The organism is Streptomyces sp. 549, assembly GCF_030124175.1.
In the GTDB taxonomy this organism is placed as follows: Bacteria; Actinomycetota; Actinomycetes; order Streptomycetales; family Streptomycetaceae; genus Streptomyces.
The window spans coordinates 1-112,488 of sequence record NZ_JASKMT010000011.1 but is presented as its reverse complement, the minus strand read 5'-3'; the positions used below and the strand labels follow the sequence as shown (position 1 = coordinate 112,488).

98 protein-coding genes and 4 pseudogenes (1 of these 102 only partly in view) are annotated in these 112,488 nt (G+C 73.1%); 56 read left to right on the top strand and 46 right to left on the bottom strand.

The features are described from left to right. Window positions 1-8 carry the 3' end of a nitroreductase family deazaflavin-dependent oxidoreductase gene (locus QNO07_RS15090; RefSeq protein WP_283992515.1) on the top strand. 442 nt of this gene lie to the left of the window's left edge, so the window shows 8 of its 450 coding nt (coding positions 443-450); the start codon falls outside the window, past its left edge; the stop codon is at window positions 6-8. Here the strand turns inward: QNO07_RS15090 and QNO07_RS15085 are convergent, their stop codons facing one another. Then, window positions 9-1,202 carry a geranylgeranyl reductase family protein gene (locus tag QNO07_RS15085; protein ID WP_283992566.1) on the bottom strand — a complete coding sequence of 398 codons (1,194 nt, stop codon included), beginning with the start codon at window positions 1,200-1,202 and terminating at the stop codon, window positions 9-11. 567 nt (window positions 1,203-1,769) lie between these two features. Between QNO07_RS15085 and QNO07_RS15080 the strand changes: the two genes are divergently transcribed. Continuing rightward, window positions 1,770-3,128: a dipeptidase gene (locus tag QNO07_RS15080; protein WP_283992514.1), complete on the top strand. Its 1,359-nt coding sequence runs from the start codon at window positions 1,770-1,772 to the stop codon at window positions 3,126-3,128. 52 nt (window positions 3,129-3,180) lie between these two features. Here QNO07_RS15080 and QNO07_RS15075 read toward each other — a convergent pair whose 3' ends face one another. Together QNO07_RS15075 and QNO07_RS15070 are read right to left on the bottom strand one after the other, a co-directional pair. Then, complete coding sequence (locus QNO07_RS15075) at window positions 3,181-4,203, bottom strand: NUDIX hydrolase (RefSeq protein ID WP_283992513.1); 1,023 nt, start codon at window positions 4,201-4,203, stop codon at window positions 3,181-3,183. A gap of 107 nt (window positions 4,204-4,310) precedes the next feature. After that, the gene (locus QNO07_RS15070; RefSeq protein ID WP_283992512.1) at window positions 4,311-5,252 is read right to left on the bottom strand and encodes an ROK family protein; all 942 of its coding nucleotides are present in this window, start codon (window positions 5,250-5,252) and stop codon (window positions 4,311-4,313) included. Between the two features lie 157 nt (window positions 5,253-5,409). Here QNO07_RS15070 and QNO07_RS15065 point away from each other — a divergent pair, with 157 nt between their 5' ends. Beyond that, window positions 5,410-6,399 carry a LacI family DNA-binding transcriptional regulator gene (locus QNO07_RS15065; RefSeq protein ID WP_502961856.1) on the top strand — a complete coding sequence of 330 codons (990 nt, stop codon included), beginning with the start codon at window positions 5,410-5,412 and terminating at the stop codon, window positions 6,397-6,399. A gap of 38 nt (window positions 6,400-6,437) precedes the next feature. On the opposite strand, the gene QNO07_RS15060 is transcribed toward QNO07_RS15065, so the two are convergent. After that, complete coding sequence (locus QNO07_RS15060) at window positions 6,438-7,208, bottom strand: class I SAM-dependent methyltransferase (protein ID WP_283992510.1); 771 nt, start codon at window positions 7,206-7,208, stop codon at window positions 6,438-6,440. 387 nt (window positions 7,209-7,595) lie between these two features. On the opposite strand from QNO07_RS15060, the gene QNO07_RS15055 reads away from it, so the two are divergent. From QNO07_RS15055 to QNO07_RS15025, 7 genes are all read left to right on the top strand, one after another. Next, entirely contained in the window at window positions 7,596-9,182 is a 1,587-nt protein-coding gene (locus QNO07_RS15055) for an acyl-CoA carboxylase subunit beta (protein ID WP_502961850.1), read from the top strand. A gap of 120 nt (window positions 9,183-9,302) precedes the next feature. Next, entirely contained in the window at window positions 9,303-11,189 is a 1,887-nt protein-coding gene (locus QNO07_RS15050) for a fatty acyl-AMP ligase (RefSeq protein WP_283992509.1), read from the top strand. Next, on the top strand, window positions 11,186-15,436 hold the full coding sequence (locus tag QNO07_RS15045; RefSeq protein WP_283992508.1) for a beta-ketoacyl synthase N-terminal-like domain-containing protein: 4,251 nt from the start codon (window positions 11,186-11,188) through the stop codon (window positions 15,434-15,436). The genes QNO07_RS15050 and QNO07_RS15045 overlap by 4 nt, the downstream gene beginning before the upstream one ends. A 19-nt stretch (window positions 15,437-15,455) precedes the next feature. Continuing rightward, the gene (locus QNO07_RS15040; RefSeq protein WP_283992507.1) at window positions 15,456-16,478 is read left to right on the top strand and encodes an alpha/beta hydrolase; all 1,023 of its coding nucleotides are present in this window, start codon (window positions 15,456-15,458) and stop codon (window positions 16,476-16,478) included. Between the two features lie 169 nt (window positions 16,479-16,647). Then, window positions 16,648-17,889, top strand: a complete 1,242-nt coding sequence (locus QNO07_RS15035) for a PucR family transcriptional regulator (RefSeq protein WP_283992506.1) — start codon at window positions 16,648-16,650, stop codon at window positions 17,887-17,889. Between the two features lie 98 nt (window positions 17,890-17,987). Beyond that, on the top strand, window positions 17,988-18,440 hold the full coding sequence (locus QNO07_RS15030; RefSeq protein ID WP_283992505.1) for a tryptophan-rich sensory protein: 453 nt from the start codon (window positions 17,988-17,990) through the stop codon (window positions 18,438-18,440). Window positions 18,441-18,670: 230 nt separating this feature from the next. Continuing rightward, window positions 18,671-19,342 (top strand): cutinase family protein, encoded by a 672-nt coding sequence (locus QNO07_RS15025; RefSeq protein ID WP_283992504.1) that lies wholly within the window; start codon window positions 18,671-18,673, stop codon window positions 19,340-19,342. 126 nt (window positions 19,343-19,468) lie between these two features. On the opposite strand, the gene QNO07_RS15020 is transcribed toward QNO07_RS15025, so the two are convergent. The 6 genes from QNO07_RS15020 to QNO07_RS14995 form a co-directional block, all read right to left on the bottom strand. After that, a complete protein-coding gene (locus tag QNO07_RS15020) occupies window positions 19,469-21,205 on the bottom strand; it encodes a hypothetical protein (protein WP_283992503.1) in 1,737 nt (578 codons plus the stop codon). Window positions 21,206-21,357: 152 nt separating this feature from the next. Next, entirely contained in the window at window positions 21,358-22,665 is a 1,308-nt protein-coding gene (locus tag QNO07_RS15015; RefSeq protein WP_283992502.1) for a DUF6986 family protein, read from the bottom strand. 165 nt (window positions 22,666-22,830) lie between these two features. Then, entirely contained in the window at window positions 22,831-23,793 is a 963-nt protein-coding gene (locus tag QNO07_RS15010) for an electron transfer flavoprotein subunit alpha/FixB family protein (RefSeq protein WP_283992501.1), read from the bottom strand. 54 nt (window positions 23,794-23,847) lie between these two features. Beyond that, window positions 23,848-24,633 (bottom strand): electron transfer flavoprotein subunit beta/FixA family protein, encoded by a 786-nt coding sequence (locus QNO07_RS15005; protein ID WP_283992500.1) that lies wholly within the window; start codon window positions 24,631-24,633, stop codon window positions 23,848-23,850. A gap of 189 nt (window positions 24,634-24,822) precedes the next feature. Then, a complete protein-coding gene (locus QNO07_RS15000; RefSeq protein WP_283992499.1) occupies window positions 24,823-25,368 on the bottom strand; it encodes a flavin reductase family protein in 546 nt (181 codons plus the stop codon). Between the two features lie 71 nt (window positions 25,369-25,439). Further along, on the bottom strand, window positions 25,440-25,769 hold the full coding sequence (locus QNO07_RS14995; RefSeq protein ID WP_283992498.1) for a TlpA family protein disulfide reductase: 330 nt from the start codon (window positions 25,767-25,769) through the stop codon (window positions 25,440-25,442). A 228-nt stretch (window positions 25,770-25,997) separates the two neighbouring features. Between QNO07_RS14995 and QNO07_RS14990 the strand changes: the two genes are divergently transcribed. After that, window positions 25,998-26,711 carry a lysophospholipid acyltransferase family protein gene (locus tag QNO07_RS14990; RefSeq protein ID WP_283992497.1) on the top strand — a complete coding sequence of 238 codons (714 nt, stop codon included), beginning with the start codon at window positions 25,998-26,000 and terminating at the stop codon, window positions 26,709-26,711. A gap of 93 nt (window positions 26,712-26,804) precedes the next feature. On the opposite strand, the gene QNO07_RS14985 is transcribed toward QNO07_RS14990, so the two are convergent. Genes QNO07_RS14985 through QNO07_RS14975 form a run of 3 tightly spaced genes read right to left on the bottom strand, consistent with a single transcriptional unit; the run spans window position 26,805 to window position 30,063 of the window. After that, window positions 26,805-27,866, bottom strand: a complete 1,062-nt coding sequence (locus tag QNO07_RS14985) for a threonine aldolase family protein (protein WP_283992496.1) — start codon at window positions 27,864-27,866, stop codon at window positions 26,805-26,807. Then, window positions 27,863-28,636 carry an SDR family NAD(P)-dependent oxidoreductase gene (locus tag QNO07_RS14980; protein WP_283992495.1) on the bottom strand — a complete coding sequence of 258 codons (774 nt, stop codon included), beginning with the start codon at window positions 28,634-28,636 and terminating at the stop codon, window positions 27,863-27,865. The genes QNO07_RS14985 and QNO07_RS14980 overlap by 4 nt, the downstream gene beginning before the upstream one ends. Before the next feature lie 26 nt (window positions 28,637-28,662). Further along, window positions 28,663-30,063, bottom strand: a complete 1,401-nt coding sequence (locus QNO07_RS14975) for a DUF6421 family protein (protein WP_283992494.1) — start codon at window positions 30,061-30,063, stop codon at window positions 28,663-28,665. Between the two features lie 336 nt (window positions 30,064-30,399). Here QNO07_RS14975 and QNO07_RS14970 point away from each other — a divergent pair, with 336 nt between their 5' ends. Continuing rightward, entirely contained in the window at window positions 30,400-31,083 is a 684-nt protein-coding gene (locus QNO07_RS14970; protein WP_283992493.1) for a glycerophosphodiester phosphodiesterase, read from the top strand. A 45-nt stretch (window positions 31,084-31,128) separates the two neighbouring features. Here the strand turns inward: QNO07_RS14970 and QNO07_RS14965 are convergent, their stop codons facing one another. Continuing rightward, window positions 31,129-31,719, bottom strand: a complete 591-nt coding sequence (locus QNO07_RS14965) for a GNAT family N-acetyltransferase (protein WP_283992492.1) — start codon at window positions 31,717-31,719, stop codon at window positions 31,129-31,131. A 141-nt stretch (window positions 31,720-31,860) separates the two neighbouring features. Here QNO07_RS14965 and QNO07_RS14960 point away from each other — a divergent pair, with 141 nt between their 5' ends. The 5 genes from QNO07_RS14960 to QNO07_RS14940 all read left to right on the top strand — a co-directional run bounded on the left by QNO07_RS14960 (window position 31,861) and on the right by QNO07_RS14940 (window position 35,472). Next, window positions 31,861-32,253, top strand: coding sequence for a VOC family protein (locus QNO07_RS14960; RefSeq protein WP_283992491.1), 393 nt, complete (start codon window positions 31,861-31,863; stop codon window positions 32,251-32,253). Window positions 32,254-32,434: 181 nt separating this feature from the next. Beyond that, entirely contained in the window at window positions 32,435-32,968 is a 534-nt protein-coding gene (locus QNO07_RS14955; RefSeq protein WP_283992490.1) for a DUF5134 domain-containing protein, read from the top strand. 145 nt (window positions 32,969-33,113) lie between these two features. Further along, a complete protein-coding gene (locus tag QNO07_RS14950; RefSeq protein ID WP_283992489.1) occupies window positions 33,114-34,055 on the top strand; it encodes a M56 family metallopeptidase in 942 nt (313 codons plus the stop codon). 313 nt (window positions 34,056-34,368) lie between these two features. Next, on the top strand, window positions 34,369-34,542 hold the full coding sequence (locus QNO07_RS14945) for a hypothetical protein (protein ID WP_283992488.1): 174 nt from the start codon (window positions 34,369-34,371) through the stop codon (window positions 34,540-34,542). Between the two features lie 276 nt (window positions 34,543-34,818). After that, a complete protein-coding gene (locus tag QNO07_RS14940; protein WP_283992487.1) occupies window positions 34,819-35,472 on the top strand; it encodes a TetR/AcrR family transcriptional regulator in 654 nt (217 codons plus the stop codon). Here QNO07_RS14940 and QNO07_RS14935 read toward each other — a convergent pair. Further along, window positions 35,463-36,944, bottom strand: a complete 1,482-nt coding sequence (locus tag QNO07_RS14935) for an LVIVD repeat-containing protein (RefSeq protein WP_502961849.1) — start codon at window positions 36,942-36,944, stop codon at window positions 35,463-35,465. The two genes, QNO07_RS14940 and QNO07_RS14935, sit on opposite strands and share 10 nt — an antisense overlap. 184 nt (window positions 36,945-37,128) lie before the next feature. On the opposite strand from QNO07_RS14935, the gene QNO07_RS14930 reads away from it, so the two are divergent. Further along, entirely contained in the window at window positions 37,129-37,779 is a 651-nt protein-coding gene (locus tag QNO07_RS14930; RefSeq protein ID WP_283992485.1) for a DUF305 domain-containing protein, read from the top strand. Between the two features lie 103 nt (window positions 37,780-37,882). Next, window positions 37,883-39,328, top strand: a complete 1,446-nt coding sequence (locus tag QNO07_RS14925) for an FAD-dependent oxidoreductase (protein ID WP_283992484.1) — start codon at window positions 37,883-37,885, stop codon at window positions 39,326-39,328. A gap of 79 nt (window positions 39,329-39,407) precedes the next feature. Here QNO07_RS14925 and QNO07_RS14920 read toward each other — a convergent pair whose 3' ends face one another. Next, complete coding sequence (locus QNO07_RS14920) at window positions 39,408-39,770, bottom strand: ArsR/SmtB family transcription factor (protein WP_502961848.1); 363 nt, start codon at window positions 39,768-39,770, stop codon at window positions 39,408-39,410. Between the two features lie 124 nt (window positions 39,771-39,894). Between QNO07_RS14920 and QNO07_RS14915 the strand changes: the two genes are divergently transcribed. Further along, window positions 39,895-40,977, top strand: coding sequence for an NADH:flavin oxidoreductase/NADH oxidase (locus tag QNO07_RS14915; RefSeq protein WP_283992482.1), 1,083 nt, complete (start codon window positions 39,895-39,897; stop codon window positions 40,975-40,977). A 90-nt stretch (window positions 40,978-41,067) separates the two neighbouring features. Then, window positions 41,068-42,165 carry a WD40/YVTN/BNR-like repeat-containing protein gene (locus QNO07_RS14910; protein ID WP_283992481.1) on the top strand — a complete coding sequence of 366 codons (1,098 nt, stop codon included), beginning with the start codon at window positions 41,068-41,070 and terminating at the stop codon, window positions 42,163-42,165. Between the two features lie 37 nt (window positions 42,166-42,202). On the opposite strand, the pseudogene QNO07_RS27700 reads toward QNO07_RS14910, so the two are convergent. Both QNO07_RS27700 and QNO07_RS14905 read right to left on the bottom strand, forming a co-directional pair. Continuing rightward, a pseudogene (locus tag QNO07_RS27700) lies at window positions 42,203-42,364 on the bottom strand (IS982 family transposase); the annotation flags it as partial. Then, complete coding sequence (locus QNO07_RS14905) at window positions 42,331-42,456, bottom strand: hypothetical protein (RefSeq protein WP_283992480.1); 126 nt, start codon at window positions 42,454-42,456, stop codon at window positions 42,331-42,333. The gene QNO07_RS14905 and the pseudogene QNO07_RS27700, both read right to left, overlap by 34 nt. A 171-nt stretch (window positions 42,457-42,627) precedes the next feature. Between QNO07_RS14905 and QNO07_RS14900 the strand changes: the two genes are divergently transcribed. The 3 genes and pseudogenes from QNO07_RS14900 to QNO07_RS14890 form a co-directional block, all read left to right on the top strand. Further along, complete coding sequence (locus QNO07_RS14900) at window positions 42,628-43,266, top strand: MepB family protein (protein ID WP_283992479.1); 639 nt, start codon at window positions 42,628-42,630, stop codon at window positions 43,264-43,266. 39 nt (window positions 43,267-43,305) lie between these two features. After that, window positions 43,306-43,746, top strand: coding sequence for a helix-turn-helix transcriptional regulator (locus QNO07_RS14895; protein ID WP_283992478.1), 441 nt, complete (start codon window positions 43,306-43,308; stop codon window positions 43,744-43,746). 39 nt (window positions 43,747-43,785) lie between these two features. Then, window positions 43,786-44,161 (top strand): annotated as a pseudogene (locus QNO07_RS14890) (carbohydrate-binding protein); the annotation flags it as partial. 182 nt (window positions 44,162-44,343) lie between these two features. Here QNO07_RS14890 and QNO07_RS14885 read toward each other — a convergent pair. Beyond that, complete coding sequence (locus QNO07_RS14885; RefSeq protein ID WP_283992477.1) at window positions 44,344-45,021, bottom strand: uracil-DNA glycosylase; 678 nt, start codon at window positions 45,019-45,021, stop codon at window positions 44,344-44,346. Between the two features lie 177 nt (window positions 45,022-45,198). Here QNO07_RS14885 and QNO07_RS14880 point away from each other — a divergent pair, with 177 nt between their 5' ends. After that, a complete protein-coding gene (locus tag QNO07_RS14880) occupies window positions 45,199-46,236 on the top strand; it encodes an N-acetylglucosamine kinase (RefSeq protein ID WP_283992476.1) in 1,038 nt (345 codons plus the stop codon). Between the two features lie 134 nt (window positions 46,237-46,370). After that, window positions 46,371-47,282 carry a sirohydrochlorin chelatase family protein gene (locus QNO07_RS14875; RefSeq protein WP_283992475.1) on the top strand — a complete coding sequence of 304 codons (912 nt, stop codon included), beginning with the start codon at window positions 46,371-46,373 and terminating at the stop codon, window positions 47,280-47,282. 224 nt (window positions 47,283-47,506) lie between these two features. Here QNO07_RS14875 and QNO07_RS14870 read toward each other — a convergent pair whose 3' ends face one another. Further along, window positions 47,507-48,553 carry a lactonase family protein gene (locus tag QNO07_RS14870; RefSeq protein ID WP_283992474.1) on the bottom strand — a complete coding sequence of 349 codons (1,047 nt, stop codon included), beginning with the start codon at window positions 48,551-48,553 and terminating at the stop codon, window positions 47,507-47,509. Window positions 48,554-48,719: 166 nt separating this feature from the next. Next, on the bottom strand, window positions 48,720-50,273 hold the full coding sequence (locus tag QNO07_RS14865) for an FUSC family protein (protein ID WP_283992473.1): 1,554 nt from the start codon (window positions 50,271-50,273) through the stop codon (window positions 48,720-48,722). 62 nt (window positions 50,274-50,335) lie between these two features. On the opposite strand from QNO07_RS14865, the gene QNO07_RS14860 reads away from it, so the two are divergent. The 3 genes from QNO07_RS14860 to QNO07_RS14850 all read left to right on the top strand — a co-directional run bounded on the left by QNO07_RS14860 (window position 50,336) and on the right by QNO07_RS14850 (window position 53,335). After that, a complete protein-coding gene (locus QNO07_RS14860; RefSeq protein WP_283992472.1) occupies window positions 50,336-51,025 on the top strand; it encodes an HAD family hydrolase in 690 nt (229 codons plus the stop codon). A gap of 136 nt (window positions 51,026-51,161) precedes the next feature. Beyond that, window positions 51,162-52,730 (top strand): MFS transporter, encoded by a 1,569-nt coding sequence (locus QNO07_RS14855; RefSeq protein ID WP_502961855.1) that lies wholly within the window; start codon window positions 51,162-51,164, stop codon window positions 52,728-52,730. Window positions 52,731-52,861: 131 nt separating this feature from the next. Further along, window positions 52,862-53,335 (top strand): NUDIX hydrolase, encoded by a 474-nt coding sequence (locus QNO07_RS14850; protein WP_283992470.1) that lies wholly within the window; start codon window positions 52,862-52,864, stop codon window positions 53,333-53,335. 202 nt (window positions 53,336-53,537) lie between these two features. Here QNO07_RS14850 and QNO07_RS14845 read toward each other — a convergent pair whose 3' ends face one another. The 5 genes from QNO07_RS14845 to QNO07_RS14825 form a co-directional block, all read right to left on the bottom strand. Next, a complete protein-coding gene (locus QNO07_RS14845; RefSeq protein WP_283992469.1) occupies window positions 53,538-55,757 on the bottom strand; it encodes an NADP-dependent isocitrate dehydrogenase in 2,220 nt (739 codons plus the stop codon). Window positions 55,758-55,900: 143 nt separating this feature from the next. Beyond that, window positions 55,901-56,392: an MSMEG_6728 family protein gene (locus QNO07_RS14840; protein WP_283992468.1), complete on the bottom strand. Its 492-nt coding sequence runs from the start codon at window positions 56,390-56,392 to the stop codon at window positions 55,901-55,903. Window positions 56,393-56,875: 483 nt separating this feature from the next. Beyond that, on the bottom strand, window positions 56,876-57,778 hold the full coding sequence (locus QNO07_RS14835) for a VanZ family protein (RefSeq protein ID WP_283992467.1): 903 nt from the start codon (window positions 57,776-57,778) through the stop codon (window positions 56,876-56,878). After that, window positions 57,778-58,182 (bottom strand): hypothetical protein, encoded by a 405-nt coding sequence (locus QNO07_RS14830; protein WP_283992466.1) that lies wholly within the window; start codon window positions 58,180-58,182, stop codon window positions 57,778-57,780. Before QNO07_RS14830 ends, QNO07_RS14835 begins: the two co-directional genes overlap by 1 nt. Before the next feature lie 177 nt (window positions 58,183-58,359). Then, window positions 58,360-58,785 (bottom strand): hypothetical protein, encoded by a 426-nt coding sequence (locus QNO07_RS14825; protein ID WP_283992465.1) that lies wholly within the window; start codon window positions 58,783-58,785, stop codon window positions 58,360-58,362. Window positions 58,786-59,391: 606 nt separating this feature from the next. Here QNO07_RS14825 and QNO07_RS14820 point away from each other — a divergent pair. After that, on the top strand, window positions 59,392-59,937 hold the full coding sequence (locus QNO07_RS14820) for a P-loop nucleotide/nucleoside kinase family protein (RefSeq protein WP_283992464.1): 546 nt from the start codon (window positions 59,392-59,394) through the stop codon (window positions 59,935-59,937). A 391-nt stretch (window positions 59,938-60,328) separates the two neighbouring features. Here the strand turns inward: QNO07_RS14820 and QNO07_RS14815 are convergent, their stop codons facing one another. Both QNO07_RS14815 and QNO07_RS14810 read right to left on the bottom strand, forming a co-directional pair. After that, complete coding sequence (locus QNO07_RS14815; protein ID WP_283992463.1) at window positions 60,329-60,688, bottom strand: hypothetical protein; 360 nt, start codon at window positions 60,686-60,688, stop codon at window positions 60,329-60,331. Window positions 60,689-60,828: 140 nt separating this feature from the next. Beyond that, window positions 60,829-61,239: a Fur family transcriptional regulator gene (locus QNO07_RS14810; protein WP_283992462.1), complete on the bottom strand. Its 411-nt coding sequence runs from the start codon at window positions 61,237-61,239 to the stop codon at window positions 60,829-60,831. A 385-nt stretch (window positions 61,240-61,624) separates the two neighbouring features. On the opposite strand from QNO07_RS14810, the gene katG reads away from it, so the two are divergent. Further along, window positions 61,625-63,880, top strand: coding sequence for a catalase/peroxidase HPI (katG, locus tag QNO07_RS14805; protein ID WP_283992461.1), 2,256 nt, complete (start codon window positions 61,625-61,627; stop codon window positions 63,878-63,880). Window positions 63,881-64,033: 153 nt separating this feature from the next. On the opposite strand, the gene QNO07_RS14800 is transcribed toward katG, so the two are convergent. Further along, on the bottom strand, window positions 64,034-64,456 hold the full coding sequence (locus tag QNO07_RS14800; protein WP_283992460.1) for a secondary thiamine-phosphate synthase enzyme YjbQ: 423 nt from the start codon (window positions 64,454-64,456) through the stop codon (window positions 64,034-64,036). Between the two features lie 59 nt (window positions 64,457-64,515). Between QNO07_RS14800 and QNO07_RS14795 the strand changes: the two genes are divergently transcribed. The 7 genes from QNO07_RS14795 (at window position 64,516) to QNO07_RS14765 (ending at window position 71,957) form a co-directional block, all read left to right on the top strand. Then, window positions 64,516-65,637, top strand: coding sequence for an NAD(P)-binding domain-containing protein (locus QNO07_RS14795; RefSeq protein WP_283992459.1), 1,122 nt, complete (start codon window positions 64,516-64,518; stop codon window positions 65,635-65,637). 316 nt (window positions 65,638-65,953) lie between these two features. Continuing rightward, window positions 65,954-66,295, top strand: coding sequence for an alpha-amylase inhibitor (locus QNO07_RS14790; RefSeq protein WP_283992458.1), 342 nt, complete (start codon window positions 65,954-65,956; stop codon window positions 66,293-66,295). A gap of 347 nt (window positions 66,296-66,642) precedes the next feature. After that, entirely contained in the window at window positions 66,643-67,803 is a 1,161-nt protein-coding gene (locus tag QNO07_RS14785; RefSeq protein ID WP_283992457.1) for an ABC transporter substrate-binding protein, read from the top strand. After that, window positions 67,803-68,699 (top strand): ABC transporter permease, encoded by an 897-nt coding sequence (locus QNO07_RS14780; RefSeq protein ID WP_283992456.1) that lies wholly within the window; start codon window positions 67,803-67,805, stop codon window positions 68,697-68,699. Before QNO07_RS14785 ends, QNO07_RS14780 begins: the two co-directional genes overlap by 1 nt. After that, complete coding sequence (locus QNO07_RS14775) at window positions 68,687-69,610, top strand: ABC transporter permease (RefSeq protein ID WP_283992455.1); 924 nt, start codon at window positions 68,687-68,689, stop codon at window positions 69,608-69,610. The genes QNO07_RS14780 and QNO07_RS14775 overlap by 13 nt, the downstream gene beginning before the upstream one ends. A gap of 3 nt (window positions 69,611-69,613) precedes the next feature. After that, window positions 69,614-70,708, top strand: a complete 1,095-nt coding sequence (locus QNO07_RS14770) for an ABC transporter ATP-binding protein (RefSeq protein ID WP_283992454.1) — start codon at window positions 69,614-69,616, stop codon at window positions 70,706-70,708. Between the two features lie 157 nt (window positions 70,709-70,865). Next, window positions 70,866-71,957: a S1 family peptidase gene (locus tag QNO07_RS14765; protein WP_283992453.1), complete on the top strand. Its 1,092-nt coding sequence runs from the start codon at window positions 70,866-70,868 to the stop codon at window positions 71,955-71,957. A 120-nt stretch (window positions 71,958-72,077) separates the two neighbouring features. Here the strand turns inward: QNO07_RS14765 and QNO07_RS14760 are convergent, their stop codons facing one another. Then, window positions 72,078-73,157, bottom strand: a complete 1,080-nt coding sequence (locus tag QNO07_RS14760; protein ID WP_283992452.1) for a sugar ABC transporter substrate-binding protein — start codon at window positions 73,155-73,157, stop codon at window positions 72,078-72,080. 247 nt (window positions 73,158-73,404) lie between these two features. Here QNO07_RS14760 and QNO07_RS14755 point away from each other — a divergent pair, with 247 nt between their 5' ends. From QNO07_RS14755 to QNO07_RS14745, 3 genes are read left to right on the top strand one after another with little or no spacing between them, the layout of a single operon-like run. After that, complete coding sequence (locus tag QNO07_RS14755) at window positions 73,405-73,695, top strand: YiaA/YiaB family inner membrane protein (RefSeq protein WP_283992451.1); 291 nt, start codon at window positions 73,405-73,407, stop codon at window positions 73,693-73,695. Window positions 73,696-73,735: 40 nt separating this feature from the next. Then, complete coding sequence (locus QNO07_RS14750) at window positions 73,736-74,125, top strand: VOC family protein (RefSeq protein ID WP_283992450.1); 390 nt, start codon at window positions 73,736-73,738, stop codon at window positions 74,123-74,125. 47 nt (window positions 74,126-74,172) lie between these two features. Continuing rightward, window positions 74,173-74,568, top strand: coding sequence for an NUDIX hydrolase (locus QNO07_RS14745; RefSeq protein ID WP_349636836.1), 396 nt, complete (start codon window positions 74,173-74,175; stop codon window positions 74,566-74,568). Between the two features lie 58 nt (window positions 74,569-74,626). Here the strand turns inward: QNO07_RS14745 and QNO07_RS14740 are convergent, their stop codons facing one another. After that, window positions 74,627-76,477 carry an ABC transporter ATP-binding protein gene (locus QNO07_RS14740; protein WP_283992448.1) on the bottom strand — a complete coding sequence of 617 codons (1,851 nt, stop codon included), beginning with the start codon at window positions 76,475-76,477 and terminating at the stop codon, window positions 74,627-74,629. A 126-nt stretch (window positions 76,478-76,603) separates the two neighbouring features. On the opposite strand from QNO07_RS14740, the gene QNO07_RS14735 reads away from it, so the two are divergent. Next, the gene (locus QNO07_RS14735; protein ID WP_283992447.1) at window positions 76,604-77,062 is read left to right on the top strand and encodes a MarR family winged helix-turn-helix transcriptional regulator; all 459 of its coding nucleotides are present in this window, start codon (window positions 76,604-76,606) and stop codon (window positions 77,060-77,062) included. Window positions 77,063-77,101: 39 nt separating this feature from the next. On the opposite strand, the gene QNO07_RS14730 is transcribed toward QNO07_RS14735, so the two are convergent. After that, window positions 77,102-77,848, bottom strand: coding sequence for a L,D-transpeptidase family protein (locus QNO07_RS14730; protein ID WP_283992564.1), 747 nt, complete (start codon window positions 77,846-77,848; stop codon window positions 77,102-77,104). 175 nt (window positions 77,849-78,023) lie between these two features. Between QNO07_RS14730 and QNO07_RS14725 the strand changes: the two genes are divergently transcribed. Both QNO07_RS14725 and QNO07_RS14720 read left to right on the top strand, forming a co-directional pair. Then, on the top strand, window positions 78,024-79,898 hold the full coding sequence (locus tag QNO07_RS14725; RefSeq protein WP_283992446.1) for an ABC transporter transmembrane domain-containing protein: 1,875 nt from the start codon (window positions 78,024-78,026) through the stop codon (window positions 79,896-79,898). After that, on the top strand, window positions 79,895-81,679 hold the full coding sequence (locus tag QNO07_RS14720; RefSeq protein WP_283992445.1) for an ABC transporter ATP-binding protein: 1,785 nt from the start codon (window positions 79,895-79,897) through the stop codon (window positions 81,677-81,679). The genes QNO07_RS14725 and QNO07_RS14720 overlap by 4 nt, the downstream gene beginning before the upstream one ends. A gap of 93 nt (window positions 81,680-81,772) precedes the next feature. On the opposite strand, the gene QNO07_RS14715 is transcribed toward QNO07_RS14720, so the two are convergent. Further along, window positions 81,773-82,567, bottom strand: a complete 795-nt coding sequence (locus QNO07_RS14715; RefSeq protein ID WP_283992444.1) for a metal-dependent hydrolase — start codon at window positions 82,565-82,567, stop codon at window positions 81,773-81,775. A 130-nt stretch (window positions 82,568-82,697) separates the two neighbouring features. Between QNO07_RS14715 and QNO07_RS14710 the strand changes: the two genes are divergently transcribed. Both QNO07_RS14710 and QNO07_RS14705 read left to right on the top strand, forming a co-directional pair. Beyond that, entirely contained in the window at window positions 82,698-85,211 is a 2,514-nt protein-coding gene (locus tag QNO07_RS14710; protein ID WP_283992443.1) for a DEAD/DEAH box helicase, read from the top strand. 16 nt (window positions 85,212-85,227) lie between these two features. After that, complete coding sequence (locus QNO07_RS14705; RefSeq protein WP_283992442.1) at window positions 85,228-86,097, top strand: acyl-CoA thioesterase; 870 nt, start codon at window positions 85,228-85,230, stop codon at window positions 86,095-86,097. A 55-nt stretch (window positions 86,098-86,152) separates the two neighbouring features. Here QNO07_RS14705 and QNO07_RS14700 read toward each other — a convergent pair whose 3' ends face one another. From QNO07_RS14700 to QNO07_RS14685, 4 genes are all read right to left on the bottom strand, one after another. Continuing rightward, a complete protein-coding gene (locus QNO07_RS14700; RefSeq protein WP_283992441.1) occupies window positions 86,153-86,545 on the bottom strand; it encodes a roadblock/LC7 domain-containing protein in 393 nt (130 codons plus the stop codon). A gap of 194 nt (window positions 86,546-86,739) precedes the next feature. Further along, the gene (locus tag QNO07_RS14695) at window positions 86,740-87,327 is read right to left on the bottom strand and encodes a GTP-binding protein (RefSeq protein ID WP_283992440.1); all 588 of its coding nucleotides are present in this window, start codon (window positions 87,325-87,327) and stop codon (window positions 86,740-86,742) included. Between the two features lie 150 nt (window positions 87,328-87,477). After that, window positions 87,478-87,876, bottom strand: coding sequence for a roadblock/LC7 domain-containing protein (locus tag QNO07_RS14690; RefSeq protein WP_349636834.1), 399 nt, complete (start codon window positions 87,874-87,876; stop codon window positions 87,478-87,480). Continuing rightward, window positions 87,873-90,068 (bottom strand): nitrate- and nitrite sensing domain-containing protein, encoded by a 2,196-nt coding sequence (locus QNO07_RS14685; RefSeq protein ID WP_283992439.1) that lies wholly within the window; start codon window positions 90,066-90,068, stop codon window positions 87,873-87,875. Before QNO07_RS14685 ends, QNO07_RS14690 begins: the two co-directional genes overlap by 4 nt. A 305-nt stretch (window positions 90,069-90,373) precedes the next feature. Between QNO07_RS14685 and QNO07_RS14680 the strand changes: the two genes are divergently transcribed. From QNO07_RS14680 to QNO07_RS14670, 3 genes are all read left to right on the top strand, one after another. Then, complete coding sequence (locus QNO07_RS14680) at window positions 90,374-90,973, top strand: class I SAM-dependent methyltransferase (protein ID WP_283992438.1); 600 nt, start codon at window positions 90,374-90,376, stop codon at window positions 90,971-90,973. A gap of 188 nt (window positions 90,974-91,161) precedes the next feature. Continuing rightward, the gene (locus QNO07_RS14675; RefSeq protein ID WP_283992437.1) at window positions 91,162-92,271 is read left to right on the top strand and encodes an LLM class flavin-dependent oxidoreductase; all 1,110 of its coding nucleotides are present in this window, start codon (window positions 91,162-91,164) and stop codon (window positions 92,269-92,271) included. 79 nt (window positions 92,272-92,350) lie between these two features. After that, window positions 92,351-93,013, top strand: a complete 663-nt coding sequence (locus tag QNO07_RS14670; RefSeq protein WP_283992436.1) for a CE1759 family FMN reductase — start codon at window positions 92,351-92,353, stop codon at window positions 93,011-93,013. 79 nt (window positions 93,014-93,092) lie between these two features. Here the strand turns inward: QNO07_RS14670 and QNO07_RS14665 are convergent, their stop codons facing one another. After that, window positions 93,093-93,278: a tail-anchor membrane protein gene (locus tag QNO07_RS14665; RefSeq protein ID WP_283992435.1), complete on the bottom strand. Its 186-nt coding sequence runs from the start codon at window positions 93,276-93,278 to the stop codon at window positions 93,093-93,095. A gap of 179 nt (window positions 93,279-93,457) precedes the next feature. Here QNO07_RS14665 and QNO07_RS14660 point away from each other — a divergent pair, with 179 nt between their 5' ends. Continuing rightward, on the top strand, window positions 93,458-96,490 hold the full coding sequence (locus QNO07_RS14660; protein ID WP_283992434.1) for an SCO1167/SCO6262 family helicase: 3,033 nt from the start codon (window positions 93,458-93,460) through the stop codon (window positions 96,488-96,490). Next, a complete protein-coding gene (locus QNO07_RS14655) occupies window positions 96,487-97,866 on the top strand; it encodes an SWF or SNF family helicase (protein ID WP_283992433.1) in 1,380 nt (459 codons plus the stop codon). Before QNO07_RS14660 ends, QNO07_RS14655 begins: the two co-directional genes overlap by 4 nt. Here QNO07_RS14655 and QNO07_RS14650 read toward each other — a convergent pair. Beyond that, the gene (locus tag QNO07_RS14650; RefSeq protein WP_283992432.1) at window positions 97,836-98,636 is read right to left on the bottom strand and encodes an SGNH/GDSL hydrolase family protein; all 801 of its coding nucleotides are present in this window, start codon (window positions 98,634-98,636) and stop codon (window positions 97,836-97,838) included. The two genes, QNO07_RS14655 and QNO07_RS14650, sit on opposite strands and share 31 nt — an antisense overlap. A gap of 235 nt (window positions 98,637-98,871) precedes the next feature. Further along, the gene (locus QNO07_RS14645) at window positions 98,872-99,753 is read right to left on the bottom strand and encodes a hypothetical protein (protein ID WP_283992431.1); all 882 of its coding nucleotides are present in this window, start codon (window positions 99,751-99,753) and stop codon (window positions 98,872-98,874) included. Window positions 99,754-100,010: 257 nt separating this feature from the next. Between QNO07_RS14645 and QNO07_RS14640 the strand changes: the two genes are divergently transcribed. Further along, window positions 100,011-101,120 carry an MBL fold metallo-hydrolase gene (locus QNO07_RS14640; RefSeq protein ID WP_283992430.1) on the top strand — a complete coding sequence of 370 codons (1,110 nt, stop codon included), beginning with the start codon at window positions 100,011-100,013 and terminating at the stop codon, window positions 101,118-101,120. 62 nt (window positions 101,121-101,182) lie between these two features. Here QNO07_RS14640 and QNO07_RS14635 read toward each other — a convergent pair whose 3' ends face one another. From QNO07_RS14635 to QNO07_RS14615, 5 genes and pseudogenes are all read right to left on the bottom strand, one after another. Further along, window positions 101,183-102,544, bottom strand: coding sequence for a cytochrome P450 (locus QNO07_RS14635; protein WP_283992429.1), 1,362 nt, complete (start codon window positions 102,542-102,544; stop codon window positions 101,183-101,185). Continuing rightward, window positions 102,541-103,599 carry a terpene synthase family protein gene (locus tag QNO07_RS14630; protein WP_283992428.1) on the bottom strand — a complete coding sequence of 353 codons (1,059 nt, stop codon included), beginning with the start codon at window positions 103,597-103,599 and terminating at the stop codon, window positions 102,541-102,543. Before QNO07_RS14630 ends, QNO07_RS14635 begins: the two co-directional genes overlap by 4 nt. 106 nt (window positions 103,600-103,705) lie before the next feature. After that, window positions 103,706-103,858: a hypothetical protein gene (locus QNO07_RS14625; protein ID WP_283992427.1), complete on the bottom strand. Its 153-nt coding sequence runs from the start codon at window positions 103,856-103,858 to the stop codon at window positions 103,706-103,708. Window positions 103,859-104,096: 238 nt separating this feature from the next. Further along, window positions 104,097-104,195: pseudogene (locus tag QNO07_RS14620) on the bottom strand (hypothetical protein); the annotation flags it as partial. A 487-nt stretch (window positions 104,196-104,682) separates the two neighbouring features. Beyond that, window positions 104,683-107,412, bottom strand: coding sequence for an ATP-binding protein (locus QNO07_RS14615; RefSeq protein WP_283992426.1), 2,730 nt, complete (start codon window positions 107,410-107,412; stop codon window positions 104,683-104,685). Window positions 107,413-107,644: 232 nt separating this feature from the next. On the opposite strand from QNO07_RS14615, the gene QNO07_RS14610 reads away from it, so the two are divergent. Beyond that, the gene (locus QNO07_RS14610; RefSeq protein ID WP_283992425.1) at window positions 107,645-107,905 is read left to right on the top strand and encodes an SGM_3592 family protein; all 261 of its coding nucleotides are present in this window, start codon (window positions 107,645-107,647) and stop codon (window positions 107,903-107,905) included. A gap of 76 nt (window positions 107,906-107,981) precedes the next feature. Here the strand turns inward: QNO07_RS14610 and xylA are convergent, their stop codons facing one another. Next, on the bottom strand, window positions 107,982-109,154 hold the full coding sequence (gene xylA, locus QNO07_RS14605) for a xylose isomerase (protein WP_283992424.1): 1,173 nt from the start codon (window positions 109,152-109,154) through the stop codon (window positions 107,982-107,984). A gap of 96 nt (window positions 109,155-109,250) precedes the next feature. Here xylA and xylB point away from each other — a divergent pair, with 96 nt between their 5' ends. The 3 genes and pseudogenes from xylB to QNO07_RS14590 all read left to right on the top strand — a co-directional run. Next, window positions 109,251-110,678, top strand: a complete 1,428-nt coding sequence (xylB, locus tag QNO07_RS14600; RefSeq protein ID WP_283992423.1) for a xylulokinase — start codon at window positions 109,251-109,253, stop codon at window positions 110,676-110,678. 99 nt (window positions 110,679-110,777) lie between these two features. Beyond that, window positions 110,778-112,004, top strand: a complete 1,227-nt coding sequence (locus tag QNO07_RS14595) for an ROK family protein (protein ID WP_283992422.1) — start codon at window positions 110,778-110,780, stop codon at window positions 112,002-112,004. Window positions 112,005-112,223: 219 nt separating this feature from the next. Next, a pseudogene (locus tag QNO07_RS14590) lies at window positions 112,224-112,488 on the top strand (hypothetical protein); the annotation flags it as partial.

Below are 112,488 nucleotides of genomic sequence, written 5' to 3'. Positions count from 1 at the left end.
CGGACTGATCAGCGGCTCAGCGTCTCCAGCGCGCGGCGGGCCGCCGGGTGGGTGCGCACGAGCTCACCCAGCGACGTCGAGCCGCGGGTGACGCGGGCGAACGCCTTCCAGGCGGGCCGGAAGCCGGTCAGTGCGGCGTGCAGCAGACCGGGGCGGCGGGAGAACAGCGCGAGCATGCTCCGTCCCACCCCCATCTCCGCGCCGAGCCCGGACTTGATGGCGAAGGTGTAGTTGAGGGCCTGCCGCCGGGCGTCCACCGCGTCGTGGGCCTCCGCGACCCGCACCGCCCACTCCCCCGCCAGCCGGCCGGAGCGCAGGGCGAACGAGATGCCCTCGCGGGTCCACGGCTCGAGGAGGCCGGCCGCGTCCCCGCACACCAGGACCCGGCCGCGGGACAGCGGCGAGTCCTCGGCGCGGCAACGGGTGAGGTGCCCGGAGGAGATGCTGGGTTCGAAGCCCGCCAGGCCGAGCCGGGCGGTGAAGTCCTCCAGGTAGCGCTTGGTCGCGGCCCCTTCACCGCGGGCGGCGATCACGCCCACGGTGAGCGTGTCCCCCTTGGGGAAGACCCAGCCGTACGAGCCGGGCAGCGGGCCCCAGTCGATGAGCACCCGCCCGGCCCAGTCCTCGGCCACGGTGGCGGGCACCGGGATCTCCGCCTCCAGGCCCAGGTCCACCTGGTCCATCCGCACACCGACGTGTGCGCCTATCCGGCTGGCGCTGCCGTCCGCACCGACCACCGCCCGCGCCAGCAGCGTCTCGCCGTCGGCCAGCACCACGGCGACCGTGCGCCGGTCCGGCACCGCAGAGCCGTGCTGCTCGACCCGGGACACCGCGACCCCGGTGCGCAGGACCGCGCCGGCCTTCTCTGCCGACTCCACCAGGCGCTGGTCGAACTCGGGCCGGTTGACGAGCCCGAACAGCATGTGGCGCGAGCGGCGGGTGCGGCTGAGGCGCCCGTCCAGCGAGAACGTGACGGCGTGCACCCGGTCCTGGAGCGGCAGCTCGAAACCGGGCGGCAATGAGTCGCGGGACGGCCCGATGATGCCGCCGCCGCAGGTCTTGTAGCGCGGCAGTTCCGCCTTCTCCACCAGCAGCACCCGCCGGCCGGCGACAGCTGCGGCATGCGCCGCGGAGGCACCGGCCGGGCCGGCGCCGACCACGACGACGTCCCACACTGTGGCTTCCTCACCGGCGGCGTCCACTTCAACGGTCTCCTCGCGAGCGGTCCGGTGTCCGGGCCCGTGCTCGGCGTCGGTGTCCCGCACGGCCGGGGCTTCGGCGGTCGCCGCTACCGGCCCGGGGTCGGGCGCGGCACCCGCGGGGGCACCGGGCTCCGCATCGGGTGTGTCCGCGGGCGCGGAAGCCGGCGGGCCGTCCTCACCCGGGTGGCCTCCCGCCGGACCCCGCCCCTCTGGCGCGTTCACCTCCGGGCCGTGCCCGTCCGGGCCGTGTTCCGTCGAGTGCTCTGCCGACGTCCCGTCACCAGGCGTGCCCTCACCAGGCATCCCGTCACCAGGCGTGCCGTCACCAGGCGTCCGGGACGCCTCGTTCCCGGCCGCGCTGTCATCGGCTGCGCCTCGGGCGTTCTCGCTGCTCACGATCTGCTTCTGCTCCCGCTCGACCGACCGGTTCGGTTGAGGCCTGGCCCCAGATCGGCATCCTACGGCCCTCGGGCGGGCCCGGGGCCTGTGGGAGTATCGGCAGATCTCCGCGGATGCCCGGTGATCCTGCGCGTCCGCGTCCGACGCACGTCCCGAGGAGCCGTTCCCATGGCGCACCAGGCCCTGGCTACCACCGTCGCCGCTCTGATGCCGCAGGCCCGCACCGAACTGGCGGAGCTGGTCCGCTTCCGCTCGGTGGCCGACCCCGCGCAGTTCCCGCGCAGCGAGTGCGAAGCCGCGGCCTCCTGGGTGGCGCGGACGCTGCAGGCGGAAGGCTTCCGCGACGTGGCCCTGGTCGACACGCCCGACGGCACCCAGTCGGTCTACGGTGAGCTGCCCGGCCCCGAGGGCGCTCCGACCGTGCTGCTGTACGCCCACTACGACGTCCAGCCGCCCGGCGACGAGGCCGCGTGGCTGTCACCGCCGTTCGAACTGACGGAGCGCGACGGACGCTGGTACGGCCGCGGCGCGGCCGACTGCAAGGGCGGCCTGGTCATGCATCTGCTCGCCCTGCGCGCGCTGCGCGCGAACGGCGGCGTGCCGGTGACGGTCAAGCTGGTCGCGGAGGGCTCGGAGGAGCAGGGCACCGGTGGCCTGGAGCGGTACGCGGAGGCCCACCCCGAACTGCTGGCCGCCGACGCCGTGGTCATCGGCGACTCCGGCAACTTCCGCGCCGGGCTGCCCACGGTGACCGGAATCCTGCGCGGCATGACCCTGCTTCGGGTGTCCGTGGACACCCTGGAGGGCGCCCTGCACTCGGGGCAGTTCGGCGGTGCGGCACCGGACGCGCTGGCCGCGCTGATCCGGGTCCTGGACTCACTGCGCGCCGAGGACGGCTCCACCTCGGTCGACGGCCTCGCCTCGGACGCGGTGTGGGAGGGCCTGCAATACCCGCCGGAGGACTTCCGGCGGGACGCCAAGGTGCTCGACGGGGTGGAGCTGATCGGTTCGGGTACGGTGGCCGACCGCATCTGGGCACGTCCGGCCGTGACGGTGCTGGGCATCGACTGCCCGCCGGTGGTGGGTGCCACGCCGTCGGTGCAGCCGGCCGCCCGGGCTCTGGTGAGCCTGCGGGTGCCGCCGGGCGTCGACGCGGCCGAGGCGACCAAGCTGCTCACGGCCCACCTGCACGCGCACACCCCGTGGGGGGCTCGGGTCACCGTGGAGCAGGTCGGCCAGGGCCAGCCGTTCCGCGCCGACACCGGCAGCCCCGCCTACACCGCGATGGCCGAGGCGATGCGGCAGGCGTACGACGGTGTGGAGATGGCGATCGCCGGGCAGGGCGGGTCGATCCCGCTGTGCAGCACCCTCGCCGTGCTCTACCCCGACGCGGAGATCCTGCTGACCGGCCTGAGCGAGCCGCAGGCGCAGATCCACGCGGTCAACGAGAGCGTGTCGCCCGAGGAGTTGGAGCGCATGTCCGTGGCGGAGGCGCTGTTCCTGCTCGGATACGCCCGCTCCCGCTGACCGGGCCGCCGGTCCGCCGCCGCGCGCCGCTCAGGGCGCGGGCGCGGACCGGTCAGCGGCCGACCGGTATGCCCGCCTCCAGGTTGAGCGGGCAGCCCAGCTTGCGGGCGTGCAGCGCCCAACGCAGCCGCTCGCGGCGGACGGACGGCAGCAGCGTCGCTGCCTCGGCCTCGTCGACGAAGCGCCAGCCGCGCAGTTCGGCTCCCGGCAGCAGCAGCCGGGAGGAGGCATCCGCGGTCAGCCGGCCGCCGTCGAACAGCAGCCGCAGCCCGCCGTAGCCGGGTGGTTCCGGCGGTTCCCAGTCGATGACCAGCAGTTGGGGCTCCCGGTCGAGGGTGAGCCCCAGTTCCTCGGCGACCTCGCGCACGCCGGCTCTGGCCGGGGCCTCCCCCGGCTCGACGACCCCGCCGGGGAACTCCCAACCCGGCTTGTAGGTGGGGTCGACCAGCAGTACCCGGTCCTCGTCGTCGAAGAGCAGCACACCCGCCGCGACGGTCTCGGCGACCGGTTCGGCGCTCTGCACGATGTCGCACGCGCCTTCACCGGACCTGAATGCGGCGGTGACCTCCTCGGCGACCTGCCGGGGCGTGAGCGCGGAGGTGTCTACGATGCGTGAGTCGGTGCGGAGCCAGGGCAGCGCCCGGGTGTAGTCGCCCAGACGGCGCAACCGCCAGCTGCGCAGCTCCTCGTCGTCGCCGGGGGCGCGGCGCCCGATGCGTTCGCGAAGGATCGTTTCCTCCGCATCGAGGAGGAAGTGCCGGACCTCGATGCGGCGGGCGGCCAGCCGGCCGAAGACCTCGTCGCGGTACTCCTGGCGCAGCAGCGTCATCGGCACCACCAGTGGACCGGGCACCTCCAGCAGCAGGGCGGCGGCGGTGTCGACCACCAGACGCCGCCAGGAGGGCAGGTCCTGGTAGTCGTCCACCTGCCCGAGGCGTTCCTTCGGCAGCATCCGCCGCAGCCCCGCACCGACCAGCTCGGGGTCGAACAGCGTGCTGTCGGGGAGCAGTTCCACGAGTTCCTGAGCCGCAGCGGTCTTGCCGGCGCCGAAGGCGCCGTTCAGCCAGACGATCACGGGTTCCCCTCTTCACTCGCCCCCCGTTCAGTGCCCGCAATACCCTGCCACGGAACGCGCGGCGCCGAGGGGGTGCATACGCCGGGCGCGGCAGTCAGGGGGAGGCGCTAAGAGCGCACGCCGGGGAGCGTGCGGCAGGCGACTGCTGCACCCACCAGGCCGGCGTCGGTGCCGATGGCCGCCGGGACGATCTCAAGGCCCTGCACGAAGGACAGCGTGGCGTAGTCGCGCAGCGCGGACCGCAGCGGATCGAAGAGGACCGGCCCGGCCTGGGCGACGCCTCCGCCGACCACCGCGATGTCGATCTCGACGAGCGCCGCGGCCGCCGCGACAGCTGCGGCCACCGCGCGGGCGGCCCGCTCGAAGGAGCGCTGCGCCACCGGGTCGCCGGCGCGGGCCGAGGCGGCCACGGCCGCGCCGCTCACCGGGGTGCCCGGCGGGGGCTGCCAGCCCTCGGCGAGGGCGCGGCGCACGATGTTGGGCCCGCTGGCGATGCGCTCGACGCAGCCCCGTCCTCCGCACGGACACAGGTCGCCGTCCAGTTCCACGCTGATGTGACCGATGTGGCCGGCGTTGCCGGTGGGCCCCGGCAGCGGGCGCCCGTTGAGCACGAGTCCGCCGCCGACGCCGGTGGAGACCACCATGCCGAGGGCGTTGCGATGCCCCTGGGCGGCGCCCTGGGCGTGTTCGGCAGCGGTCATCGCCACGCCGTCGCCGACCAGGGTGACCGGCAGGCCGTCGACCTCCCGCTGCACGTGCCGTACCAGCGGGAAGTCCCGCCAGCCGGGGATGTTCACCGGGCTGACGGTGCCGCGGACGGCGTCGACCGGCCCTGCACTGCCGATGCCCACGGCGGCGGCCCGCGGCCACTGCACGGCTTGCCGCAGCTCGCCGAGCACGTCGCCGACCGCTCCCAGCACCTGCTCCGCGGTGCCGCGTGCGGGGGTGGGACGCACAGCTCTGACGAGCAGCTTGCCGCTGTCGTCCACCAGTGCGCCGGCGATCTTGGTTCCGCCGATGTCAAGCGCGGCAACGAGGTCAGTGTCCATGGCGGGTCAGTCCACCTCATCAAGACAACGTTGTCCAGGCCGCTTCGGCAGCGCCTATGCTCAACCCGAACCCACCCCCGGAGCAGGACGGAACGACGTGGCCGACACCTCACGCCCCACCCGCGCCGCCTCACCCCGCTACGGCAGGCGCCCGACGATGAAGGACGTGGCCAGCCATGCGGGCGTCGGCCTGAAGACCGTGTCGCGGGTGGTCAACGGCGAGAGCGGGGTGACGGCGGACACCGAGCGCCGGGTGCGGGAGGCGATCACCGCGCTCGGCTTCCGCCGCAACGACAGCGCGCGCATCCTGCGCAAGGGCCGCACGGCCAGCATCGGACTCGTGCTGGAGGACCTGGCCGACCCGTTCTACGGCCCGCTGAGCCGGGCCGTGGAGGACGTGGCCCGGGTGCACGGCGCTCTGCTGCTCAACGGCTCCAGCGCGGAGGACCCGCAGCGGGAGCGGGAGGTGGCGCTGGCGTTCTGCGCCCGCCGGGTGGACGGGCTGGTGATCGTGCCCGCGGGTGACGACCACCGCTATCTCGCGCCGGAACTGGCCGCGGGCATCGCGACGGTGTTCGTCGACCGCCCGGCCGGGCACATCGAGGCGGACGCCGTGCTGTCGGAGAACTTCGCCGGCGCCCGGGACGGTGTGGCCCACCTGATAGCGCGGGGCCACCGGCGGATCGGATTCATCGGCGACCAGCCGCACATCCACACCGCCGCCGAGCGGCTGCGCGGCTACCACCGCGCTATGGGTGCCGCCGGTCTGGCCGTCGACCCGGCGTGGACGGCCTCGGGTCCCACGGACCCGGTGCGGGTGCGGGCGGACGCCTTGCGCATGCTGACCGGCCCGAACCCGGTCACGGCACTCTTCACCGGCAACAACCGCGTGACGCTCACCGTGGTGCGGCTGCTGGCCGGTCTGGACCGCCCGGTGGCGCTGGTCGGCTTCGACGACCTGGAACTGGCCGACCTGCTGGACCCGCCGATCACCGTGGTGGCCCAGGACGCGGCGCGGATCGGCCGGACGGCGGCCGAGCTGCTGTTCCGCCGCCTGGCGGGCAGCCGCGAGGAGCCGCAGCGAGTGGAGCTGCCCACCACCCTGATCGCCCGCGGTTCCGGCGAGATCCCGCCCGCCCCGCCCTGACGCAGCCCCTGCGGGCCGGTCCCGAGGGCTGTCCGCGCTCAGCGCTTGCGGGCCAGTACCAGGCGGCAGCGCGGGCTGCCGTCGGCGCGTCGGCCCAGCGGCTCCAACGCGGGGGCCCGCACCTCGAATCCGGCCCGTTGCAGGTCGCGCAGCACGCCGGGCAGCGCAAACGTGCGGTAGTACATGACGAACCGGGGACGCCACACCGCGTTGCGCACCCGCATCGCGGCGTCGAAGCCGAGCAGGGCCCAGTAGGCGGCCGATCCCGGCTTCGGCGGGGCTCCCACGGGGAAGGCGAACAGGCCGCGCGGGCGCAGCACCGCGTGGACGCCGGCGAACAGCGAGGGGCGCTCCCGGGGCAGGAAGTGCCCGAACGCCCCGAAGCTGACGGCCAGGTCGAAGGACTGCTCCCGAAACGGCAGCGCCCGCGCGTCCGCACGCAGGAACCGCACGGCGGCACCGCGCCCGCCCGGAACGGGAGCGCCCGGACCGCCGGGACCACCCCCGTCGGTGGAGAAGGCGGCCCGCGCCTGGCCCAGCATGCCCGCGCTGATGTCGACGCCCGTGACGCTCTCGGGGCACAGGGAGCGCAGCAGCGGCACGGCCGCGCCGGTGCCGCTGCACAGGTCGAGCCCGGCGGGGAACGGTCCCAGCGGGTCCAGGGCGCGCCGGGCGGCGTCCAGGACCCGGTCGGAGGTCCGGAACGGGGTCAGGTCGAACTTCGGGGCCAGCAGGTCGTAGCCGTGTTCGGTCGACGACAGCGCCTGGACGGCCAGTTCGCGGAAGGTGGGGCCCTGTGGTGTGAACATCACCGCACAGGTTAAGGGTTGTCCCGCACTCCCTGGTGGATGAGCGGACGGCGTCGGATGCGGTGCATCGCAAGGCGGAGGAACGTCCGCATACTGGGCGTATGTGGACGTTCCGACAACGCGGCGAGGTGCCGTAGCTGTCGTCGTGCGCCCGCCGGGGAGTGCGGGACAACCCTTGGCGGTTGTCCCGCACTCCCTGGTGGATGAGCGCACGGCGTCAGGCGTCGCCGTGCGGCTGACGCCGCGGGAGGGGTGATGCGGCGGGCCCGGTTGTCACGGCGGAATGAAGGAATCCCTTTCCGTGCTCAACTACTGCACATTGCACCGGCATTCGCGGCTGCGCACCCGGAGCCTCTGCCATATTCGCAAGCCCATGCGGAGGTGGCAGTGACCCAGAGTGCAGAAGAACAGGCATTGTCCGGCGCACACTCCACGCGCGGACGGATCGCCGAGCTGGCGGCCCGGCACGAGTCGGCGCGGTCGGCGGGTTCGGCCCGAGCCGTCGCCCGGCAGACCGCACGCGGCCGTCTCACCGCCAGGGAGCGGATCGCCCGGCTGCTGGACCCCGAGTCGTTCACCGAGACCGACGCCCTGGTCCGCGCCCGCTCCGGCGGGACCGAACGCCCCTACGGCGACGGGGTGGTCACCGGCCACGGCACCGTGAACGGGCGCCGGGTGTGCGTCTTCGCGCAGGACGCCACGGTGTACGGCGGCAGCATGGGCGAGGCGTGCGGCGAGAAGATCCTCAAGACGATGGACCTGGCGCTGAAGACGGGCTGCCCGGTCATCGGCCTCAACGACTCCGGTGGCGCCCGCATCCAGGAGGGTGTGGTCTCGCTCGCGTACTACGCGGAGCTGGTCCGCCGCAACGTGGCGGCCTCCGGGGTGGTGCCGCAGATCTCCGTGGTCCTGGGCCCGTGTGCGGGCGGTGCCGCCTACTCGCCGGCCATCACCGACTTCACCGTGATGGTCGACGGCACCTCGCACATGTTCGTCACCGGCCCGGACGTGATCGCCGCGGTGACCGGTGAACGCACGGACGCCGAGGACCTCGGCGGGGCCCGCACCAGCAACTCCGGCAACGGCAACGCCCACTTCCTCGCCGAGGACGAGGACGACGCGCTCGACATCGTGCGGGTGCTGCTGTCGTACCTCCCGGACAGCAACCGGGAGCCGCCGCCTGCGTACCCGCCGCCGCAGCACGGCCTCGCCCCCACCGCCGCCGACCTGCGCCTGGACTCCCTGGTCCCGGACCGTCCCGATGTCGCCTACGACATGCGGGAGCTGCTGCAGACGGTGGTGGACGACGGTGAACTCCTCACCGTGCAGGAGTTGTTCGCGCCCAACGTAATCTGCGCGTTCGGTCGCGTCGAGGGCCGGTCGGTCGGTGTCGTCGCCAACCAGCCCCTGCACACCGCCGGTGTGCTGGACATCAACGCCTCCGAGAAGGCCGCCCGCTTCGTCCGCTGCTGCGACGCCTTCGGTGTTCCGCTGCTGACCTTCGCGGATGTGCCCGGGTACCTCTCCGGGATCGACCAGGAGCGGGGCGGCATCATCCGGCGGGGTGCCAAGCTGCTCTACGCCTACGCCGAGGCGACGGTGCCGAAGGTCACCGTCGTGGTCCGCAAGGCCTACGGCGGCGGCTACGCCGTCATGGGTTCCAAGCACCTGGGCGCCGACGTCAACCTCGCCTGGCCCACCGCCCGCATCGCCGTCATGGGCGCCGAAGGCGCGGTGAGCGTGCTGCACCGCAGGGAACTCGCCGCGGCGGACGACGCAGAGGCGCTGCGGGCGAAGCTGATCGAGGAGTACGAGACGACCTACGCCACGCCCTACGCCGCAGCCGAGCGCGGGTACGTCGACGCGGTCATCGCCCCGCACTCCACGCGGGAGCAGGTCTCCCGCGCCCTGCGTGCACTGCGCCACAAGCGAGCGGCCGTTCCCGACCGGCGGCACGGCAACATCCCGCTCTGACCGATCACCCCGCAGGCAGGCCGCCCCTGCCGCCGCCTCCGACAGCCCGCGCGCCGGGCGGCCCGGTACCGCCGCCCTCCGTGCCCGCACCACAAGCCCCGCGACATGAGGAGCCGTCCCGTGCCCGCGTCCCCCCTCCCGGAGCCCGCCCCCGAGCCCTCCCCGGCCCCGGCCCCGGCCCCGGCCGACACGCTGCCCACGCTGCTGGCCCACTGGACCCGCCACACCCCCGACCGCCGCGCGTTCACCTTCGTCGAGTACCCGCTTCCCGACTCGCGCGGCGTGCACCGCACGCTCACCTGGGCCCGGCTCGGCGTCCGCACCCGGGCCGTGGCCGCCCACCTGTCCGGGCTCGCCCGCCCCTATGAACGGGTCGCGCTGCTGTGCCCGCAGGGGCCCGGCTTCGTGGTCGGATTCCTGGCCGCGTTGCAGGCCGGCACCGTCGCGGTACCCATGTTCACGCCGGACCTGCCCGGCCACGCCGACCGCCTGGCCGCGGTGCTCACCGACGCCCGCCCCACCGTCGTCCTGACCACGGAGAGCGCCGCGTCCTCGGTGCGCGCCTTCCTCGCGGAGCACCGGCTGGAGCCGCACCTGGTCGTCGTCGAGCGGGTCCCGGACGAACGCGGCGACGGCTGGGTCCCGTCGGACCCGGGCCCGCAGGCCACCGCCTACCTGCAGTACACCTCCGGCTCGACCAGGCTGCCCGCAGGCGTGGAGATCACACACGGGAACGTCGTGGCCAACGCCTGTCAGGCGCTCGGGGCCTACGGGGCCGCCGCACGGCCGGTCACCACGGTCGGCTGGCTGCCGCTCTACCACGACATGGGGCTTGTGCTCAGCGTCGCCGCACCCGTCGTCCGCGGCCTGCACTCCGTACTGATGGACCCGGCGGCGTTTCTGCAACGGCCGGTTCGCTGGCTGCAGTTGCTGTCCGCCCACCGCGACACCATCAGCGCGGCCCCCAACTTCGCCTACGACTACTGCGCCTCGGCCGTCGCCGACCACGAGAAGACCGGGCTGCGCCTGGACCGGGTGACGGCCCTCATCAACGGCAGCGAGCCGGTACGGCCCGCCACCGCCGACCGCTTCCACGCGGCGTTCGCCCAGCACGGCCTGCGCGACACCGTTCACTGCCCCTCGTACGGGCTGGCCGAAGCCACCGTCTTCGTCAGCGCGCACCGCCCCGGCACGCCCCCGCAGCGGTACGCCCTGGACCGCGAGGGCCTGGCCGCGGGCAAGGCGCTGCCCGCCGCCCCCGGCGATCCCGACGCGGTGCTGCTCGCCGCCTGCGGCGAACCGGCCGGGCAGGCCGTCTCCATCGTGGACCCGGGCACCGGTGCCGCCCTCGCGGAGGGCGAGGTGGGCGAGATCCTCGTCCAGGGCCCGAACGTCGGCCGGGGCTACTGGGGCCGGGAACAGGAGACCCGCGACACCTTTCGGAACGCCTGGGGGGACGCTCCCGGGCCGTGGCTGCGCACCGGTGACCTGGGCACCATTCTGGACGGCCGGCTGCTGGTGACCGGTCGGCTCAAGGACCTGATCATCGTCGACGGCCGCAACCACTACCCCCAGGAACTCGAGGCCACCGCGGAGGCGGCGCACCCTGCCGTCCGGCCCGGCCGGCTGGTCGCGTTCGCGGTCTCCGGCGCGGACGGCGGCGAGTCGGCGGTGGTCGTCGCCGAGCACGTGCGCGGGCTGCCCCCGGAGAAGCGGGATTCGGTGCAGACGGCCCGCGCCGTGCGCGCGGCCGTCTCGGCCCGGCACGCCCTGCGCCTCTCGGCCGTGCTGCTCGTCCCGCCGGGCAGCGTGCCCCGCACCTCCAGCGGCAAGGTCTCCCGCGCCCTCGCACGGCAGAGGTACCTCGACGGCGCCTACGATCCGGGCCCCGATCTGGCCCGGGAACACACAGCTGACGGCGACGCAGCCGCGGGTGCGGACGCGAGTGCGGGTGCGGACGCCGGAGCCAGGGCCAGGACCGGGGGCGACGAGGGAGGCCGGGCGTGAGGCGCGGCGAGGAACAGCAGACGGGAAGCGGCACGAGCGGCACGCCGTACGGGACGGACGGCGCAGGCCGGCCGGCGCCCGACGCCGAGACCCTGCGGCGGCTGATCACCGAGCGGGTCGCGCGGTGGACGGGTGAGCCCGCCGACGGCGTGCCCGGCGACCGGCCTCTGGTGGACTTCGGCATGTCCTCGCGAAACGCCGTGGCCCTCGCCGGGGAACTGTCCCGCGCCACCGGGCGGGCGCTGCCCGCCACCCTGCTGTGGGAGACGCCCACCGTCGACGCCCTGGTGGCGCGACTCGCCGGACGTGTCCGCCCGTCCCCGCTCACCCCGCACGCCGATCCGCGGGGCCCGTCCCAACCGTCCCAGCCCCCGCCGGACTCCGCCCCGCCCGAGGGGCCGATCGCCGTGGTCGGTGTCGGCTGCCGGCTGCCCGGCGGGGTGTACGGCCCGGACGACTACTGGCGGCTGCTGGACGGCGGCGTCGACGCCGTACGCCAGATCCCGGACGACCGGTGGTGGGACTTCACCGACGACCCGCCCGCGGACATCAACCCCTGGGGCGGCTACCTCGACGGCATCGACCGGTTCGACGCCGACTTCTTCCGGATCAGCCCGCGCGAGGCGGCGGCCATGGACCCGCAGCAGCGGCTGCTGCTGGAGGTCACGCAGGAGGCGCTGGACCACGCGGCCATCCCGGCCGCCTCCCTGGCCGGCACCCGCACCGGCGTCTACGTCGGCATCTCCGCTCACGACTACGGGCAGTTCACCGGCGCCGACCCCGCCGCGGTCGACCCCTGGGCGGCCACCGGGGCGGCCTCGGGTGTGGCGCCGGGCAGGATCAGCTACGCCTTCGACCTGCGCGGCCCCAGCGTCGCCGTCGACACGGCCTGCTCCTCGTCGCTGGTGGCCGTGCACCAGGCGTGCACCGCCCTGCGCACCGGGGAGTGCGGCACCGCACTGGCCGCCGGCGTCAACCTGCTGCTCTCCCCCGCCGTCACCGTCGCCTTCGGCCGGGCCGGGGCGCTGGCCCCCGACGGCCGGTGCAAGGCCTTCTCGTCCGACGCCGACGGCATCGGACGGGCCGAGGGCTGCGCGGTGGTGGTCCTCAGGCCGCTCGCCGAGGCGCTACGCGCCGGAAACCGGGTACTCGCCCTGATCAGGGGCACCTCGGTCAACTCCGACGGCCGGTCCAACGGCCTCATGGCACCCAATCCCGCCGCCCAGCGGGACGTACTCACCACCGCCTACGCCAGGGCCGGCGTGGATCCCGCCACCGTCGACCACGTCGAGGCGCACGGCACCGGCACCCCGCTCGGCGACCCGATCGAGGCGGGCGCGCTCGCCGACGTGCTCGGCCCCGGCCGCGACCTCGACCAGCCCCTGCTGCTGGGCTCGGCAAAGAGCAACCTCGGCCACCTGGAAGCCGCCGCGGGCACGGCCGGGCTGGTCAAGACGGTGCTCGCGCTGCACCACGACACGATCCCCGCCTCCCTGCACTGCGGCCGCTCGGCCCTGGACGACGCCCGGCTGCGGGTCGTCACCGAACCCGAGCCCTGGCCGCGGTACGGCGGTACGGCGGTCGCCGGGGTCTCCGCCTTCGGATTCGGCGGCACCAACGCGCACGCCGTGCTGGAGGAGTGGCGCCCCGCGCGCCGTACCCCGCCGGCCGCCGGCCGAGCGTCCCGGCAGCCGGGGGCGCCGCTGCTGCTCCCGCTCAGCGACGCCGATCCTGCCCGGGTCCGTGACACGGCCGGGCAACTGGCGCGCTGGCTGGAGACGGTCCCCGGGCAGGCCACCCCGCTTGCGGACCTCGGCCGGACCCTGACCGGCCGGACGGGCCGCGGGCCGGCGAGGGCTGCCGTCGTGGCCCGGGACCGGGAGGAGTGCGCGACCGCCCTCGCCGCACTCGCGGCCGGCCGGCCCGACCCGCGCGTCCTCACCGGCGACCGGGACCTGATCGGGCCGGGCCCGGTCTGGGTCTTCTCCGGGTACGGCACCCAGTGGGCCGGTATGGCCCGTGAACTGCTCACCACCGAGCCGGCGTTCGCCGAAGCCGTCGAGGAGCTGGAACCGGCGCTCGCCGACGCGTGCGGCATCTCCCTCCCGGAACTCCTGCTGCGCGGAACCGAGTCGGACCTGCAGCGGCTGACGACGGCACAACCCCTGCTCTACGCCACCCAGGTGGCTCTCGCGCGGCTCTGGCGCGCCCACGGTGTGGAGCCGGCCGCCGTCATCGGCCACTCCGTGGGCGAGGTGGCCGCCGCCGTTGTCGCCGGGCTGCTGGACCCGGCGGACGGCGCGCGTGTCGTCGCGGTGCGCTCCCGCCTGCTCGGCACCCTGCGCGGAGGGGCGATGGCGGTGACCGACCTGACCGACGAGGAGTCGGACCGCGTCACCACGTCCTTCCCCGGGGTGCACCTGGCCGTGCACTCCTCGCCGCGGCAGAAGCTCATGACCGGTGACCGCGAGGCGGTCGACCGCCTCGCCGCCCACCTCTCCGGACAGGGCCGCATGGCCCGCGTCATGCCCGTCTCCGGCGCGGGGCACTCGCCGCACGTCGACCCGCTGCTGCCCGAAATGACCGCCGAGCTGGCCGGGTTGCACATCCCGGACGACCCGGTCGGTTGCTCCGCGCCGGTACGCACGTACTCCACCGTCCACGACGACCCCAGGGCGGTGGTACGGCCCGACGCGGAACACTGGGCCGCGAACCTGCGCCGACCGGTACGGCTCGCCCAGGCGCTGCAAGCGGCACGGGCGGACGGGCACACCGCCTTCGTGGAGGTCTCCCCCCACCCCGCGCTGCTGCATCCGCTCGCCGAGACCCTGCCCGACGTCCACGTCCAGCCCACCCTGCGCCGGGGCACCGACGCAGCCCACAGCTTCCGCAGCGCACTCGCCTCCCTCCACGTGGCGGGCCAACCCCTCCCGGCCCACACGCTGTACCCGGACGGAGAGGTGGCCGACCTGCCGCTGGCGGCCTGGCGACACACCCGCCACTGGTGGAACGACCCCCGCGACGCCTCGACCCGCACCGCGCCACCGGCCACCACCACCACCGGGTGCGGCGTCGCCCCCGCGCTCCCGGACACCGCACGGCTCGCCGAGGCGCCCGGCGACGGCACCCCGGCGGACGTACCGCCGCCCGTCGTCGCACGCCTCATCCACCACATCGCCACGGTCAGCGGCCACTCGCCGCAGCAGATCACGCCCGGCACCCGGCCCGTGGACCTGGGGCTGGACTCCCTCATGGCCACCCGCATCCGGGCCGTCGTCGAACTCGAGTACGGCGTGGCACCTTCGCTGCGCGAACTGCTGACCGCACCCAGCCTCCAGGCACTCGCCGACGCCGTCACCGCGGGCAGTGCCAGTCCCCCGGCCCCCTGGCCGCAGCGGGTGGACCGCAGCTCACGTGCGGACCACCCGCCGAGCGCGCCGCTGAGTCCGCTGCGGGTCGAGGGCGACCGGCCGCCGCTGTTCCTCGCCCACGCGGCGGGCGGAACGCCGGACGTGTACCGGCAGTTGGTCCGGCTGCTCGGCCCCGACCAGCCGGTCTACGGGCTGGAACGCGTCGAGACGGCCGACTCCGTGCGGGCCAAGGCGAAGGAGTACGCGGCGGCCGTCCGGGAGGTGTGCCCGCGCGGCCCCTACCGCCTGGGAGGTTGGTCCTTCGGGGGGTTCGTGGCGCAGGAGACCGCCTGCCTGCTCAGCGAGGAGGGCGCGGACGTGGACGCGGTGGTGCTCATCGACTCCGTGCGGCCGCTGCCGCGCCCCGGCCGGTCGGCGTGGGACGTGGCCCGCTCCTACTTCGAGGGGTTCACCGCGCATGTCGCCCGCGTGTACGGCGTCACCCTCGACCTGCCCTACGCCGAACTCGCCGCGCTGGACGACCCGGCCCGCATCGACCGTGTGCTGCGGGCCCTGCGCGACGCGACGGACCTGCCCGCCGCCGCCCTGCGCCATCAGCGCGACTCCTACCTCGACCTGCGCATCGGTGAGGCGCACACTCCGCGCCGCCACGACGGGCGGGTGATCCTCTACCGGGCGACGGACCCGGCACCGCACACCGTCCGCGACCCGGCGTACGAGCGGCGGGACGCGGCCCTCGGCTGGGACGAGGTGTGCCCGGACCTGGAAGTCGTCCGGGTACCGGGCCACCACCTGTCGCTGCTCGACCCGCCGCACGCCGACGTGATCGCCGCACACCTAACCCAGGCGCTCGCCCCGCAGCGCACCCGTGAGTAGCAGAAGGAGCCGCATCCCCATGCCGCCTGCCACGCCTCCGCACCCCTCGCGCAGGACGCTCGCCAAGGCCAGCGCCCTCGGCCTCGCCACCGCCTTCGCCGCCACCCGTCCGGCCCTCGCCGCACGCCCCGCCCCGGGCAGCACCGGGCCGAGCGGCGCCGTCCAGACCCGGGCCGGCGAAGCCCTCGCACCGGCCGGAGTGACGGCCACCCGCCTCGGCCCCCGCACCTACGACCTGTCGGTACCGTCAGCCGCCCTGGGGCGCACCGCGCCCGTGCGCGTCATCCTCCCGGCCTCGCACGCGGCGCACCCGGCCCGCACGTGGCCGGTGCTGCACCTGCTGCACGGAGCGCACGACGACTACACGTCGTGGACCCGCGAGACGGACATCGAACGGTTCACCTACGACCGGGACGTGATCGTCGCCATGCCCGACGGCGGCCCCACCGGCATTCCCACGCGGTGGCGCGACGGCACCGACTACGAGACGTTCCAGGTCGCGGAGGTGCCCGCGGTGCTGGCCCGCGACTTCCGGGCGTCCGGGACGCAGGCCGTGGCCGGAGTCTCCACCGGCGGCTACGGCGCCATGGCACACGCCGCCCGCAACCCCGGCCGGTTCGCAGCAGCGGCCTCCTACAGCGGCATCCTCGACACGACCTACCCCGGTGTGCCCGCCGTTGTGGATGCCATCGTGGCTCGGGAGAACCTCCCCCCGAGGTCCCTGTGGGGCAGCCCCCTCCTGAACGTCGGCACCTGGCGGGACTTCAACCCGCGGGCCCGGGCGTCCGGCCTGCGCGGCACCGCCCTCTACGTCTCCACCGGCAGCGGTGTCGCCGGGGACGGCGGTGACGAACTGCTGCCGCGTGTGCTCGAAAGCCTGCTCTGGCCCGCCGTCCAGAGCTTCACGGCCCTGCTGCGCCTGATGCGGCTCGGCGCGACCACGCACCTCTACGCGGGTGGGGAGCACGGCTGGAACTACTGGCAACGCGAGTTCACCGCGTCCTGGCCCCTGCTGGCCCGGGCCCTCGGCGTCCCCGCCTGACCGCCCCCGCCATACGACCGTACCGCGGGTACGGAAACTGTCACCGAGGTACAAGAAGGGAGTGCACAGTACTCCAAAAGTGACACCTGCGAGACAAGCACATCCGATCTACGTACCGCATAGTGTCAACAGGCCCAACGGTCCAACCGTCTCAGCGGGAGGAGCTCCGGTGTCGGATCCCTTCGCCGCCGTACCCAGACCGCTCGCCGAGGAGATCACCGCGCACATGCGCCGGTCCCTCGACGACGTCATCGAGGAAGTGGAACGCGAGGTCCGCCACAGCGTGCCGGAGTACTCGCGTCCCGGGGACGACACCTACACGCGGAACCTCAGAGCCGGGGTCGTCGACGCGCTCGCCCTGTTCATCGAGCGCATCGACGAGCCTGGCCGGGACTGGACCAGCATCGCCCACTCCTACCAGGAGATCGGCCGGGGAGAGGCCGTGGAGGGCCGCAGCCTGGACACGCTGCAGGCCGCGTTACGGGTCGGCAGCCGCGTGGCGTGGCGGCGGATGGGAGTGCTCGCCGACGCGCTCGAACTCGAACCGCACGTGGTGGCCGCCCTCGGGGAGGCGGCCATGATGCACATGCACGAGATCGCCGAAGCCGCCTCGTCGGGCTTCGCCGAGGAGCAGTTGCACAGCACAGGTGAACTGCAACGGCGCCGCAAACGGCTGCTCGACCTGCTACTGGCCGACGCGCCCGCCTCGCCGGAGGCCGTGCGGGAACTGGCCCACGCCGCCCGCTGGCCGCTGCCGCGGCGCGTCGCCGTCATCACCTTCGACGCCCCGGCGCAGCCCGAGGACGAACGTCTGCTGCTGCCCGCCGGTGTCCTGGTCGACACCGGCGCCCGCCCGCCGCGCCTGCTGCTCCCCGGCCCGCCGTCAGGGGCCGCTCCCGGACGGCCGTCGGTGCCCGTCCTGCGGGACCGGCAGGTCGCCATCGGGCCGACGGTCCCGCTCGCCGAGGCCGCCGACTCGCTGCGCTGGGCGACCCGCGCGCTCAACCTGGTACGCCGCGGCCTGCTGCCGTCCGGCCGGGGCACCGTGCGGTGCGTCGACCATCTGCCGACCCTGCTGCTGTACGCCGACGAGCCGCTGTTGCGCCGGCTGTCCCACTGGCGGCTCGCGCCGCTCAGCTCCGTGCCCGAACCGCAGCGCGACCGGCTGGCGCAGACTCTGCTGGCATGGTTGCAGAGCGGCAACAGCGTGGGGGACGTCGCGAATCAGCTGCACGTCCACCCGCAGACGGTGCGCTACCGGCTCCGGCAGTTGGAGAAGCTGTTCGGTGACCGCCTGAGGGACCCGGAGAGTCGCTTCACCCTCGAAGTCGCGCTCCGGGCTGAGTCCGTCGCCCGACCGGACGAGGCGGGCCGCCCGGCCGCCCGGCGACTGCGTTCCGCGGACCCCTGAGCGGGGTGGGGCGAGCTTGGAAAGGGGCGAATCTCCGAGCGGGTGACTTCGCGTCGCACCACTTACCCCTGATCGACAGCGCCATTACGCTGCCGGGCATGGAATGGATTCCGGCATTGGTGACGATCGGCAGCGTGGTGTCGGCGGCTGTCCTTGGGAACCTCTGGGTGTCGAAGGACGCTCTGCGCTGGTTCCGTGAGCTGCGCCGGCCGCGGTGGATGATCCCTTTCCAGGGATTCCTGGTCGTGGGCCCGGTCTACTACGTCCTGATGGGCGTGGTGCTGTACCGGGCCTTCGACCGGGATGATGTGGCGGCCATCGTGCTGTCGTTCGTGGTGCTGGTCGGCAATGAGGCATGGAACGGGCTCTTCTTCGGACGCCGCAGCCCGCGGGCGGGCTTCTTCGGCATGCTCGCGTTCGCCGTGCCGGTACTCGCGCTGCTGGCGGCCGTCACCGGGGATGCGCTGTCGCTGGCCCTTGTCGGCCTGTACTTCGTGTGGGTGCTCTACGACATCGCGTGGGCCCGCGCACTCTGGCGCCTCAACCCCTGATGCCCCATACACCTTTCCCCGAGCACCCCCGATTACCCCCGAATCGAATATGCACAAGGGGTTCGCCTCGCGTACTCATCGGCGGAGAGAACGCGGGTTTCTTTCTGTTTTCCACTGCATAACAATGCCGTGTCACCCCCACTAGTTTTCGACGGACCAAATGACTGTGCGGTGCTCCGGGACAGGCTTTCCGGAACGGAGACCGCACTCGACGTCCGGAGGAACCCCCCATGGGCCTTTCCCTGTTCGGCGGCCGGCGGCGCCCGCTGGCCCGCCTCTCCGTAGCGGCAGCTCTCGTACTGGGCGGTGGTGGCGTGGTCGCGCTGACCGCCTCGAGTGCTTCGGCCGCCTGTACCGACATCGAGATGATCTCCGCACGCGGCACGTTCGAACCCGGAAATCTCGGCGTGATCGTGGGCGATCCGGTGTTCTCCGCGCTGCAGCGGCGTGCCACCGGAAAGACCCTGTCCAGCTACGCGGTGGACTACCCGGCGAACCTGAGCCCCACCTCGGCCGCCCAGGGAAACACCGACCTCGTCAACCGGGTCCGCAGTCAGGCGGCTTCCTGTCCCGACCAGCAGTTCGTTCTGGTCGGGTACTCGCAGGGCGCGAACGTCGTGAACAACTCCATCGGTGTCAGCAGCGCCGGTGCGGTGGTGGGCAGTCCGATCGTCGCGAGCATTCCGGCGGACCTGGAACCCCGGGTCGCCGCGGTGCTGCAGTTCGGCAATCCCATCCGGGCCCAGGGAAGGAGCATCACCGGCACCTACGAGAGCCGCACGCTGGACATCTGCGCGTCGGGCGACCCTGTGTGTGAGGCGCGTGGCGGCAACACGCTCGCGCACCTGGGCTACCGGTCCAACGCCAACGAGGCGGCCGAGTTCGCCGCGAGCAAGTTCTGACGGCACTCGCCGGTGACTGGGGAGCGCCGGCGTGACCGCCCAGCGGTGAACGGCCGAAGGTGCCCGGGAGCGATTCGCTCCCGGGCACCTTCATTGTGCGGACCGGTTCTGCTTTCGGTGGCCGGCTCAGCGCCGGGTGGCGAACTCGGCCAGGTGGGTGGACACCGTCTCGGGGCGGCCGTCGTTCTGGTCGGGCGCCGCGGTGAGCACGTCCAGGTGCTGGTATCCGGGGGCTACGACCGGGTCCAGGTCCTGGTGCCTGCCCGGGTCGATCAGGCCGTCGCCCGCCAGCACGGTGAGGGTCGGATTGGCCGTCAGACCGTCCTTGTGCACCACGAACCTGCTGATCTGCGGTGACGTGCCCAGTTGGATGTCGGTGACCAGCTTGGTGGGGAAGTAGTTCTCGGTGAAGTCCAGGGGGTGTTCGGACAGGCTGCGTGCCAACTGCTGGATGTCGGTGACCTCCTTGGCCGCAGAGGTGAACGGCGTCCCGTCCGCGGACCGGTGGACGGGATCGTCGTCGGCTCCCACCCGGTCGTAGTTGCGCCAGGTGTAGAGCGGGCCGTGCGGTTCTGCCGGGATCGCCTTGTACTCCGTACCGAGCAGTGCCGGGTTGCTGTTGCTGCCGTTGGCCACGGGGAAGTTCTTGTCCACGACGGGGCCGCCGTCGAAGAAGCCGACGCTGGCCTGGATGAAGGACAGCGGCACCGAGTGGTCGTCCATCAGGACGCCGAGCGCGGCCTCGTTGGTGAGCCGGAAGTCCTTCAGGCCCGGCTTGCCGGTCAGGAACGTCGCGGCGTCCTTGGAGAAGAGGAACCGGTTGGTGAGGTCGACGTTGAACCGCGGTGGTACGGCGGCGGCCATGTCGGACTCGGCGTCCGGCGCGGTGGCGGCGAACAGCCCCGACACGGACAGCAGCGTCATCGTCTCGGCGTTGACGACGGCCGGCGCCGAGACGGACCGAGGCAGCAGCCCGCTGTTCAGCCCGGCCTGCACGGCGGCGTACCCGATGCCGACGTCCGGAAGGTTGACGTCCTCGGGCATGGCGCCCTGGAGGTCACCGAGCGAGGTGGAGATCGTGGTGTCGAGAGCGAAGTAGCCGGCGCACTGGTTGTGGCCTGCGTCGGACAGGGTGGCCGGATCACCGTCGAAGTCCCAGGTGGCGAAGTAGCCGGTGAGCACGCCGCCGAGTGAGTGGCCGCCGCACAGGAACTTCTCCTTGCGCAGGGTCCGCGACGGCAGTTCCGCGACCATGAGGTCGTACTGGTCGCGGACCGTCTGCTCCAGCCCGACCTTGGACAGCCAGCCCAGCTGGCGGTTCTCAAGGAAGCCCGAGAACTTCTTCCCGTCCACGGAAGCACCGCGGTAGTAGTAGTCGATCGCGTCGTGCGGATCGCCGGAATCCAGGCCGGCCTGCACGCCGGTGCGGTCCTCCAGGCAGTTGGAGCGCCGGTCCAGGGCCCAGAACTCGATGTGCTCACCCCGGGCGCTGGCCTGCGTGATCGTGTTCCGGGCGACGCTGTCGAAGGCGCCGGCGCCTTCCAGGATGCCCGGCTGGGCGATGAGGATCCGGTCGGCGTCGGCGGAACGGTCCGGGCCGGCGCTGTCGCGGTAGCGCAGGTAGGACAGCCAGTCGCAGGCCTCGGGTCGCGCGCCCACCGACGCGGGCAGCGGCACCTTGACCCGGACCACGGTCTCGGTGATCCCGGTGACGGGGGAACGGGACTCCACCACCGTCTCGACCCGCGTCGGCGGCGCCTGCACGGCAGAGGCCTGCACGGCGGGCGCCGCGACGATGAGCACGCCCACCAGAGCGGTGGCGCGCCACGGGTGTCGACACCTTCTCGTTCGGTTCGTATCCATGTGCGGACGCTAGGGCCGCACCGACGTCCCGCTCAGGCGTCGCTGACGAACTTTGAGGTCCCGACCTCCGCCGTTGTCAACGGCGGACAGTGCCCACGCCCCGACTCCCGCCCGCGGCCTTCCGCAGCGGGTCGCCGTCGCCCGCCGGGCCGTCAGCCGGCGGCCGCGGTGAGGGCCGAGCGGCGCGGTACCGCGTAGGCGTCGAGCGCTTCGCGGGTCAGGCCGCTGTGCTGCTCCACCTCGGCGGTGTCCAGGGCGCCGCAGTCGAGGCCGCGCAGCAGGTAGCCGCTGAGGGCCTTGGCGGTGGCGGGTTCGTCCATGACCGAGCCGCCGGTGTTGCCCGCGTAGGCGGCCAGGCGCAGCGCGGCCTCCTCGAAGCCCTCGCGGTAGAAGGCGTAGACGGCGGCGTAGCGGCTGGGCAGGTGGCCGGGGTGCATGTCCCAGCCCTGGTAGTAGGCCCTGGCCAGGGAGCGCCGCACCAGGCGGTGGTGGAGCTGCCAGGCCGCGTGCACCTGGGGTGTCGGGCCGACGGGCAGCACGTTGGTGGAGCCGTCGGAGAGGCGGACGCCGGTCCCGGCTGCGGCGACCTGCATCACGGCCTTGGCGTGGTCGGCCGCCGGGTGGTCCATGGCCTGGTGGGCGGCGCTGACGCCGCAGCAGGCGCTGTAGTCGAAGGTGCCGTAGTGCAGGCCCGTGGCGCGGCCCCGGGCCGCGTCGATCATGCGGGCGACGGTGGCGCGGCCGTCGGCGCCCAGGATGGACTGGCTGGTCTCGATCTGGATCTCGAAGTCGAGGCGTCCGACGGGCAGGCCCCGGTCCTGTTCGAACTGCTCGCACAGCCGCACCATCGCGGTGACCTGCTCGGGGTAGGTGACCTTGGGCAGGGTGAGGCGCAGCCCTGCGGGCAGCGCGCCGGCCTCCACCAGGCCGGTGAGGAAGATGTCCAGGGTGCGGATGCCGCGGTCACGGACGGCGGCCTCCATGCACTTGAGGCGGATGCCGACCTGCGGCGCCACCCGGGCCGGGTCGCCGTCGGCTGTCGCCCGCGCGACGACTTCGGCGGCGCGGGCGGCGTCGGCGTCCTCCTCGGCGTCGGGCCGGTTGCCGTAGCCGTCCTCGAAGTCGATCCTGAGGTCCTCCACCGGTTCGCGCGTGAGCTTGGCCCGCACCCGTTCGCGTACCGGGCCGGCCAGCGCGTCGTCCAGGCCTAGGGCGGCGCCGAACGCGGCGGCGTCCGGGGCGTGCGCGTCGAGCAGGGCGAGTGCCTCGTCGCCCCAGGTGCGCACGGTGTCCTCGGTGAAGGCGTCGGCAGGCACGTAGACGGTGTGCACGGGCTGGCGGGTGCCGGGGTCACCGGGGTAACGCCGTTCCAGCTCGGCGTCCACGGCGGCGAGCGCCGCACCGATGCCCTTTCCGACCCGGGCGTCGAAGGTGGTGGCGATCCGGCGGCCCTGCGTCATCGGCACTCCTCAGGAAATCAACAAAACGTTGAAGCTGTCTGGGAAGCTAGCCGCCCGCCGAGCCCTCCGTCAACACCTCGCGGACGCGCGACGGCCGGGGCCCGGCGGCCGGAGCCGTCCCGGACCCCGGCCGTCGTGGCACCCGGGGGTTGGGTGAAGCAGTGGTCAGCCCTTGCGGGACTTGACCTCTTCGGTCAGCTGGGGAACGACCTCGAAGAGGTCGCCCACCACGCCGTAGTCGACGAGGTCGAAGATCGGCGCCTCGGCGTCCTTGTTCACGGCAACGATCGTCTTCGACGTCTGCATGCCGGCCCGGTGCTGGATGGCACCGGAGATGCCGGCCGCCACGTAGAGCTGCGGCGACACGGACTTGCCGGTCTGGCCGACCTGGCTGGCGTGCGGGTACCAGCCTGCGTCCACCGCGGCGCGGGAGGCGCCGACGGCCGCGCCGAGGGAGTCGGCGAGCGACTCGATGAGGTGGAAGTTCTCGGCGCCGTTCACGCCGCGCCCACCGGAGACCACGATGGCGGCCTCGGTCAGCTCCGGGCGGCCGGTCGCGGCCCGCGGGGTGCGGGAGACGACCTTGGTACCCGTCGCCAGCTCGCCGAAGGTCACCGACAGCTGCTCGACGGTACCGGCGGCCTGCGCGGCCTCGGGCGCGGCGGAGTTGGGCTTGACGGTGATGACCGGTGTGCCGCGGCTGACCCGCGAGCGCGTGGTGAACGCGGCGGCGAACACCGACTGGGTGGCGACCGGGCCGTCGTCACCGGCGGCCAGGTCCACGGCGTCGGTGATGATGCCGGACCCGATGCGCACCGCCAGGCGGGCGGCGATCTCCTTGCCCTCGGCGGAGGAGGGGACCAGGACGGCGACCGGGGAGACGGCCTCGTGGGCGGCCTGCAGCGCGTCGACCTTCGGCACCACGTGGTAGTCGGCGAACTCGGGGGCGTCGGCGGTCAGCACCCGTACGGCGCCGTACTCGGCGAGCGTGGGGGCGGCCGTGTCGGCGCCCGCGCCCAGGTGGACGGCGACCGGCTCACCGATGCGGCGGGCCAGGGTCAGCAGTTCGAGGGTCGGCTTGCGGACGGCACCGTCCACGTGGTCGACGTAGACAAGGACTTCAGCCATGGGAATGCTCCTGCGAGGAAAGTGCGGGCTCTGCGGACGGGCGGGCGGACCTGCTCAGATGAACTTCTGGCCCGCGAGGAACTCGGCGAGCTGCTTGCCGCCCTCGCCCTCGTCCTTGACCACGGTGCCGGCGCTGCGGGGCGGACGCGCGGTGGCGTCCTCGACCTTGGTCCAGGCGCCCTCCAGGCCGACCTGCTCGGCGTCGAGGTCCAGGTCGTCCAGGTCCAGGGACTCGACCGGCTTCTTCTTCGCGGCCATGATGCCCTTGAAGGAGGGGTAGCGGGCCTCGCCGGACTGGTCGGTCACGGAGACAACGGCCGGCAGTGCGGCCTCGAGCTGCTCGGTGGCGGCGTCGCCGTCCCGGCGGCCGGTCACCTTGCCGTCCTCGACCGACACCTCGGAGAGCAGCGTGACCTGCGGAACACCCAGGCGCTCGGCGAGCAGCGCGGGCAGCACGCCCATCACGCCGTCGGTGGAGGCCATGCCGCAGATGACAAGGTCGTAGCCGGTCTTCTCGACGGCCTTGGCGAGCACCAGCGAGGTGCCCATGGCGTCGGTGCCGTGCAGGTCGTCGTCCTCGACGTGGACGGCCTTGTCCGCGCCCATGGACAGCGCCTTGCGCAGCGCGTCCCTGGCGTCCTCGGGTCCGACGGTGAGGACGGTGATCTCCGCGTCGTCGGCCTCGTCGGCGATCTGCAGGGCCTGCTCGACGGCGTACTCGTCGAGCTCCGACAGCAGGCCGTCCACCGCGTCACGGTCAGTGGTCAGGTCTTCGGAGAAGTGCCGGTCGCCGGTGGCGTCGGGCACGTACTTCACACAGACAACGATCCTCAGGCTCACGCCGGCTCTCCTACTGCATCGTCATTACGGGGCTGCCTCGTGCAGGCAGCATAGGCGCCTGCCGGGGCGGATTCCGGTCAGGTGCCCCGGTTCTCCGCCAAGTTTATTACTCGCCAGTACACCCATCGCATTCCCCGTGGGCAAGGCCGGTTAACTGTGACCTTGCCAACGCGTGCGAACCGGGACGTCTCAGTCACGCAGCGCGTTGAAGCGACCCTGCTGGTAGAGCAGCGGACGGCCCGGTTCACCGCTGCCGCCGGTGACGATCTCGGCCAGGACCAGCCGGTGGTCCCCCGCCGGCACCCGCGCGACGATCCGGCACACCAGCCAGGCCAGCCCTCCGTCCAGGACGGGCACGCCGTGCGGCCCGGTGTGCCAGCGGGTGGGCGGCGCGAAGCGGTCGGCGCCGCTGCGGGAGAAGGTGGCGGCCAGCTCGCGCTGCTCCTCGGCCAGCACGTGCACGCCGACGTACTCCGCACGGGCGACGGACGGCCAGGTGGAGGAGGCGGTGCCGATCCCGAACGACACCAGCGGCGGGGCGGCGGCGACCGAGGTCAGAGAGGTGGCGGTGAAGCCGGCCGGGCGGCCTTCGGGCCCGCTCGCCGTGATCACCGCCACGCCGGCGGCGTGCTGCCGGAAGGCGGCACGCAGCAGCGCACCGCCTTCCTCGGGGGCTTCTGCGGCGCGTGCGGGGGTGCGGGGGCCTGCGGGGCTCAGCGCTCGGTTTCCGGCCATGGTGATCTCACCTTGACGAGGCTGCGATGGACGCGTCAAGCGCGCCGGGTGCGGGACGGGCGGCCGGGGACTCACGTCAGCGCCCCCAGAGCGGCGATGACATCGGCCTTGCGCGGCTGCCCGGTGCCGCGCCGCACGATCCGTCCGCCGGCGTCGAGCACCAGCACGGTGGGAGTGCGGTCGATACTCAGGGCGCGGACCAGTTCCAGGTGCGACTCGGCGTCGATCTCCACCGGCAACACGCCGTCGACAAGCCGCGCGACCTCGGCGAGTACACGCCGGGTGGCCCGGCACGGCTGGCAGAAGGCGCTGGAGAACTGGACCAGTGTGGCCCGCTCCCCGAGGCCGCCCAGCCCGAGCGCGGCTGCGCCGAGCCGCGTCAGACCGTCCGGTTGAGGCACTGCCCCTCCCTCCTTGCACGTCGGTCGAGCAGTACAGCACAGCGGACGGGCCGGGCATTCCCCGCGCCCGCCCGTGCGGCGGTCTCGGGACGGGCACGACCCGGCGGCGACCGCGTGACGGGGATCTCTTAGGCTCAAGGGTGGCAAGCGAAGTTACGCCAACGTAGGTTCAGGGCATGCGTCGCCGGGAGAACCCTCCCCAGGCAGCCTCACGAAGGGTCCCCCGACATGGCAGAGATCGTCTATCCCCCCGTCATCGGCGCAGCGAAGACCCTGTTCAAGATCTGGGACCTGCGCCTGGACATCGGTGGCACCGAGCACGTTCCCCGGCGTGGGGGCGCGGTCCTGGTGAGCAACCACATCGGCTACCTGGACTTCGTGTTCGCGGGGCTCGCCGCGAACCCCGCAAAGCGCCTGGTGCGGTTCATGGCGAAGGAGTCGGTGTTCCGGCACAAGGTGTCCGGGCCGCTGATGCGGGGCATGAAGCACATCCCGGTGGACCGGGGCGCCGGCCTGGACGCCTACAAGCACGCCGTGCGGGCACTGCGGGACGGTGAGATCGTCGGCGTCTTCCCGGAGGCGACCATCTCCCAGTCGTTCACGCTCAAGAACTTCAAGACCGGTGCCGCGCGCATGGCCCAGGAAGCGGGAGTGCCGCTGCTCCCGGTCGCACTGTGGGGCACTCAGCGCTTGTGGACCAAGGGCCGCAAGCGGGACTTCGGCCGCAACCACTTCCCGATCACCATCCGCGTCGGCGACCCGATCCACCCCGAGGAGGGCGAGTCCGCGGCGAATGTCACCCAGCGGATGCGCGGGCGGATGCAGGAGCTGCTGGAGGCGGCGCAGCGCGCCTACCCGGCGCAGCCCAGCGGACCGGACGACTCGTGGTGGCTCCCCCCGCACCTCGGCGGCACCGCGCCGCAGCCCGCACAGCCCGCCTGACGGGCACCCGGGCCTTCCGGCGACCGGTATGACGAGGGACGGCCGCCACCCCTGCGGGTGGCGACCGTCCCTCGTCATACGCGGGATCGCGGGTCAGCCGCCGGACTCCTCGCGGAGCGCGTCGACGAAGCCGTCCACGTCCTCCTCGGTGGTGTCGAACGAGCACATCCACCGCACGTCGCCTGCGGCCTCGTCCCAGAAGTAGAAGCGGTAGCGCTTCTGCAGGCGCTCGCTCACCTCGTGCGGCAGCCGGGCGAAGACGGCGTTGGCCTGCACGGGGTGCAGGATCTCCACGCCGGGCACGGTACGGACACCGGCCTCCAGCCGCCGTGCCATCGCGTTGGCGTGCCCGGCGTTGCGCAGCCACAGGTCGCCGGCGAGCAACGCCTCCAGCTGCACCGACACGAAGCGCATCTTGGACGCGAGCTGCATGGACAGCTTGCGCAGGTGCTTCATCGCCCGTACCCGGTCGGGGTCGAGCACCACCACGGCCTCACCGAAGACAGCGCCGTTCTTGGTGCCGCCGAAGGACAGCACGTCCACACCCGCGACGTTGGTGAAGGCCCGCATCGGCACGTCCAGCGACGCCGCCGCGTTGGCTATCCGGGCACCGTCGAGGTGCACGGCCATGCCGCGCTCGTGGGCGTGCACGCAGATGGCGCGGACCTCTTCGGGCGTGTAGACGGTGCCCAGTTCGGTGTTCTGGGTGATGGACACCACCTGCGGCATGGCGCGGTGCTCGTCGTCCCAGCCGTACGCCTCGCGGTCGATCAGCTCAGGGGTGAGCTTGCCGTCCTCCGTGGGCACGGTGAGCAGCTTGAGTCCGCCGACCCGCTCGGGCGCCCCGCACTCGTCGACGTTGATGTGCGAGGTGTCGGCGGCGATCACCGCGCCCCAGCGGTCGGTCAGCGCCTGCAGGGCGACGACGTTGGCCCCGGTGCCGTTGAAGACGGGGAACGTCTGCGCGCGGGCGCCGAAGTGCCGCCGCACCAGGTGCTGGAGGTTCTCCGTGTAGTCGTCACCGCCGTAGGCGGTCTGATGGCCCTCGTTGGCGAGGGCCATCGCGGCGAGCACCTCCGGGTGTGCACCGGCGTAGTTGTCGCTGGCGAATCCCCGCACGGTGGGGTCGTGGCGACGTTTGGCGTCCGTTCTCACGGCTGGGGTGTGAGCCACAGGCGTTTTCCGTTCACTTCCTCGGCGGGCCTGGTCCAGGTGTCGACGATGGACCCGGCGAGGTCCTTGACGTCGGTGAAGCCGGCGAACTTCGCCTGCGGGCGCTCGGCCCGCATCGCGTCGTGCACCAGCGCCTTCACCACCAGGATCGCAGCAGCGGCCGCCGGGCCGCTCTCGCCCCCCGCCTTGCGGAACGCGTCGGCGAGCGCCAGCGTCCACGCCTCGGCCGCCGCCTTGGCGGCGGAGTAGGCGGCGTTGCCCGCGGTGGGCTTGCTGGCGCCGGCGGCGCTGATGAGGAGGAAGCGGCCGTTGCCGCTGCGCTTGAGCGCGCCCTCGAAGGCAAGCGAGGTGTGCTGCACGGTCCGGACCAGGAGTCGGTCGAGGTGGTCCCAGTCGGCGAGGTCGGTCTCGGCGAACGTCGCCGAGCCGCGCCAGCCGCCGACGAGGTGGACCAGGCCGTCGATCCGCCCGAACTCCTTCTCGGTGCGGTCCGCCCACGCCCGGGCGGCGGCCGGGTCGAGCAGGTCGACGGTGTCGCCGGTGACGGTGGCCCCGCCGTGCGCGAAACGCGCCGCGTCGACGCCCTGTGCGAGCCGTTCCACGTCCGCGTCGGCGCCCACCACGACGGCGCCCGCCTCCGCGAGGCGCAGTAGGGCGGCGTGCCCCGCGGGCCCGCCGGCTCCGGCGACCGCCACGACGGCGCCTTCCAGCGGGCCTCCGTTGCCGGACGTACCGGGTTGCGCTGTACTCATGTCCTTCGCCTCCTGGTGCGCGTTGCTCATGCGGCCACGCCCACGGACGCGCTGTCCGCGGTGATGCCCTTGGTGGAGGCGATCACGCCCCGCAGCTTCTTCGAGAGTGCCTCGTAGAACATGCTGAGCGGGAACTCGTCCGGGTGCACCTCGTCCACGAGTTTGCGCGGCGGCAGGTCGAGGTCGAGGGCCTCAGGTCCCTTGGCCCAGGTGGAGCCGGGGTGCGGGGCGAGGTAGCCGGAGACCAGTTCGTAGGCCTTGAACCAGTGCACGAGCTTGGGCCGGTCGATGCCCTCACGGTAGAGGGTCTCGATCTCCTCGCGCAGCCGCACGGTCACCTCGCGGGCGAGGTCCCAGTCGATGGTGAGCTTGTTGTCCGTCCAGCGCAGCGCGTCGTGGCGGTGCAGGTAGGCGAAGAGCAGCTGCCCGCCGAGGCCGTCGTAGTTGCGGTTGCGCTCACCGGTGACGGGGAAGCGGAAGAGACGCTCCAGGATGACGGCGTACTGCACGTCGCGGCCCTGGGCGAAGCCGTCGGCCTCCAGTTTCCCGGCCTCGTGGAAGGCGGTGAGGTCGCAGCGCAGCTCCTCCAGGCCGTACATCCAGAACGGCTGCCGCTGCTTGATCATGAAGGGGTCGAAGGGCAGGTCGCCGTGGCTGTGGGTGCGGTCGTGGACCATGTCCCACAGTACGAAGGTCTGCTGCGCGCGCTCCTGGTCGTCGAGCAAACCCAGGGCGTCCTCGGGCAGCTCCAGGCTGGTGACGTCGCAGGCGGCGTGCACGACGCGGCGGAAGCGGGCGGCCTCGCGGTCGCAGAAGATGCCGCCCCAGCTGAAGCGCTCGGGGGCTTCGCGGACGGCGATCGTCTCGGGGAAGAGCACCGCGGAGTGGGTGTCGTAGCCGCTGGTGAAGTCCTCGAAGGTGATGCCGAGGAAGAGCGGGTTGTCGTAGCGGGTGCGCTCCAGCTCCGACAGCCAGTCCGGCCACACCATGCGCAGCACGACCGCCTCGAAGTTGCGGTCGGGGTTGCCGTTCTGCGTGTACATGGGGAACAGGACCAGGTGCTGGCGTCCGTGGACGCGCTCCTGGGCGGGCTGGAAGGCGAGCAGCGAGTCGAGGAAGTCGGGCACGGCGAAGTCCGACTCCACCCAGCGGCGCAGGTCCGACACGAGGGCGCGGTGGTAGGCGGCGTTGTGGGGAAGCAGCGGTGCCAGCTCCTCGACAGCCTCGGACATGCGCGTGACCTGGGCGGTGACGGCCCCACGGGTCGGCGCGCCCTCGGCGTCGAAGTCGACGGACCCGTCCTTGGACTGCCAGGGGCGGACGGTCTCCACGGCGCTCTTCAGCTCGGTCCAGGCGGAGTGCTCCACCACCGGCGACTCGGGAAGAACACCCTCCGCGGCGGCGCCGGGCAACAAGGTCTGCGTCATCACTGTCCCTCCACAAGAAAACATCGCGTGCACCTCACGGTAGGCACAGACCCAGTCCGTTCTCAAGCGGAGGCGCCGTAAATCTTCCTGTGCGAGGCGGCTGAACGACGTGTTTTTCCTCTCGTTTGCCGGACCAGCCGCACCTTCTGGCCGGATCTCCGGTCATCGACCACCACCGGTGCGTGCGCCCTTCCCGCTGCCCGCGACCGACACCGAGACGCCGCCGTGCCGCCGGCAGGTGTTCGGCTCCCGTTACCCCGACCGCCCCACCGGCCCCGCTACGCTGTCCGGCGAGCGGGCGCCGACGGCCCGCCGTACGAAAGCGAGAGCGCTACCGTGTCACTGCTCGCCGTGGGACACCGCGGCCTGATGGGTGCCGAGCCGGAGAACACCCTTCCCTCGTTCCACCGCGCGGAGCGCGAGGGCGTCGACCTGATCGAGCTGGACCTGCACCTGAGCAGGGACGGCGAACTGATCGTGATGCACGACGCGCGGGTGGACCGCACCACCGACGGCACCGGGCTGGTCGCCGACCTGACCCTGGAGGAGCTGCGCGCCCTGGACGCGGGCGGCGGTGAGCGCGTGCCGACCTTCGAGGAGGTGGCCGGCGCGGTGTCCCTCGGAATCCAGGCCGAGATCAAGGACGTCAACGCGGCCCGCGTGCTGGCCGGTGTCATCAAGGACCGCGGTCTGCAGGACCGGGTCATGGTGATCTCCTTCCACGACGACGCGCTGCGCGAGACGCGGGCGCTGCTCCCGGAGATCCCGCTCGCCCTCGTCACCGGTCGGTCCACCCCGACCGCTCCCGAGAGGGCCGCCGCGCTGGGCGCCGCCATGGTGTCCGGTGAGTTCCCCCGCCTCACGGCCGACACCGTCGCACGCTGCCGGGCCGCGGGCATCAAGGTGATCAGCTGGACGGTGAACACCCCGGCCGAGCTGGCGACCGCACGCGAACTGGGCCTCGACGGCGTGGTGACGGACATGCCGGAGATCGTGCACGCGATCCGCGCCCAGGCCTGAGGGACCGGCTGCCTCCCGCGGGCGCACCGGCCGGTGTCCGAGCCGTCAGACGAGGGGCTTGACCAGCCGCTCGAAGGCGAGGTCGTCGCGCCGGGGGATGCCGAAGCGCTCGTCACCGTAGGGGAACGGCGACAGCTCCCCCGTCCGGACGTAGCCGCGCCGCTCGTACCAGGCGATCAGGTCCTCGCGGGCGGTGATCACCGTCATCTCCATGCGCGCGGCCGCCCACCGGCCGCGCGCGACGTCCTCCGCCTCCGCCAGTACCCGCTTGCCCAGGCCGCCGCCCTGCGCTCCGGGGTGCACCGCGAACATGCCGAAGTACGCGGTCGGCTCCCCTTCCGGGGCGGTGCGGCGCTGCACCTGGCAGCAGGCGAGTAGCCGGCCCGCGACGTGCGCGGTCAGCAGCACGCTGTCCGGGTCCTCCACCACGGCGCGCACGCCCTCGGGGTCGGTGCGCTGGCCGTCGAGCAGGTCCGCCTCGGTGGTCCAGCCGGCCCGGCTGGCGTCACCCCGGTACGCCGACTCCACGAGGGCCACCAGGGTGTCGACGTCGTCCGGCACTGCCGGGCGGAAGGCCGGCTCCTCGCGGTCCGGTGCCGCGGTGCGCGGCGCTGCGGTCTGCTGTGCTGCGTCCATGTGCCGGGAGCCTAGCCGTCGGGCGAGCGACCGCGGCGCGGCGTCCGGCCCGTGGACCCCGCCCACGGGCGGCGCGCCGCCCGTGCGGACACCGGGGAAGCGAGCACGCCTACCGGGGACGGGCTCGTTAGGGTCGGTCGTATGGTGCATGTGCTGAGCAGCCGCGTACTGCTGCGGCCCACCGACCCGCAGGCCGCCCGCGACTTCTACGGAGGCGCGCTGGGCCTGGCCGTCCACCGCGAGTTCGGGACCGGCGAGGAACGCGGCACGGTCTACTTCCTGGGCGGTGGGTTCCTGGAGGTCTCCGGGCGGGCCGACCGGCCCTCCTCCCCCGGCCTGCGGCTGTGGTTGCAGGTGGCCGACGCCGAAGCCGCCCACCGCGAGCTCGCCGACGCCGGGGTGGAGGTGCTGCGCCCACCGCTGAAGGAGCCCTGGGGCCTGATCGAGATGTGGGTCGCCGCACCCGACGACGTCCAGCTGTGCGTGGTGGAGATCCCCGCCGACCATCCGCTGCGCAGCCGCCCCGGCATCTGACGCCCGTCGGGCCGGCCGCCGCCTCCGCGTGCCGACCCCCTCCGCCCCTCCGGCCGCGGGACGCGCCCCCGTCGCGCTCCCGGCTCTGCCTCCGTGCGCTCCCCTGAGCCGAGCCGCGCTTGGGCAGCCTCCCTGCGGACGGACCGGGGGCACTCCGCCCTGCGGGAGGGCAGGGGGTGCGATGCACGGGCCGGAACCGGTGGCATGGCTGCTGTTCGGCGTCTGCGCGCTCGCCGCCGCGGTGTGCCTGCGCCGCACACGCAGCGGCCCGGCCGCCCACCGGCGCACGGCGGCCACCGAGGCGGTCATGGCCCTGGGCATGGCCGCGATGGCGCTGCCCCCACAGCCGGTACCGGCCGCCGCCTTCGCGGTGCTGTTCACGGCGGTGGCTGCCCACTCCGCAGCACTGCTGGTGCAGGGCGCCCCGCACCAGGCACACCACTTCGCGGAGGCCGCGGCCATGGTCTACATGGCGCTGGCCATGCCGGACCCGGCTGCCGCAGCGGCACACGCCGGGCACGAGCCCGGCGGCGTTCCATGGGTGACGGGGGCGCTGCTGGTGTACTTCGGCCTCTACACCCTGCGGACCGGCACCCGGCTGATGCCGGGGCCGGACAGCGGCGGCCCGGCGGCAACCTCCGGCAGCCCGGAAGTGGCGGTGGCCTGCCGGCTGACGCTGGCGCTCGGCATGTCGGCGATGCTTGTGGGGCTCTGAGTCCCGCCCCGGCCCCGGACCTCCCGGCTCCCGGCTCCCGGCGAGCGTCGCGGGTTCCCCCGGAACGCCAACCGGGGTGAGGCGTGCGTCACTTCCCCGCGGGCTCCGTACCGGTGGCTGCCCGCCGGGTCCTACTCTGTGCAGCATGACGGTCGCGCTCGCGCTCCTTCTTCTGGGCGGTCTGACCGCGGTGATGGCGCCGCGCCTCCTGGCCCGCAGCTCCTGGCCGGACCGCGAACCGGTGCTCGCGCTGTGGGTCTGGCAGTGCGTGGTGGCGGCCGTGCTCCTGTGCTGTGTGCTGGCGATGGCGCTCTCCGCCGCCGAGGCCTGGCAGGTGGTGCGCGGGCAGGTGTTCGCCCCCGCCCCGCAGCAGGTGCTGGACGCCTACGCGCTCTCCCCCGACGGCCATCCGTGGGCCGCCGCCGTGGCGGTTCTGCTGTTCGTCGGCGGTGCCTGGACCGCGGCGATGCTCACCAGGGAAGTGCTCGGGGCCCGCACCCGCCGCCGCCGCAAGCGCCGCGACCTGCGCACCCGCTCGCCACTGATGCCCGGCGAGGAGGAGACCTCCGGCGAGCGCCTGGTCGTGCTGGAGGGCGAGCGCGCCGAAGCCTGGTGGCTGCCCGGCTCAGCACCCCGGCTGGTCATCACCACCGCGGCGCTGCGCCGCCTCAAGGGGCGCCAGCTGGACTCGGTGATCGCCCACGAGGAGGGCCACGTACGGGCCCGGCACGACTGGCTGCTGCACTGCTCCTCCGCGCTGGCCGGCGGCTTTCCGCAGGTCCCCGTCTTCCGCGCGTTCCGCCACCAGATGCACCGGCTGGTGGAAATGGCCGCCGACGACGTGGCGTCCCGGCAGCACGGAAGGCTCACCACCGCCCTGGCCCTGGTCGGTCTCAACGAGGACCGCGACGTCTTCGGGCCGTGCGCGTCGCACCGCACTCTGCTGCCCCAGCGGGTGAACCGGCTGCTGTCGCCGGCGGACCGGCTGCCGGTCGGCAGCCGCCTGCGCATGACCGCCCTGGCGTCGCTGGTGCCCGTCATCCCGCTGCTTGTGGCGTTCGTCCCCGGGCTGAGCGCACTCGGCTGAGCCCGGCAGGCCGGTCGAACCCCACTGTCCTCGGCCCTCCGGCGGCTTTCGCCCTTCCGGGTGGGGCCGTGGTGCCGACACGCTCCGGGCGCCCGACACACCCTCTGCACGGCGGACACCGCTGAGCGAGGCAATGGTCTACCCGCGTCCGAAGCGGCGAAATCCTGTGACGAACAACTTTCTGCACGGGATCTGCGTCACACCGCCCGGCCGTCCCACACCCTTCCGCAGCCGCAGCCACCAGCGGCGATGCCGCTGCGCGCCCCGGACAACGGCACATGTCGTTGTCACAGGCTGCCCCTAGGGTGGACACATGACCACCACAACCGACAACTCCCCCGCGCCCACGGCCACCGAGGCCAATCGCGAGATGCGTGAGTTCGCTTCGGGTCCGAGGTCCTGGACGGCCGAGGAGCTCACCGAGTTCGCCCGGCTGCGCCAGGCATGGCTGGAAGCTGCGACCCGCGAGGTCGCCACGGCCGCCTGAGGCGCCGTCCCGCACCCGCGGCCGCCCCGGAGCCTGCCGTTCCGGGCCAGCCGCGGCCCCAATGTCGTCCGCTTCGGCGGAGATGCCGTTCCCACCAAGGCCCGTGGCCACCGCCCCGGGCCTTCGTGCTGCCGCGAGGCCGCCGCGCCGGTCGGCTCCGGTACCGGGCGATCCCCCGCGTCGCCCGGTACCGGCTGCGACCCTCGCCCCGAGCGGGGCCGGCCGCTTCCGCGCTGAGTATATTGGCTGTGAGCCAGTCAACGCAGGAGTTACAGGATGTCCCCTCGGAGCGCATCGGTCAATGAAGAGTTGCGCCGACGCTCCCGCGAGCGGCTGCTCCAGGCGACCGTGGACCTGGTCTCGGAACGCGGCTACGAGGCGACCACCCTGGGCGACATCGCGGACCGGGCGGGCGCGGCCCGCGGGCTGGTCTCCTACTACTTCCCCGGCAAGCGCCAACTGCTGCAGTCGGCGGTGCACCGGCTGATGCACCGCACGCTCACCGCCGCTCTGGAGCGCGAGCCGGTTCCCAGCGGCGAGCAGGCCGGCCGGGAGGCGATGGCCCGGGCGATCGACGCGATCCTGGGGCTGGCCGTGGAGAAGCCGACCCTGATGCGCACGCACATGGCCGGGATACTCCAGCAGGAGGGCTTCGTGGCGTGCGACGAGCAGCGCCGGCTGGCCGCGCTGCTGCGGGAGACCATGGCGCGCTACGGCACGGCCGACCTGGACGCCGAGTACCCGCTGCTGCGGGCACTGCTGATGGGCGCGGTGGTGGCGGTGCTGATCCCGGGAGCGCCGATGCCGATGCCGCGGCTGCGCGCGGAGCTGTTCGCCCGCTACGGACTGGACTGGCGGTTGGGGACCCCGCCGGACGGTGCGCCGCCCGGCGGGGCCCTCGATCGGCTACTGCCGCACGGTCAACGGTAGTCGGGCTGCGTCTGGACGTTCAGCTCGTCCATACGCACCTTCTTGGCGCTGTCGGTGCGCTTGTCCTTGATCTCCAGCACGTCGAGCCCGCGCTGGTCGTTGGAGTAGATGTAGCCGTTGTAGTAGTACGCCGACCAGGTGCCGCCGAAGGTCAGCATGGCGGTGGACTCGGGGCCCCGCTCGAAGTAGCCGATCTCCTTGGGGTTCTTGGAGTCGGTGAACTCCCAGATCGACACACCGCCCTGGTACCAGGACTGCACCATGATGTCGCGGCCCTTGACCGGGATCAGCGAGCCGTTGTGGGCCACGCAGTTCTCGGTGTCGGCCTGGTGGCGCGGGATCTTGTAGTAGCCCTGGAAGTCGAGAGTGGCCTTCTTGCCCTTCCCGCTCACGTGGTAGATGCCGTTGGCACCCTTCTCCGGGCCGATCTCCTCGTTGCAGGTGGCGCCGCCGCCGCCGCCGAGTTCGTCGGTGAAGATGACCTTGCGGCCGTTCTCACTGAACGTGGCGGAGTGCCAGAAGGCGAAGTTCTCCACGTCCTGCACCCGGTCGATCACCTTGGGCCGCTCGGGCTTGCTGATGTCCATCAGGATGCCGTCACCCATGCAGGCGCCCGCCGCGAGCTTCAGCTTGGGGAACGCGGTGATGTCGTGGCAACCGGACGTGGGCGTCTTCTCCGGCCGCGCCGGGTCACCGGGGAAGCCGCCGTCGGGGAAGAGCCCCTCGAAGCTGCTGAGCGACGCCTGGTGGGGCGCCTTCCGCGGGACCTTCACGATCGAGATGCCGTCGTGCGGCGGCTGGCAGTCGGGGAAGCTGGCGCTGGGGAAGTAGGACGAGACGTAGACGTAGACGTCCTTCTTCGTCGGCACCAGCGTGTGCGTGTGGGAGCCGCAGGCCGTCTCGACTGCGGCCACGTAGCGCGGCTTGGCCTTGTCCTTGATGTCGAAGACCCGCACGCCCTCCCACGACTCCTTCACCGTCGCGGACTGCGCGGTGCTGTTGCAGGTGTCGTCGCTGCGTGAGGAGTCCACCGACAGGAAGAGCAGGTCGCCGGAGACGGAGATGTCGTTCTGGGCACCCGGGCAGAGCACCTGGCTGACGACCTTGGGCGCCTTGGGCTTGCTGATGTCGTAGATGACGAAGCCGTCGTAGTTGCCGGCGAAAGCGTACCTGCCCTGGAATGCCAGGTCGGAGTTGGTGCCCTGGAGCGCGCCCTTGGGCACGTTGGCCAGGTGGCTCACGTTCTTGCTGGTGACCACTTCACCGGAGCCGGGTATCTCCCCGCTCTTGATGGCAGCCTCCGCCTCGGCGCGCTCGATGCCGTCGACCTTCTCCGCGGGTAGCGGGCTGTCGCCGGGGTCGGGGGTGGCAGACGCCGGCTGGGCGGACAGGAATGCCGCCAGCAGGCCGAAGGCGGCCACCGCCACGCCGATACGTCTGCGCCGCACTGGGGGTGTGTGCAACGACGTCACTGCTTCCTCCCTCTGGTCCGCACGGTTCCGCTCGGATGAGAACGGTTCGCGGACCCCGGCAGTATCGCGCGCCGCATGTACAGAACAACAGATGGAAACAGGATTGTCATGGACAACAGACGACTGGTTCGCTCAACTCCGTGCTAGGAACGAACAACTGGCATACCCCGCCACAGGAGGAAACGTGACGGATCGTCACCGCGTGCGCCCCATAGCCGTCCTGGCCCTGCTGCTCGCCGCCCTGCCCGCCCTGACCTCGTGCACCGGCGGCAGCGCCGACGCGGCGGGCGACGAACCCGGGGTGCTGGCGCCCGGGCGTCCCGGCGAGGACGCGCGCACCCTTTCACCCGACGAGGCCAGGGAGGTCAGCCGCAAGCAGACCCAACCCAACGGCGCGGACTTCACCTTCATGACGATGATGATCGAACACCACGAGCAGGCCCTGGTGATGGCCGAGTTGGCCGAGGAACACGCCGAGGGGGAACGGGTGGGCAAGCTGGCCGACCGCATCCGGGCGGCTCAGAAGCCCGAGATATCCGTTATGCGTGCCTGGCTCAAGCGCAACAACGCCGACAGCCGGTCCGGCGGGCACGACCACCACCACGGCGAGATGGCCGGCATGGCCACCGAAGCCCAGTTGGAGCGCCTGGGCAAGGCTCGAGGCGCGGCGTTCGACCGGATGTTCCTCAGTCTGATGATCACCCATCACCAGGGCGCGGTCACCATGGCCGAGGAGGTCCTCAAGGACGGCAACGACGTGACGGTGGAGGAGATGGCCACCGAGATCGCCGCGCAGCAGAACGCCGAGGTCGCCCGGATGCGCGCCCTGCGCTGAGCCGCGGCAACGGCGGCCGCGACGGCAGCCTCACCCGGACGCCCCCTCCCGCGGAAGCGGCGGCGGTGCCATGCTGGACCTCCCGGCGGAAGGGACTCCGACCGTGCCCCCAGTCCAGCGTGTCGCCGTCGTCGGCGCGGGCCCCAGCGGGGTCTACGCCGCCCAGTCCCTGGTGGACCGGTCCCCGGACGTCCTGGTGGACGTCCTCGACCGGCTGCCCTGCCCCTACGGCCTGGTGCGGTACGGCGTGGCCCCGGACCACAAGAAGATCAAGTCGCTGCAGGGCACGCTGCGCGCGGTGCTGGAGCACCCCCGCGTCCGCTTCCTGGGGAACGTCGCCGTGGGGCCGGGAGAGGGCCAGGTCACCCCGCGATGGCTGCGGGACCGGTACCGGGCGGTGGTCTACTGCGTCGGGGCGGCCTCCGACCGCCGCCTCGACATCCCGGGCGAGGACCTGCCGGGGAGCTTCTCCGCGACCGACTTCGTCGCCTGGTACAGCGCGCACCCGGACGCGGTGGCCCGCCGGTTCCCGCTGGGCGCGGCGGACGCCGTGGTGATCGGTGTCGGCAACGTCGCCGTGGACGTCGCCCGCATCCTGGTGCGAGGCGCCGCCGAGCTGGGCGGCACCGACATGCCGCAGGGCCCGTTGGACGCCCTCGCGGCCGGCGGGGTCACCACCGTGCACATGGTCGGCCGGCGCGGCCCCTCACAGGCGAAGTTCACCACCAACGAGCTGCGCGAGCTGGGCACCCTGACGGAGGCCGAGGCCGTGGTGCACGAGGAGGAGATGGTCCTCGACCCCGGCTATCGCGACGCGGGCGGGCTGCCGTCCGCGGCCCGCCGCAACCTGGCCGCGCTGCGAGGCTGGCTGGAGACCCCGCCGGGCGGCGCGCCGCACCGGATCGAGCTGCGGTTCTTCCTTCGGCCGGTGGAGCTGCTGGCCGGCCCCGACGGCGCAGTACGGGCGGTGCGGTTCGAACGCACCGCACCGGACGGCCGCGGCGGAGTGCACGGCACGGGCCGGTTCGAGGAGATCCCCGCCGGGCTGGTGCTGAGGTCGGTGGGCTACCGGGGGGTCGCCCTGCCCGGATTGCCGTTCGACGACCGGACGGGCACCGTGCCGCACGAGCAGGGCCGGGTGCTGCGTGACGGCGTGCCCGCGCCCGGCGAGTACGTGGCTGGGTGGATCAAGCGCGGGCCGACGGGCGTGATCGGCACCAACCGGCCGTGTGCCAAGGAGACCGTGGTGTCGGTGCTGGCGGACCTCGCCGCGACGGCCCCCGACGGGCCTTCGGGCGAGGATCCGCTGGCGGAGCTGCGGACCCTCGGCCTGCGGCCGGTCGACTGGCAGGGCTGGAAGCGGGTCGAGAGCGCCGAGCAGGCACTGGGCCTCAGCCTGGGCCGCGCCACGGTGAAGATCCCGGACTGGGACGGCCTGCTGCGCGCGGCCGACGGCGCTTCCGCTCACAACGGTCCCGCACACGGCGCTTCAGCTGACGACGGCCCGGCGCACGGCGTGCAGGACCGGTTGCCGCCGCTGGGCGCCTGACGGGCGGCACCCGCGGGTCGCCGGTCGCTCAGCCGGTGGCGGACGCCCGAACGGCGTGAGCCCCCGCAGGGCCGGCGTCTCACCGTGCGGCGCCTCCGGCCGGTTCGCGGGCCGCCGCCGCGAGCACGCTGTCCAGCAGCCCGGGGAAGAGCGTGTCGAGGTCGGCACGGCGGAGTGCGTTCATCTTGGCCGTACCCCGGTAGTCCTGTGTGATCACGCCGCTCTCACGCAGTACCCGGAAGTGGTGGGTGGATGTCGACTTGCTGACCGGGAGTTCCAGCGCCGAGCAGGTCAGCGCGCTCTCACCGCACTCGGCGAGGGTACGCACCACCGCCAGGCGGAGGGGGTCGGCGAGCGCGGCCAGCACGTTCTCCAGCCGGATGTCGGCAAGCTCCGGGTGAGGCAGTTCCCGGACGGCGGCAGCCGGTTTTCGAGTCGTCACGCCTGCCATCCTACGAGATGTGGTTCGAGAACCGTCGTAGTTTGACGACTCCCGTACTACGACGACTATCGTACGACCGTCGCCTCCTGACACGTCAGTGCCTTCCGCGAAACAAGGAGCCCACGTGAGCACGCTGTTCGAGCCCTACACCCTGCGCTCGCTGACCCTGCCCAACCGGGCGTGGATGGCACCGATGTGCCAGTACTCCGCCGACGTGTCCGGGCCCGGCACGGGAGTCGCCAACGACTGGCACTTCGCGCACTACGCGGCGCGGGCGGCCGGCGGTACCGGCCTGATCCTGGTGGAGGCCACCGGGGTGAGCCCGGAGGGCCGGATCAGCCCCGCCGACCTGGGGATCTGGAACGACACCCAGGTGGCGGCGTTCCGCCGGATCACGGCCTTCCTCCAGGAGCAGGGCACCGTTCCCGGCATCCAGCTGGCACACGCGGGCCGCAAGGCGTCCACCGACCGCCCCTGGCTCGGCGGCGGGCCGCTGACGGAGGGGCAGGGCAGCTGGCAGCCGCTCGCGCCCAGCCCGGTGCCCTTCGACACCGGCCATCCCGTGCCGGCCGAACTGACCGTGGAGGACATCGGCCGGGTGGTCGAGCAGTTCGCCGACGCGGCCCGGCGGGCCCTGGCCGCCGGCTTCCGGGTGGCGGAGGTGCACGGCGCCCACGGCTACCTGATCGGCGAGTTCCTCTCCCCGCACAGCAACCGCCGCACCGACGCCTACGGCGGCGACTTCGACGGCCGCACCCGCTTCGCCCGGGAGGTGGTGGACGCGGTCCGCGCGGTGTGGCCGGCGGAGCTGCCGCTGTTCTTCCGCGTCTCGGCCACCGACTGGCTGGAGGAGGGCGGCTGGACGGCGGACGACACGGTCCGCCTCGCCTCCGTCCTGGCGGACCGCGGCGTGGACCTGGTCGACGTCTCCTCCGGCGGCAACGCCGCCGGCGTCAGCATCCCCACCGGCCCCGGCTACCAGGTGCCGTTCGCGGCGCGCGTCAAGCGTGAGGCCGGGGTGCCCGCAGCGGCCGTCGGCCTGATCACCGAGCCGGAGCAGGCCGCGAAGATCCTGGCCGCAGGGGAGGCCGACGCGGTCCTGCTGGGGCGGCAGCTGCTCCGGGAGCCGTCCTGGCCGCGGCGCGCGGCCCGAGAGCTGGGAGCGGCCGGGCCGCAGCTGCCCCTGCAGTACGGGCGGGCCGCCTGACCTGCGGCGACGGCGTCCGGGACGCGAATGTCAGAGGTCGGGTGCAGACTGGCCGCAGCCTGAGACGACGACGTCCCGGAGGTGTCTGCCATGGCCGCGGTCCTGCTCGCGGTGGGAACACGCAAGGGCCTGTTCCTCTTCACCCGCAAGTCCACCCGTACCGACCACGGCCGGTGGGAGGTGGGAGCCCCGCACTTCGCCGACCAGGCGGTCTACGCGTTGGCGGTGGACACCCGGCCCGCGACCCCGCGCCTGCTCGTCGGCGGTGACAGCGCGCACTGGGGCCCGTCCGTCTTCCGCTCGGACGACCTGGGCGCCTCCTGGCAGGAACCGCCGCAACCCGCGGTGAGGTTCCCCGAGGACACCGGCGCCTCGCTCGAGCGCCTGTGGCAGCTGACGCCGGGCAGCGCTGCCGAGCCCGACGTGGTCTACGCGGGCACCGAGCCGGGCGCGTTGTACCGCTCGGAGGACGGCGGCCGGTCCTTCGAGCTGGTGCGCGCCCTGTGGGAGCACCCGCAGCGGGCCGAGTGGGTGCCCGGCGGCGGCGGGCTCGGCCTGCACACCGTGCTGGTCGACCCCCGTGACGACCGGGCCCTCACCGTGGCCGTCTCCACCGGCGGCGTCTACCGCAGTCAGGACACCGGTGGCACCTGGGCGCCTGCCAACCGCGGCGTCTCAGCGGTGTTCCTGCCCGATCCGCAACCGGAGTTCGGGCAGTGCGTGCACAAGGTGGCCCGGGACGCGGTGAACCCGGACCGGCTGTACCTGCAGAACCACTGGGGCGTCTTCCGCAGCGACGACGGCGGCGGGCAGTGGCAGGCGATCGAGAACGGTCTGCCCTCCACCTTCGGGTTCCCCGTCGTCGCCCACCCCCACCGCGCCGACACCGCCTACCTGTTCCCGCTCAACGCGGACGCCGACCGCGTCCCTGCGGAACGCCGCTGCCGGGTGTACCGCACCGAGGACGCCGGCGCGAACTGGCACCCGTTGGACACCGGCCTGCCGTCGGCACCGCACCACGGCCCGGTGCTGCGGGACGCCATGTGCACTGACGGCAACGACCCGGCCGGCGTGTACTTCGGCAACCGCAACGGCGAGCTGTACGCCAGCGCGGACGACGGCGACTCCTGGTCCCTCGTCGCCGCGCACCTGCCCGACGTGCTCTGCGTCCGGGCCGTGGTGATGTGAGGTGCGAACCGCCACGACGGACGCGGGAGGGGAAGGGAGCCATCGCGAGGATGCGGCGGGCCACGCGGACGGCGACGCCCTCGAAGGTCCGCCCGCCGTGCTTTTCCAGGTCGGGCTGCCCTTCGAGGGTGGCGTTGACCGACCCGATCAGCTGCCGCACCGACTTCAGCGGGCCCTCGCCCTTGCGGTTCCTCTCCCGCAGGAGTCCACGAACCGCAACCACCGCGACTCCGAGGTGAAGCCCAGCAGCGCCTGCGCGACGGCGAGCCAGACGAGATCGGAGTCCGTCAACGGTGGAGGCCGGCCCTGCCACCTGGTGCCTCCGATCTCGTCGTCGGTCTTCACCTGCAGTGCGGTTTGCGGTCAGCAGGGAGTCCAGGTTGTTCGTCACACAACGATCTTGGACGTCTACCCGCCGAGTCGAGCCGGCGACCGTCCAAGCACCCGTGACAGGGTGACCGGATGACGTCGAACCACGAGTGCTCATCCGATCCCTGCCCCGACGGCTTCGAACCGTGGTCGGACACCACCCGCGTTCACGTGGACCTCGTTGCGGCGAAGGCGCTCGTCTACGACCCTTGCGGGTTCACCTGCTCGCAGCCGGTCCCCGAAGCCGAGAGCGCCGACTACGCCGCCCACGCACTCACCCTTGACGGCCTCGCCATCCGGTTCCGCGCGGCCAGGACGACCCCCACCAAGGTCGGCCAGTTCGTCACCGTATGGAAGAGAGCCCCGGGCGGTCCCATCCAGCCGTTCGACGCCGGGGACCCCGTCGACCTCTTCGTCATCAGCACCCGCGACCATCACCACTTCGGCCAGTTCGTCTTTCCCATGGACACGCTCAGCCGACGCGGTGTCGTGTCAGTACACGGTTCCGGAGGGAAGCGAGCCTTCCGCGTCTACCCGCCCTGGGTGACCACCACCAACCGCCAAGCCGGCGGTTCACAGGCGTGGCAGCTGGACCACTTCTTGCGCCTTGACCAAGACGGGCCCGTCGACGTGGCCCGTGCCCGAGAGCTCTACCACCCGCAGGACGGCACCGGCACCACGACAGGATCGGCCAGCCGAGATCACGCCACTGGGCTTCACACTCGGAGATGAACGCTGCACCCGGCCGGCGGAGCGTCGGGCGCGCAACTCATGCTGGTGCGCGCCGCGCGGTCCTCACCGTCCCCGTACCCGCCGGAGGCCGCAGCCGAGAGCCGAGCGCGCGAAGTGGCCCGGGGCCTCATCCGGCAGCTCGCCCTGCCGGATGCGGTCAGCGCCCCGATCGCGGAGCACGCCGCCCGGCTGGGCGTCACCGGCGGCCATCTCACCGAGTCGGTGCGCCGGGCCACCGGACGCACGCCGGGCCAGTTGCTGAGGGAGGCGCGCACCAGGGAGGCCAAGCGTCTGCTGTCGGCCGGCGACCTGACGGTCCGGCAGGTCGCCGGCCGGGTCGGGTACCCCGACCCGGCCTACTTCTCCCGCTTCTTCCGCCGCGAGACCGGCATGACCCCGGGGGCGTTCCGGCATGCGCACCGGGCGGATCACCATCTCCCCCACGCCCAGTCCATCGCGGAGAGCACCGGCTCCTCCTAGCGTCGAAGGCGCCCCCGAGCCCCACTTCAGGAGGAAGCCGTGCGCGGACGACCGGACCCCGAGGAGACCGGCGGCCCACCCGCCGACAGCGGCGGCCTCACCCGCAAGGGCCTGTTGAAGGTCGCGCTCGCAGCCGTGCCGCTCTCCACAGCGCTCGGCGGAGCCGCGCTTGCCCAGGGCGCCGCCACGCGGCCGGACGGCAAGCAGCTCACCCCGACCCCCGATGTGCGACGACGGTGACGACCTGACGCCCCCGCAGATGGAGGGCCCCTACTTCAGGCCGAACTCGCCGCGGCGCACCTCGCTCGTCGAGCCGGGCGCCCGGGGCGTCCGGCTGACGGTCAGCGGATTCGTCTTCGGCCTCACCTGCCGACCGGTGCCCGGCGTGCTCCTGGACTTCTGGCAGGCGCACACCGCGCAGCCGGGCTGGGAGCCGCCGGGTACGCCCGCGCTCTGGCGGCGCCGCTGAATCGCCCTCCGTGAGGAGGGGCGCGGCGGCCGCCGGGCCGGTGCGGGCGCAGGCCCCCGCACCGGCCCGGTCACCGACCGCTTCGGGGGGCCCGGTAGACAGTCGGGGACGGCTGCGGGCGCCGGCTGTCAGGGCAGGCGCCAGTCGACCGGCTGGGCGCCGAGCCGGACCAGGTGGTCGTTGGTGCGGCTGAACGGCCGCGAACCGAAGAAGCCGCGGTCCGCCGACATCGGTGAGGGGTGGGCGGACTCGATCGCCGGCAGGTCGCCGAGCAGCGGCCGCAGGTTGCGCGCGTCGCGTCCCCACAGCACGGACACCATCGGCTTGCCCCGGGCGGCAAGTGCCCGGATCGCCTGCTCGGTGACGTCCTCCCAGCCCTTGCCGCGGTGCGCGGCGGGCTTACCGGGCGCCGTGGTGAGGGCCCGGTTGAGCAGCAGCACACCCTGCCGGGTCCACGGGGTGAGGTCTCCGTTGGAGGGTCGGGGAAGGCCCAGGTCGGTGTGCAGCTCGCGGAAGATGTTCTCCAGGCTGCCGGGCAGTCGCCGCACCTCGGGCGCCACCGCGAAGCTGAGACCGATGGCCATTCCGGGTGTCGGGTACGGGTCCTGGCCGACGATCAGGACGCGCACCTCGTCGAAGGGTTGCTGGAAGGCGCGCAGGACGTTCGGCCCCGCGGGGAGGTAGGTGCGCCCTGCCGCGATCTCCGCACGCAGGAAGTCCCCCATCACTGCGACGCGTTCGGCCACGGGTCGCAACGCCTCGGCCCAGCCGGGCTCCACCAGGTCACTCAACGGTCGTGCTGCCACAACCCGTCACCCTACCGGCCCACACCGACCCGCTCGTGCACGTGGCCCCGGGGCGGCAGGGGGCGGCCGGGATAAGGTGCTGCTCCCGCTGTTTCCCTCCTCCCCGGGCCGGTCCATGAGGTTGCAGACGTCCACGACCCCCCGCCCCTCGCCCGTGCCGACCGCCGGACGGCTCGCATGAGCGGGTGGGTGCTGGGGGCGGACTCCGGCGGTTCCGGACTGCGGATCGCGCTGGGCGCCGCCGACGACGGAAGCGGTGTCGCACCTCGCCCGGTGGGTGAGGTGTTGCGCTCCGGGCCGGTGCGCACCGGCCCGGAAGGTATCGACGCCGCGCACCTGCTGGAGCAGCTGGTTCCCGCGGCACACCGGTTGATCGACGCTGCCGGTGGCGGCCGGCTGGAAGCGGTCTGCCTGGGAGCGGCCGGGATGGCGACGCTCGGGAGCGGACTGCGCGAGGCGCTGCCGCCTGCGCTGGAGGCGTCCTTCGGTGTGCGGCGACTGGCGTTGGCCGCCGACGCGGTGACCGCGTACGCGGGTGCGCTGGGTGAACGGCCTGGGGTGGTGGTGGCTGCCGGTACCGGCATGATCGCGGTGGGCACGGACCTGCGGTGCTGGCGGCGGGCGGACGGCTGGGGCCATCTCCTCGGTGACTGCGGTGGCGGTGCCTGGATCGGGCGGGCCGGACTGGAGGCGGCGCTGCGTGCCGCGGACGGTCGCTCCGGTGGTTCGGCCGCGCTGCTCGCCCGGGTGGAGGCGGTGTTCGGCCCGGTGTGCGAGGTGCCGTCGCTGCTCTATCCGCGGGCCGACCGGGCCGCGGCGCTGGCCGCCTTCGCGCCGGAGGTGGCGCGATGCGCCGCGGACGACGACCCGGTGGCCGCTCGCATTCTTGACGGCGCCGCAGCCGAGATCGCCGACACGGCCGCCGCCGTGCACCCGGCCGGCCCGGCGGCCTCCGCCGGCCACGCGCCGGGCGCGGGCGCGGTGTCCGCTGCCGGTGGTGGCGCGATCGCCCTGACCGGCGGCTTGTTCAAGGTCGGCGACCCGCTTCTCTCGCGGCTGCACCGCCATCTGAGTGCCCGGCTGCCGGACGCCCCGCTCACTCCGTCGCTCGGCGATCCCCTGGCCGGGGCTCTGCTCGTCGCCGGTCGACTGGCCCGCGGCACGCTGCGACTGCCTTCCGATCCGCGCCTGCTGCACCTGCTGCACCGGCGCTGAACTGGGCCATTGACCGAACCCCACAAGGGCGCTACGCGTTCACAACGCCGACGCGCGGGAGGAAAGGGGACAGAACGGGATTGTCCCACCCCGCCCGAACACGCAAGCTCATCAAGGCATTAGCATGCGGCGCCATGAGCTCCTCCATTGGGCCCGAAGGTGGCCTGCCTGTACGAATGCCGCGTCCCCGCCAGCCCGGACGGCACCGCCGGCCGGAGCCCGTCGTCGCCCCCGAGGGCGCTCCCGCCCTCGTACTGGCCCTGCCCGGCGTACCCAGCGCGCAGCACCGCTGCCTTGCCGAGGAGCTCGTGAGCATAACCCGCTCCGAGCTTCCCGGCCTTGACGCGCGCATCGGCTGGGTCGACGGCGAGGACGAGGAGTTCCCGTCGTTGGAGTCCGTGCTCACGCGGACGGCTTCGGAGCGCGGAACCGGCGCCGACACGGAGGCGGAGGCCGACCAGGGCCCGCCGGCCGTCGTGGTCCCGCTGCTGGCCGGCCCGGACGCGGCACTGATGCGCCGGGTGCGCCAGGCCGTGCTGAACAGCGGTTCCGGCGCCGAGCTGACCGACGTGCTCGGGCCGCACCCCCTGCTCGCGGAGGCCGTGCACGTGCGGCTCTCCGAGGCCGGTCTGGCCCGCGCCGACCGGGCGCGGCTGTTCACCGTGGCGACGGCTGCCGACGGCATCATCCTGGCGACGATCGGCGGGGAGGACGCCGTGCAGGTCGCCGGGATCACCGGGATGCTGCTCGCCGCGCGCCTCGCCGTGCCGGTGCTCGCGGCCCCGCTGGACGAGGAGGGGGCCGTCGGGCGGATCGCCGAGCAGCTCACCGCGTCCGGCTCGCAGCAGCTGGCGCTGGCTCCGTGCATGATCGGCCCGGAGGTCCCCGAGGGACTGCTGGCCGCGGCTGCCGAGGAGGCGGGCTGCCAGGCGGCCGAGCCGCTGGGCGCGTACCCGGGGCTCGGCAAGCTGATCGCCTCGGCCTACGGCGCGAAGCTCGGCATCGGCGCGGGCCTGGGCTCGCCGCAGGGCGCGCCGGCACGCTGAGCCCGGCACACCGACTGAGCCCGGCACACTGAGCCGGCGCGACGGGCCCCGGACCGCGTGCCGCGCTGCGGGTCGGCAGGTCTGGAGTTTCTTGACCCCGGTGGTAGCCGGGCAGCACGGACACCGCGACAGGGCGGTCGGGAAACGGTGTGCGCACCGTTTCCCGACCGCCCTGTCGCGTGTGCGAGGCCTGGCGGGGGCGGGCGCACCCGGCCGCGGGCGCGTCAGCCGAAGACGACGCAGCTGGCCGCCGGGGCCGGCAGTGCGCCCGCACGCCGGGGCACGCCGGTGTCCGGGTCGAGGTGGAACCACACCACCTCGCCGGAGCGTTCGTTGGCCACGTAGAGCCGGTGCCCGGCGGGGTCGAGCGCCAGGTCCCGCGGCCAGTGGCCCCCGCACGGCACGGTGGCGACGAGTTCGGCCCGGTCACCGGCCAGGGCGAGCACGGCGATGGTGTCGTCACCCCGGTTCGCCGCCCAGGCGAACCGCCCGTCGGCGGAGACGACGAGACCCGAGGGGTGGTTGGCTCCGGCGGCGCCCGCCTCGCGGGTGGGGCACTCGCTGACGGGTTCCAGCCGTCCCGCCTCGGCGTCCCACCGGCAGACGGTGACCACCGAGTCGAGTTCGTGGATGACGTAAAGCCGGTCGCCACCGGGGTGGAACGCCAGGTGGCGGGGTCCGCTGCCGGGCCGCAGCGGCACCTCCTCGTGGCGGCTGGGGGCCGCACCGGCGTGGTTGAGGCGGTAGATCCACACCGAGTCGGTGCCGAGGTCGGAGGCGAGCAGCCAGCGCCAGCCGGCGTCGGCGACGACGGCGTGGGCGTGCGGGGCCTCCTGCCGTTCGGGGTGGGGACCGCTGCCCTTGTGCTCCAGCACGGTCAGGCGGCGCCCGTTGAGCGTGCCGTCCGCCCGCACCGGCAGGGAGCTGACGCTGCCGGAGGCGTAGTTGGCGGTGAACAGCTGGCCGGCGGCCACCGTGAGGTGGGTCGGGGAGGCACCACCCACGGACAGGGCGGAGGCGGTGAGCCGGGGTTCGTCCGGGTCGGCGAGGGAGAGCGCGGCGGCGGCGCCGTCCTCGGTCTCGCTGACGGCGTAGAGCACACCGCTGCCGGGCGCCAGGGCGAGGTAGGAGGGTTCGGGCACTGCGGCGGTGCGACCCAGCTCGGTGAGCGCGCCGCTGTCGGCGCCCACCGCCGCGGTGATGATGCCCGCCCCGCCCGCCGAGGTGAACGACCCGATGTACGCCCGCTGCCCGCTTCCGGTGACTCCCATGGAACCGCCTCTTCCCTGCGCCTGGTAGCGCCGCCCGCACTCCGTCGGCCCGACGGTAACAGTTGGTCTGGACCAGCGGGAGCGGGTGGGGGCTTTCCAGCCGCTTCCGCCCCGCCCTGGAGCCGGGGAGCCGCGGCGTTCCCGTACCCGGGCCGCTCGCGAGGTGTCAGGCGGTACCCAGCGGGGCCCTGGGCGCGCTGTGCAGCGGGGCCGCGAGGTGGTGCAGGGCCGCTTCGATGCGGTGCAGGTGCGCGAGGGCACGTTCGGCTCCGGGATGCCGCTCCGGCACCTCGACGGCGGCGACCTGGGGAGCGGTGTCCGCCGCTCCCTCGCGCACCAGGCGCTGCACGGCCGTCTCGACCCGGCGGCAGGCCGCAGCGAGGCGCGCGTCGTGGGAGGCGTCCGGGTCGGCGGCGACGGCGGCCAGGCCGCGGACCTCTCGGGCGCAGTCGTCCAGCAGGGCGATGACCTGGCGGGCCCTGGCCTTGCGGGCCCGCAGCGGGCTCAGCGGGTGTACCAGCGGGGCGAGTGCCGTGCGCACCCGGCCCAGCAGCACCTCCAGTTCGGCGACCCGGGGCGCGGGGTCGGCGGTCGCGTCACCGGCGAGGCGGCGGGCCGCGTCGGCCGTGCAGTGCCGCAGGCACACCAGGGAGCGCTGGATCCAGGCATGGGTGGTGGCGTGCGTGGTGATGGGCAGGATCAGGGCGACGGCGAGCGCCGCACCCAGCGCGCCCACCGCGGTCTCCTCCAACCGCAGGGTGAGCAGCCCCGCGTGCAGCACGCCGAACAGCCCGTAGAGCAGCCCGACGAGGACCGTCACGAAGAACATCATCCAGCTGTAGGAGACGGCCGCGGTGTAGAAGATGCCGAACACGCACACCGCGACGATCACCCCGGTCGGTGCCGGCGCCCCGTCCACGGGCAGGGCGACGAGCAGGCCGGCGGTGATGCCGACGACGGTGCCGAGCACCCGGCGGAATCCGCGCACCAGCGTCTCGCCGCGCGAGGCGGTGTTGACGAAGATCCACCACGCCGCGCCGACCGCCCAGTACCAGCGCTCGTGGGACAGCGCCTGCCCCGCGGCGAGCGCGAAGGCACAGGCGGCGGTGGCCTGGAATGCCTGCCGGGTGGTGGGCCTGCGCAGGCCCCGGCCGCCCAGCGGCGCGGGCGCGGCCGGCGGCGGGGTGCGGCGTTCGACGCACCACACGCCGAACCGCACGGCGGAGGAGGCGGCCAGCGCGGCCAGCACCGACAGCACCAGCGCCGGGACCTGCGCCGGGACGGGCTGCAGGAACTGGGCGACGAAGAACATCATGAAGGCGAAGATGCCCAGCGCGTTGCCCCGCGGCCCCCAACGCCTGGCGTACACGCCGAGGAAGACGATCAGCAGGAAGACGCCGTCGCGTACGGGACCGTGGTCGTGCAGCAGGGCGGCGAGCACCAGGACGGGCAGGCCGACCAGGGGCAGCAGCGCGGTGGTGACGGCCTGCCGGCGGACGGTCGTGTCGGTGACGGTGAACAGTGCGAGCAGCGCCGCGACCCCGCCGAGCACGACCGAGAGCAGTCCCGCACCGGTGAGTGCGGACGCGGCGACCGCGAGGCCCACACCGAGGACCGCGCGAAGCGAGGTGCGGAGCCGCAGACGGCCCGGGTCCGGCACGATCAATCTCCGACGCACTGCTCGCCCCCGCTCCCGCTGTCCGCATGCTGATACGACCATGAGGAAAGCATCTGTTGCCCCCTGCATCCAAATCGGCCCGTCGGTCTTGCGATGCTGGGGCCATGAGCACCGGCACACCGCGGCGCGCGGTGATCTTCGATCTTGACGGCACCCTGGTGGACAGCGAGCCGCACTACTACCGGGCGGGCCGCGAGGTGCTGGCTCGGCACGGTGTGCCCGGCTTCACCTGGGAGGAGCACACCCGCTTCATCGGTGTCGGCACCCGGGAGACGCTGGAGGAGCTGCGCCGGACCCACCACCTCGCGGCGCCCGTCGAGCAGCTGCTCGACGAGAAGAACGCCGCCTACCTCGCGCTGGCCCGCCGGTCGATGCCGGTCTTCCCACGGATGGCGGACTTCGTACGGCTGCTGCACGAAGCCGGCCATCCCCTGATCGTCGCCTCGGGATCCTCCCGGACCGCCATCGAGGCCGTACTGACCGGCACCGGCCTGGCTTCCCGGCTGCCCCGGTGGGTGTCCGCCGAGGAGGTGGCGCGCGGCAAACCGGAGCCCGACGTGTTCCTGGAGGCGGCCCGGCGGATGGGAGCCGATCCGGCGGCCTGCGTGGTCGTCGAGGACGCGCCGGCCGGCGTGCGCGCCGCGGCGGCGGCCGGCATGGCCTGCATCGCCGTGCCGTACGCGGGCGGCGCGGCGGACGATCCGGCGTTCGCCGCGGCGCAGCTCTGCTTCCCCGACGGCCAGGAGGGCTTCGACGCCTCGGCCGCCTACGCCTGGGTCCGCGACCGGGCCTGAGCACTCCCCCTGCCCCCGGGGACTGGCCGACCGCGTCGCACGGCCGGATGATCGCAGCATGAGCGATCAGCCGCGCGAGACCGCGCCGAGCACCCCCGGCCCGCCCGGTGCGCCGGTCGCGCCCGGACGGGTCAGGATGGCGGACCGGGCCGGACGCTGGGTGCTGCTCACCACGGTGCTGGGCTCCGGCATGGCCATGCTCGACGGGACCGTGGTCAACGTGGCCCTGCCGCAGATCGGCTCCGAACTCGGTGCCGACCTCGCGGTGCTCCAGTGGACGGTCAACGCCTACCTGTTGACGCTCGCCGGACTCATCCTGCTGGGTGGCGCACTGGGCGACCGGTACGGGCGGCGCCGCGTCTTCGTGGTCGGGGTCGTCTGGTTCGCGCTGGCCTCGCTGCTGTGCGGCGTGGCGTGGAACGCGGGTGTTCTGATCGGCGCCCGCGCCCTCCAGGGGGTGGGCGGGGCGCTGCTGACACCGGGCTCGCTGGCGCTGATCCAGGCGTCGTTCCACCCGCACGACCGCGCCCGTGCGGTCGGGGCCTGGTCAGGCCTGGGCGGGGTGGCAGCCGCCGTGGGGCCGTTCCTGGGCGGCTGGCTGGTGGACGGCCCCGGCTGGCGCTGGGTGTTCCTGCTGAACGTGCCGCTGGCGCTGGTCTGCGTGCCGGTGGCGTTGCGGCACGTCCCCGAGAGCCGCGATCCGGCGGCCACCGGCCGCTTCGACGTGGCCGGGGCGCTGTTGGCGGCCCTGGCGCTCGGCGGGATCACCTACGCGCTGATCGGCGCCCCGGAGCAGGGCACCGGCCCGGTGGTGCTGGCATCGGCTGCGGGCGGTTTGCTGCTGGGCGCGGCCTTCGTCCTGGTGGAGCGGCGGCGGGCCGCTCCGATGCTGCCGCCGGGTCTGTTCGCGTCCCGCCAGTTCACCGCCGTGAACGCGGTCACGGGCTGCGTCTACGCGGCGTTCGGCGGCTTCTTCTTCCTCACTGTGGTCCATCTGCAGGTGGTGGTGGGCTACTCGGCGCTGGAGGCCGGTACCGCCCTGCTGCCGACGACGCTGCTGATGCTGGCGCTGTCGGCCCGCTCGGGCGCGCTGGGGCGGCGGATCGGCCCCCGGGTGCCTCTGACCGCGGGACCGCTGCTGTGCGCCGCGGGACTGCTGCTGATGCTGCGGGTGGGCCCGCAGGCCTCCTACGTGCGGGACGTGCTGCCCGCGCTGGTGGTGCTCGGCATGGGCATGGTCACCCTGGTGGCGCCGCTCACCGCGACGGTGCTGGCCTCCGTGCCGGTGGCCCGCGCCGGGCTGGCCAGCGGCGTCAACAACGCGGTGGCCCGGGCCGCCGGGCTGCTGGCGGTGGCGGCGCTGCCGCTGCTGGTCGGCATGGCACCGGACGCCTATCGCGATCCGGCGGCGTTCGATGCGGCCTTTCAGCGGGCCATGGTCTGGTGCGCGGGTGTGCTGGTGGCGGGCGCGGCGCTCGCCTTCCTCACCGTGCGCCGGGAGACGCTCGCGGACGACGAGGCCCCCGAAGCAGCCGGGCACGACGAGCACGCCGGGGAAGCAGTCGCCGACGGCACAAGCACCGGACGCGCGGTCGCCGAGCCGGTGCCTGAGTGCCGCACGCACTGCGCGCTCAGCGCCCCGCCCCTCCTGCCCGGCCCCGCCCCGGCGGACGACCCCGTTGATGGCGGACGCCCCGAGACCTGAGGCAGCTCACCCCTCCCCCCTCTCACACTGCGGGCGTGGGCGGCGGGAGAAATCACCGTGACGGGCCGGCAGAGCGAGCGGGGCACGCATCATGGACGTGGTGAGGGCAGCGTCTGGTGAGAGGATCGGGGATGAGTTTCCGGCTGGCGGCGTACGGGGTGTGCATCGAGGACGGACGGGTGCTGCTCGCCTGCCACAACACGGCGGCGGGACGGATCAACTGGACCCTTCCGGGAGGAGGGGTCGAGCACATGGAGGATCCGTTCGACGCGGTGGTCCGGGAGGTCGCCGAGGAGACCGGTCTGGACGCGGTGGTCGAACGCCTCCTGGGCGTGGACTCAAGAGTCATTCCCGCAGCCGAACGCACCGTCCCCGATGGGCACCCGCACCAGAACGTCGGCATCTTCTACCAGGTCCGCATCACCGGGGGCCACATCCGACCTGAACCGAACGGCGAGATCACCGGGGCGGTCTGGACTCCGCTTCCCGAGGTCCGCGGTCTGCACCGGTCGTCGCTGGTCGACATCGGCCTCGCCCTGGCCCGGACCCTTCCGGCCACCGGTCACGTTGCCCCCGTCCCGGCCGGCGGGCTGCTCCAGCACTGAGGCAACCACCGCTGCCCACCTGCTGCTTGACTGCCCCCGGATCCGACGGCCTGCCGGACACGCTCCGGACCGGCTCCGGGTCGTCGGGCCGGCAGGACGAGGGGCTGCGCGGGGCGGCCGTTGCGGGAGCGTCCCGTAGGACCCGTTCCCGCAACGGCCGCGTCAGCGACCGCTGTTCTGGCAGCGGTCAGTTGAACAACCGTCAGCCCAGCGTCGCCAGCGCCTGGTTGAGGGTCTGCGAGGGCCGCATGACGGCCGCCGCCTTCTCCGCGTCCGGACGGTAGTAACCGCCGATGTCGGCCGACGAGCCCTGCACGGCGACCAGTTCCTCGACGATCGTCTGCTCCTGCTCCCCCAGCGTCTTCGCGAGCGAGGCGAACGCCTCGGCCAGCTGCGCGTCCTCGGTCTGCTTCGCCAGCTCCTGCGCCCAGTAGAGCGCCAGGTAGAAGTGGCTGCCGCGGTTGTCGATACCGCCGAGGCGGCGGCTGGGCGACTTGTCCTCGTTGAGGAACGTCGCGGTCGCCCGGTCCAGGGTGTCAGCGAGCACCTGGGCGCGCGCGTTGTCCGTGGTCTGGGCGAGGTGCTCGAAGCTGACGGCGAGGGCGAGGAACTCGCCCAGGCTGTCCCAGCGCAGGTAGTTGTCCTTGACGAGCTGCTGCACGTGCTTGGGCGCCGAACCGCCGGCTCCGGTCTCGAACAGGCCGCCGCCGTTGATCAGCGGAACGACGGAGAGCATCTTGGCGCTGGTGCCCAGCTCCAGGATCGGGAACAGGTCCGTCAGGTAGTCGCGCAGCACGTTGCCGGTGACGGAGATGGTGTCCTCACCGCGGCGGATGCGCTCCAGCGAGAAGGCGATCGCCTCGGCGGGCGCCATGATCTCGATCTGGAGCCCGTCCGTGTCGTGCTCGGGCAGGTACGCCTTGACCTTGGCGATGAGGTTGGCGTCGTGGGCGCGGTTCTCGTCCAGCCAGAACACGGCCGGAACGCCGGTGGCGCGGGCACGCGTGACGGCCAGCTTCACCCAGTCCCGGATCGGCAGGTCCTTGGTCTGGCACATGCGCCAGATGTCACCGGTGCTGACCGCGTGCTCCAGCACGACGTTGCCGGCGCCGTCGACCACGCGGACCGTGCCGGTGGTGGGGATCTCGAAGGTCTTGTCGTGGCTGCCGTACTCCTCGGCCTTCTGCGCCATCAGCCCGACGTTGGGCACCGAGCCCATGGTGGCCGGGTCGTAGGCGCCGTGGGCGCGGCAGTCGTCGATGACCACCTGGTAGATGCCCGCGTAGCTGCTGTCCGGGATGACCGCCAGCGTGTCGGCCTCTTCACCGTCGGGACCCCACATGTGGCCCGAGGTGCGGATCATCGCCGGCATGGAGGCGTCGACGATGACGTCGCTCGGCACGTGCAGGTTGGTGATGCCGCGGTCGGAGTCGACCATGGCCAGGGCCGGGCCCTCGGCCAGCTCGGCCTCGAAGGACGCCTTGATCTCGGCGCCCTCGGGCAGCGCCTCCAGGCCCTTGAGAATGCCGCCCAGACCGTCGTTCGGGCTGAGACCTGCGGCGACCAGCGCATCACCGTGCGCCGCGAAGGTCTTCGGGAAGAAGGCGCGGACCACGTGGCCGAAGACGATCGGGTCGGCGACCTTCATCATCGTGGCCTTGAGGTGCACCGAGAACAGCACGTCCTCGGACTTGGCGCGGGCGATCTGGGCGGTCAGGAACTCGCGCAGCGCGGCGACGCGCATCACGGAGGCGTCCACGACCTCGCCGGCGAGCACGGGTACCGACTCGCGCAGCACGGTGGTCGTGCCGTCGTCACCGGCCAGCTCGATGCGCAGCGAGCCGTCCTCGGCGATCACCGCGGACTTCTCCGTGGAGCGGAAGTCCTCGGCGTCCATGTGGGCGACGTTCGTCTTCGACTCGGAGGTCCAGGCACCCATGCTGTGCGGGTGCGCCTTGGCGTAGTTCTTCACCGAGGCGGGCGCACGGCGGTCGGAGTTGCCCTCGCGCAGCACCGGGTTCACGGCGCTGCCCTTGACCTTGTCGTAGCGGGCGCGGACATCGCGCTCCTCGTCGGTCTTCGGGTCGTCCGGGTAGTCCGGCAGCGCGAAGCCCTGCTCCTGCAGCTCGGCGACGGCCGCCTTCAGCTGCGGGATGGACGCCGAGATGTTGGGCAGCTTGATGATGTTCGCGCCGGGAGTCTTGGCCAGCTCGCCGAGCTCGGCGAGCGCGTCGTCGATGCGCTGCCCCTCCTCGAGGTACTCGGGGAAGCCTGCGATGATGCGCCCCGCCAGGGAGATGTCACGGCTCTCGACGGAGACCCCCGCGGTCGAGGCGTATGCCTCGATGACGGGCAGGAACGAATACGTCGCGAGGGCCGGAGCCTCGTCGGTCTGCGTGTAGATGATGGTCGAGTCAGTCACCGGGTACTCCGCTCCACGTCTGCAACATTGCTCGACATCAAGATATCTCCTGACCGTGCCCGGATCGACAGGGCCCCGCTGAGGCTCGACCGGATCACGACGCCCGGCCCCCGGGGGACGGGACGGCCCCTGGCGGGAGGCGGTCAGGGCAGAGCCGGTCCGGGTGGGAGGCCGGTGCGGTCGGAGGTGGGCCAGACGTACGGCAGGCCGGCCGGGACGTCGGGGAACAGCGGCCGGTAGTACGCGGGGTCCTTGCCCACCAGGGCCGAGCGGTGACTGCGGTGGAACTCCTCGTCACCCAGCCAGGGCGGCAGCTCCCCCGCCTCCGCCAGCTCCGTCCCGTCCCGCACGTGTCCCCGGTGGCCCGCCTCCGCCAGGTCCCCGACCAGCAGCGCCGCACAGGTGTCGGCACGACCGGCCTCCGTCCAGACCGCGCAGACGGCCAGCCCGTAGCGGACCAGCGCCTCCCGGTAGCCGATCCACATCTTCACGGCCGGGTGGTGCCGCCAGCCGTAGCCGGGCACGGTGAGACCACGCAGTACCTGCAACGCCTCGACCCGCTGCTTGCCCAGCCGGCGCGGGTCGAGCGCCCGAGCGCTCTCGGTAAAGTCCGCGTACGGCAGGAACGTCTGCATACCTCGTTCCTACCTCGCCTCCCCGACAGCCGCCCGGCAGGCTGCGCCGGACGCCGCACCTGCACCCGGGCACCCAGGCACCCAGGCACGACATCCTTGGAGGCCCGCATATGCACCCCCGCTCACGCAACCTCACACAGCTGTCGCCCTGAGCGCTGCTGCGGCTGGACTTGCGCCAGGCGAGGTCGGGCAGACCGGTCATGACGCTCCTCGCGTCTGCTCAGGGAGGCCCGAGAAGTGATCGCCGAATCCCCTGAGAGCAAAGGCCGTTGGCTGCCTGGAACGGACCCCGCCGGACACGGCATGGAGGTCCTCACCCGCCCGTACGGCAGCGGTGATCCGGCAGCGTCATGACCGAGTAGACCAGTACCGGGGGCCTTGGTCGTCAGACCACGGCAGCCATCTGGAGAATCCCGACTCCCGCCGACGCAGGCCCGGCGCCCTGCCAGGCACCGGGCCTGCGTCGGCGGGGCCCCTGAAGGATCAGCCCATGAACGTGGAGCATTCCTTGCCCGAGCCGCGATGGACAGCGACGTCTCCCGGAGTCCAGTCGACGAAGACGCACCGGGGCAGGCCGAAGAACGACGCCGGATAGCGCACCCGGACATCATCGTCCAGGTATCGCGTTCCGTCCGCGAGGACCGAGACGGCGTCGAACACCTCGTCGTAGAGGACGTCGTCCGCCTCCCAGGCGGAGTACGTCTCCAGACTGGTCCCGGCAAACCGGTCGTGCAGTTCCTGTTCGAGCGACGCCTGACGAAGCTGCGCGCCGAAGTACGTTCCCGCCACGACAGCCACGACAAGGCCGGCGGCGGAACCAGCAGCGAGCACCGTCTGCCTCCGGGAGAACCGGGGTGCCGCGTCCGTGGGCCGCCGCAGCCGCAGGAGAAGACTCCCGGCGAGAACGCCGAGCGCACCGCCCGCACTGTTCGCGAACAGGTCGGCCACGTCGTTGGCCCCGAGGCCGGTCACCCCCTGAAGGCACTCGACGAGGAACGACAGGCCTGCCATGGCCGCCAGTACCCGCAGCGCTCTGCCGGTCAGCAGCGTCCAGAAAAGGCCGGCCGGGACGAACAGCGCTACGTTCAGCAGTACTTCGGTGCTTGAGAACGGGTCATAGGAGATCCGCTGCCAGCCGCTCGTCGACCAGTGGAGCAGTGCCTGCGGAGCGAAGGCCAGACCCCCGCCACGGAACAGGGCCACGGAGAGGATCAGGCCGACGGAGGCGAGCGCGGCGAAGGTCAGGCCGCCGTGCCGGTCACCGGCCCCCCTGCGACGTACCACCCACGCCACGCCGGCCGAGGTCAAGGTCAGGACCAGCAGCGGCAGCGCCACGCCCTCGCCGGCCAGAGACCAGACGGTGTGGACAACCTCACGAAAACTCATCAGCCCGCCGTGTCCCTATCCGCATCCGAGTGCTCACAGCTGTCGGCCACATAGTCCGCGAGTGCGTCCAACTCACCGCCGGCCGCTTCCTCGGCGATTCCGTTGAAGAGGGCGTGGCCGTTCTTGTCAATGGCATCCCACACGTCAAGGGTCGGGAACTTCTTGAGCTGGGCGAGCGCCCGTTGCTCGGCCTGCCCATCGGTCAGCGCCAGCCTGGCCCACGAGCAGTACCACTGAAACTGCGCAGTTTGTTTCCCCACCCCCTGCTCGAACTTCATGGCCCCTTCGGGACCGGCCGAGTCGGTGGCCAACTGCCCGGGCCGAGGATCCCAGTTGTCCCCGGGAGCGAGTTCCAGGCGCTCGGCCTCTGTGCTGTACTCCGCCAGAATTTCCTTCTCGTCCAACAGAACCGGGTGACCCGTATCGGCACTCGTAAGGCCGCAGGCGGTCAATGATCCCGCCGAAACAAGCACGAGAAACGCCCGCCTCGCCACGGAAGTCATAATGCTGCCTTTCCGGGGTCGGCTGCTGTGCACACGAAGACCCTGCGCACAGCAGCCAACACGATGAGTTACCCGCCGTCAGTAGTCCAGGCTGCCCGAGAAGTCGGTGGTCGGCCTCTCGCTCCCCTTCCGCTCATTCACGCAAGTGAACTGCACCCGGAAGGCAGTGTTCTTCTTCGAGTACTTGCCCATGTTCTGCCACTTGTCAAGCGGAGGGTAGTAGCGGGCCGACGAGGTGCCTCCCGTGTTCTCGTTCTTCGTCCTCATCTTGACGCCGAGCTTGCCCGTGTCGGACAGCTTCACCCGCACCTGCTTGTTGGCGGTACTGGTGTACCTGACATTGTTGGACGTGTACCAGGAGCACGGACCCCAGGCAGTCGACCCGGAGACCGGAGCCGTTGCCGCATGTGCCGACGGGAGGGGGCCGAGCAGGACCGCTCCTGTGAGTGCCGCGGTCGCGGCGGCCGCCAGCTTGGTCTTCGCTACAATGCGCTTGGTTCTCACCCTGTTCTCCTTCTCTGTGGACAGTGAGGCCACCGCCCCGTGACGTCGCACCGCCGCGGGGCGTTTTTGCGCACTGGCCAGCGCGAAGAGAAAGCACAGCAGAAGGGGGTATCGAACCCCGAGAAAGAGGGCGCAAAAAGGACAGAAAGCGTCCACCCTCTGAGAACTTCCCCCGTATTACGTTTCCCCGTTTGCCGCGCCGGTCAGGCTGCGCGACACAGAAGATAGACGAACACTTAGCAGCAACGCAAGCACGCCCCAAAGGAAAGCAAAGCAAGAGATCAAGAATCCACCCGCAATGCAATGAAAAGGACAAAGCAACCATCGCCACCAGCAGTGCTTCACCGTACTGAAACGACAGGCTCTCTGGAACGTCGAGTGCTGTGCGGGTCGCGTAGAGCAGGGCATCACTCCGCCCAGCGCCTCCTCACGCTGCGCGGCCGGAGCCCCGTCTCACGGTCCGCCTGTCCCGGTATCGGACCTCGGTGGCCCGGCCGGGCCACCAGCAGCGGCCTTCACACCGACGTCCGGCACGCAACCCGAGCGTCGGCCGTTAGAGAAAGGCGTGTGCGCCATGTGGTGCGGACCCGACGCGGGGAGACGTGGATGATCATCTGGGTGAACGGCGCCTTCGGGAGCGGCAAGACCACCCTTGTTGCCGAGCTGCACAGACGCCTGCCTGCCGCTCTTGTCCTCGACCCGGAGCAGGTCGGCTTCCTGCTGCGGGGCATTGTCGACGTGCCGACCGGGGACTTCCAGGACCTGCGGTTGTGGCGGCAGCAGACGGCGGGCCTGGCCGCGGGTCTGTGGCAGGAGTACAACCGCCCGGTTCTGGTACCCATGACGCTCGTCGACGCCGGACACCTTGCGGAGATCTTCACGGCACTGGAGAACGCCGGTACACCCCTGCACCACTTCTTCCTCCGGGTTCCGCCCGACGTCCTGGCCCGGCGGATCGACGCCCGGACCGTCGCGCCGCACGATCCCGAGCGCGACCGGGCGGCCCGCGCGTGGTGCAGGGCGCAGGTCGGAAGGTGTGTGGCCGCCGCGGACTTCATGCCGCCAGGCACGGTTTTCCTGGACGGTGAACGCCCCTGCCGGGACCTGGCCGACGAGGTGCTGGTTCGCGTCGGTTCGGGCATGCGCGGGTAGCGGTGCCAGGCCACTCCCCCGGGGCCGGACAGGCGCAGGTCCAGCATGTTGCGTAAGCCCAGGAAGTCCAGGCCCCTGCCTGCCACTCGCGGGAGTGTCCGCCCCGTCTGCTCGGGGCTGCGCACAATCGTCCGCATGCTGTTGGGTCGGCGCGTTCCGGGCCGGTCGACGTCACCCGGGCAGATCAGGAACAGGTCCTGGCGGCACTCACCGAATCCGCGGACGCCCTGCCGTATGCGCCGCGCCGCAGCCCGACGGTTCGGCGCCTGGTCGTCCGCCAGCTCGGTCGCTTCGAGGCCTACGATGCCTACGAGGCAGTACCCCACCGCCAGCCCGTAGGCGCCGCCGGCCCCGCACCGAACGTCACCCGGCTGAACTGACGAGGTACGGGTTACGGGAGTGTGTAGAGCGAGGGAGTCCGGCGCGCCAGGCGGTATGCGTCGATCTCCCGGTGCGGGGCAAGCAGGGTGAGCGAGGAGTGGATCCGCTCGGCGTCGTAGCGGCGGCGCGGACGCGGGTACCCCGCCAGGGCGGAGGGCACGTACAGCGACACCAGGTACTCCTCGGCGTCACGTCCCATGTCCTCGGCGACGCAGGAGTCCACGGCCAGGCGTACTTGTTCCTGGAGCGGTGTCCGGTCCCAGTCCCGCTGCCACCACCACAGCCGGTCCGCGTACTCCGCCTCGTAGCGCCGCAGCAGCACCTGGTGGACCCAGCGGGACACCAGCTCGGCGGGGCCCCTACACTCCATCCCCCTTACGTCCAGGGGTCGTTGCGGCCACTGGAACAGGGAAGTTCAGTCGCAGGCGGCGGATGGGATCGTCGCGGTTGATGTCCACCTGAACCGGGGGCGGGCTGCCACTGGTCGCCCTTGTGTGGATCCCGCCGCGGTCACGTGCAGGCCGGGCACAAGCCGCGGTAGGTGACCTCCACCGAGCCGACGGTGAACCCGAACCGCTCTGCCTCGGGCAGGTCGGCGAGGGCACTGCCGTCCGGGTGGACGTCGCGGACCGTGCCGCAGCCGGAGCACACCAGGTGCTGGTGGGGGCGGCGCGCGTTCGGGTCGTAGCGTTTGGCCCGGCCCACGGTGGAGACCTCCAGCACCTCGCCGATGGCGACGAGTTCCCCCAGCGTGTTGTAGACGGTTGCGCGGGAGATCTCGGGCAGTCGCGCGGCGGCACGCAGATGTACCTCGTCGGCCGTCAGATGTACGTGCTCGCCGTCGAGGACCTCCGCGACGACGCGCCGCTGTGAGGTCAACCGCCAGCCACGGCCCCGTAGCCGTTGAAGGAGGGCGCTCATCCCGTTTCACCCGCTCCGCTTCGCGGGGACGCGCGCCCCCGCGAAGGATCAAGGACGCCGCGCCCCGGCCGGTATGCTTTTAGTGCACTTCTTGACTTGGACGAAGTCCATCGTAGGATCGATCTCGGCGACATCCAAGAGACAGGAAGGCTCCGGTACGGCAGCAGAGACACGTGACGGGGCACCGCCGGTCAACCGCGCAGTGCCGCCCACCGGCCGAGCGCCATGCTCGTCGCACCGCCCCGATCCTCCGGTCCGGTGCTCTGTGAGACGTGACGGGCGGCCTGCGGCGATGCCCTGGCACACGGTGTGCCCCTTCTGCACGGCCTGAATCCTCCTCCCACGTTCAGCGCCCCCATGACCCGCCGGGTCCGGAAGGATTGCCATGACCGAGAACCACGAGTCGCATGTCTTCGATCCCGTCACCCCGGATTCACCCGAGACGGCCGTCCCCGAGGTGCCAGAGGCGCAGGCGAGCGGCTGCCCCGTGACCCACGGCCGCGCGGCGCACCCCACTCAGGGCGGGGGGAACCGCCAGTGGTGGCCGGACCGCCTCAACCTGAAGATCCTTGCCAAGAACCCCGCCGTGGCGAACCCGCTCGGTGCGGACTTCGACTACGCGGCCGCGTTCCAGAGTCTCGACCTGCCCGCGGTGAAGCGGGACATCGCCGAGGTGCTCAGCACGTCGCAGGACTGGTGGCCGGCCGACTTCGGCAACTACGGACCGCTGATGGTCCGGATGGCCTGGCACAGCGCCGGCACGTACCGCATCAGCGACGGCCGCGGTGGCGCGGGTGCCGGCCAGCAGCGCTTCGCCCCGCTGAACAGCTGGCCGGACAACGGCAACCTGGACAAGGCCCGCCGTCTGCTGTGGCCGGTCAAGAAGAAGTACGGCCAGGCGCTGTCCTGGGCCGACCTGATGATCCTCACCGGCAACGTCGCCCTGGAGACCATGGGCCTGAAGACCTTCGGCTTCGCCGGTGGCCGTGAGGACGTCTGGGAGTCGGAGGAGGACGTCTACTGGGGTCCGGAGACCACCTGGCTCGACGACGAGCGCTACACCGGCGACCGTGAGCTGGAGAACCCGCTCGGCGCGGTCCAGATGGGCTTGATCTACGTCAATCCCGAGGGCCCCAACGGCAACCCGGACCCGATCGCGGCCGCCCGCGACATCCGCGAGACGTTCCGCCGGATGGCGATGAACGACGAGGAGACCGTCGCGCTCATCGCCGGTGGCCACACCTTCGGCAAGACGCACGGCGCGGGTCCGGCCGAGAGCGTCGGCGCGGACCCCGAGGGCGCCCCGCTGGAGGAGCAGGGCCTGGGCTGGCGCAGCTCGTACGGGACGGGCAAGGGCCCGGACGCCATCACCAGCGGTCTGGAGGTGACCTGGACCAGCACCCCGACCAAGTGGGGCAACGAGTTCTTCCACAACCTCTTCGCCTACGAGTACGAGCTGACCGAGTCCCCGGCCGGTGCACGCCAGTGGGTCGCCAAGGACGCGGAGGCGACCATCCCGGACGCGCACGACGCGTCGAGGAAGCACAGGCCGCAGATGCTCACCACCGACCTGTCGCTGCGCTTCGACCCGGCCTACGAGCAGATCTCGCGCCGGTTCCACGACAATCCCGAGGAGTTCGCGGACGCCTTCGCGCGCGCCTGGTACAAGCTGACGCACCGCGACATGGGCCCGATCCAGCGCTACCTGGGCGCCGAGGTGCCCTCCGAGGTGCTGCTGTGGCAGGACCCGCTGCCCGCGCGCACCAGTGAGCTGCCGGACGCCGCGGAGATCGCCGCGCTCAAGGAGCTGGTCCTCGCCACGGACCTGACGGTGGCGCAGCTGGTCTCGGCCGCCTGGGCCTCGGCCGCGTCCTTCCGCGGCAGCGACAAGCGCGGCGGTGCCAACGGCGCACGGGTCCGCCTGGAGCCGCAGCGCGGCTGGGAGGCGAATGACCCGGACGAACTGGCCCAGGTCCTGCGCGCCCTGGAAGGTGTCCAGGAGTCCTTCAACGCCAAGGGCGGCAAGCAGGTCTCGCTGGCCGACCTGATCGTCCTCGCGGGCAGCGCGGCCGTCGAACAGGCGGCCAGGAACGCCGGCGTCGAGGTGGAGGTGCCGTTCACCCCGGGCCGGGTCGACGCCACCCAGGACCAGACGGACATCGAGTCCTTCGCCGCCCTGGAACCCGCGTACGACGGGTTCCGCAACTACGCCGGCAAGGGGAGCCGCCTGCCCGCCGAGTACCTGCTCCTCGACCGGGCCAACCTGCTGACGCTGAGCGCCCCGGAGACCACCGTCCTGGTCGGCGGTCTGCGCGTGCTGGGAGCCAACACCGGCGGCTCGAAGCACGGCGTCCTCACCGATCGCCCCGGCACGCTGACCAACGACTTCTTCGTGAACCTGCTCGACCTGGGCACCACCTGGAAATCGACGTCGTCGGCGCAGGACGAGTTCGAGGCCCGCGACGCAAGCGGCCAGGTCAGGTGGACCGGTACCCGAGCCGACCTGGTCTTCGGTTCCCACTCCGAACTCCGGGCCCTCGCCGAGGTCTACGCAAGCGACGACGCGCAGCAGAAGTTCGTCACGGACTTCGTCGCCGCCTGGACCAAAGTCATGAACCTCGACCGCTTCGACCTGGTCTGACCGCACCCGACAACCAGTCCGCCACACGGGTTGCCGGCACATAGCGGCTGTGGGGTCGGTGCGTGCGCGCACCGACCCCACAGCTTCTCCGGTTCTGTCAGAGCGAGGGAGGAACCGGCGACCGCACCGCAGGACGATCCTGACCTCCCTGTGTCATGCCAGAAAACTCAGCCGCAGGCGGCGGTCCGGGTTGTCGCGGTTGGTGTCGACCAGGCAGACCGACTGCCAGGTGCCCAGTTCGAGGCGGCCGTCGAGCACCGGGAGGGTGGCGTGCGGCGGGACGAGGGCCGGCAGGACGTGGTCACGGCCGTGGCCGTGGCTGCCGTGCTGGTGCTCCCAGCGGTCGTCCGCGGGCAGCAGTTCCCGCAGTGCGGCGAGCAGGTCGCTGTCGCTTCCGGCACCGGTCTCCAGCACCGCGACACCCGCCGTGGCGTGCGGGACGAAGACGTTCAGCAGCCCGTCCCGGCCGGTGGCGACCTCCCGGAGGAAGGACACGCAGTGCCGGGTGACGTCGAGCACGGTCTCGTCGGAGCCGGTGGTGAGGTCGATGACACGGGTGCTGAAGCGATCGCTCATGGTTCCATCCTGCATCGGTGTGCGGGAAGCGCAACGGGCGGCCCGTGGTTGTTTGAAGCATGAACAACGTAGAGGTGCTGGTTGTCGGCGCCGGCCAGGCAGGGCTGTCCAGTGCGTACCACCTGCGCCGGATCGGCCTTGAGCCCGGACCCGGCTTCGTGGTGCTGGACCACTCCCCCGCACCCGGCGGGGCCTGGCAGTTCCGCTGGCCGAGCCTCACCTACGGCAAGGTCCACGGCATGCACGCGCTGCCCGGCATGGAGCTGGCCGGTGCTGACGAGAGCCGGCCGTCGTCCGAGGTGATCGGTGACTACTTCGCCCGGTACGAGCACACCTTCGGCCTGCCGGTGCTGCGACCGGTGGACGTCCGCGGCGTCCACCCGGCGGCGGACGGCAGGCTGCGGGCGGAGACCTCGGCCGGCACCTGGTCGGCTCGTGCACTGGTGAACGCGACCGGCACCTGGGGCCGGCCCTTCTGGCCGGCGGTACCCGGAGGCGACTCGTTCCGGGGGCGGCAGCTGCACACGGCGCACTACCCGGGCCCGGAGGCGTTCACCGGGAAGCGGGTGGTGGTGATCGGCGGAGGCACCTCGGCGGTGCAGCACCTGCTGGAGATCTCCGATGTGGCCTCAGAGACGGTGTGGGTGACCCGACGCCCGCCGGTCTTCCGGGAGGAGCCATTCGGCCAGGACCAGGGACGGGAGGCCGTGGCCCTGGTCGAGCGCCGGGTACGCCAGGGCCTGCCGCCGCAGAGCGTGGTGTCGGTGACGGGGCTGCCGATGACGGACGCCATGCGCGCGGCGCGTGAGCGCGGTGTGCTGGACCGGCGCCCCATGTTCGCCCGGGTGGTCCCGGAGGGCGTCGAGTGGGCGGACGGAACACGTACCGAGGCGGACGTCCTGCTGTGGGCCACCGGCTTCCGGGCCGCCATCGACCACCTCGCGCCGCTGCGGCTGCGGGAGCGGGGCGGCGGCGTCCGACTCGACGGCACCCGGTCGGTGCGCGACCCACGGGTGCACCTGGTGGGGTACGGCCCTTCGGCAAGCACCATCGGAGCCAACCGGGCGGGCCGCGCAGCAGCCCGGGAGATCCGGCGACTCCTCGGAGACACCCGGACTTCCGAGCATCGGAGCGGGCGATCACCCGAGCGCGAGGAGGACACGGAACTGGCCGTCCGGTAGCTGCGGGACACGTGCTGTTCACGGCGTGCAAGCGACGACCCGCAGACCGCGACTGCGCCCCAGCCGGTTCGGGACATTTCGCCACCACATCACCCGCCCACGCGACCGCACGAACACGGGCGCAGTGCACGAACGTTGGCACCTTGGTGCCCCACCCCTCGTTATCCCTCGACCTGCCACCCCTCCCACCAGGCACAACAGTGCGGGTGGCTGGATCTGGACGACGGGACGCAAGTTTCTTGCGGAGGTTTCTGAATTCTCTTGCAGACGCGAGAGAGTGAGAGCGCATCACTTTCGAGGCAACCGAGGAGAAGCCATGCCGACCAGCCGCCTGCACCGCCGCGCGTTCGCCCTCATCGGCGGACTCGCTCTCGCAGCCGCCCCCTGTCTGCCCGCGTCGGCAGCCGCGGCGCCCGCCGCGTCCGCACCGCACGCTCAGCACGACCCGCAGACCCAGCACGAGACGTCGTGCGTGACCGTGAACGCGGGATGGCGCTATGCCTTCGCCACCAACGGCTGCGCCTACCCGATGACGGTCCGGGTGGCCTACGCCGACCAGGACACCGCCGCCTGCCGTGTCCTCGAGCCGGGACAGGTGGCGACGTTCCCCGGCTACGGACCCGGCGAGTACCGCCCGCCGCGCGTGGAAGCCTGCTGAGTGGACCGCCGGGCCGAGCCGGACCCCCGGGGCCACGGAGCGCCCCGTGGGTCCCTCCGCGGAGCCGCACCGCGGGTCTCCGGCCCAGGAGGACGGACCGGCACCCCCGGAGGGCGGTGGGGCCGGGGGTGTGCGCAGCCGGTCACGCAAGGCGGCACCCCCGGACAGCCAGCCGTACTGCCCAGGTACGGACCTCTTGTACTGCATCTTGGACACGAAATACGAAGTCACACCCCGGTGTTCTTCCCGCAGCCGTGTCTCTGCTGCCATGCTCCGTTCACGTGCCGGACAGCACCTCAGTGCGAACTGAGGACACTTGTTCAGACAAGTGTCGTTCACTTTGGCTCATGGGAGATACCGTGTTCAGACCTTCCGCCCGCAGCGCCGCCGCCGTGCTCGGCGTTGCCGTCCTCTCCGCCGTCACCGCCTGCGGTGCCGCACCTGCCGAGTCGGCCGGGACCGGCGACGCGGCCAAGGCGTCCACTGCCGAATCCGTCAAGGACTTCGGCGGCATGAAGGACCTCGTGGCGGCTGCCGAGAAGGAGGGCAAGCTCAACGTCATCGCGCTGCCGCCGGACTGGGCGAACTACGGCGAGGTCATCAAGGCCTTCGAAGCCAAGTACAAGATCAAGATCAACAGCGAGAACCCGGATGCCTCAAGCTCCGACGAGATCGCCGCGGTCAAGGCCCGCAAGGGCCAGAAGCGCGCCCCTGACGTGCTCGACCTGGGTATCGCGTTCGCCCGCAGCGGCGCCCAGGAGGGCTTGTTCGCCCCCTACCGGGTGACCGCCTGGGACAAGATCGCCGACACCCAGAAGGACCCGGAGGCGCGCTGGTACAACGACTACGGCGGCTACGTCTCCATCGGGTGCGACGCCAAGCGCATCAAGACCTGCCCGGAGACCTTCGCCGACCTGCTCAAGCCCGAGTACAAGGGCAAGGTGGCCCTCAACGGCAACCCGACCAAGTCGGGATCGGCGTTCGCCGGCGTCTACGCGGCGGCCCTTGCCAACGGCGGCTCGTTCGGCGACATGAAGCCCGGCATCGACTTCTTCGGCAAGCTGAAGAAGAGCGGCAACTTCATCCCCGTGGAGTCGACGCCCGCAACCGTCGAGAAGGGTGAGACGCCCATCAGCATCGACTGGGACTACCTGAACGCCGGTTACGCCGACCAGTTCAAGGACAAGGGTGTCGACTGGCGGACCACCGTCCCCAGTGACGGCGTCTTCGCCCAGTACTACTCCCAGGCCGTCAACAAGGAGGCCCCCAACCCGGCCGCCGCCCGCCTGTGGATGGAGTTCCTGTACAGCGCGGAGGGCCAGAACCTGTGGCTCAAGGGCTACGCCCGTCCCGTGCTGCTGCCGCAGATGATCGAGGACGGCACGGCCGACAAGACCTTCGTCGAGAAGCTTCCGCAGGTCGAGGGCACCCCTGAGTTCCCCTCCTCCGAGGAGAACGACAAGGCGCAGAAGACGCTGGCCGACAACTGGGACAAGGCCGTTTCCTGATGGTTTCCCCCGTCCTGTCCGGCACGGGGACCGCCGGCGGCGCGAGCCGCCGGCGGGCGGGGCGGCCGCACTGGCTCGCCGCGCTCCCGCTGCTGCTGTTCACCGGGCTCTGCTTCGGCGTCCCGGTCTCCGCCCTGCTCTACGGGGCCGTGACCTCCACCGACCCGGCGTCGGGCGCGACCTCGTTCACCACCGAGCACCTTCAGCGGTCGCTGGACGGCGCCTACCTCGGCTCGCTCACCGGCAGCGTGCAGCTGTCGGCGCTGACCGCGGTCATCGGCTCCGTCCTGGGCCTGCTCATCGCACAGGCCGTCGTCACCTCGCCGTCCAGACGGCTGCGTGAGGCGGTGCTGACCGCCTCGGGGGTGCTGGCCAACTTCGGCGGGGTGCCGCTGGCGTTCGCGTTCATCGCCACGCTGGGCATCTCCGGCGTGGTGACACAGCTTGCCGACCTCGGCAGCATGGGCTGGAACCTGTACTCCTTCACCGGCCTGGCCGTGGTGTACCTCTACTTCCTGACCCCGCTGATGGTGCTGGTCATCATTCCCGCCCTGGACGGTCTGCGCCCGCAGTGGCGCGAGGCCGCGCAGAACGCGGGTGCGACCACCGGCCAGTTCTGGCGGCACGTCGGCCTGCCGGTACTGGCGCCCTCGCTGCTGGGCGGGTTCGTGCTGCTCTTCGGCAGCGCGTTCGCCGCTCACGCCACCGCCGCCGCCCTGGTGGGCGGCTCGGTGCCGCTGGTCACCCTCAAGATCGCTGACGCGCTGTCGGGCAACGTGCTGGTCGGCCAGGAGAACGTGGCGCTCGCACTCAGCCTCGACATGATCGTGATCGCCGCGCTTGTCATGGCGGTGTACCTCCCCCTCCAGCGACGGAGTGCCCGATGGCTGCACTGACCCCCACCGCCCCGGCACCCGCCGGGCCGGTCGCCGGCTCCCCCGAGCCGTCCACCGCACGGCCGGCCCGGCGCCGGCCCAGGGTGTGGCGCGGTCTGGTGCTGGCGCTGGCCGGCGCGTACTTCCTGGTGCCGCTGCTGTCCTCGTTCATCTTCACCGTGCACACGCCGGGGCAGGGCGTCTCCTTCGACGCCTACACCGGCATCCTCAGCGCACCCGGCTTCATCAGCAGTCTGACGCTGTCGCTCGGCCTCGCAGCCGCCACCATCACCCTGTCGCTGCTGCTTGCGGTGCCCGCGCTGGTCGCGGTGCGGCTGGGCGCACCCCGGCTGCGGCCGGTGGTCGAGGTGATGTGCATGATGCCGCTGGTCGTCCCGCCGATCGCCCTCGTCGCCGGCATCAACACGGTGCTGCGCTGGGGGCCGGAGCAGTTGGCGACGACCCCGCTGTACCAGACCTTCATGGCGGTGCAGAACGAGACGTTCCCCGTGGTGCTGGTGCTGGCCTACACGGTCCTGGCGCTGCCGTTCGTCTACCGGTCTCTGGACGCCGGCCTGCGAGCGATCGACGTACCCACCCTGGTGGAGGCGGCCCGCAACTGCGGGGCGAGCTGGCCGGAGGTCATCGGCCGGGTGCTGCTGCCCAACCTGCGGTCGGCACTGTCCGGCGCCGCCTTCCTCACCCTGGCACTGGTCCTGGGCGAGTTCACCATCGCCTCGCTGCTGGGTTACCAGCCCTTCGCGGTGTGGATCGTCTCGATATCCGGGTCGCAGGCCCGCATGTCGGTGGCCGTCTCCGTGCTGAGCCTGCTCATCACCTGGGCGCTGCTGCTGGTGCTGTCCCGCGCCGGTGCCGCCCCGCGAAACGCCGGTGCCACGCCGGCCGCCCCCTCGTCCCGCAAGGAGAAGTGACCCATGACCTCAGCCACCACGGAGCGGCCCGCAGCCGCTGCCGGCACCGGAGCTCGGGTCGAATTCCGCAACCTGCGGCGCTCGTTCGGGCACACCGTCGCCCTCGACGGCCTCGACCTGACCGTCGAGCCGGGTGAACTGCTGGCGCTGCTCGGCCCGTCGGGCTGCGGCAAGACCACCGCGCTGCGCGTACTCGCCGGGTTCGAGCAGCCCGACTCCGGTGAAGTCCTCGTGGACGGCGCCGACATCACCGGCGTTCCGGCCAACCGCCGCGACGCCGGCATGGTCTTCCAGTCGTACAGCCTGTTCCCCAACCTGAGCGCCCGCGACAACGTGGCGTTCGGGTTGCGGGTGCGCAAGGTGGCGACCGCGAAGCGGCACGCCCGCGCCGCGGAACTGCTCGAACTGGTCGGACTGCCGGACCACGGCGACCGCTTCCCGCACCAGATGTCCGGCGGCCAGCAGCAGCGGGTCGCGCTGGCGCGGGCGCTGGCCCTCCAGCCGCGGGTGCTGCTGCTCGACGAGCCGCTGTCCGCTCTCGACGCCAAGGTCAGGCTGACCCTGCGCGAGGAGATCCGCCGCCTCCAGTTGTCGCTCGGCATCACCACGGTGTTCGTGACGCACGACCAGGAGGAGGCGCTGTCCATGGCCGACCGGGTCGCGGTGCTCAGCGCGGGACGGCTGGAGCAGTGCGCCGCGCCCGCCGACCTGTACCGGCGGCCGGCGACGCCGTTCGTCGCCGAGTTCGTCGGCATGATGAACCGGCTACCGGGCCGGATGGCGGGCACTGGGCAGGTGGAGGTCGCCGGGAGCACCCTGCCCGTCGACGGCGAGCAGCCCGCCGGGGCGCAGGCGGACGTGAAGGTCCTGGTGCGGCCGGAGCACGTCACCGTCACCGCCGACCCGCAGGGCACCGCCACGGTGGTGTCGGCGTCGTTCTTCGGCTCGGTCACCCGGGTCCTGCTGGACCTGGCGGACGGCACCCCGGTGAAGGCCGACCTGCCGTCGCACGACGCGGACGCGCTCGCCCCGGGTGTCTCGGCGACGGTCGGCCTGGCGCAGCGGCCCGTGCTGGTGCTGCCCGCGGACGCCGGCTGAACCCTTCGCCGTGTCCGGACGGTCGCCCAACCGGCGTCCGGACACGGCGAATCGGCGGGCCGATTGAGCAACCTGCCTCCTGCACGCGTATGCGTGGTGAGAGGGAGCGCGCGGGTGCGCTTCCGCACAGGAGGTCAGATCCTTGAGTCACCGACGAGTGAACACACGCATCGGAGTCACGGCCGGCGCAGCCGTAGCAGCCGCAGCGGCAATCGCGGGGGCGGCGATCCTGATCCCCAGCGCCCAGGCGGGACAGGACCAGCCACCGGAGCCGCGGGCGCTGAGCCAGCCCGACGCGGCCCAGCTGGGTACCGAACTCGCCGACGGACTGGGCGAGTCGGCCGCCGGGTGGTACTTCGACGGTGACTCGGGCCGCCTGGTGATGAACGTGACCGACGAGGACGCCGCCCGCGAGGCCCGCGAGCAGGGCGCCGAGCCCAGAATCGTGCAGAACAGCATGGCGTCGCTGCGCGCGGCCACCGGGACGCTGCGCCAGCAGGCCCGGATCCCCGGCACCGCTTGGTCCATCGACCCGCGCACCAACAAGGTGGTGGTCGTCGCCGACAGCACCGTCACCGGCGACACCTGGAACTCGCTCACCGCCGTCACCGACCGCATGGGCGACTCCGTCACCGTGAAGCGCTCCGAGGGCGAGTTCAAACCGTTCGCCGACGGCGGCGACGCCATCTTCGGTGGCGGCTCCCGCTGTTCGCTGGGCTTCAACGTGACGGTGAACGGCGCCAAGGCGTTCCTGACCGCCGGCCACTGCGGGCAGGTGGGCCAGAGGTGGACCGCCGACCAGGCGGGCAACGCACCGCTGGGCACCACCGTCGTGTCGCAGTTCCCCGGCGCCGACTTCGCGCTTGTCGGCTACGACGACCAGAACGCCGACGCACCCAGCACGGTCGACCTGAAGAACGGCGACGTACAGGCGATCAACCGGGTGGAGGAGGCGTCGGTGGGCATGCCGGTGCAGCGCAGCGGCAGCACCACCGGGCTCAGCCAGGGCACGGTCACCGGTCTGAACGCCACCGTCAACTACGGCAACGGCGACATCGTCGACGGCCTCATCCAGACCGACGTCTGTGCGGAACCCGGCGACAGCGGCGGCTCGATGTTCTCCGGTGACGCGGCGGTCGGTCTGACATCCGGCGGCAGCGGCGACTGCACCAACGGAGGCGTCACGTTCTTCCAGCCCGTCTCGACGGCGCTCGCCGCCGTCGACGGCCGCATAGGCGACGGCAGCTGAGCCGCGGCCGACCGGCGGCCGGCGTACCGGTGAGGTGATCGGCCCGGGTCCGGGAGGCGGATGTCCTCCCGGGCCCTGGCCCGGGCACCGGTGCGTCCAGACGCCCGGGCGCGGCGGGCGTCAGTCGGCGACGAGGCCGAGTTCGGCGCAGTCCTTGCGGTAGTCCTTCGTGCAGATCTGCTGCACGGAGTAGACGCCGTCCTCAACGACCGTGTCCCGGATGTTGGCGCCGGTGACGGTGACCGGTTCCAACTGGGCGGCGGGGATGTTGGTGTTGGTGGGGCTGTTCACCAGGTGCGGCGTGAGGATCTGGAAGAACTTGTCGTTCGTCAGCCGCACGGCGATCTCCGCGGTGGTCTCGGCCAGCGGCACCAGCGGCTTGTAGACCGTGAAGGCCTGCTCGCCTGCCACGATGCGCTGCAGCCCGGCGAGTTCGGCGTCCTGCCCGCCGACCGGCTTCCCCGACACGTCGGCGTTGTCCAGAGCGGCGATGACGCCTGCGGCCATGCCGTCGTTGGCGGAGTAGACGGCGTCGAACCCGCTCGGGCCGAGCGACTTGATCGCGTCGGCCATGTTCTCGCCGGCGAGCTTGGGGTCCCAGCCGTCGATGTCCTCCTCGAAGACGACCTCCACCTCCTTGTCGAGCGCCTCGTGGGCACCGGCCTTGAAGTCGGCGGAGTTGGGGTCGCTGGGCGATCCGTTGATCATGACGACCCGCGGGGTGGCCGTCTCGCCGTCGAGCGCGTCCAGGACCGCGCGGCCCTGGAGGTGGCCGACACGGAAGTTGTCGTAGGAGACGTAGGCGACGATGTCGCCCTGGGCGAGCCGGTCGTAGGCCACGACGGGCACACCGCGCTCCTTGGCCTGCTTGACCCACGGCGCGGTGGCGGTGGCGTCCACCGGGTCCAGTACGAGCACGTCGACGCCCTTGTCGAGCATGGCGTCGAACTGCTGCTTCTGCGTGGTGGCGTCGTCCTCGGCGTTGGCGTACTCGAAGCCGCACTCCGGGCACAGCTCCTTGACCTTCGCCTCCATGGCCGGGCGGTCGAAAGCCTCGTACCGGGCGGTGGCGTTCTCCGGCAGCAGCAACCCGATGGTCTTGCCCGAGCCACTGCCGCCGTCGGTCTGTCCGCACGCCGCGAGCGCGGTGGCCATGGCCAAGCTGGTCGTGCCCACCAGGGCACGCCTGAGATACCGCATAAGTGCGTCACTTCCTTGTGGGCCTTACGTTTCGGCCGCGTGTGGAGGAGTGAACGCCAGGCGTCACACGGACGTCAATGCCTAGACGATCAGGATCCGGTAAGGGGTCGGAGACGCCCGGCCGCGGGGGCGCGCCTCCGGAGTGGTTTTCACGTATCGGACAAGGCGGTTGGCGTGCGGCGCCGTCCGTGCGCAGATGAGTACGGCTACTCATGTGAGCAGTGACACACCCCTCCAAGCTGGGGTCATGACAAATCCCGTGCAGCGCCCCACCACCGCCGCGTTCTACGTCCAGGCCGTGCTTTCCTTCGCGCTCTCGCTCGTCGCCGTCGTCCTGGGTGTGGTGTACATGCCGCTGGGCGCGTGGGAGCGGGGCTTCCTGGGGCTCGGTGTGCTCTTCCTGGTGTCGTCCTCGTTCACGCTCGCCAAGTGCGTGCGGGACCGGCAGGAGCTCCTGGAGGTGTCCACCCGGGTGGACAAGGCCCGGATGGACAAGCTGCTGACCGAGCACGACCCGTTCGACGTGAAGACCCTCTGACGCCGGTGCGGCACTCAGGCGGCGCCGGTAAAATCCGCCCATGGCCGCACGTTTCAAGGACCTGGCGCTGGACGCCGTCGACCACCAGTCGCTCGCCGACTGGTGGTGCGCGGCACTGGGGTACGCCCGGCGCGGCGCACCCTCCGGCACGCTTCCGCCGGCACCCGAGTGGCCGGTGCCCATCCACGACCCGCGCGGCCAGGGGCCGCTCATCTGGCTCAACCCGGTGCCCGAGCCGAAGACGGTCAAGAACCGCATGCATCTCGACGTCTGGGGCGACGTGGACGAGCTGCTCGCGCTGGGCGCGACCCTGGTGCGGCGCCGCACCGCGGAATCCGAGTGGGACGTCCTGGCCGACCCCGAGGGCAACGAGTTCTGCGTCTTCCGCCCCGACCCGCACGCCGGGCACAGCCTGCCCGGCCGCCGCTGAACCGCCCGCCTGCGGCGGTTCGTCTGTGAAGGAGCACGGCTTTGCCGGTGGTCATCGACACGGTCGCGTGGATCGTGCTGCACGAGGGGCGCATCCTGGGCACGCGCACCCGGGGCAGGGAGCTGTTCTACATCCCCGGCGGCAAGCGCCACTCGGGTGAGAGCGACGTGCAGACGCTGCTGCGCGAGACCGAGGAGGAGCTGGCAGTGGCCCTGCGGCCGCTCAGTGCCCGCCACTACGGCACGTACGAGGCGCCCGCCGACGGGCACGGCGCCGGGGCCGTGGTGCGCATGGCCTGCTACACAGCCGACCACCGCGGCGTGCCGGTGCCCAGCGGTGAGATCGAGGAGGTCCGCTGGCTGGGCTACGCGGACCGCGACCGCACCGCGCCCGTCGACCGGCTGGTCTTCGACGACCTGCGCGCGGAGGGCGTGCTGCGGTGACGGGCCCCTGCTGGGGCGCACCCGGGCAGCCCGTCCCGGCGGCGGCCGGGCGATGCCGTCAGGAGGGGACGTCGGCCGGCTTCCACAGCCGGTCGCCGCGCGGTTCGGAGCCGGCGTCCGGGCCGCTGACGGCGTCGCGGCGGATCAGCGCCGCGTAACGGCCGTCCAGGGCCAGCAGCGCGCTGTGGGTGCCGCGTTCGGCGATCTGCCCGCCGTCGAGCACCACGATCTGGTCGGCGTCGCGCACGGTGGAGAGGCGGTGCGCGATGGTGAGTGTGGTGCGGCCGGCGGAGAGCTCGTCCACCGCGCGCTGCACGGCCTGCTCGGTGCGGGTGTCCAGGGCGCTGGTCGCCTCGTCGAGAATGAGCACCGGCGGGTCGCGCAGGATGGTGCGGGCGATGGCCAGGCGCTGCTTCTCGCCACCGGAGAACCGGTAGCCGCGTTCCCCGACCAGGGTGTCGTAGCCCTCTGGCAGCGACTGGATGTGGTCGTGGATCTGCGCCGTCCTGGCGGCGGCGATGATCTCCTCGTCGTCGGCACCCGGCTTGGCGAACCGCAGGTTGTCCGCCACCGAGGCGTGGAAGAGGTAGGTCTCCTGGGAGACGACACCCACCGCTGCCGCCAGCGAGTCGAAGCCGAGGTCCCGCACGTCGACGCCGTCCAGCGTGACGCGGCCCCCGGTGACGTCGTACAGCCGCGGAACGAGGTAGCTGAGGGTGCTCTTGCCGGAGCCGGTCGCGCCCACCACGGCCAGGCTGGAGCCCGCGGGCACGGTCAGGTCGATGCCGCTGAGCGCGGGCGGTCCGCCCGGCTCGTAGGAGAAGGTGACGTTCTCGAAGCGGACCTCACCGCGCACCTTCTCCAGGCGGACCGGGTCGGTCCGTTCGGTGATGTCCACGCGAAGGTCGAGGTACTCGAAGATGCGCTGGAACAGGGCCAGGGACGCCTGGATGTCGACGCCGGTGTTGAGCAGCGACACCGCGGGCCGCAGCAGGCCCTGCTGGAGGGTGACGAACGCGACGAGCGTGCCGATCGACAGGGCCGGGCCGCCCACCTGGAGCATGAGTCCGGCCGCCCAGTACAGCACGGCCGGGATGGCCGCCATGATGATGCCGATGGTCGCCATCCGCCAGCGCCCGGCCATGCTGGAGCGGATCTCCAGACCGGCCAGCCGCTCCGACTCGCCGCTGAAGTCGGCGGTGAGCGAGTCGGCCCGCCCCATGGTGCGGCCCAGCAGGATGCCGCTGACGGACAGCGACTCGGTGACCATCGCCGCCATCGAGGCCATCTGCCTCTGCCGTTCGCCGGTGATGCGCTTGCGTTCCCGACCGACCCGGCGGCTGATCCACACGAACAGCGGCAGCAGCGCCAGGGAGACGAGTGTCAGCCGCCAGTCCAGCGCCAGCATGGCCACGACGGTCGCCACCACGCTGGTGCTGTTGGAGACGAGCGAGGTGGCGGTGGAGGTGACGGTGGCCTGCATGCTGCCGATGTCGTTGGCGATGCGGGACTGCACCTCGCCGGTGCGGGTCCGGGTGAAGAAGGCCAGCGGCATCTGCTGGAGGCGCGCGTAGACGCCGGTGCGCAGGTCGTGCATGACCCGCTGGCCGACGGTGGTCGAGATCAGCGTCTGGAGCACGCCGAATACGCTGGTGAGCACGGCGGTGGCGATCATGCCGAGTGCCAGCAGGGTCAGCAGGCCGGTGCGCTGCTCGGGGATCGCCACGTCGAGGATCTCGCGCAGCAGGAACGGCGAGGCGACACCGACCAGTGACGCCGCGGCCACCAGCAGCCCGACCACGAGCAGCCGCCCCCGGTAGGGGCGGAACAGCCGCACGATGCGGCGCAGCTCGACGGGCTCGGTGGGGCGGGGGGCGGGTGGTGTCCAGCGTGGTTCGTCGGAATGCATGGGCTCCTGCGGTTCGGGACGGGATCCGGCGGTGGTGGGCGGCCCGGTGGACGGACGGCTCGTCGGCAAGGGTAGCCGACTGTTACCTATACTCACAATGAACCTTGTCCTGTTACGCTCGGCCCCATGGTTCCCGCCGATCCCTCCGGTTCCCTCGCCGACCAGCTCATCCACCTGACGCGGCGGCTGCACCGCGCCCAGCGCCGGCAGTTGGAGCCGATCGGCGTCACCCCGGCGCAGGCCCGGCTGCTGCGCACCCTCTCGCACTGCCCGGAGCCCCCGCGCATGGCGGACCTCGCACAGCGCCTGGACGTCGTGCCGCGCGCGGTGACCACACTCGTCGACGGCCTGGAGCAGCGGGACGCGGTACGCCGGGTGGCCGACCCGGCCAGCCGGCGGGTGACGCGCATCGAGCTGACCGAGGACGGCCGCGCGCTGCTCGGCCGGCTGCGCCGGGCCCGCCGCGAGGCCGCCGAGGAACTACTGGCACCGCTCACCGAGGAGCAGCGCACCCAACTGGGCGCACTCCTCGCCCCCTTGGCCCCGCCCGGCCACCCCGACCCGCCCGGGGGCCGGACCCGCTGACGCGGTGCTCGACGCGGCCCGCGCCCCGACGCGTCGGGGTCAGCGGCGGAGGAACGTTCGGTCCCCCATCACCGCCACCGGGTGCCGTGCCGGGTCAAGGGTGGTGAGCAGGGTGCGCATCGCCGACTTCGGCAGACCCACGCAGCCGGACGTCCCGCTTACATGGTCGAGATGCAGCCAGATGCCGCCGCCCGCGGCCCGGCCCTCCGGGCGGGTGGGATCGGCCGGCGAGGTGCCGCGGACCCGGTTGTAGTCGACGGCGATCACATGGTCGAAGTCATGGCGGTGGGTCTTCGGCCAGTACGGCGGTGTGGTGAAGGCCGCCGACTCGGTGTACGGCAGCCGCGCGCCCGGGTCGGGCAGCAGACCGCCCGCGTCGGAGAGCGTGAACACCCCCGCGGGGCTGCGCCGGTCGCCCTCCCGGTGGTGCTCGGTCCAGCCGCGTCTGCCGTTGTGCGCGGGCCAGCGCTCCGCACGCCACCACCGCGGCGCGCCGCCGTCGTCGACCCGCTGCCACAGCTCGGCCACCGCCCGCGCCGAGTCCGTGTCCTGCCCGCGCACCAGGACCACCTGCCGGGTGGAGGCGGGGATGCGCGCGGCGAGTCGTTCACCCACACCGGTGAGCCCGGCCGTCCGCTGCGGGGACCGACCGCCGGCAGCGGACGGGGAGGCGGTCGCGGGCGGGGCGGGCCCGGCGGGCGGCGGTGACGCGCAGCCGGCGAAGAGCAGGACAAGCAGGGAGGCCGGGGCGACCGCCGCCCGGCGCCGGAGGACGAGCCTGCCCATGGCCATTGCGCCATCCTCGCACCGCGGGCCCGGACAGGCGGCCGGAACCTGCCCCCGACCGGCAAAAACCCGTTGCCTTATTCGCCGCGTCCGGAAAGCCTTGGCTGGCCGATCTGCGCCCTCTCCCGGCCACCGGCCGCTCCCCCCGTCCGCCATCGAGACCGCTCTGGACGTCATGCAGATTCGTGACCTTCCCTTCCCCGACCCCGGTGACCCCGACGTGAGATCCGGGCCGCGCTTCCTGCTGTGGCTGGGCCGCAGCCAGTGGGGCGGCCAGGCCAAGGCCCTCGGCTGGGGCACCCTGCACATGGCGGCGGTCGCGTCGCTGCCGGTTGTCGTCGGCCTGGCCGTGCAGGCCGTCATCGACCGCTCGGGCGCACGCCTGGCGACCGCCGGTGTCCTGCTGCTCATTGTCGGCACCGCCGTCACGGTCGGCGACACCATGCTGCACCGGGTGGCCGTCACCAACTGGATCACCGCTGCCGCCCGCGTGCAGCAGCTGCTGGCCCGGCGCACCGCCGAACTGGGCGCGACCCTCACCCGCCGGGTCGCGGCCGGGGAGGTCGTGGCCGTGTCCACCGGCGACATCGAGAAGATCGGCTGGTGCGTGGAGTCGGTGTCGCGGTTCAGTGCGGCGCTGCTCGCCACCGTCGGCGTGTGCACGGGCCTCATCGTCTACGAACCGCGTCTGGGGCTGCTGGTGGCGGGCGGTGTGCTGCTGCTCGCGCTGACCGTGCTGCCGCTGCTGCCCAGGGCCACCCGGCGGGCCGACCGGCAGCGCGACAAGGCCGGCCGGGCCACCGAACTGGCCGCCGACACGGTGGCCGGGCTGCGGGTGCTGCGCGGGGTGGGCGGCGAGGAGCTGTTCCTCGACCGCTACCGGCGGGCCTCGCAGGAGGTGCGGGAGGCCGCCGTCACCACCGCGCGGATGTGGGCCGTGATCGACGCCGTGCAGGTGGCGCTGCCCGGTCTGCTGCTGATCTCGGTCGTCTGGCAGGGCACCACACTCGCCTCCCAGGGGAACCTGGGCGTCGGCGAACTGGTCACCGTCTACGGCGCGGTGATCTTCCTGCTGTTCCCGCTGCGCAACCTCCAGGAGTTCGCCATGGCCTGGTCCTTCGCCCGGCCCTCGGCGCGCCGCACGGCCCGCGTGCTGGCGCTGCGCCGCGCCCCGGCCGACGCCGCAGCGAAGACCTCCCCCACCGCCCCTGCCTCTGCCTCTGCCTCTGCCCCGGCTTCCACCGCGGCCACCACCACCGCCACCGCCACCGCCACCGCCACCGGCGACGCGGAGCCGCAGGCCGCGCGGCTCGCCGGGGACCTGTACGACCCTGCCAGCGGCCTGCTGGCCCCTGCCGGAGCGCTGACCGCGGTCGTCTGCGGCGACCCGGACACCGCGGGCCGCCTCGCGGAGCGTCTCGGCGGGCACCCCGCCGACAACCCCGGCGCGCCGTCGGTCCTGCTCGGCGGGACAGCCCTGGGCGACCGCCCGCTGGGCGAGGCCAGAGGGGCCGTGCTCGTACAGGACAAGGACCCCGTGCTGCTGTCCGGCACCCTCACCGATCTGCTCGACGTGCCGTGCTCGGGTGAGGTGAGCGCGGTACAGGCGCTGGATGCCGCCCAGTGCGCCGACGTGCTGGACGCGCTGGCCCGCTCCGTGCCCGGCTCCGGAAGCGACCCGATGCGGGTGCGGATCACCGAACGCGGCCGGTCGCTGTCCGGCGGGCAGCGCCAGCGCCTCGCGCTGGCCCGCTCGCTGCGGACCGATCCGGAGGTGCTGGTGCTCGACGAGCCGACGTCGGCCGTCGACTCGCACACCGAGGCCCGGATCGCGGAGGGCCTGGTACGGCTCCGGCAGGGCCGCACCACGGTGGTGTTCACCTCCTCGCCGCTGCTGCTGGACCGCGCCGACCGGGTCGTGCTGGTCAGCGAGGGATCGGTGACGGCGGCCGGTGAGCACCGCGCGCTGCTGCGCACCGAACCGGCCTACCGCTGGGTCGTCACCCGCGAGACGGACGAAGAACTCACCGAAGGGATGGGCTCCGCATGATCGGCGTCGCACCTCCGGCGTACGACCCGGCCGCGCCGGAGTCCGCCACCACCCTGCCCGTGGGCTCCCCGGCGACGGTGCGCACGTACGTGCGGCAGCTCGTCAGGCGGCACCGCCGGGCGTTCACCGTGCTGGTCGCGGTGAACACCGTCGCCGTACTGGCGTCGATGGTCGGCCCCTACCTGCTGGGCGGGTTGGTGCAGGACCTCGCCGACGGCGCCGGTGAGGACCTGCCGCTGGCCAGGGTCCTCGTGCTGTTCGCCGCCGCCCTGGTCGTGCAGACATTCTTCGTCAGGCTGGTCCGGCTGCGCGGGGCGATGCTGGGCGAGCGCATGCTGGCCGACCTGCGGGAGGACTTCCTGGTCCGCTCGGTCGGCCTGCCGCCCGGCGTTCTGGAACGCGCCGGAACCGGCGACCTGCTGTCGCGCATCACCACCGACATCGACCGGCTCGCCGGCGCCATGCGCGAGGCGGTGCCGCAGCTGGCGATCGGTGTGGTGTGGGCCGGGCTGCTGATCGGCGCGCTCACCCTCACCGCGCCGCCGCTCGCGCTGGCCGTGGTGGTCGCCGCGCCGGTGCTGGTGATCGGCTGCCGCTGGTACTACCGGCGGGCCCCGTCCGCGTACCGCTCCGAGGCCGCCGGCTACGCGGCGGTCGCCGCCGCGCTGGCCGAGACCGTCGACGCCGGACGCACCGTCGAGGTACACCGGCTGGGCCCGCGCCGGGTGGAGTTGTCGGAGCGGCGGATCACCGAGTGGGTGGCCTGGGAGCGGTACACGCTGTGGCTGCGCAGCGTCATCTTCCCGGTCATCAACGCCACCCACGTGCTGATCCTGGGCGCGGTGCTGGTGCTCGGCGGGGTCTTCGTGCTCCAGGGCTGGATCAGCGTGGGGCAGCTGACGACGGGCGCGCTGCTCGCGCAGATGCTGGTGGAGCCGCTCGGTCTGATCCTGCGCTGGTACGACGAACTCCAGGTGGCCCACGTGTCTTTGGCCCGGCTCGTGGGCGTGCGGGAGATCGAGCCGGACAGCGGCGAGAGCGGGCTGTCGCCGGACGGGCTGCATCTGGACGCCGACGCGGTCCGGTTCGGCTACCTGGAGGGCACCGACGTCCTGCACGGCGTGACGCTCGCGGTGCGCCCGGGGTCCCGGGTGGCCCTCGTCGGCCCGTCGGGCGCGGGCAAGTCGACTCTGGGCAGGCTGCTCGCCGGCATCTACTCGCCGCGGCGCGGCAGCGTGACGCTGGGCGGCGCGGACCTGGGCCGAATGCCGACCGAGCGGGTCCGCGAGCATGTGGCACTGGTCAACCAGGAGCACCACGTGTTCGTGGGCGCGCTGCGCGACAACCTGCTGCTGGCCCGTTCGGACGCGACGGACGCCGAGCTGTGGGCGGCACTCGCCGCGGTGGACGCCGACAGCTGGGCGCGGACGCTGGACGACGGCCTGGACAGCGAGGTCGGCTCGGGCGGGCTGGTGGTCAGCCCCGCCCAGGCCCAGCAGATCGCCCTGGCCCGGCTCGTGCTGGCCGACCCGCACACCCTGGTGCTGGACGAGGCGACGTCGCTGCTCGATCCGCGGGCGGCCCGGCACCTGGAGCGGTCACTGGGCCAGGTGCTGGAAGGGCGCACGGTGGTGGCGATCGCCCACCGCCTGCACACCGCGCACGACGCCGACGTGATCGCCGTGGTGGAGGACGGCCGCATCACCGAACTCGGCAGCCACGACGAGCTGGTGGCGGCCGACGGCGCCTACGCGGCCCTGTGGCGGTCCTGGCACGGATGACACACCCGGCCGGCCCGGCCCCCGGCCCGCACCCGCGGGTACGGGGTGCCGGGGCCGGCCGGGCTGCCCGGGACGGGGCCGCCGGTCCGGGAGTCAGCCGACGACGCCGAGGGCGTACAGGGTGCTGGCCGTGCCGGCCAGCGCGAACAGCGGCATCAGCAGCTTCATCTCCACCCAGGCCCCCGCCCGGAACCGCATGAAGCGCGGCGTGCCCAGCGGGTACCACCGCTTGCCCGCTATGGGGACGGGCCACAGCACCGGGCAGCCGGAGATGGTGATCGAGTCCCCGATGTCGTGGACCAGCGCACCCAGCACGATGGGCAGGCCCAGCCACAGGTACTCCTGGCCCGGAGCGGTGAACAGCCAGTCGGCGCCGTTGCCCGGCTGGTCGAGGATGCCCGCCAGGATCCAGGCGCTGGTCGCGCCGAGCAGCCACACCAGGACGTCGCTGGAGACCCGGGCCATACGCCACAGCAGTCCTTCGACGGCGAGCACCATGTGCACGAAGAGGATCGCCAGCACCGCCCAGCGGCCTCCGGCGACGGCGGCCGCGGAGAAACCCGCGCCGACCATCAGCGCCCACAGCCAGGTGTGGGTGAGTGTGCGGTGACCGCCGGAGCGCTTGCGCTCGCCCTTGGCGCGGGTCGCGTTGAACACGGCCGTCGACAGCTTGTCGATCACTCCGCACAGGGCGCGGGAGAACGGGCCGAACGCACGGGAGATGGTCGCCGACTTGTGGTCCAGGTCGGGGGCGAGCGCCGCCCCGGCGCAGATCAGCGCGCCCGCCGCCAGCACCGGCCAGGGCATCGCGTGGCCGAGGGCCGCGGCTCCCGCGCCCACCCCCAGCCAGGCCGCGGCCCCCGACAGTGAATGCGCCGGTCCCATCATGTGTGCCCCACCCCATCGCTGTGCAGTTCGGTCCGGCGCTCGCCCGCCAGGCGGCACAGCGTAGCCCCACATGATCTTGCCCGTGGCGGTCGGTTCCCCCGTTGCCGTCCGGGGAGGGCAGTATGGGGGCGTGACGCTTATCGATCAGCTGCCGGCAGCCCCCGACCCCGACGCCCTCTTCGACGCCTTCTCCTCCTGGGCGGAGGAGCGCGGCATCACCCTGTACCCCGCGCAGGAGGAGGCGCTGATCGAGGTGGTGTCGGGGGCGAACGTCATCCTGTCGACGCCCACCGGCTCGGGGAAGTCGCTGGTGGCGGCGGGTGCGCACTTCGCCGCGCTCGCCCACGACAAGGTCACCTTCTACACCGCGCCCATCAAGGCGCTGGTGTCGGAGAAGTTCTTCGACCTGTGCAAGCTGTTCGGTACCGAGAACGTCGGCATGCTCACCGGCGACGCCTCCGTCAACGCCGACGCGCCCGTCATCTGCTGCACCGCCGAGGTGCTGGCGTCCATCGCGCTGCGCGACGGGCGGCACGCCGACATCGGACAGGTCGTCATGGACGAGTTCCACTTCTACGCGGAGCCGGACCGCGGTTGGGCCTGGCAGATCCCGCTGCTGGAACTGCCGCAGGCGCAGTTCGTGCTGATGTCGGCGACGCTCGGCGACATGACGCGGTTCGAGGAGGACCTGACCCGCCGCACCGGGCGGCCGACCAGCGTGGTCCGCTCGGCCACCCGTCCGGTGCCGCTGAGCTACGAGTACCGCACGACCACGCTCACCGAGACGCTGACCGAGCTGCTGGAGACCCGCCAGGCGCCGGTGTACATCGTGCACTTCACCCAGGCGCAGGCGGTGGAGCGGGCCCAGGCGCTGATGAGCATCAACATGTGCACCCGCGCCGAGAAGGACGAGATCGCCTCGCTCATCGGCAACTTCCGCTTCACCACCGCGTTCGGCCGCAACCTGTCCCGCTACGTCCGCCACGGCATCGGCGTGCACCACGCGGGCATGCTGCCCAAGTACCGGCGGCTGGTCGAGCGGCTGGCGCAGGCCGGGCTGCTGAAGGTCATCTGCGGTACCGACACCCTCGGCGTGGGCGTCAACGTGCCCATCCGCACGGTGCTGTTCACGGCGCTCACCAAGTACGACGGCACCCGGGTGCGGACCCTGCGGGCCAGGGAGTTCCACCAGATCGCCGGCCGGGCCGGCCGGGCCGGCTACGACACGGCCGGCCTGGTGGTGGCGCAGGCGCCCGAGCACGTGGTGGAGAACGAGAAGGCGCTGGCCAAGGCGGGCGACGATCCCAAGAAGCGGCGCAAGGTGGTCCGGAAGAAGGCGCCGGAGGGCTTTGTCAGCTGGGGTGAGAACACCTTCGAGAAGCTGATCGCCGCCGACCCGGAACCGCTGACCTCCCGGTTCCGGGTGACCCACACCATGCTCCTGTCGGTCATCGCCCGGCCCGGCGACGCGTTCGCCGCGATGCGGCACCTGCTGGAGGACAACCACGAGGACCGCCGGTCCCAGCTGCGGCACATCCGCCGGGCCATCGCCATCTACCGCTCGCTGCTGGACGGCGGTGTGGTGGAGCGCCTGCCGGAGCCCGACGCGCAGGGCCGGTCGATCAGGCTGACGGTCGACCTGCAGGAGAACTTCGCACTCAACCAGCCGCTGTCCACCTTCGCGCTGGCCGCGTTCGAGCTGCTCGACAAGGACTCCCCCTCGTACGCGCTCGACATGGTCTCGGTGGTGGAGTCGACCCTGGACGACCCACGGCAGATCCTCGCCGCCCAGCAGAACAAGGCCAGGGGCGAGGCCGTCGCGGAGATGAAGGCCGACGGGATCGAGTACGAGGAGCGCATGGAGCGGCTGATGGACATCAGCTACCCCAAGCCGCTGGAGGAGCTGCTGTTCCACGCCTTCGGCGTGTACCGCACCTCGCACCCGTGGGTCGGCGACCACCCGCTGTCGCCGAAGTCCGTCATCCGCGACATGTACGAGCGGGCGATGACGTTCGGCGAGATGGTCTCCCACTACGAGCTGGCCCGCACCGAGGGCATCGTGCTGCGCTACCTGGCCAGTGCCTACAAGGCGCTGGAGAACACCGTGCCCGACGACCTGAAGTCGGAGGACTACCAGGACATCGTCGAGTGGCTCGGCGAGATGGTCCGCCAGGTCGACTCCAGCCTGCTGGACGAGTGGGAGCAGCTGGCCAACCCGGCCGAGGAGACCGCGGAGGAGGCCCAGGAGCGCGCCGACCACGTCCGCCCGGTGACCTCCAACTCCCGGGCGTTCCGGGTCCTGGTGCGCAACGCCATGTTCCGGCGGGTGGAGCTGGCCGCGCTGGACAACGTCCGCGAGCTGGGCGAGCTGGACTCCGACTCCGGCTGGGACGCCGACGCGTGGGCGGCGGCGCTCGACGCGTACTGGGAGGAGTACGAAGAGCTGGGTACGGGCCCGGACGCCCGCGGGCCGAAGCTGCTGCAGATCGAGCAGGTTCCCGAGGACCGGCTGTGGCGGGTGCGGCAGACGTTCGCCGACCCGCGCGACGACCACGACTGGGGCATCTCGGCCGAGGTGGACCTCACCGCGTCCGACGAGGAGGGCCGGGCGGTGGTGAAGGTCACCGCTGTCGGCCCGCAGTGAAGAAGGAGCACCACCGATGTCCGACAGCCCCGCCGAGCGGCTCATCGACCTGCTGAACCTGGAGCAGATCGACGTCAACATCTTCCGCGGCGACAGCCCGCAGGAGCACCTCCAGCGGGTGTTCGGCGGCCAGGTCGCCGGCCAGGCGCTCGTCGCCGCGGGACGCACCACCGACGGCACCCGCCCGGTGCACTCGCTGCACGCGTACTTCCTGCGGCCCGGGGTCCCGGGCGTGCCCATCGTGTACCAGGTGGAACGGGTGCGGGACGGCCGCTCCTTCACCACCCGACGGGTGGTCGCCGTGCAGCAGGGTCGCACCATCTTCAACCTGACCGCCTCCTTCCACTCCCCTGAACCGGGCATCGAGCACCAGCTGCCGATGCGCGAGGTGCCCGGCCCGGAGGACCTGCCGAGCCTGGCGGAGGAGATCCGCGACCATCTGGGCACCCTTCCGGAGAGCCTGGAGCGGATGGCGCGGCGTCAGCCGTTCGACATCCGCTACGTCGAGCGGCTGCGCTGGACGCCGGAGGAGGTCAAGGACGCCGAGCCGCGCAGCGCGGTGTGGATGCGCGCGGTCGGACCGTTGGGGGACGACCCGTTGGTGCACACCTGCGCGCTGGCCTACGCCAGCGACATGATGCTGCTGGACGCCGTCCGGGTGCCGGTGGAACCGCTGTGGGGCCCGCGCGGCTTCGACATGGCCTCGCTGGACCACGCCATGTGGTTCCACCGGCCGTTCCGCACCGACGAGTGGTTCCTCTACGACCAGGAGTCGCCGATCGCGACCGGTGGCCGGGGCCTCGCCCGCGGCCGGATCTACGACCGGGACGGCCGGCTGCTGGTGTCGGTGGTGCAGGAAGGGCTGTTCCGGCCGCACCAGCCGTGACCACTCCCGTACGGCGGCCGGTGCCCCCGCGCACCGGCCGCCGTACGGGAGCGGTTCACCCCCGGTCGCGTGCCGCGACGGCGAGGTGCTCGCCTACCTTCTTCACCAGCAGGGTCATCTCGTAGGCGATCTGCTCGGCCTCCACCTCCGGTCCGGCCAGGACCGCCAGGCAGCTGCCGTCCCCGGCGGCGGTCACGAAGAGCGCGCCACCCTCGAACTCGATCATCGTCTGGCGCACGCCGCCGGCGCCGAAGTGGCGCCCCGACCCCTTCGCCAGGCTGTGCAGTCCCGCGCTGACCGCCGCCAGGCGTTCGGCGTCCGAGCCGGTCAGTTCCTCACTCGCGCCCGTCACCAGTCCGTCCGTCGACAGGACCAGCCCGTACCGCACACCGGGCATGCGCTTCTTCAAGTCGTCGAGCAGCCAGTCGAGCCCAGGGCTCAGTGCCATTCCCTATTTCCCCCTTCACAGTGGCGCCCGCCGAGCCTCCCCTACCCCACCCGGTACCTCCGCAACACCGACCGGTCGGATTTCAGCCACCGTGTGTAGGCGGCCGGAACCCATGGGTGACCACCCGTCAGATCCGGCCATCCGCCGCCCGCCGGCGGCGGTTGCCGGGCCCGGACCCGGGCGGGCGACCGTCCTCAGGCGAGCAGGCGTGCGGTCCGGGCCCGTGCGGCGTGCTCCACGAGCCGCAGCAGGACCGCCCGGCCCGACTCCCGATCCCGGGCGTCGCAGAGCAGCACCGGGGTACCGTCCTGCAGGTCGAGGGCCTGCGCCACCTCCTCGACGCTGACAATCCGTTCACCGGGGAAACGGTTCACCGCGACGGCGAAGGGCAGCCCGCGGTGCTCGAACCAGTCGACGGCGGCGAAGCAGTCGGCCAGCCTGCGGGTGTCGGCGAGCACCACCGCGCCCAGCGCGCCCAGCGTCAACTCCTCCCACAGAAAGCGGAACCGGTCCTGTCCGGGCGTCCCGAACAGGTACAGCGACAGTCCTTCGCGGAGGGTGATTCGGCCGAAGTCCATCGCCACAGTCGTGGTGGTCTTGCGGTCCACCCCGAACAGGTCGTCCACCGCCGATCCGGCGTCGCTCAGCCGCGCCTCGGTCGTCAGGGGCTCGATCTCGCTCACCGCGCCCACCAGAGTGGTCTTCCCGGCGCCGAACCCGCCCGCGATGACGATCTTCAGTGCGAGGTCGGAGTCGTTGCGCGTGCCGTGCTGTACGGACATCGGTGGTCTCTTTCGGTTGATGGAGGGGTGGGCGGTCGGGAGGTTGCCCGCGGGGTCGGAACCGGGCGGGGCGAGCAGTGTCGGGAGACGGCGGGCGGGGCACCGGAACGCCGTGCCCGAACGCCCTGCCGGTACGGCGGGGGTCGCGGCTCAGCGGTCGGCGGGCGGCGCCTCCCCGGGCGGGTCGTGCAACCGGTGGACGAGCCGGGCGGTCTCGTAGGCGACGGTCCCGATGTCCGCGGCGGCGTCGGCCAGGACCGCGAGTGCCGATCCGTCGCCGGTGGCGGCGACCAGGAGCAGCCCGGCGTCCATCTCCACCAGCGTCTGCCGGACCTCGCCGGTGCGGAACGAACGTCCGGCGCCGCGGGCGAGGCCGTGCAGGCAGCACGCCACACCCGCCAGATGCTCCGCCCCGGCCCGGTCGAGGCGGCCGGCGCCCACCGCGGGCGTGCCGTCGTCGGCGAGCACCACGGCGTGCAGCACCTGCGGTGCCCGGTCGAGCATTTCGTCGAGCGGGCCGCCGGGCCGGTCGGACGCGGTCGCTGTCACCGGGGCTCTCCTTCTGCTGCCCCCTGTGCGGTCTTCGCGGCCCCGGTGGGCCTCGCGGCCTTGTCGGGCTTCGCGGCCGCCGGGGCCTCGGCAGTCCCCGCGGCCTCTGCGGGGCGCGGAGGCGGGGCGCCGGCGCGGCCGCGCCGGCGTCCGTCGCGCAGGGCCTCGGCGCGTTCGCGGGCGGCGGCCGGCAGGGGCGCGCGAGCCGGAGCGTGCTCGAAGCCGGACGCGGGTCGGCGCCCGGGGTCGGGCACCGGACGGGTCGCCCCGCGTACCCGTCGGGGCAGCCGCCCGGCCGGGGGTACGGATGGGGGTACGGGCGGTGTCGTCGCGCGGCGCCGGGGCGATGCCGCCGGGCAGGGCACCAGCAGCGCACCGGGCAGCAGCACCTCGGCCACCGGGCCGCCGTCCGACGTCCGCCGGGACACGCGGACCGCGTGCCTCTCCGCCAGCGCGGACACCACGCGCCACACCGGATCACCTTCGCCGTCGGCACGGCCCCCCGCGTCCCCGTCGGCAGGCCCGTCCGCGCCCGCAGGCCCGTCCGCGTCGCCGCTGGAGGGGGCGGCTTCGGACGCTCCGGAGGTCCCCGCGCCTACCTGCCGGGGCACGGCGGCGGCACACCGCAGCTCCACCACGCAGCCTCCGGCCGCCTCCTCGGTGTTGATCCGCACACCGCCGCCGGCCAGGTCCCGGGTCCCGAGGTCGTCGAGCAGCTCGGCGAAGAGGTGCGCCACGTCGTGCGCGGCCGTACCGGAGACGGCCAGCGGCGGCAGCGGTCCGAGCACGGGCGGCACCGGCCGGTCGCTGTCGTCCGCGGCGGCGCGCAGCAGTGCGGCCAGCGGCACCGGCCTGCGCCAGCCGGGCGCCGGCCGCCCGGCCCCGCACAGCACCAGAAGCACGTCGGCGTGCCGCCGCAGGCGGGTCGTGAGCTGGTGCAGCCGGTCGCGTTCCGCGCGCAGGTCCCCGGTACCGGCCCTCCGTTCCATGGTGTCCAGCAGGGCCAGCTGGCGATGGAGCAGGGTCCGGCTGCGGCGGGCCACCACCGCGCAGAGCTCCGTGCGGCGGTGGTCCGGTCCGCTCGGCCCACCGGGCGGCGCCTGGCCGGGACCCCCGTTCCGCTCCAGGGCCTTGTGCACCTCGTCCAGTTCTCGGACTCGGTACCGCACAGCGCCCTTGGCTCCCCCGGGTCCCCCGGTGGGCGGCCGGGCACGGCGGTGCAGCGAGCGGACCTCGCGGGTCAGGACGACCCCGACGGTTGCCGCCGCCAGGACGGCGCCTGCCAGGGCCGCCAGCGCCAGGACGAGCAGCAGAGCGGGGACCGGGAGTGCGTCCGGGCCGCCGGCCCGGTCCGCGTCGGCGAGCCGGGCCCGGACCTCCCCCCAGGCCCGCTGCCACTCCGCGGCCGGGACGGCGTGGGCGGCCCGGGTCGCGGAGGGGGCTGCCAGCACGGCGTCCTCCGCCTCGGTGAGGCGGTGCACCGCGGAACCGGGTGCGGCGCTCAACCTTCGCCGCTGCCCGGCGTCCGGCAGTGCGGCGACGGCGGGGACCAGGGCGAGGCGGCGGTCGAGCGCGGCTGCCGCGAAGGCGTCCCGCTGGGCGTCGGCGAGCGTCCCGGCCCGGCGCGCGGCGGTCAGCAGCGCGTCCTCGCGGGCGAGGAGTTCACGGGCCCGCAGGAACGGTCTCCGCTCGCCGCCGGGGGTCTCCAGCAGCCGGTCGGTGGCGGCGGCGTACCGCCGGTGGGCCTCGGGCCAGCCGGCTGCTCCGGTGGTGAGGCGCGGGCGCAGCGCCGCGACGCCGCGCAGGTGGTGGAGTGCGCGCCGCGTCGTGTCCCGCGCAGGAGCGGCCCGACCGGCGGCGTCGCGGAGTTCGGGGGCGGCGAGCAGGGCGGCCGTCCGGTCGGTCACGGTTCCGGCGGCGGTGAGCGTCCCGGCACGGTCGGCGCTCGGGCGGTCCGCGTACCGCGCGGCGGCCCGGCGTTCCCGTGCCACCGCGTCCAGCAGCTCCGCCACCACCGCCCGCCCCGGCTCGTCGGCGTCCGCTGCCGCACGGGGGACGGCGCCGGGGGCGAGTACGGGCAGTGCCAGGACCGGCAGAGCGACGACGGGCAGCAGGGCGAGGACGGGCAGCAGGGCAAGGAGCAGCAGTGTCCGGCAGCCGACCGTGCGCGGTACCCGCCCGGTTTCCGTCACCGGACCGGTCCGCCCGCCGGGGCGCCACCCGGCGCGCGGGGGCTGCGCCCGGCGCGGGGACCGCAGCGGGGCGCGGACAGCCCGGCGACGGCGTGCGCCGGCACGGCGGCGCCGGGTGCGGCGCGGCCCGGCGGCGGGGTGGGGTGGTCCTGGGTTCCCATGGGTCCGGGACGCTAGACCGTGCGGCGGCGTGCCAGGGCGGATGAGCCAAGCCGACAGATATGTGACCCTCAGACACCCATTCGCGTTCTCGAACGACCAGGCGTGTTCGGGAACGTGTGCGAGCCGTGCGCCATCATGTCCGCATGGCTACCGATGATCCCGACCGGGTGCGCGACTTCTTCACCCCCAGGGCAGCCGGCTGGGACGCGCGTTTCCCCGACGACGGCCCCGCCTACGCGACCGGCGTGGCGCGGCTGGGGCTGCCCCCCGGTTCCCGGGTACTGGACGCCGGCTGCGGGACCGGGCGGGCGCTGCCGGCACTGCGGCAGGCCGTCGGCCCCGAAGGCACGGTGATCGGCGTGGACCTGACCCCGGCCATGCTGCGGAGCGCAGCGCTCGCCGGTCGGGACCGCGACGGCCTGCTGGTACTGGCCGACGTGGGGCGGCTGCCGCTGCGCGACGGGGTGTTGGACGCGGTGTTCGCAGCCGGCCTGGTGAGCCACCTTCCCGACCCTCGGGTGGGACTGCGGGAACTGGGGCGGGTGGTGCGTCCCGGCGGCACGCTGGCGCTGTTCCACCCGATCGGCCGTGCCGCGCTGGCCGCGCATCAGGGGCGCCGGACGGACGAGCACGACCTGCGCGCCGAACCGCGGCTGCGTCCACTGCTGGCAGCCTCGGGCTGGCGGCTGACCTCCTACACCGACCGCGACGACTGCTTCCTCGCGCTCGCGGCCCTTGGCTGAACGGCCCCCACCAGCGACTGGACGACCTCCGCGCCTGGGAGCAGCCCGGGCCCGCGTTCAGGGACTACAGGGCAGGCCGGGGCGGCGGGTCAGGCCGCACCCGAGGGGTACCCGGGCGGGGAACAACTTTCGGGGGTGCGACGTTCAGCCGTATAGTTGAGGCTTCAATCAGCTGGAGGGCGAGCCCCGTGCAGTTCGGAATCTTCACCGTCGGAGACGTCACCACCGACCCCACCACCGGCCGGGCGCCCAGTGAGCACGAGCGCATCAAGGCCATGACCGCCATCGCCGTGAAGGCGGAGGATGTCGGGCTGGACGTGTTCGCCACCGGGGAGCACCACAACCCCCCGTTCGTGCCCTCCTCCCCCACCACGATGCTCGGCTGGATCGCCGCCCGCACCGAACGCCTGATCCTGTCCACGTCCACCACGCTGATCACCACGAACGACCCGGTGAAGATCGCCGAGGACTTCGCGATGCTGCAGCACCTCGCGGACGGACGGGTGGACCTGATGCTGGGCCGCGGCAACACCGGACCGGTGTACCCGTGGTTCGGCCAGGACATCCGGCAGGGCATCCCGCTGGCGATCGAGAACTACGCCCTGCTGCACCGGCTGTGGCGGGAGGACGTGGTGGACTGGGAGGGCAGCTTCCGCACGCCGCTCCAGGGCTTCACCTCCACACCGCGCCCGCTGGACGGCGTGCCGCCCTTCGTCTGGCACGGCTCGATCCGCAGCCCGGAGATCGCCGAGCAGGCCGCCTTCTACGGGGACGGCTTCTTCGCCAACAACATCTTCTGGCCCAAGGAGCACTTCCAGCGGCTCATCGACCTCTACCGGCAGCGCTACGCCCACTACGGGCACGGCACCGCCGAGCAGGCGGTCGTCGGGCTCGGCGGCCAGGCGTTCATGCGCCGCAACTCCCAGGACGCGGTGCGCGAGTTCCGGCCCTACTTCGACAACGCCCCGGTCTACGGACACGGGCCGTCCCTGGAGGAGTTCACCGAGCAGACCCCGCTCACCGTCGGCAGCCCGCAGCAGGTCGTCGAGAAGACGCTGGCGTTCCGGGAGAGCTTCGGCGACTACCAGCGCCAGTTGTTCCTGATGGACCACGCCGGACTGCCGCTGAAGACCGTGCTGGAGCAGCTGGACCTGCTCGGCGAGGAGGTCGTGCCCGTGCTGCGCAAGGAGTTCGCGCGCAACCGCCCCGCCGAGGTGCCCACCGGCCCTACCCACGCCGCCCTGCTCGCGGAACGCCGGTCCGCGCAGGCCGACCCTGCCCCCGCCGACACCCGCTGACCGGAGTCCGCAGGCCCCCGTCGGCCGGTACCCGGTACGGGACCCCGCCCACCGGACCCCGTACAGAATCGGAGCACGTATGACCACCCGCACCCTTGTCGTCGTGTCCGCCGGGCTCGGCGTCCCGTCCTCGACGCGGCTGCTGGCAGACCGGCTGGCGGCGGCGGCCCGTACCCGGATGGAACAGGACCGGCCCGACCGCCCGGTCGAGGTCGTCGTGGTGGAGCTGCGCGACCTGGCTACGGAGATCGCCCACCGCACGGTCTCCGGCTTCACCGGAACCGCACTGCGCGACGCCCTGGAGGCCGTCTCGCAGGCGGACGCGCTGATCGTCGCCACGCCGATGTTCAACGCGTCCTACAGCGGACTGTTCAAGTCCTTCTTCGACGTGCTGAATGCCGACGCGCTGACCGGGAAGCCGGTGCTGATCGCCGCCACCGGAGGCTCCGCGCGGCACTCGCTCGCGCTGGAGCACGCGGTGCGGCCGCTGTTCTCGTTCCTGCGCGCGCAGGTCGCACCGACCGCCGTGCACGCGGCGTCCGAGGACTGGGGGCAGGGCGGCGGCCGACACACCGACCCGCTGGGTGAGCGCGTCGAACGGGCGGCCGGCGAGCTGGCCGCCATGGTCGGCCACCGCCCGGACGTCGACGCGACGCCGGAGCAGGTGACTCCGTTCGCCCAGCAGCTGGCGGCCGTCGGCGCCCGTCCGCCCGGCGAGGGCACCGGCCGTCCGGCAGCCTGAGCGGCACACCACGCACCGGCAGGGCCTCCCGTCACGAGGCGGGAGGCCCTGCTTGTCGTGTGCGGGACGGCTCAGCCGGTCAGCGGCCCAGCTCGCGGCGGCGCGAGACCCGGCGCAGCCGCCTGCGCTGGGAGGGGTCCAGCGTCAGGTACGCCACCGCCGGCACACCGAACACGATGAGCATGACGGCCCACAACGGCAGCCAGATCAGCAGCAGCAGCCCCACTGCCACGCCGCCGACCGCGATCTTCCCCTGAGTGCTCATGGAATCCTGCCTCCTCCGTAGGCGGCGCGTGCCGCTCCCCTCCATTGAACGCCCCGCACCCGCGGACCGTTCCGTTCCGCTGCCCGCGAGTGCTGAACCGTTTCCGGTCGGTCCCGGCCGTGGGGTACCCTCGGCGACCTCCGCCCCCAGTAGTCAAGTTTGAGGAATGCGTCAGCGCCGTGCCCCCGACCACGCCTCTCAGCCCCGCCCAGACCTCCGCGCTCGCCGCCTGCGCGGCCGTCTTCCTACCCGCCGACCCGCCACGCGAGTCCACCGTCGCCTTCTGGCATCCGCACGGCGGCCCGCCCCTGCCGGACAGCGCCTCCGCTGCGGACCCGCAGGCGGACGCTGACCCGCACGGCGGCACCACTCTCACCGTCGCCCTGCCTGCGGACGGCGGCAGCGGAGGCGGCGGCGCCAATGACGGCGGCAGGAGCGGCACCGGCGACCGTGGCGATGACGGGGCTTCCGCGGGGAGCGGCGTGGAGCTGCGGAGCGTGCCGGCCTTCGAGCTGCCCGTGGCGGAGGCGATCCCCGTTCTCACCAGGGCCCGCGCCTCGGGCACCGGGACCGCCGCCGGATTCTGGGGTGCCGCCGCGCTGCTGGCACTGCAACTCGCCGCCCGCGGGCGGCTGCTGCCGGGCCTGACGGACGGTGACCACGACGCCTGGCGGCTCGGCCCGCTCGATCCGGGCGACGCCGAACGCGTCGGCGCGCTCGCCGGGGCGATGCCGGCCGACGCGCGCGCCGTGCCGCTGCCCGGCGACGGCCCGGTACTGCTGCCGGAGGCGGACGGGCTGCTGTACGCGTTCCTGGACGCCGTCGCCGACGGCCTGCCCCGCACCCCGGCTGCGGCGCTGGCCGCGGGCAGACCCGCCTTCGCGTCGCCGGTGCCGCAGAAGGTGCCGCAGTTGCGCGCCTGGACCTCGGCGGTGGCGGCGGAGCACCACTCCGGGGTGCGGCTCTCGCTGCGGATCGAGCAGGAGGCCGCCGCAGGCGACCACGAGCCCGCCGACGACGTGCGCTTCCGTGCCGTGCTCCAGGTGCACAGCACCGCACGTGCCTCCCTCGTCACCGACGCGGCGGCGCTGTGGCGGGGTGACGCCCCGCCCGGCATGGGCCCGGAGACCCGCACCGCGACCCTGCTCGCCCTGCGCCGCGCAGCCGCCGCGTGGGAGCCGCTGCGGGCGCTGCTGACCGCGTCCGTGCCCGACTCCGTCGAACTCGCCGACGAGGAGGTGGGCGAACTGCTCAGCCCGGCGACCGCCGGGCGCCTGGACACCGCCGGGGTGCAGGTGCACTGGCCAAGGGACCTCGTCCGCCGGCTCGACGTCGGCGCGGACCTGGACCGGGACGGCACCTGGGACGGGCAGCCCGGCGGTGGCAGCGGGCTGCTGTCGCCGAAGTCCCTGCTGGCGTTCAGCTGGCGGTTCGCCGTGGACGGCGAGGAGGTGTCCCGCGCCGAACTGGACCGGCTGGCTGAGGCGGGCCGGGCGCTGGTGCGGCTCAGGGACCGCTGGATTCTGCTGGACCCCGAGGCGGTGCGGCGGGCACGTGCCCGCCGGGACCGCGAGGTCGGCGCCGCCGAGGCGCTGCGGGGTGCGCTGTCCGGCACGTGGGAGGAGGACGGCGAGCAGGTCGAGGTCCGGGCCGCCGGACGGCTCGCCGCGGTCCGGGACCTGCTGGAGTCGGGCGCCGACGGGGGCGGCACCGTCGTCGAGCCGCCGGAAGGACTGGACGCGACGCTGCGCGACTACCAGTTGCGCGGACTGGGCTGGCTGGACCGGCTCACCTCGCTCGGCCTGGGCGGCTGCCTGGCCGACGACATGGGCCTGGGAAAGACGGTCACCCTGATCGCGCTGCACCTACGCAGGCAGCACACCCCGGCGACGGCCGGCCCGACGCTGGTGGTGTGCCCTGCGTCGCTGCTCGGCAACTGGCAGCGCGAGATCGAGCGGTTCGCCCCCGGCACACCGGTACGCCGCTACCACGGCGGCGCCCGCACCCTGGACGCGGTGGCCGACGACGGGTTCGTGCTCACCACCTACGGCACGATGCGGCGGGACGCCGACGCCCTGGCCTCTGCGGCTGACTGGGGTCTGGTGGTGGCAGACGAGGCCCAGCACGTCAAGAACCCGTACGCCGCGACCGCCCGACGGCTCCGCGCCGTTCCGGGGCGGGCCCGCGTCGCACTCACCGGCACGCCGGTGGAGAACCGGCTCACCGAGCTGTGGGCCATCCTGGACTGGACGACTCCCGGGCTGCTCGGCACGCTTCCCGCGTTCCGCCGTCGGCACGCCGACCCCGTCGAGGCCGAGCAGGCCGCGGGCGGTGGCCCGGCCGCCGAGCAACTGGCCCGCCTCGTCAGGCCGTTCCTGCTGCGCCGCCGCAAGGTGGATCCGGGCATCGCCCCGGAGCTGCCCGCCAAGACCGAGACCGACCATCCGGTGGCGCTCACCGCCGAGCAGGCCGGCCTGTACGAGGCGGTGGTCCGCGAGGGCCTGGCCGCCGTGTCGGACGCCGACGGCCCGGCCCGTCGCGGCCTGGTGGTGAAGCTGCTCACCTCCCTCAAGCAGATCTGCAACCACCCCGCGCAGTACCTGAAGGAGTCCTCCCCCGACCTGGCGGGCCGTTCAGGCAAGTTGGAGCTGTTCGACGAGCTGCTGGAGACCCTGCTCGCGGAGGGCGCCGGCACCCTGGTCTTCACCCAGTACGTGCGCATGGCCCGGCTGCTGGAGGGCCATCTCGCCGCGCGCGGGGTGCCCACGATGCTGCTGCACGGCGGAACACCGGTGCGGGCCCGTGAGCAGATGGTCGCCCGCTTCCAGGCGGGTGAGGTGCCGGTGTTCCTGCTGTCCCTGAAGGCCGCGGGCACCGGCCTCAACCTGACCCGGGCCGAGCACGTCGTGCACTTCGACCGCTGGTGGAACCCGGCCGTGGAGGCCCAGGCGACCGACCGGGCGCACCGCATCGGCCAGTCGCGGCCGGTCCAGGTGCACCGGTTGGTCGCGGAGGGGACGGTGGAGGACCGCATCGCCCGGCTGCTCGCCCGCAAGGCGGCGCTGGCCGAAGCCGTGCTCGACTCGGGCACAGCAGCGCTGACGGAGCTGACCGACGGTGAACTGGCCGAACTGGTGGCCCTGCACGGACCGGCAGCCGGGGAACCGGCCGGCCAACCCACTACCGCCCGGACCGGAAGGAGCAGTCGTTGAACGCCGAGGACCGCTCCCCCAGCCACGAGAGCCCGCCGCAGGAGCGCGTGCGCACCTATCCGGCGCTGCCGCCGCCACCGGGACGCGCGTTCGCCCGCAGCTGGTGGGGCGTCGGCTGGCTGACCGCGTGGGAGGCGAGCACCCTGGACACCGCCGCGCTGCGCGCCGGACGCCGGCTCGCCCGATCGGGCGCGGTGGGCGCGGTGTCGGTGCGGCCGGGCCGCGTCACGGCCGTGGTCCACGACCGGGACGGCACCGGGCACCGGGCGGACGTGCTGCTGCCCCCGCTGCCGGACGGCGACTGGGAGCGGCTGCTGGACGTGGTGGCGGGCGAGGCCGGGCACTTCGCCGCGCTGCTCGACGGCGTGCTTCCCGCCACCCTCGCGGAGGACGCGCAGGCGGCGGGGGTGGAACTGCTGCCCGGCATCGGCGACACGGAGGCGGAGTGCGGCTGCGGCGCCTGGGAGTCCTGCGCGCACACCGCCGCGCTGGGCCGGCAGTTCGCCCGACTGCTGGACCAGGACCCCTTCGCGCTGCTGCTCCTGCGGGGGCGGACCGCCGACGAGGTGTGCGCCGACGTGCAGCGGCGGTCGGCCGTGCCCGCCGGCCCGGCGTCCCACGACCCGTCGGGGCCCGGGGAGGAGGCAGCCCGGGTGTACGCGCGAGCGGCGCCGGCCGCCGACTGGCCGGACGTCCCGCCGGTATCAGAGCCCGGCGGCACCGCGGGCTGGGACACCGACGTGCCACCGCCGCCGGAGGTGGACGTCGAGGCGCTGGCGTACCTGGTCGCCGACACCGCACGGCGGGCGGCGCGCCTGCTGGCGGAGGCGCGGGCGCCTGGCCACGCGTCGGCACCGGTGGCGGAGCCGCTCGCAGAGGACGCGGACGCGGTACGGCTGGCCGCGGGCGGACCGGGCGAACGCGTCGAGCACCGGCTGGCCGCCGCCGGCAGGCGGGGCACGCTCGAACTGCGGCGCGCGGTTGAGGCCTGGCAGCTCGGCGGGGCCGAGGCACTGGCCGTGCTGGACGGGACGTGGCAGCCGGAACCGGCAGCCCTCGGACGGGCCGGCGCACAACTGGCCGGCGCCTGGCGGGACGAGGAGGAGCAGCCGGTGTGGAACCGGTCCGGCAGCGTGTGGACGGCTGCCGCAGCGGGCGCGCTTGTGGGGGCGGCCGGGGAGGCGGAGGCGGAGGCGGGAGTGCAACTGCGGTACGGCCCCCGCGGATTGTGGTGGCCGTACCGCAGCCGGGACGGGCAGTGGTGGCCGGCCGGGCCGCCGTCCAAGGATCCGGCGGCGGCCGTGGCCGAGTCACTGGCCGTCCCGCGGTCAGCGGTGCCGACGGCTCACGCGTTGCGGCTCAGCACCGGGTGGTAGCCGCCGGACTGTCCGGCGGCAGTGGGGTGGTAGGAGTCACCGACCGGCCAGGTCAGGCCGTGCAACCAGGCGGCTCCCGAGCACAGTTCGTGCCCGGTGAAGGTGGAGCGCACGTCACCGAACCGGAACCCGTGGTCGGCGGCCCGCTTGGCGGTGACCTCGTTCAGCGCGTCGGACGCCTCGTTGAGCGCGGCCCGCGACCGCTCGCTGATGCCCACGCAGGCGGTGCCCAGCTTGTACATGCGCGGATAGCCGAGCACCACGACCTGGGCGGCCGGTGCCTTGCCGCGGATCGCACCGTAGACGGCGTCGAGGCGGCCCGGCAGGGTGCCGGAGATGTAGTTCCGGGCGACGGCGACCCGGCTGAGGCAGGCGCTCTCGCCCTGCAGCACGCAGGTGGTCATGACGTCGGCGAATCCGGCGTCGTTGCCGCCGATGCTGACGCTCACCAGCGTGGTGGCCGAACTGAGCGGTCCGAGTTGGTTGTTGATGACGTCGGTGGTGCGTGCCCCGGAGCACGCGGTGAAGTGGAAGGAGGAGGGCGAGTTCGCGTTGCTCCACAGCTGCGGGTAGGCCCGGTTACTGCGACGGCAGTCTCCGCTGCCGCTCTGGTAGCTGCCGGCGCCCGCGCCGGAGGAGTAGGAGTCACCGAGTGCTACGTAGGAGACCGCTGCCTGCGGTGTCGCGGCGGCGCCCGCGCCGTGCAGCGCGGGGAGTGCGATGAGGGCCGCCAGAGCGGCGAAAACCGTCAGGAATCGGGGCAGATGCATGGAACCTCCCGTGGGGGACATGGAGGAACGCCTGTGACATCTGTCGTAGCAGCGCACAACCCGTTCGAGAAGTGTCCATGCCAAAGATTTCGTTCATTTCCGCGCTGCGGAACGAACGAAGGGAGGTGCCGGTGACGGTGGTTGGGCCGAACAGGTGAGCAGCAGGCCCAGAAGTACGACCTGGTGAGGGGGCGTCAGAGAAGCGCGACGGCCAACGAGACGCCGCGCCTCCGGCTCAGCTGAGCGTGCCGGTGAGCTTGCTGCCCTCGGCCGCGACCAGGCTGCAGGTGACGGTCTTCATCCCGAGCCGGTACCCCGTCACCTTCGGGAACTGGGCGAGCGTGCGGAACTGCCTGCCCGCGGGCTGCTGGCGGGCCTTGGGCTCCAGCTTGGCCTTGCACAGCGAGTCCGCCTTGGAGCTGACCTCCTCATCCGTCGTGTAGTCGCCGGTCAGCTTCTCCTGGTGGACGACCTCCGCGTCATGGGCGACGGAGCAGGGCTGCTTCTCGTTGAAGCCCTCCTTCTCCTTCGAGATGTCGAAGCAGTCGCCCGGGCGCAGCTGGTAGGCGGCACGCGGACCGCTGGTGGGAGTCGGCATGCTCGACTCCCAGTCGAACGCCGACGGGCTGTTCGACGGGTCGTCGAAGCGGTCGCCGCCGTCGTAGGGGTCGTCCTCGGAGTCGTCGAAGCGGTCCGCGCCGTCCTCCGGGGTCGGCGACGGGGAGGGTGCGGCACCTGGTGTCGTGGGCGAGGGGCTGGGCTGCGCTTCCTCACCCTTGTCGCCGCCGGTGAACGCCAGGGCGGCTCCCACGATCAACACGCCGGCCGCCACCACCGACACAAGCGTGATCACCAGGGCCTTGCGATTGCCACCGCCCGGAGGCGGCGGGGGCGGCGGCCAGCCGCCGGGCCCGGGCGGGCCCGGCGGACCGGGCGGACCGGGCTGACCGAAGCCGCCGGAGCCGCCCGGCCCCGCCGGGTAGCCGTAACCCGCCTCGCCGCCGGGGCTGCCGGGCACACCGGGGTAGCCGTAGGCACCGGGTGCCGGCGGACCGAACCCGGCCCCCTGCGGCGGCTGGTGGGAAGGCTGGTGCCCGGGCGGCGGCGGTATCGTCATACGCCCACTCTGACATGCCTGGAACAGCTGCGGACCGGCAGGTGCACCACCTTCACAGTCCGCAACCCGCCCTCCGCTCCGGGTGGCAAGGGCGCTGAGGGCGGGGCGGGCACGGGGCGGGCACGACGGCGACGGCGGACGGCCGCACGTCCGGCGTGCGCAGTGGCAGCGCCGCCTCGGCTACGCGGTCGCGGGGACCGGGGGAACTAAAATCGCCGGCAGCGGCGTTGCCCTTGCATCTGTACACGGGAGGTTCCATGCGCGGCCTGAGACCGGCGTCCTTCGGCGCCCGACCGGAGGGCGAGCGGCTGCGGCGCATCCTCGCGTCCCCGCACTTCGACACCGCGGCCGGCGCCTTCCGCAACCCTGGCGGCCCGGCGACCCCGCCGCTCGCGGCGGAGCCGGCGGGCGGACGCGCGGAGATGCTGCGCGCCCTGCTGCGGCGGGACGGCCGCCGGCCGGTCTCGCCCGTGCCGGTGCAGACGCCCGACCTGTCCGCGCGGCCCGCCTCGGGACTCCGGCTCACCTGGTGCGGCCACTCGACGGTGCTCGCCGAGATCGACGGCCACCGGGTGCTGTTCGATCCGGTGTGGGGCGAGCGCTGCTCGCCGTTCAGCTTCGCCGGGCCCCGCCGCTTCCACCGCCCCCCGCTCGCGCTGCCCGAGGTCGGGCCGCTGGACGTGGTGGTCGTCTCCCACGACCACTACGACCACCTCGACATGCCGTCGATCCGCGCACTGGCCCGCAGCGACGTGCGCTTCGCCGTGCCCCTCGGGGTGGGCGCCCACCTTGAGCGCTGGGGCGTGCGGCCCGAGCGGATCGCCGAACTCGACTGGCACGAGTCCACCACCGTCGGCTCCCTGACGCTGACCGCCACCCCTGCGCGCCACTTCTGCGGACGCGGCCTGCGCAACAGGCAGCAGACCCTGTGGGCGTCGTGGAGTGTCGCCGGTCCGCGGCACCGCGTCTTCCACAGCGGCGACACCGGCTACTTCCCCGGGTTCGCCGACATCGGCCGTGAGCACGGGCCCTTCGACGCGTCGATGATCCAGATCGGGGCCTACAGCCCGCACTGGCCCGACATCCACATGACCCCCGAGGAAGGGCTGCACGCCCACCGCGACCTCGGCGGCGGGGTGCTGCTGCCCATCCACTGGGGTACCTTCAACCTGGCCCCGCACCCGTGGGACGAACCGGCCGAGCGCTCGCTGACCGGGGCAGTCGCAGCCGGCGTGCGCATCGCCGTCCCTCCGCCGGGGCTGCCCTTCGAGCCTGCCGCCGACGCCCTGCCGACGGACCGCTGGTGGCGGCAGGGCGACCCGGCAGGCGCCGCCTCCTCCGGCACCACCGGCGCACGTCCCCGCTGACCCACTCCTCCCGCTCGCCCACCCGCTCGCCCCCGCCGACCGCAGGGACCGCGGGCGGCGGGTCACCGTTCGCCCGGTGAGCGTGGCTCGCCGGTCATCGGCAGCGGGCCGGTGCTGAGGCTGGCCTTGGGCTCGGGCACCGCACGGAAGCCGGGTGCGCCGCGCAGTCGCCAGCGGCTGCTGACGGCGGTGAGCAGCAGCAGGGCCTCCACCAGCGCGAACTGGTCGCCGATGCACTTGCGGCTCCCGGCTCCGAAGGAGAGCTGCGCGCTGCGCGGCACGCCGGCGGCCCGCTCGGGCAGCCACCGGTCGGGGTCGAACCGTTCGGGGTCGGTGAAGTGGCGGGCGTCGCGTCCGATCGCGTAGAAGCTGAACAGCACGATGCTCCCGGCAGGCAGCTCCAGCCCGCCGAGCGTGGCGGGGGCGGTCGTGCTGCGTGAGAGCAGCCACGTCGACGGGTACAGGCGCAGGGACTCGGTGAGCACCCGCCGGGCGTACGGCATCCGCGACAGGTCGGTGAAGACCGGCAGCCGGCCGTCCAGCACCTCGTCGACCTCGGCGAACAACCGCTCACGGGCCTGCGGGTTCTCGTCCAGCAGGTGGAAGGACCAGGACAGCACGTTGCCGGTGGTCTCCGTCCCGCCCAGCAGCAGGCTCACCACCTGCTCGTGGATCTCGTCGGGGGTCAGCCGCTCGCCCGTGCCGGAGTCGGTGGCGTTGACCAGCGTGGACATCAGGTCGCCGTGGTCGGCGTCCGCCCGGTAGGCCGTTATCGTCCGCTCGATGACCGAGTGCAGCCGGGCGAGTGCCTGGTCGAAGCGGCGGTTGGCGGGCGTGGGCAGCCTCTCCATCAACCCGAAGGGCGCCACCATGCGGCGGTACACGCCGCGGGTGAACACCGGCAGGCACTGCTGGATCTCGGTGACGGCCCGCTCGTCGATCTGGGCGGCGAAGAGCGTGCGCACGATGATGCGGGCCGTCATGGCCTGCATGGCGGCGTTGACGTCGAAGGTCCGGCCGGGTGTCCAGCCGGCGAGCACGGCGGCGATCTCCTCGTTCATCACCTCCGCGTAGCCGGCCATCCGGGAGACCTGGAAGGCCGGTTGCATCAGTCGCCGCTGGCGCCGGTGCACCTCCCAGTCGGAGGTGGCCAGCCCGTCGCCGGTGAGCAGCCGGACCTTGTCGAACAGCGGCCCGCCCTTGTCGTAGGTGCGCGAGTCCCGCAGTACCTGCTGCACGAGGTCGGGATCGCACACCAGATGGGCGCGGCGCGGACCCAGGCGGACCTCGACCAGGTCGCCGCAGGCGGGCAGCGCGGCGAGGAACGCCAGCGGGGAGCGGCGAAGCGGCAGCGCGTGACCGAGCAGGGGCAGGGCGCCCGGGGCGGCGGCCACCGGGCGGCGCACGGCCGGGGCGGCGCTCACGGCACCAGCCTCGCCGGTCCGCCGGACAGGTCGACCCAGCCGGAGGTGGTGCCGTCCCACACCGATCCGTCGCCGAAGTAGCGCGGTGTCAGGTACTCGAACTCCTGGGCTCCGCCCAGCAGGTGGTCGAGTCCGGTGAGGTAGGCGCGGACGTCGGCCCGTCTTCCCGGCGCGGTGCGCAGCAGGGCGTCACGGGCGGCCACGTAACCGCGTTCGTGGCGTTCGACGAGGCCGCAGAGCCGGTCGACGGCCTGCTGCAGCGGAATGCGGTCGTGGTGCTCCAGGACGCGGACGGCGTTCATCGGATCGCCCTGCTCCTTGCGCAGGGACAGCAGGTCGTTGACGAGGATCATCTGCCGCATGCCGTGCCCGTGCAGCTCCGCGAAGGCCGCCGTCTCCCGCAGCCCGGACATGTCCACGGCCATGGCGTACTCGTTGAGCAGCAGTATGAAGTCGCAGCCGAAGCTGTCCAGCCGCAACTCCGTGTAGGTCCGGTAGTCGGGGACGCCGCCGCCCAGCTGGAAGGGCAGTTCGGCGGCGATGCCGTCGAGGAAGACCGCCAGTGCGGCACGGAACCGGTCGGTCTGGCGCGGGCTGAGGCCGGGGCTGACGCGCCGCCACAGGTCTGCGGCGGCACGGCCCAGTGGTAACGCCGGGTCGGTGTCCGCGCCGAAGCCGGACAGGACACGGCCGAAGACCTCCCGGGCGCCGCTGCTGTTGGCTCCCAGGGCGGAGTGGTCGACGGCGAGGTCGTCGATGAGGCCGACGAAGTGGTAGAAGTCGGCGAGGTCGAGCACCCGCTGGTCGTCGGCGAGGGGCGCAGTCAGCGGCCCGTACAGGCCGACTCGCTCGCGCAGCAGTCTGAGCAGGTGCGCCTCCCCGTCGAAGCAGGCGCCCAGGTGCCTGCGCACCCAGGCGTTGGAGCGGAACTCCGTCTGCGCGGCCTGGGGGTGGTAGGCCACCGGCAGCAGGCGGGGCAGTTCGGGCAGGAAGTAGCGGTCGGCCGTGCCGGTTGCTGTGGGGGCTGCGGTGGGCGACTGCGTGGTGTGGTGCACCGGTACTCCTGGAGGGACGGTTGCGGACCGGAGGATCCGGACGGACCTGAGCATCGGACGGGCCTGAGGGCATGCGGGAGCCGGGTGAGGCGGGTGAGACGGGACCTCAGGAGTTGCGGTAGGAGGATCTGGCCAGGGTGCGCAGCGGCACGCGGACGTGGTCGGGGAACGGCGCCGCGTCCAGGGCCAGCAGCGCCGTGCGCAGCCGGTCCTCGATCATGCGCTCGACCTCCGCCAGGGCTCCGGTGTCGCGGAGCACGCCGCGCACCTCGTCTGCCTCCTGTGCGGTGAGTGTCGGCCGGCCCACGGCCCCGGCAGCAGGGCACGCTGCCGGGGCCCGGCCGGCTGGTGCGCGACGGCCATGAGGACGGTGCACTTGCCGTCCCGGAGGTCGCCGTTGACCTGCTCGGCGCGGTGCCGCTCGGCCAGTTCGCGGTATCGCGGTACACGGTGGGACGGCCGCGGCGGGTGGCGCTGTCGTCCATGACGTCGTCCTGCACGAGGGCGAAACCATGGAAGAGCTCCAGGGCGGCGGCGTTGAGCACCGCCTCCCGATCGCCGTGGGCGCCGGCGGCGTGCCAGCCGCACAGGCACATCAGCGGCCGGATGCGCTTGCCGCCGGCCAGTACCAGATCGCGCAGCGCGCCCACGGCGTCGGCCGGCGGCGGGGCGGCCAGTCGGCCGTGGCGGGAGGTGAGGAACCGGGTCAGTACGACGTCGACCGCCTCGCGTATCGCAGCGGGTTCGAGCTGTCCGTCAGTGAGAGTGGTGGTCATGACGCGGTCGCCTCCGTCACCGCTCGCCGAGCCCGTGCCGCGCTCTGCCGTGCTGCCGTGTGCCGTGTGCCGTGCCGGGGGCTCCTGCTCAAGGGGCTGGGGCCCGAACGGTTGAACGCTATCCTTCACCGCCTCCACGGCTCGGAAACCGGTGGATGTGCCTCTGGCACCCCACCCCTCTCACGGTGGTGCGCGGGGCGGCGCGCGGCAGCCGCCCGCGCGCCGTCTCCGGCAGTCACTGGCGAATCGTTCCTGCTCAAGCCCTCGCGGTGAGCGGCCAGGGGCACGGCGCAGGGGCGCGCTCGGCTCAGCCGGGCGGGTCGAGGCGGCGCGGGCGCAGCGCCGCGGCGTCCAGCTCCTCCCGGGCCTGGCTGACGACGGCTTCAGCCCCGCACTGCGCGGCCTCGTCCACACCGCGGTAGAGGCACTCCGCAGCCTCCCGCGTCCGCCCGGCCCTGCGCAGCAGGGCGCCCAACTCCACCAGTGCGGAGGCGCGTTCGGACGCGGCCGGCGAGCGCTCCAGGCAGTGGACCGCCCGCTGGAGCGTCTCGACGCGCCGGGCGGGCTCGCTCAGCCGGGAGGCGACCCGCAGCGTCTGGCCGAGCACGGAGGGAGCGCCGAAGCGCTCGGCGCGGCGCACCGCCTCCGCCACCAGGTCCCGGGCGCGCTGCGGATCGGTGGCCTCGGTGGCGAGGGCCAGATGCGGCAGCCACGGGCACCAGCCGGGGTTGCGCATGCCGCGTGCGTCGAAGCGGCGCCCGACCTCGGCGAGGTCGGTGGCCGCCTCCTTGGCCATGCCGCGGGCCAGTAGCAGTTCACCGCGCACTGCCTGGGCGTCGGGGAACACCCCTGAGGGGAAGGGCTCGGCGAAGCCGTGCTCGGCGGCGAGTTCCGCGGCGGCGGCGGTCCGCCCGCGGGCCAGCAGGATCTGCAGCAGGCTGGCCGTCGCGGAGCAGTGCACCGGAGTCGCCGGGCCGACCCGGTCCGCCAGGCGCAGTCCGGCGCGGACGAAGTCCTCGGCGTCGGTGAGGCGGCCGCTGCGGTAGCGGACGTGGCCGAGGAAGGTGTAGCCGAGCGCGAGCGGCACGCCGCGCCAACCCTGCCGCTCGAACTCGCCCACGCCGCGTGCGAACAGTTCGTCCGCGCGGTCGGGCCGGTCGCAGTGCAGGAAGGTGAGCGCGACCAGAGTGGGGACCTCGAAGCCCCAGTCCTCGTCGGTCCACCGCATGTCGCCCAGCGCGAGGGAGCGTTCGGCGTGTTCCAGGGCCACCGCCATCGGCTCGCCGCGGACCATCGCGTCCCAGGCCCGCAGCCCGAAGAGGTAGCGCTCGGTGCGGTCACGGCCGGTGAGCCGTTCGGTGATGCGTGCCAGACGGCGCGACCTGGCCGGGGCGCCGCCGTCCTCGGCGGTGAAGGCCGCCATCATGAAGTGCTCGGCGAGCAGACGCAGCCGGGCCCGGGAGTCGGTGGCGCGGGCGGCCTCCTCCTCCATCACGGTGACCGCCTCGGGCAGCCGGTCGCTGTAGGTCAGGGCCCGGGCGAGCCGCATGGTGGCGTTCTGCCGCAGCCCGACCGTGGCCTCCGGCTCCTCCAGTGCCGAGCGCAGGTGCCGGGCCGAGGCCACCGGATCGTGCATGAGCGCGGGGCTGCCCAGCTCGTAGAGCACGTCGGCACGGGCCTGCCCGATGGGCGGCTCCCGCAGGGCGCGTTCCAGGGCCCGGCGGGCGGCGTCCGGCGCTCCCGTCCTCAGGTACTCGCGCGCCGCGGCCCGCAGGTGCTCCACCACCCAGTGGTCACCGTCCGGGTGCGTCTCCTGGAGGTGGCGGGCGGCGGCGGTGGCGCCCTGCCCCGACTCCACCAGTTCCCAGGCGGCCTTGCCGTGCAGCGCGACCCGCACAGCCGCGGGCACCTCACGGTAGACGGCGGTGGCGACCAGCGGGTGCACGAACTCGACGGGCTCCTCGGCCTTGAGAATGCGGGCCCGCCGCAGCCGCTCACGGCCCTGCGCGGCCTCCAGCGGAGTGAGCGCCGCCATCGACGCCGCCAGCGGCAGCGTCGCCTCGGAGCCGAGCACGGCCACCGCCCAGGCCAGGCGGACCGATGAGGAGCCCAGCTCGTCCAGGCGCTCGACGAGCCCGATGCCGGTGTCGGAGTCGGCCAGTTCCCTCAGCCGGAGCGCGTTCTCCCGGGTCGGCGACAGGCCGCGGTCCGCGGCCTTGGCAGCCAGTTCGACCGTGCGGAAGGGGTTGCCGCCGGTGGCGAGCCACGCCTCGTGGCAGAAGGCATCGTCCGCGTGGGCACCGAGCGTCTCGCGCAACAGACCGGCGACGGCGGTGGGAGTCAGCGGGGCGAGTTCCAGCGGGCGGCCCGCGTCCCGGTCCGGAGCGTTCAACGCCGCTGCGTCCGCGGGGAGTTCGTCCGTCCGGTAGGCGGTGGCGAGCAGCACGGGCAGCGTTTCGATGCGGGTGGCGAACGCGGTGAGCCACTGCAGGGACTCGTGGTCGGCCCAGTGGGCGTCGTCCACCAGCAGGACCAGGGGCCCGCGCCGGGCGGCGAGCCGGGTCACCACCAGGTCCAGCCCGTCCCGCACGCCCTGCTGGTCGGGGGTCGCGCCCTCCTCGGCGGGGCAGAGCCCCACGCAGGGGCCGACGATGGCGTACCAGTCGCCCAGCACGTCGTGCAGTTCGCGCTCGGAGAAGGTGGCGAGCAGCGGAAGCAGCAGCTGCCGCACGAGGTGGAACGCGATGGCCTGCTCGCGTTCGCCGCCCCTGGCGGCGAGCACGGTGCACTGGCGGTCCGCCGCGATCCGGCGCACCTCGTCGAGCACCGTGGACTTGCCCGCTCCGGCCGGGCCGGTGAACGACAGCCGGCCGCCGCGCGGCACCCCGGCCGGGCCGGTGCCGCCGCGACCGTACAGGCCGTCCACGGCGATCTGCGCGCTGACAAGTTCGGCCTCGCGCTCCAGCGGACCGCGGTAGCCGCCACCGGGATGCCGGTGGTGTTCTGCCTCGTTCGTGTCGAACTGCTCGGAACCCACGCGTTCCCCTCCGGCACGGCACCGTCCGCGCCGCGGCTGACTGGCGGTTGAGTGCCCGAGTCCGCTGGGGTGGCGGCTCGGAGTCGGCGTAGCGTGACGCCAGGGTAGCGCGGTAGTGACAGGCCGTGAGGTGATCCGGGAGAACCCCCTCGGAGGGGCTGCCGGGAACACCCGTCGGGCCAGGAACGTTCATGGGGGAACAGAGGCCGTACCGCCGGACGGGAGGCTGGACGTGAGCACCGACCCGCAGGACCGGGGCAAGGACGAGAGCCGGGACTGGGACGAGCTGGTCCTCGACGAGGAGTTCATCCGGGACGCGGAGGTGAACGAGCCCGCCGCCCGCACCAGGATGCTGCAGGAGCGCTGGCGCCACGCCCCGCCGGAGCCCCAGCCGTGGCGGGCCGACGCTCCGCCCGCGGGCTGGTTCTTCAGCCGGAGCAGGCGCCAGGAGCGCAAGGAACGCAAGCGCTGGCGGCGCAAGAAGGACGACTGACCGCCGATCCGCTCCGCGCGGGGCCCGGGACCTGGGTCCCGGGCCCCGCGCGGAGTCGGCCGCTCGCTTCCGGTGGTCAGCCCCTGGCCCCCAGCAGGTGGTCCATGGCGAGCTGGTCGAGCCGCTCGAAGGCCATGCCGCGGGCGGCGTGCCCGTCGAGGTCGAACTTCTCGAAGGCCGTGGCGTCGGCGAGCAGGTCCGCTGCGCTCTCGCCGGGCTCCAGCGTGGGCAGGGCGAGTTCGTCCAGCCTGGAGTCGCGCAGTGCCTGCCGGACGTCGGGGTCGGCCCGGAACGCCGCCGCCCGCTCCTTGAGCAGCAGGTAGTTGCGCATGCACCCGGCGGCGGACTCCCACACACCGTCCATGTCCTCGGTGCGCGGCGGCTTGAAGTCGAAGTGCCGCGGGCCTTCGTAGCCGGCGGTCTCCAGCAGGTCCACGAGCCAGAACGCGGCCCGCAGATCGCCCGCGCCGAAGCGCAGGTCCTGGTCGTACTTGATGCCGGACTGCCCGTTGAGGTCGATGTGGAAGAGCTTGCCGGCCCACAGCGCCTGGGCGACGCCGTGCGGGAAGTTCAGCCCGGCCATCTGCTCGTGGCCGGTCTCGGGGTTGACGCCGAACATCTCGGGCCGCTCCAGCCGCTCGATGAAGGCGAGCGCGTGCCCGACGGTGGGCAGCAGGATGTCGCCACGCGGCTCGTTGGGCTTGGGCTCGATGGCGAAGCGCAGGTCGTAGCCCTGCTCGGTGACGTGGTCCGCCAGCAGGTCGAAGGCCTCCTTCATCCGGTCCAGGGCCAGCCGCACGTCCTTCGCCCCGCCGGACTCGGCGCCCTCGCGCCCGCCCCAGGCGACGTAGACCTGCGCGCCGAGTTCGGCGGCGAGATCGATGTTGCGCATGGTCTTGCGCAGGGCGAAGCGGCGTACGCCGCGGTCGTTGGCGGTGAAGGCGCCGTCCTTGAAGACGGGGTGGGTGAACAGGTTGGTGGTGGCCATCGGGACGACCACGCCGGTCTCGTCCAGCGCCTGGCGGAACCGGCCCACGTGGGCGGCCCGCTCACTTTCGGAGGCGCCGAAGGGGATGAGGTCGTCGTCGTGGAACGTCACACCCCAGGCGCCGAGGTCGGCGAGGCGCCGCACGGACTCGGCGGGATCGAGCGGGGGTCGGGTCGCGTCACCGAAGGGGTCGCGACCCTGCCAGCCCACGGTCCACAGACCGAAGCTGAACTTGTCCTGCGGTGTCGGTCGGGGGTCCATGCCATGTCCTTCCGTATTTCGTCATCGCTCTTAACAAATTAGTATGCGCAAGCATGCGGGGGAAGCCCCCCGGCGAGCAGCGAGGAGGAACAAGGCATGGCCGCACCCGAAGGTCCGCTCGTTGTCGGGGTGGACAGCTCCACCCAGTCGACGAAGGCACTGGTCGTCGACACCGCGACCGGCGAGGTCGTCGCCCGGGGACAGGCGCCGCACACCGTCAGCGCCCAGCACGAGAGCGACCCCGAGCAGTGGTGGCAGGCACTCCGGGAGGCCCTGGCGCAGTGCGGGGCCGCCGCCCGCCGCGCGTCCGCAGTATCCGTCGGCGGCCAGCAGCACGGCCTGGTCACGCTCGGCGCGGACGGCCGCCCGGTGCGTCCCGCTCTGCTGTGGAACGACGTGCGCTCCGCGCCGCAGCGCGACCGGCTGGTCGGGCGGCTCGGCGGGCCCAAGGCGTGGGCCGAGCGCACCGGCAGCGTGCCGGCGCCGTCCTTCACCGCACCCAAGTGGATGTGGCTGGCCGAGAACGAACCGGACGCGGTCGCGGCGACCCGGGCTGTGCGGCTCCCGCACGACTACCTCACCGAGCGGCTCACCGGCGAGGCCGTCACCGACCGCGGCGACGCCTCCGGCACCGGCTGGTGGGCGTCAGCCACCGAGGCGTACGACCCGGAGGTACTGGAGCTGATCGGCCTCGACCCGGCCCTGCTGCCCCGCGTCCCCACACCCGGCGAGGCCGCCGGCACGGTCCGGCCGGGTGCCTCGGCCGGCCTGCCGGCCGGCGCGCTGGTCGCCACCGGCACCGGCGACAACATGGCGGCGGCGCTCGGCCTGGGGCTGCGCCCCGGCCAGCCCGTGCTGAGCCTGGGCACCTCCGGCACCGTCTACGCCGTCTCCCGCACCCGGCCCGCCGACCCGACCGGGACCGTGTCCGGCTTCGCGGACGCCGGCAGCGCCTGGCTGCCGCTGGCCTGCACCCTCAACTGCACGCTGGCCGTCGACCGGTTGGCGGGCCTGCTCGGACTCGACCGGGAAGCGGTGGCAGGGGGTGGCGAGGCCGTCGTCCTGCCGTTCCTGGACGGGGAGCGCACGCCCCACCTGCCCTACGCCTCGGGCCTGGTGTACGGGCTACGCCACGACACCAGCGGCGGCCAGCTGCTCCAGGCCGCCTACGACGGGGCGGTGTACGCGCTGTTGCGGGCGCTTGACCTGGTGCTGGAGGCCGACAGCGACCCGCGGACGCCGATCCTGCTGATCGGCGGCGGCGCCAAGGGGGCCGCCTGGCGGGAGACCGTGCGCCGGCTGTCGGGGCGCCCGGTCCGGGTGCCCCGGGCGCAGGAGCTGGTGGCCCTGGGCGCGGCGGCGCAGGCGGCCGGGCTGCTGCTGGGCGAGGACCCGGCGGAAGTGGCGCGGCGGTGGGGCACCTCAGAGGGCCAGGACCACGACGCGGTGCCGCGCGACGAGGCGGCGCTGGACCGGCTGAGCCACACCCTGGACGCGGCGGATACCCTGCTGCGTCAGTCGTGACCGGCAGCCGGGCGGGCAGCCGGACCCGGCTGACCGCCGGTCCGGCGCCCCGCCCGGCGACCCGCTCTCCGCACCCACCGACCAGCAAGGACGGACCGCATGGCCACCGCAGCCCGGCCGCGTAACCAGCAGGACGTGCGGCGGCGCAACCTCGCCGCCGTCCTGCACGTGGTGGCCGACGCCGGGCCGCTCTCCCGGGCGTCGGTGGCCGCCCGCATAGGCCTGACCAGGGCCGCAGTGTCGACCCTGGTGGACGAACTGCTCACCACCGGACTGCTGGTCGAGCAGGGCCCGGGACGTTCCGGTGCCGTCGGCCGGCCGGGCACCGACCTGGCGCTGAACGACCGCGGGCCCTGCGGTATCGGCGCGGAGATCGGCGTGGACCGCCTCCAGGTGTGCGCGGTGGACCTGCGCGGCGCCGTCCGGGCGAGGGCCGTCGTGGCCGCCGACAGCCGGGACAGCGAGCCGGGCCCGGTCCTGGCCCGGCTCGCGGGCCTCGTGGCGCAGGTGGCCGCAGAGGCCCGGGAGGCCGGCCTGGAACCCGCGGGCGTCTGCGTGGCGGTGCCCGGCCTGGTCGCCCGGGACCGCGTCACCGTGGTGCGCGCTCCCAACCTGGGCTGGCGGGACGTCGACCTGGCCCGCCACCTGCCCAGGGAGGCGGGCAGCCCGCTGTGCGCGGACAACGAGGCCAACCTCGGGGCACTGGCCGAGCTGTGGCTGGGCGGTCACGACCCCGAGCCGCGCGACGCGCTGCACGTGTCGGCCGCCATCGGGATCGGCGCCGCGATCCTGGTGGAGGGTGAACTCCTGCGCGGCGCCCGGGGGTTCGCAGGCGAGCTGGGCCACGTACCGGTCCAGCCGGAGGGCCGCCCCTGCGGCTGCGGCTCGCGCGGCTGCCTGGAGCAGTACGCAGGCGAGGAAGCGGTGCTGCGCGCCGCGGGACCCGCGACCACGGACAGGGACGCCCGGCCCGGGAGCGATGGGCCCGGGAGCGAGGGGCCAGGTGCGCGTACCGCCGCTCTGGCCGCGCGGGCGGCGTCCGGCGAGCAGCCCGTCCGGCTCGCGCTCGCCTCGGCGGGCACCGCGCTGGGCGTGGCACTGAGCGGCGCCGTCAACCTGCTCGACCCGGCAACGGTGGTGCTCGGCGGCGGGCTGGCGCAGCTCGCGCCGTGGCTGCTGCCTGCCACGGAGGCGGAACTGGCGCGCCGGCTGCCGCATCCGCCGGCGCTCGCGGTGTCCCGCCTGGGTTCCGACGGGCCGCTGCTGGGCGCGGCCCACTCGGTGGTGCGCACCGTGCTCGACCACCCGCCCGGCCGCCCCGGCTGATCCCGGCCCCACCAGGCTCCGCGTCGCGCACCATCTCGGCCGCCCGCCGCCCGGTCGGCGCCTGGCACGTGGCTCGTGGCTCGTGGCGCACAACTGCCCGTTCGGGAGGGCCACTTACCCGCCCGAACGCCGGACATCTGATCCCACTTATCACCCGATTCGGGGAACGGCCCCCGTTCCGGGTGGGTATCACGCCCGGCGTGCCCCACCATCGCGATCATGACGACAGGTCACCTCGTGCGGGCCACCGCAGGAGCAGCAGCCGCTGCGGCACTGGTCCTCGGTGTGCCCGTGGGCAACGCCTCGCCGGCGCACGCCGACGCATGCGCGTTCTCCGACCCCGACCGGTCGCTGCACGACGCCCTGGAGAAGGCGCTCGGCGGTGCACCCATGACCGACGTCTGCGCCCGGCCGTCACCGCCGCCGCCCAGCCCCTCCCCCACTCCCCCACCACCCGCCCCGGCCCCACCGCCGCCGGACCCCG

What these genes read in the sequence shown, in the direction of transcription:
- QNO07_RS15080 (WP_283992514.1), top strand. Translation starts at nt 1,770, where the DNA reads ATGGCGCACCAGGCCCTGGCTACCACCGTCGCCGCTCTGATGCCGCAG.
- QNO07_RS15070 (WP_283992512.1), bottom strand. Translation starts at nt 5,252, where the DNA reads ATGGACACTGACCTCGTTGCCGCGCTTGACATCGGCGGAACCAAGATC.
- QNO07_RS15065 (WP_502961856.1), top strand. Translation starts at nt 5,410, where the DNA reads ATGAAGGACGTGGCCAGCCATGCGGGCGTCGGCCTGAAGACCGTGTCG.
- QNO07_RS15060 (WP_283992510.1), bottom strand. Translation starts at nt 7,208, where the DNA reads ATGTTCACACCACAGGGCCCCACCTTCCGCGAACTGGCCGTCCAGGCG.
- QNO07_RS15040 (WP_283992507.1), top strand. Translation starts at nt 15,456, where the DNA reads ATGCCGCCTGCCACGCCTCCGCACCCCTCGCGCAGGACGCTCGCCAAG.
- QNO07_RS15030 (WP_283992505.1), top strand. Translation starts at nt 17,988, where the DNA reads ATGGAATGGATTCCGGCATTGGTGACGATCGGCAGCGTGGTGTCGGCG.
- QNO07_RS15025 (WP_283992504.1), top strand. Translation starts at nt 18,671, where the DNA reads ATGGGCCTTTCCCTGTTCGGCGGCCGGCGGCGCCCGCTGGCCCGCCTC.
- QNO07_RS15020 (WP_283992503.1), bottom strand. Translation starts at nt 21,205, where the DNA reads ATGGATACGAACCGAACGAGAAGGTGTCGACACCCGTGGCGCGCCACC.
- QNO07_RS15015 (WP_283992502.1), bottom strand. Translation starts at nt 22,665, where the DNA reads ATGACGCAGGGCCGCCGGATCGCCACCACCTTCGACGCCCGGGTCGGA.
- QNO07_RS15010 (WP_283992501.1), bottom strand. Translation starts at nt 23,793, where the DNA reads ATGGCTGAAGTCCTTGTCTACGTCGACCACGTGGACGGTGCCGTCCGC.
- QNO07_RS15000 (WP_283992499.1), bottom strand. Translation starts at nt 25,368, where the DNA reads ATGGCCGGAAACCGAGCGCTGAGCCCCGCAGGCCCCCGCACCCCCGCA.
- QNO07_RS14990 (WP_283992497.1), top strand. Translation starts at nt 25,998, where the DNA reads ATGGCAGAGATCGTCTATCCCCCCGTCATCGGCGCAGCGAAGACCCTG.
- QNO07_RS14980 (WP_283992495.1), bottom strand. Translation starts at nt 28,636, where the DNA reads ATGAGTACAGCGCAACCCGGTACGTCCGGCAACGGAGGCCCGCTGGAA.
- QNO07_RS14975 (WP_283992494.1), bottom strand. Translation starts at nt 30,063, where the DNA reads ATGACGCAGACCTTGTTGCCCGGCGCCGCCGCGGAGGGTGTTCTTCCC.
- QNO07_RS14965 (WP_283992492.1), bottom strand. Translation starts at nt 31,719, where the DNA reads ATGGACGCAGCACAGCAGACCGCAGCGCCGCGCACCGCGGCACCGGAC.
- QNO07_RS14960 (WP_283992491.1), top strand. Translation starts at nt 31,861, where the DNA reads ATGGTGCATGTGCTGAGCAGCCGCGTACTGCTGCGGCCCACCGACCCG.
- QNO07_RS14955 (WP_283992490.1), top strand. Translation starts at nt 32,435, where the DNA reads ATGCACGGGCCGGAACCGGTGGCATGGCTGCTGTTCGGCGTCTGCGCG.
- QNO07_RS14950 (WP_283992489.1), top strand. Translation starts at nt 33,114, where the DNA reads ATGACGGTCGCGCTCGCGCTCCTTCTTCTGGGCGGTCTGACCGCGGTG.
- QNO07_RS14945 (WP_283992488.1), top strand. Translation starts at nt 34,369, where the DNA reads ATGACCACCACAACCGACAACTCCCCCGCGCCCACGGCCACCGAGGCC.
- QNO07_RS14940 (WP_283992487.1), top strand. Translation starts at nt 34,819, where the DNA reads ATGTCCCCTCGGAGCGCATCGGTCAATGAAGAGTTGCGCCGACGCTCC.
- QNO07_RS14910 (WP_283992481.1), top strand. Translation starts at nt 41,068, where the DNA reads ATGGCCGCGGTCCTGCTCGCGGTGGGAACACGCAAGGGCCTGTTCCTC.
- QNO07_RS14900 (WP_283992479.1), top strand. Translation starts at nt 42,628, where the DNA reads ATGACGTCGAACCACGAGTGCTCATCCGATCCCTGCCCCGACGGCTTC.
- QNO07_RS14895 (WP_283992478.1), top strand. Translation starts at nt 43,306, where the DNA reads ATGCTGGTGCGCGCCGCGCGGTCCTCACCGTCCCCGTACCCGCCGGAG.
- QNO07_RS14880 (WP_283992476.1), top strand. Translation starts at nt 45,199, where the DNA reads ATGAGCGGGTGGGTGCTGGGGGCGGACTCCGGCGGTTCCGGACTGCGG.
- QNO07_RS14875 (WP_283992475.1), top strand. Translation starts at nt 46,371, where the DNA reads ATGAGCTCCTCCATTGGGCCCGAAGGTGGCCTGCCTGTACGAATGCCG.
- QNO07_RS14870 (WP_283992474.1), bottom strand. Translation starts at nt 48,553, where the DNA reads ATGGGAGTCACCGGAAGCGGGCAGCGGGCGTACATCGGGTCGTTCACC.
- QNO07_RS14865 (WP_283992473.1), bottom strand. Translation starts at nt 50,273, where the DNA reads ATGGTCGTATCAGCATGCGGACAGCGGGAGCGGGGGCGAGCAGTGCGT.
- QNO07_RS14860 (WP_283992472.1), top strand. Translation starts at nt 50,336, where the DNA reads ATGAGCACCGGCACACCGCGGCGCGCGGTGATCTTCGATCTTGACGGC.
- QNO07_RS14855 (WP_502961855.1), top strand. Translation starts at nt 51,162, where the DNA reads ATGGCGGACCGGGCCGGACGCTGGGTGCTGCTCACCACGGTGCTGGGC.
- QNO07_RS14850 (WP_283992470.1), top strand. Translation starts at nt 52,862, where the DNA reads ATGAGTTTCCGGCTGGCGGCGTACGGGGTGTGCATCGAGGACGGACGG.
- QNO07_RS14840 (WP_283992468.1), bottom strand. Translation starts at nt 56,392, where the DNA reads ATGCAGACGTTCCTGCCGTACGCGGACTTTACCGAGAGCGCTCGGGCG.
- QNO07_RS14835 (WP_283992467.1), bottom strand. Translation starts at nt 57,778, where the DNA reads ATGAGTTTTCGTGAGGTTGTCCACACCGTCTGGTCTCTGGCCGGCGAG.
- QNO07_RS14820 (WP_283992464.1), top strand. Translation starts at nt 59,392, where the DNA reads ATGATCATCTGGGTGAACGGCGCCTTCGGGAGCGGCAAGACCACCCTT.
- QNO07_RS14815 (WP_283992463.1), bottom strand. Translation starts at nt 60,688, where the DNA reads ATGGAGTGTAGGGGCCCCGCCGAGCTGGTGTCCCGCTGGGTCCACCAG.
- QNO07_RS14810 (WP_283992462.1), bottom strand. Translation starts at nt 61,239, where the DNA reads ATGAGCGCCCTCCTTCAACGGCTACGGGGCCGTGGCTGGCGGTTGACC.
- katG (WP_283992461.1), top strand. Translation starts at nt 61,625, where the DNA reads ATGACCGAGAACCACGAGTCGCATGTCTTCGATCCCGTCACCCCGGAT.
- QNO07_RS14800 (WP_283992460.1), bottom strand. Translation starts at nt 64,456, where the DNA reads ATGAGCGATCGCTTCAGCACCCGTGTCATCGACCTCACCACCGGCTCC.
- QNO07_RS14795 (WP_283992459.1), top strand. Translation starts at nt 64,516, where the DNA reads ATGAACAACGTAGAGGTGCTGGTTGTCGGCGCCGGCCAGGCAGGGCTG.
- QNO07_RS14790 (WP_283992458.1), top strand. Translation starts at nt 65,954, where the DNA reads ATGCCGACCAGCCGCCTGCACCGCCGCGCGTTCGCCCTCATCGGCGGA.
- QNO07_RS14785 (WP_283992457.1), top strand. Translation starts at nt 66,643, where the DNA reads ATGGGAGATACCGTGTTCAGACCTTCCGCCCGCAGCGCCGCCGCCGTG.
- QNO07_RS14780 (WP_283992456.1), top strand. Translation starts at nt 67,803, where the DNA reads ATGGTTTCCCCCGTCCTGTCCGGCACGGGGACCGCCGGCGGCGCGAGC.
- QNO07_RS14775 (WP_283992455.1), top strand. Translation starts at nt 68,687, where the DNA reads ATGGCTGCACTGACCCCCACCGCCCCGGCACCCGCCGGGCCGGTCGCC.
- QNO07_RS14770 (WP_283992454.1), top strand. Translation starts at nt 69,614, where the DNA reads ATGACCTCAGCCACCACGGAGCGGCCCGCAGCCGCTGCCGGCACCGGA.
- QNO07_RS14760 (WP_283992452.1), bottom strand. Translation starts at nt 73,157, where the DNA reads ATGCGGTATCTCAGGCGTGCCCTGGTGGGCACGACCAGCTTGGCCATG.
- QNO07_RS14755 (WP_283992451.1), top strand. Translation starts at nt 73,405, where the DNA reads ATGACAAATCCCGTGCAGCGCCCCACCACCGCCGCGTTCTACGTCCAG.
- QNO07_RS14750 (WP_283992450.1), top strand. Translation starts at nt 73,736, where the DNA reads ATGGCCGCACGTTTCAAGGACCTGGCGCTGGACGCCGTCGACCACCAG.
- QNO07_RS14740 (WP_283992448.1), bottom strand. Translation starts at nt 76,477, where the DNA reads ATGCATTCCGACGAACCACGCTGGACACCACCCGCCCCCCGCCCCACC.
- QNO07_RS14735 (WP_283992447.1), top strand. Translation starts at nt 76,604, where the DNA reads ATGGTTCCCGCCGATCCCTCCGGTTCCCTCGCCGACCAGCTCATCCAC.
- QNO07_RS14730 (WP_283992564.1), bottom strand. Translation starts at nt 77,848, where the DNA reads ATGGGCAGGCTCGTCCTCCGGCGCCGGGCGGCGGTCGCCCCGGCCTCC.
- QNO07_RS14725 (WP_283992446.1), top strand. Translation starts at nt 78,024, where the DNA reads ATGCAGATTCGTGACCTTCCCTTCCCCGACCCCGGTGACCCCGACGTG.
- QNO07_RS14720 (WP_283992445.1), top strand. Translation starts at nt 79,895, where the DNA reads ATGATCGGCGTCGCACCTCCGGCGTACGACCCGGCCGCGCCGGAGTCC.
- QNO07_RS14715 (WP_283992444.1), bottom strand. Translation starts at nt 82,567, where the DNA reads ATGATGGGACCGGCGCATTCACTGTCGGGGGCCGCGGCCTGGCTGGGG.
- QNO07_RS14705 (WP_283992442.1), top strand. Translation starts at nt 85,228, where the DNA reads ATGTCCGACAGCCCCGCCGAGCGGCTCATCGACCTGCTGAACCTGGAG.
- QNO07_RS14700 (WP_283992441.1), bottom strand. Translation starts at nt 86,545, where the DNA reads ATGGCACTGAGCCCTGGGCTCGACTGGCTGCTCGACGACTTGAAGAAG.
- QNO07_RS14695 (WP_283992440.1), bottom strand. Translation starts at nt 87,327, where the DNA reads ATGTCCGTACAGCACGGCACGCGCAACGACTCCGACCTCGCACTGAAG.
- QNO07_RS14680 (WP_283992438.1), top strand. Translation starts at nt 90,374, where the DNA reads ATGGCTACCGATGATCCCGACCGGGTGCGCGACTTCTTCACCCCCAGG.
- QNO07_RS14670 (WP_283992436.1), top strand. Translation starts at nt 92,351, where the DNA reads ATGACCACCCGCACCCTTGTCGTCGTGTCCGCCGGGCTCGGCGTCCCG.
- QNO07_RS14665 (WP_283992435.1), bottom strand. Translation starts at nt 93,278, where the DNA reads ATGAGCACTCAGGGGAAGATCGCGGTCGGCGGCGTGGCAGTGGGGCTG.
- QNO07_RS14650 (WP_283992432.1), bottom strand. Translation starts at nt 98,636, where the DNA reads ATGCATCTGCCCCGATTCCTGACGGTTTTCGCCGCTCTGGCGGCCCTC.
- QNO07_RS14645 (WP_283992431.1), bottom strand. Translation starts at nt 99,753, where the DNA reads ATGACGATACCGCCGCCGCCCGGGCACCAGCCTTCCCACCAGCCGCCG.
- QNO07_RS14640 (WP_283992430.1), top strand. Translation starts at nt 100,011, where the DNA reads ATGCGCGGCCTGAGACCGGCGTCCTTCGGCGCCCGACCGGAGGGCGAG.
- xylA (WP_283992424.1), bottom strand. Translation starts at nt 109,154, where the DNA reads ATGGACCCCCGACCGACACCGCAGGACAAGTTCAGCTTCGGTCTGTGG.
- xylB (WP_283992423.1), top strand. Translation starts at nt 109,251, where the DNA reads ATGGCCGCACCCGAAGGTCCGCTCGTTGTCGGGGTGGACAGCTCCACC.
- QNO07_RS14595 (WP_283992422.1), top strand. Translation starts at nt 110,778, where the DNA reads ATGGCCACCGCAGCCCGGCCGCGTAACCAGCAGGACGTGCGGCGGCGC.